Origin of the sequence: Exiguobacterium sp. BRG2 (assembly GCF_031844245.1) — a bacterium.
In the GTDB taxonomy this organism is placed as follows: Bacteria; Bacillota; Bacilli; order Exiguobacteriales; family Exiguobacteriaceae; genus Exiguobacterium_A.
The window spans coordinates 57,672-164,655 of sequence record NZ_JAUZUW010000007.1 but is presented as its reverse complement, the minus strand read 5'-3'; the positions used below and the strand labels follow the sequence as shown (position 1 = coordinate 164,655).

Genomic DNA, 106,984 nt, shown 5'->3' with positions numbered 1-106,984 from the left:
GAATCCGCTTCGGCTCTTTTTGTATGCGCGCTGACGCGCTATATCGTTTTGGAAAATACGTAATCAAGTGATTAAATTATTTTTTGATGCGACTAGCGAGCCAAGCGCGAACAGTGCGTTGCTGAATCATACACGTTCTTCCTCTCGGTTTAATGTTCCAAGGCGGTGCTCGGCATCTTTAACGATACGTACTTGAACCTCGACTGTCAACCAATCTGTTTCGAATTCAGGTAACGTCGGCAAACCATAGCTTGGGTTACTCGTAGATGAAAATAAATCAGACATAATACGTTCTTCATATACTGGAATCATATAAAATCCCCTCTCTGTGTCTTGATTCATCTCTTGCACCTCTAGTGTACGAAAGAATTGTAAAGACGGAAGAGGGGAGGTGTTAAGAACCCGTGAACTTTGTAAACGTTCTCACAAACTTGTCAAATCCTCTGTAATGGCTTCACAACTGTCAGTATACTGCTGCCCTCGTTTCACGTATTTTCGGACTGTTCGTTCCATGATGAATCGATCATGGTCACTGATATCCCGGACGATTTTTGCAGGAACACCCATGACCATCGCACCGGCAGGCACCTTCATTTTTGGCGGCACAAGACTTCCCGCAGCAACGAATGCACCTTCTCCAATTTCAGCTTCATCAAGGATCGTCGCCGACATCCCGATCAACGCTCCTTTTCGAATGATACTTCCATGAATCATTGCCATATGACCAATCGTGACTTCATCTTCAATGATAGTCGGAAACCCTTCATACTGATGAATCATCGAACCATCTTGAATGTTGACGCGTTCTCCGATTTGGATCGGTCCTTCATCTCCCCGGATGACCGTATTGAACCAGACGGATGAGTCTTTTCCGATCGTGACCTCTCCGATGACCTTTGATCCATCCGCTAAATAAACGGATGGATCGATGTTTGGAATAAGTGAACCGACACGATATTTCATGCGTTTTTCCCCCTCAGGCATTAAATCCATACTCTTTCATCTTGACGTTACAAAAAATAAATTGCAACAGCTTCCAAACTAATTGTAAGATAGTGAAAATACGCTTACACCAGGAGGAGACAGGATGGAACAAACAGTACGTGAACGATTGATTGCGATTGCTGCAAAAAAAGAGAAAGCAGCTGTCGTCTTTCAGAACATTTCAGTCATCGATGTCATGACACGTGAGACGTATACAGCAGATGTAGCGATTGATTCAGGTTATATCGCTGCTGTCGGAGAGGGATATGAAGGAGTCGAGAATCGTCCGGGAACGAGTCTGTTCATCGCTCCAAGTTTTGTTGATGCCCATGTTCATATTGAATCATCGATGGTACCACCAAGTGAGTATGAGCAGGCGATTTTACCACTAGGCGTCACGACGATCATCGCGGATCCACATGAGATTGCGAACGTCAAAGGCGCAGAAGGTTTGTCCTTCATGCTAGACGATGCAGAAGGTCTCGCCCTTGACGTGCGCATGATGTTACCGAGCTGTGTTCCGGCGACTTCGTTTGAACACGCGGGAGCATCACTTGATGCTGCGGCACTTGCGCCATTCGTCAATCATCCGGGTGTCCATGGTTTAGGGGAAGTCATGGATTATCCGGCTGTCGAACGAGCCGATCGCGACATGTTACAAAAAATCAAACAGATTGAAGACGCAGGGAAACTTGTCGATGGACATGCTGCAGGACTCGGACCACGCGAAATCAATATTTATGGTGTAGCTGGAATTCGGACGGATCATGAATCCATCAGTAAGGAAGATGCAATTGCACGAGCACGTCGTGGTCTGTATGTCGAAATACGGGAAGGGTCAGCAGCCCGTAACTTGAAGGAAGTACTCGATGCCGTGACAGAGAGTAATGCCAGCAGGTTCCTCTTCTGTACGGATGATAAACATTTGGACGATACATTACGCGAAGGTACGATTGATTATAATATTCGCTATGCGATTCGTCATGGGATTAAACGCGAAACAGCGTATGCGATGGCATCGTTGCACGCGACAAACGCGTATCGTCTAGACGATCGGGGAGCCATCGTACCAGGACGCCGGGCGGACTTCGTCTTATTATCAGATGCCGATAACGTCGTGATAGATGAGGTTTATATTCAAGGGAATTGTGTCGCACGAGCAGGGAAAACGATTCGACCCGTTCGCCGTGCTCATGTGCCGGAGTCATTACGTGGAACCTTGAATACAAAACCGATCACACCAGAAGTATTCGCCCTTCCACTCGAATCACCACGTGCGCATGTCATCGGAGTCATTCCGAAAAGCATCGTCACCGAGCACTTGATTCTTGACGTTCCGCTTCAAGAAGGACATTTCGTTCCTGTGCCAGAGGAGGATCTCTTAAAAATTGCTGTCATTGAGCGTCATCACGGGACATCGTTCTCAGCAGTTGGGATCGTCAAAGGATTTAAGATGAAGCGTGGAGCGATTGCTGCGACCGTTGCCCATGATTCACATAATCTCGTCATCGTTGGGGCATCAGACGAAGAGATGCGACTTGCTGCAGAACGTCTTGTTCAAGCGGGTGGGGGTGTCATTGCTGTTAATGGGCAAGACGTGCTTGCAGAGTTACCGCTTGAAATCGCTGGGCTGATGACGAATCGTCCTTTCCAAGAAGTCGGGGACACACTCGAAGCATTAAACGATGCACTTGATGTATTAGAAGCGGATCGGTCCTTTAATCCTTATTTGACGATGTCGTTCCTTTGCTTACCGGTCATTCCGGAATTGAAGTTGACCGACAGTGGGTTATTCGATGTGAAACACTTCCAGCATATTTCAGTACAAGCAAACTAAAGTCCATCGCGAGTCTGAGTCTCTTTCCGGGACTCAGACCGTTTTTTATTAGAAATAGATGATCTAAAATCAAAGAAAGATACTTTACAAAAGCTCTAAATATTCTTAATGAAACTTAATAGTTTGGATGTTGAATCATTTTGGAAAGCTTGTTATAGTAAGGTCTATATCATTTGTGAGAAATCTCACTTTCTTTGAAACTCTTTATTTAAAAAAGTCGTAGAAAAGAATAGGATCACTAAAGTGGAAAGGGGACTATATTTATGGATAAATCATATTTTGAAGGACATGAAGTCTTGATTGCGGACGTCTATCGTTCATTCACGCGTCAATTTTATGCACTTCCGACACATCGGCGAACGAAACGTCAATTGCGAAACCTTGCATTCTCCGTTATTCGTCAAGCCAGACCGACGTATGAAGAACGCACCGTTTTGTACGCCTATTTTGCTGAATTCTTCCGAGCAGTGGAAGAAGGACAAGATGAAGAAATCGCTTTTTATAAACAAATCGCACAGTAAAGACCCCCGATGGCTCCGTCAGAAGGGGTCTTTGTTGTTTTTAGAGATATCTTCAGGAAATCAAAAACAAGTAGCGGACGAGGTCCACTACTTGTTGATTAAAGAATTCGATGTGTGTGTCAGGTCCTCGTTTACTTGATTTCCATCCATTTAAAGCTCATATCGGCACCGAATGGGTGACGGTATAATTTATCAATATTTGTTCGTTGCAAGTACGCTTCACCTTTTTGATAGATTGGCGCGATCGCGTAGTCATCGGTTAGCAAGATTTTTTCAGCTTCTTGCATATCAGACCAGCGTTTCGCTTCATCTGCTTGTTGTTTTGCCCCTTTGATGAGATCATCGAATTTTTTGTTCGAGTATTCCATCCGGTTGAAGCTTCCGCCTGTCAACCACATATCGAGGAACGTCATTGGATCCTGATAGTCAGGTCCCCATCCAGCTGCAGAGATATCATAATCGCCCTTCGATTCGAGGTCGAGGAAGTTCTTGAACGGTTGTTGTTTGATATTGATCGTCAAACCAGGAAGATGTTTCTCTAGATCACCTTTTAAGTATTCAGAAACTTTCTTGAATGCATCTTCATCTCGTGAGAGCATGCTGAGTTCGACTGTTTTGACACCAAGTTCTTTTAAACCAGCATCCCAAGCTTTTTTCGCTGCATCAGCATCATAGCTTTGAAGATCCGGATATTTCACTCGGAAATCTTCACCATCGGGTGTGAACGTGAAGTCTTTCGCAACGATGAAGTTTGCTGGTTTTGATCCATCGTTTAGGATGACGTCCGTAATCCCTTGTTTCTCAAAACCAAGTGCGAGCGCTTTTCGAATGTTCTTGTTTTTCAATGCTTTATTCTTTTGGTTAAAGCGGAGGAAGTTGATCCGAGCATCTGGACGTGTCTTGTAATCCTCTGATTTTTCATATTGTGAGACGAATTCAGATGTAATCGGTGCGAAGTCGACTTCTTTTGCTTCAAAGAGGTTGACGCCAGTCGAGATTTCCTTAACGACTTTAACGTTAATCTGATCCATCTTGACGTTTGCTTTATCCCAATAATCCGGGTTTTTCTTATATGTCCAACCCGCGTTCGCTTGCCACTTATCGAGGACAAAAGGTCCGTTGAAGACCATAGTGTCCACACTTGTCGCGAACTTATCGCCTTTATCTTCAACGAATGATTGCTTTAATGGTAAGTAAGTCGGAAAACTCGTCAAACCAAGGAAGTAAGGTGCTGGAGCTTCGAGTTGCACTTCAAGTGTCTGATCATCGATTTTCTTGACACCGAGTTCATCGAGTTCAGCTTTGCCTGCCATAATTTTATTGGCATTTTTCAAGTCCTGCAAAATGTACGCGTATTCTGCTGCTGTCTTTGGATCAAGTGCACGTTTCCAAGCATAGATGAAATCATCTGCTGTGACGGCTGATCCATCCGACCACTTCGCATCTTTACGCAATTTGAACGTATATGTCTTTTTATCTTTTGACACTTCGACACTTTCTGCGATTCCAGGTGTCGGCTTGTTATCACCATCGAGTCGATAAAGTCCTTCAAAGACGTTGTTCGTAACAATGATGGAAGTCGAGTCCGTCGTTTTCGTCGGATCAAGCTGAGGTACATCTGTCGTCGAAACGAGCGTGACTTCTTTTTTCTTGTTTTTTGAATCAGATCCGCTTGTGTTTTCATCATTTCCTTGCCCGCATGCAGCGACAGCAAGTAGTGCGATGCTAGATAGTCCAGCAAACGCAATTTTCGATGTTTTATTCATGGAACGATGACCCCCCGAGAGTTAGAGTTAAATATTTCAGAAAAATGTGAACATATTGTTAATTTAAGTGAAAGTGATTAAAAATGCAACATAAATTTTCAGATAATTCTCACTGATCAAGGTCTATATCCTTAATTCCGAGTGATTTTAAATAGTCATAAAGTAGGAATATGGTCAGTTTATGAGGAGAATACATTCGTAATGTCAACCGAACCGGATCTCCCCGCATGCGCATATTCGTAATATAAACACCTTTTCGTTCAAGAGCGAAGATGATTTCAGATGGGTCCAGATTAGCAGGAAGGAGCAAGTGTGCGACAAGGACGTTCGCTTCGAATCGACTGTTATTAATACGGCGCATTCCTCGAGTCAATCCCTCTAATAAGAAGAACAAAAATAAAACAAGAAAAACCGATTCCCATATAAATCCTGCACCGACAGCAATTCCAATTCCACTTGAACTCCATATAATGGCGGCCGTCGTTAATCCACTGACGATATCGTGAGGGCGACGCAAAATGACACCAGCACCAATGAAGCCGATACCGGCAATGATTTGTGCGACAAGGCGCATCGGATCCATTTGAACATTCGTCGCCATATCGTGATAGAGTGAAACGGATTTGATGGATACGATGGTTAAAAGACAGCTGATGAGGGTAATTACGAGGCTAGTGCGTATACCGACCGGTTTATTTTTTATTTCACGCTCGAATCCAATGAAAATTCCAAGGGCAGCAGCCATTAGGAGTTTAAAGAGGTCCTCGAGCTGAAATACATGAATCCAGTTCATTCGTCTCAAATCCTTTCTTTACTTTAAAAGGTGATTTGTTATAATGACTTTTGTGTCTTTCGAATGAATATACGTAAGATGTAATAGATATACGGAAAAAGGAAGTGTCTCATCATGAATCAGCAAAAAATCGGCTTCTTTGCTCTCGCAGCAATGGTCATCGGTTCGATGGTCGGTGGAGGTGCCTTTAACCTTCCCGGTGCAATGGCTCAGAGTGCAAGTGCAGGACCTATTCTCATCGGATGGAGTATTACAGGAATTGGAATGATCATGCTCGCGCTCGTCTTCCAGCACCTTGCAAACAGTAAACCCGAACTTGAAGGTGGTATTTATGCTTATGCACGTGAAGGGTTCGGACGTTTCGTCGGTTTCAACAGTGCTTGGGGATACTGGGTATCTGCATGGATTGGAACGGTTGCGAACATCACGCTCGTCTTCAATGCGATTAGTTATTTCTTCCCGATTTTCGCGGTAGAGAATCGGATATTCCTTCTCTTGATGAGTATGGTCGTCATTTGGGGATTATTCTGGCTCGTCTCAAGTGGGATTAAGGAAGCGACCCTCGTCAATCTGATTACAACGATTGCAAAGCTTGTTCCAATCTTGATTTTCATTCTATTGGTTGGGATCGCCTTTAATATCAAAACGTTCAATTTAGACATCTGGGGAGATGGGACAGAACTCGGTTCAATCTTCGATCAAGTCAAGGGAACGATGCTCGTCACGCTTTGGGCGTTCGTTGGAATTGAAGGGGCAGTCGTTTTATCGAGTCGTGCTAAAAATCGAAGTGATGTCGGAAAAGCGACCGTAACGGGACTCGTTGGTGTTTTGGTCATCTATATCTTGATTTCGGTCTTATCACTTGGCGTCCTTAGTCAAGAAAAACTGGCTGGATTAAAGGAACCGACGATGGCGTATGTACTAGAGGCAGCAATCGGACCAGTCGGCGCGACGATCATCATGATTGGTTTAATCATCTCACTATCCGGAGCGCTTCTTGGATGGACAATTTTAGCATCAGAGATTTCATATTTGGTTGCGAAAGATGGTGCGTTCCCGAAAGCATTCGCTAAGACGAATCGAAAAGGGGCGCCAGTTGGAGCGCTGCTGATTACACAGATCGCCACACAAATTGTTGCTGGGATTGCGCTATTCTCTGCACAGACGTATCTCGTTCTATCAAGTATTGCCGGGATTTGTGCGCTCTTACCATATCTGTTATCAGCCTTGTACAGCATCCGGACTTCACGGGAAGAGCGGAATCGGAAAATGTTACTCTTCTCGGTCATCGCATCCGCGTACTCTATTTGGCTCGTCTATGCGTCGGGCGTTTGGTATATCGTCATTGCGGCGTTAGTTTATGCGCCGGGCATTTTAGCATATGCGTTAGCAGAACGAGAACAGCAACGGACAGGCATGTCACGTTATGAGTGGATTGCTAGCATGATTCTTGTTGTCTTAGCCGGAGTGGCTGTTTACGGAATGGTCGTAGGAGAAATTCAATTGTAAGAAACGATATGCAAAAGAAGTCACGGTGGATAAAAATCACCGTGACTTCTTTTTTTATTAAGGGGTTAAGAATCTTTTTTCGACATCCTGTACGGACAGTGGTTCAGAGAAAATGAACCCTTGCATGTACTGGCAATCTGTCGTTTTCAAGTAAGTCAAGGCATGTTCTGTCTCGACACCCTCAGCGACGAGGTTCAACTCTAGATTGCGACCCAGTTGAATGATAGAATCCAGCAAAGCATGATCGTTCTTTGCTAGTCCATCAATGAATACTTTATCGATTTTTAATTCATCAATTGGAAACGCACTGAGATACTGTAAAGAAGAGTAGCCGGTTCCAAAATCATCAATCGATAAGCGGAAACCGAGTGACTTAATGAGGTGCATGCGTTCGACGGTTCGTTGTGTCTGTAAGATAGCAATATTCTCTGTCATCTCGAGCGTGACGGAAGATGGCGAAACGAGTCGCTCCGTTACGATATGTTGCAACGTTCGAATAAAGGAGTCACTTTGGAATTGGTGCGGTGAAATATTGATCGCCATCGTCAATTCAGGGTCAATCGTTTGTTGCCACTTCGCGAGCTGTTCGCATGCTTCGATGATGACCCAGTTGTTGATTGGTGTGATTAGAGAAGCTTCTTCGGCGAGTGGGATGAACTCATCCGGCGGAATATTTCCGAGCGCCGTATGATTCCACCGTAATAACGCTTCGAATCCTTTGACGGCTTGAGATTGAAGCTCGATGATCGGTTGATAAGCAAGGTAGAGCGACTGATCTTCGAGTGCCGTGAAGAGAGAACGTTCGAGTTGGATTTTACGTGTGAATTGTGTGTCCATCTCGTGTGTTAAGTACTGAATCGTTCCCGTACCAATTGATTTTCCTGCATAGAGAGCAGTTTCAGAGCGGCGGTATAAATCTTCAAGTGTTTTCGCTTCAGACGGATAGACGGTGATACCGAATGTGCAAGAAACGATGAGTGAATGACCGTTAATGTAATAAGGACGTTGTAACGCTTGTTGTAATTTTCGAGCATATTGAAAGAGTAGATTACTCGAGGGTGCAGGTAATAGGACACCGAATAAATCACTCGTCGGATGAAAAGCAAGGACACCCGTCGTATGTTCCAAAAGCCGTGTTGCCATTGCTTGAAGGAGTTGATCCCCGACATGTGTTCCAAACGAATCGTTTATGACTTTGAAACGATCGATATCGAACAAAATGAGTGCAATGGGTTCATGTGATGCAGCAGACTGGAACAATGCTTCCCCTTCGCGTAAAAATCCACGTTTATTCAATAAATGCGTCATCTCATGGTGATGCACTAAAAAATCAAGTTCTTCTTCAAGCACAGTTGTTTCCGTAATGTCGTTACCGATGAACAGATGCTGAAAACGAACGCCGTTTGCATCATAAATCGGAATCAATGTCGCTTGGAGATGTTTTCGTTCACCCGTGTGTGAAATGAGACTAAGATGACCAGACCATGCTTTGCGTTCACGGAGTTGTGTTCGGATTTCTGAGACAGTCGCACTAGTTTGATCGAGAATTATGGACCATGGCTGACCAATAAGCATTTCAGGACAGTAACCTGTTACATCCATGAGTTGGGCGTTTATATACGTAATTGCACCACGCGCGTCAAATACAGCGACACTGGCGATTTGATCGAACGCCTGACGTAAATCCATCAAACCTTGAAATAATGGTTTTGTTGTAATCGGTTGTTGAGCAGACGGAATACAGCAAACGAAAGCAGCAATGGCATTGCCTATTTCATCAAGTAGAGGAGACAGTAGCAACGTTGAGGTCATGGGAGTACCAGACTTATGGAATAAGGAGGCATTCGGCAATTGGACCGATTGATGGCGTTCTAAAAAGGAATGCCAAATTTGATGGCTGAATGCCATATCTTCCTGGTCAAGTAAAGGAACGATTTGTCCGACGATTTCCTGTTGTGTCCAGCCCCAATGCTGTTCTGCTAACTCGTTCCAGGAACGAATAGTCAAATCGATATTTAAGATGAAAGACGGTAGTGGAAACTCTTGAATGACGACTTCATAGGAATCGATGGTCGAACGATCCATTACGTGCGCACGCTCCTTTATGATGAAAAGAGATGACGGTTCACTTGTCTTGTCTTTTCCCAATATATTCAATTCTTACGCATCCCAATCCTCTAGGTTATACATTTTTTAGATGAAGATTATACAAGAAAATCTGCTATAATGATTTTGAAAGCGTTATCTAAAGAGCTATAAGGGGGAATCTCGATGAATCAAACAGAGAAAATCATTCAACAGACAGAACAGTTCGGAGCACATAACTACCATCCACTCCCGATCGTCATTTCAGAAGCAGAAGGTGTCTTCGTCACGGATCCAGAAGGACGTCGTTATATGGATATGTTGAGTGCTTACTCAGCCGTCAACCAAGGACATCGTCATCCGAAAATCATCGAAGCTCTAAAACGACAGGCGGATAAAATCACTTTGACGTCACGTGCCTTCCACAATGATCAACTGGGCTTTTTCTATGAAAAAGTAGCACAATTGACGGGTAAAGACATGGTATTACCAATGAATACAGGTGCGGAAGCTGTTGAGACGGCAGTGAAAGCAGCACGACGCTGGGCATATGAAGTGAAACAAATCCCAGGTGATGCTGAAATCATCGTTTGTGAAGGAAACTTTCACGGTCGAACGATGACAGCCGTCTCCATGTCGACGGAGGCAGAATATCAACGAGGATTTGGACCGCTTCTTCCTGGAATCAAGACGATTCCATACGGCGATCTGGAGGCACTAAAACAGGCAATCACTGAAAATACAGCGGCATTCATCTTGGAGCCGATTCAAGGCGAAGCAGGAATTTTAATTCCGTATGATGGCTTCCTAAAAGATGCACAAGAAGTTTGTCGTGCGCAGAATGTTTTGCTCGTATCAGACGAGATTCAATCTGGACTTGGTCGTTCCGGTAAATGGTTTGCTTCTGATTGGGACGAGGTAACACCAGACATGTACATTCTTGGGAAAGCACTGGGCGGTGGGGTATTCCCAATCTCGTGTGTTGCTGCGAATAAAGATGTCCTTTCTGTCTTCAATCCAGGTTCACACGGCTCGACGTTCGGTGGCAATCCACTCGCTTGTGCCGTCTCGATTGCTTCACTTGAAGTATTAGAAGACGAAAAGTTACCGGAACGTTCACTCGAACTCGGTACGTACTTCATGGAGAAATTAAAACAAATCAACAACCCGATGATCAAAGAAGTACGTGGTCGTGGATTGTTCATTGGTGTTGAACTAACAGAAGCAGCTCGACCATATTGCGAAGCGTTGAAAGAGAAAGGCTTACTCTGTAAAGAAACACACGAGACAGTCATTCGCTTTGCACCACCGCTTGTCATCACAAAAGAAGAGTTGGATTGGGCGTTCGAACGGATTGAACAAGTGTTAGGCGTTTCCGTCGCCCAGTAAATGAATACATTCAAATCGAATAACAGTGAACAAGATGTTCACTGTTATTTTTGTTTGGATGAGTGTCGGTATGGATACAGGAAATGTTTGAAATTCAGTCATACGGGAACATACAACTATCGCAAAAAAAATTTTTAAATGGGGGTAATGGTTATGTCAAATGACAGTGGTCTCAATAAAAAAGCAGATGGTCTTGTTGATAAAGTAGCGGGTAAAGCAAAAGAAGCACTCGGTAAAGCAACAGGAGATAAATCGACAGAGCGCGAAGGTAAAAAAGATCAATTAAAAGGTGACGCCAAGAAAACCGTAGGAAACGTTCAACAAAATTTTGAAGATACAACTCGTCGTTAAGACCGTGGGAATTAAATAGAAAAACCGGACTGGAGGATTACTCTAGTCCGGTTTTTAGTGTTTGCTATAATGAATTTTTATACTAATAAAAAAGATAGTGAATAATTTGTATGAAGGTCTAGTCATTTAGATATTTATATGGAATAATTAAAAACGTAAAAGCGTTTACATTGTTCTGTCATTATCGTTTTATTTAGGAAAGGGTGAAAGGGATGTTGCAGTTTCTACAACGAATTGGTAAGGCTTTGATGTTACCAATCGCAGTATTACCAGCTGCCGGAATCGTACTTCGATTAGGTTCGGCGGATATGCTAGATATTCCATTGATGGTAGCAGCAGGAGGGGCGATTTTTGATAACCTTCCATTGATATTTGCCATTGGTGTCGCAATCGGTCTATCGATTGATGCGAGTGGGGCAGCGGGTCTTGCCGGAGCCATCGGGTATCTTGTCTTAAAAAATGGCGTCGACTCGATGAACAAGGATTATTCCAGTGCACAGATTCAAGCAAAATATGATGCGATTGCGGCGATCGTCAATGATTCCTCGACCAAGGTCGATGGCGCGACGCTTAGTTCGATTGCGAACCAGGCGACGCTCGGTTCAACCGTCAATATGGCAGTATTCGGTGGGATCATTGCGGGTATCGTTGCCGGTCTTCTATACAATCGCTTCTACAATATTAAGTTACCGGATTGGTTGGCATTCTTCGGAGGCCGTCGTTTTGTTCCAATCATTACCTCAGCGGTCATGCTCGTACTTGCTTTCATCTTTGGTTATGTTTGGCCGTTCATCGAGCAAGGTATCAACGGTGCCGGTGAATGGATGGTCGGTCTTGGCGCAGGAGGCGCTGCTTTGTTTGGATTCTTTAACCGTCTCCTGATTCCTGTCGGCTTGCACCATGTTTTAAATAATATTTTTTGGTTTGTTTTCGGTTCATACGAAAAAGCAGATGGTACGGTAGCGAACGGGGATATTGCGCGTTTCTTCGCTGGAGATCCAACAGCGGGGATTTATCAAGCTGGCTTCTTCCCGATCATGATGTTTGCCTTGCCAGCTGCAGCCTTTGCCATCGTCATGGCTGCGCGTAAGGAAAATCGAAAAGCCGTTGCCGGAGCGATGATTGGTCTTGGACTGACATCCTTCCTGACAGGAATTACGGAACCAATCGAGTTCTCGTTCATGTTCTTGTCACCTGTTTTATACGTCATCCATGCTGTACTAACGGGTCTATCGATGGCCATCGTTAACTTACTCGGTATTTTACATGGCTTCTCCTTCTCGGCTGGTTTCATTGATTACGCCTTGAACTTCGGGATTGCGAAAAAACCATTGTTGATCATCCCGGTTGGTCTCGCGTTCGCGGTCGTCTACTACTTCCTGTTCTACTTCATGATCACAAAATTCGATTTGAAGACACCAGGTCGTGAAGATGAATCGCTCGTTACAGACACGGGAGTCGTTTTGACGGACTCAGACGATAAATATGAACAACAAGCAGCTCAAATTTTTGCTGGATTGAAAGGAACAGAAAATGTCACGTCGATTGACAACTGTGCGACACGTTTACGTCTTCAAGTCAAGGATCCAAGCATCATTGATGAAGCGGCGATTAAAGCGGCTGGAGCAAAAGGTGTCATGAAGATGGGGGCGACTAGTGTTCAAATCATCATTGGCACAGATGTCGAATTCGTTGCAGATGCGATGAAACGACAGAAGTAAAAAAAACGACCTTTCCTGAGCTCAGGAAAGGTCGTTTTGCTGTACGTTCGCAACAGGTGCTGTTTTGCTCGAGCGATAGATCGGATAAAAGATTCCAATCAAGATGATGACGATCCCAATCCATTGAGAGCTCGTCAGATGTTCACCTAAAATTAACACGGAACAGATGACCGCTGTCGGTAGTTCAGCTGCTCCAAGCAAAGAAACGCTTGCTGGGGAGAGGTGAGGCGCGCCCGCAGCAAATAAGAGCGGTGGTAAAATTAACGCGAACAGACCGAGCGGAATCGCGTATAACAGAAGTCCATTTTCGAAGTTCGCAGAGGACAAGAACGTCGTCGGTGGATACATCGTCATGACGAAAGCAAGACCACCTGTCATCATGTAAAAACTCTTCTTGATGACGGGTAAATGATTGGCGATGCGTCCACTAGCGAGTAAGAAAATTGAGAAGCTGACAGCCGCTCCAAGACCGAATAATGTTCCACGGAAGTCAAGTGGACTCGAGTAAGCGGCACTCGCAAGAATGGCTCCGCCAATCAACAGAATCGCAGACAGGAAATGCGCGCGAGATGGTAAACGTCTGAATGCGAGCGCATCGATGATGACACCGATCCAAGTGAATTGGAATAAGAGAATGATTGCAACGGATGCCGATACGGTCTGAAGACTTTGATAGTACAGATAACCAGTTGTACCACTAGAGATACCGATCAACATGAGAAGACCAGCTGTCTTGAGATCGAGACGAAGATTTTTCGTAAATAAGGCAAGACTGAAAATCATCAGCCAACCGAAGAAAAATTGACTCCCAGAAACGGCTGCTGAGTTAAATCCAGCTGCATAAGCGAGTTTGACGATCGTTGAGAGGACACCATAACTGATAGCGCCAATGAGAACGAATAAGGTTGCTTTTGAGCGATGCATGAATAATTTCCCTCCATTTTTAGTAAAAACCACACAAAAAAGGTTGCAACGGGGCCTTGTCCAGGTTTTTTGGACAGGGTTTGGTTGCAACCTGTGTGATTTATTGAGTTGATGTGTCGAGCAAACGATACAGCCGGGTTTTCGTTTGGTTGTACTGAACGGTCAGCGTATTCCACTTCTTTAATGACGCGGTAGCTTTCCGTGTTAAACGATTTAAATCCGCTGTTGACTCATCAATCTTAACGAAATCCGGTTTTTTAGTCAAGCGTGAAAGCACTTTCTTTTCAGCGTCCATCGCTTGTCGATACGTTTTAGAGAACGTTTGAAACGTCTGCTGGCGTTCCTTGATGATTGCCACTAAGGCAGTTCCTTCCGTTTGTGCTTTACCATCAAGTTTGTTTACAGCATCCTTCAATTCTTCAAGATCAAGTTCAGCGTACGTTTCCTTACGTAACGTTTCTTCTTGTTTCAATAAAGAAAGCCGTTCGTCATTTAAGGCTTCTAGTTCCTCCCGTTCATTTTGAGAGCGTTTGATTTCTTCAGCACCTGCATCAAGAACGGCTTGGTACGTATTAACTGAAATTTCATCCTTACGAGCACGTTGATCAGCTAGCGTGAATGCCTTCTCTTCACCTTTCACTTGTTGCTCTAGCTGTTCATGAAGAGAGGCTGGTGAATCGTTGGAACAGGCAGCAAGTCCAAAGCTCGACAGGAACAGTACTGCTACGAATGTTTTTTTCATCTAGATAGTAACTCCTTATAAATTCGAGTATTGCACGAAGTTGTACGGAATATGGAAATCTTCATCATAAATCGCGAACTGATAGCCCTTTTTCTGAAGTCCGGCAACAATGGCCGGAAGGGCCTTGATAGCTTGTGGTTGTTCATGCAAGAGAATGATTTCAAATGGACGCTCTGCTCGCCGAATGACCGTATTAGCCACTTCTTTTGCACTATCTTTGTAATACCAGTCCATTGAATCGATCGACCAGTCCCATACTCGGAAGTCTGCTGAATGAATGGCAGATGCCATTTTTTTCGTGATGCCTGGATCAGAGCCATAAGGTGGTCGTGTCAAATGTGGTGTTAGCTTCGTCAACTCATGGATTTTCTTCTGAACACTTTGCATCTCTGAGACATACTGTCCTTTTTCGTACAATGTATCGTAATCGTGTGTTTCCCCGTGTAATCCGATATAGTGTCCAGCTTTAGCAGCAGCTTTGACTTCTTGCGGAAAAGCATCTATTTGTGTTCCGAGATAAAAGAAAGTGGCACGAGTCTGAAGTTGATCCAATGTTCGAAGTAAGTCCGGTGTTAATGCGGATGGACCATCCTCGAATGTTAAATAAGCGACTTTTTTCGTCACACCATTCCATTTTTCCACGCGTGCTTTTTCCATATTGACGACAGGGACTACAGTAATGGATTTACCTGTCGTAATGGATTGTTGTTCAGGAGTAAATACGTATCGATAAGCGACATATCCCCCAACTCCGAGAAAGACAAGTGTGAGAAGTAAGAAGAACCGAGGGAAAAACTTTCTTTTTTTTGTACGCGGTCGTGGACCGAGTTCGCTAGCGTGGCTTGAGGTAAATGGATCCATCGTTGTCTGTCGCTCCTTTTGTCAAAAATATCATATACAGATAATGTAACATTCTGACTGTTTCTTTTGTAACAAACAGATGACAAAAAGATGACGAAAAATCGATTTTTCTAAAAAATATCGATTTATTTAGAAGAAGTTTGTAAGAAATAAAAAAACAACCACTGAATAAGTGATTGTTTCATGTGTTATTAGTGTTCTGTTACAGCACACTCATCGCATTCCGTTTGATAGGATTCACATTGCTCGTCCATTTCTTTCCCACAATGAGCGCATGTCTTGACGGGAAGCTCACGATAGAATGCAGCAGATGCTTCTTGGTAAAGGGGTTGTTCCATGTGTTTTTCCTCCTTCAAAATAAACGAAATGGTCTTTTTCTTGTTTTTATTGTATTAGTACAGAAGTTTTATGTCAACTATTGTTTTATAACAGTAAATTCGTTTGAAGTATTGATAGAGGACAATAAAAAAGAGACATGCTACGATATCTAAGTAATCTGATAATAATAAGGGGGATTTACACATGACACAGGCAACACTTGATACAATGCGTGTCTTAACAGAAAGACGTTCCGTTCGTCATTACGACGAAACGTTCAAACTTTCAAAACAGGAAGTGGAAGAACTATTAGAATGGACGACAGCGGCGCCGAGTGCTTGGAATCTACAACACTGGCATTTCACGGTCTTCCATTCAGAAGAAGCGAAGCAACAGCTTGCACCGATCGCATACAATCAGCCGGCTATCACTTCGGCTTCAGCAGTCATTGCGATCTTAGGTGATGTTCAAGCTAATCGAAACTACAATCCGGTGTACGGTCCAGCAGTAGAAGCAGGTGGCATGACAGAGGATTTATTTGATTCGATCAAAGCACAAGTAGAAGGCGCTTATCAAAGTGAAGCGTATGGTCGCGACGCGGCAATGTCGAATGCGAGTCTTGCTGCGATGCAATTGATGCTCGCGGCAGAAGCGCGTGGATTATCAACACTCGCAATGGGTGGATTTGATCATCAACGTTTTACGGAAACGTTTATTACCGAGTCACGGTATGTACCGGTCATGTTGATTGCTGTCGGTAAAGCGGTCGAAGATGCAAAAAAACGTCCGGCACTCCGTTTACCGATCGATCGAGTATCAACCTTCCTGTAAGTCATTCAAAATGGAGGAAGCGGGGGTCAATTCCTCCGTTTTAATTTTTTTATTTTTTTTCGGAAAAAGACTTGTCAGCCTTTTAGTTTCTTGATATATTAATACATGTCCTAGCAAGTACATTACGTACTGCAAACATGATTCTGTAGCTCAGCTGGGAGAGCGCTACCTTGACAGGGTAGAGGTCGCTGGTTCGAGCCCAGTCAGAATCATACCGAAAGCCCGCTTTTCCTTTATAGGAAAAGCGGGCTTTTTTATTATTTCTTTATCTCATCCTCTGTGACCCATTTATGGTTTTTCACCATCTCTCCACCGTCCGTCGGTTCATAGTTCACCATGTAGACCGTCGTTTCCGTTACTTCATCAATCGTCGCTTTTGCTCCATCCATACCTTTCATATGATCCGCCTTGACAGTCGTTTCATCACCAACTTGCAGTGGCTTAGTTGGAACGGGATCGAGTTCTTCCTGAATGACCCATTTATGATTTTTCACCATCTTTCCACCAGTAGTCGGTTTGTAACTGATCGCATAGACGACGGTATCGTAAGCTCCCGCAATCGTTGCTTTAGCTCCGTCCATACCGTCCATATGATCCGTCGTCAACGTGACGTTGCTTCCTTTCGGATAAGTCGGATCACTGGCTTCCTTTAAACCGGATGGTAGCTTTCCGTCGCTCGAATGCATCATATCTCCATGAGACATATCGTGTGAGTCACTATTACTTCCATCGTCATTTGAAGCGGATCCACATGCACCGAGCCAAAGCGTAGAACTAAGAGCAAGTACAGTTAACGTCAATGATTTTTTCATATTATAACCCTCCTGAAGTCATTAGTCTTTTTTACTATACCCAGCGTATGTGCAAATCGTGTGCAGATGAAGTGACAGTTTCGTTTATCGGCAGTGATTATGTTTTTTTCGCTATACTAAAATGGAGAGATAAGGAGGGAAACGTCATGCGTCGTATTTCATACTCGGTCGGAGGAATCGTTCTTGCGACATTTTTAATTTGTGGCAGTGTATTGTTCGGGACGTTGTATTATCAGTTGTCTCAAATACGAACGCAGGAAGTGGTGGGTGGTTTGCTGAACCGAGGGAATACCCATCGTGATGTCCTAGTCGATTCCTACGACCAAACGACGATGCGTCATGTCAGTATGATGGAAGCGAACTCATCCTTTACTGTCGTGATCACCGATGCAAGAGGAAAACAACTCGAAGCATCACGTCCTTTGACGAGTGAGATGAAAAGTGTGCTAGAGCATACGGATTTTGATTACCGTCGACAAGGAAAAATCGTGACGATGCGTGACTTTTTAATGACGGACAGTCCCATTACCATCGACGGGAAACATCGGGGTCATGTCTTCATGTTCGCTTCTAAAGCAATCGTAGATCACGTACTTGATCCGTTGAAACAGCAGTTTTTCCAAGTGGGTCTGCTCGCACTATTATTAGCAGGAGCGGCAAGCATTTGGACGACCCGAATCATTTCTCGTCCGTTGATTCAGATGGAAAAAGCGACGGCGCGTCTATTGGATGGGGAAAGTGGAGAGTTGCCAATTGATCGACAAGACGAACTGGGACAATTGGCGCGTTCGATTCAGCAATTAAAACAGGATCTCGATTTTTTGAATCGAGAACGATCCGAGTTTTTAGCAAGCGTATCTCATGAACTACGCACACCATTGACATATATAAAGGGATACGCGGATATTCTCGAACGCCAAACGTTGACGCCGGATGAACGACGACGCTACATTACGATCATTCGAGAAGAAATTCAGCAAATGAATGAATGGATTGAACAATTATTTTGGCTGGCACGAATTGATGCCAATGCTTTTATGATGGAACGAAAACCTGTCGATGTCGAAGACTTGATTCATCAAGTGATACGATTGATGCGCCTGGACATCGAACAAGAAAATATTTCGTTCGAGATAGAAGGTGAGCGATTAGAAGTGATAGGTGACGCTCAGCAGCTCCGTCAGATGATCGTGAATATCATTGAAAATGCACGTCGACATACGACGTCGGGAACAATCATCGTTCGTTATGGTGTCAACGCAGTAGGGGCTTTCATTCAAATCGAAGATACAGGAGAAGGGATCGCTGCAGACTCCTTACCTCATGTAACGAAACGGCTCTACCGAACGGAAGCATCTCGTTCTCGAAAACATGGAGGAACTGGAATCGGACTCTCCATCGTTGAAGCAATTGCGCAGACACATGGAGCAGAATTGAACATCAAGAGTCAGCTTGGACATGGAACACAAGTGACACTGCAGTGGAAGGAGAAATGAAATGCCGCATGTATTGATTGTAGATGATGAACCGAGAATGCTTGAACTGTTAAAATTGTATATTCAGCCGTATGGGTACACGTGTCAGCTTGTGGATTCTGCGCAACAAGCTCTTGACCTCTGCCGTCAGCACGTATTCGACCTGATTTTAATGGATGTCATGATGCCAGATATGGACGGATGGACATGTTGTCGTCTCATTCGAAAACACTCTAACATCCCGATCTTGATGGTTACGGCACGGAATCAGCGGGAAGACATCATTCGAACACGGGAAGTAGGGGCGAATGATTACATATCAAAGCCGATTCAAGAAGGAGAACTGATCGGACGAATGGAAGTTTTATTACAGCAACAGTATGATGGTCTATCCTATGACCGGGAAAGCTATCGTTGTTGTTACCTCCAACAAACGATTTCGTTAACGAAGACGGAGTTTGAATTGTTAGGTGTATTTTTAGATTCTCCACGACGTGTTTGGACGCGGAATCAGCTGACGACGATGTTATGGGGAGCGGAAGCGTCTGTAGACGAGCGGACAATCGACTCGCATATCAGACATTTAAGAGAAAAACTACGTGTTTGCGGTTTTCCAATCGAACAGCATCTGGAAACGGTTCGCGGAATCGGATATCGCTGGATACACTAGTAAGAAGGAGATTCAAACATGACGACACTCTATTTCGTACGGCACGCACATTCGACATACTCACCGGATGAACGGAGACGTCCACTTTCCGATAAAGGACAGGCAGATGCGAGACGTTTATTTGAAACGTTTCAAGAAATTCCAATCGACAGATTCTATAGTAGTCCGTATCAGCGGGCGATCGAGACGGTTGCACCGCTCGCGGAGGCACGTCGACAACCAATTATTGAGGTAGAAGAACTAAGAGAGCGATTGTTAGCACCGGGAGAGCTTGACGATTTTCAAGCAGCGGTCACATATGTATGGCAACATCCGAACGATAATCCATTCGGGGGCGAAACGAACAAAGAAGCAGCGCAACGCATTCGGCAATTCATCGATGAACTGGTGGAGAAGCATTCCGACGAAATAGTTGTTCTTGGAACACATGGAAACATTATGGTGTTACTTCTCGAAACATTCGATCCGACATTTGATTATACATTTTGGAAATCCTTACCGATGCCAGCCGTGTGCCGGATGGAAGTGAAATCAGGAGGAGAGGTAGATATTCACGTCGTACCACTTTTGACGAATGTAAAGTAAAAAAGAGGCGGAACTGATGAGTAAATCAGTTTCCGTCTCTTTTGTAATCAAAGAAATCTTAAGGCGTAGGAATAGCACCTTCATGTTTTCGGATCAAATCAGCTGTTAATTGACCGGATAAGGTGACCATCGGCACACCGCCGCCTGGGTGTGTAGAACCACCAACGAAATAAAGTCCTTCGTATAAGTCGCTCTTCGATGGAATCTTGAATCCACCATTTTTCTTCCGATCGGCTGCGACACCATAAATCGATCCACCGTTTGGACCATATAAGTCCTTCAGATCTTCTGGGGTGAAGCGATATTCAAACTCGATTGATTCCCGAAGACCGTAAAGTCCCATTCGTTCGAGTTTATCAAGAACAACTTCACGATAAGCATCCCAGTCGACCTCGCCTTTTTGGAGTGTTAGAGGAGGGACATGCGTCAAGACGAACAGATTATCTTTTCCATCGGGCGCTTGCGAAGCATCAGATTTCGACGAGACCCCGACATAAATCGTTGGATCCTCAGGAGGCGTTCCTTCTTTGAACATTTGAGCGAATTCGCGCTCTGGATTTTCTGAGAAAAAGAAGTTGTGATGTGCTAGTCCACTGTATTCACGGTTCACACCAAGTAATAATACGAGTCCAGAAACAGAGGGAGCAAACGATGCCTGTAATTTTTTTGCCCGCTTCCGGGCTTTTTTCTCAGGTACGATTCGTTCGTAAGTCGGGATGACCTCAAGATTTGAGACGACGATGTCGGCTGCATGGAACGTACCATTCGAAAGGACACCAACTGCTTTTTTATTTTCAAGGACGATTTGTTCAACCGGTGAGTTGAGATGCACCGTGACGCGGAGCTCGTCAAGCAATCGTTTCATAGCACGCGCGATTTGATACATCCCGCCCTTAACATAATAGATGCCAAGTCCCATCTGTACATAAATCATTTGATTGAAGACGGCTGGCGCTTGATAAGGGTTGGAACCGACATACATGACCATGTAGTTGAACAGCTGTTCGAGATACGGATCATTGAGGTGTTTTTTTGTTCCGGTCGCGACGGTGTTCATCGGGTCCATCTTTAATAAATCAGACATCGTATGGTATTTTTTTAAGTCCTTTAAATCTTCGAGACTGTATTTATAAAAGCTGTCGAGACATAAGTCATACATTTGTTTTGAGTACCGGAACAATTCGACGAAATCCGCTCGTGACGAAATTTGCTCGACTTCTTCAAGCATTCCAGGTAAGTCACCTTTGACGTCGATTTTTGTTCCATCTTCAAAAAAAGTACGCCATTGCGGTTCAATGCGTTCGATTTCTAAGTAATCATCTAAGTTACGATGAACACTTGAGAAGAGTTGTTCGAGTACCCAAGGCATCGTTAAAATCGATGGACCAGTATCAAAAGTAAATCCTTTCCCGCTGCGCTGATTTAGTTTCCCACCGACGTTTGCATTTTTTTCAAGCATCGTGACTGCGTAACCATCTCCAGCTAAACGAATGGCAGCAGACATACCGGCAAGACCAGCTCCAATGACGATTGCACGTTTCTTCAAATGGATCACTTCTCCTTTTAATAGATGAATGGAATCAAACGTTTTCGTTTTGCAGCCCACATCGTATAGGCAGGTCCGAAACCTTTTGTCAACATCGCTTCCTCGATCCGGATTCGATAGAGTAGGAAAAAGAACATGAGCACTCCAGCGAAAGCGAACAGGACCATTTGTCCCGTGAACAGAGGAAAGCTGATCGTGATCAACAATAATCCACTGTACAATGGATGGCGCAAGAAACGATAAGGACCACTACTGACAAGCTTGTCATCAGCTGCGACGACGACGTGACGAGTGAATTGTTGTTTTAAGTGGAGAATTCCCCAAAGGCGTAAAGCGACTCCACTCCACAACAGCAGGCAGGAAGTGATGCGCAACCAGGGAGAAACAGTTTCGTCCGCAAAGAGGAAAGAGCAGACGATCGTTCCACTCAACACAAGGAAAATCAAATAAAAACTTACTTGTTCTGCGGCGCCCGACTGGGAATCGGATCGATTCCGAAAACGAATCATTTCACTGATCCAACAGACGCTACCAATGCTGAAGATCCATTCCCACAATGTCACGTACGCTCCTCCTTTCTGTTTCAGAACTTGTTTCGAAAGCGCATTCAACGTTATTTACCCATTGCAATTCACCCTTAAGCTACATTTAGAAAACTTCAGAAATACTTCATTTTCATGACAAGCATTCCGAATGAACCCTGTTTGAAAAAAAGAATGGTATTCTAATCTAAAATATGGATGCAGATCCTCATGCATAAAGGAGATATACGATTCATGAAATACATCACGACACTCATCACGACGTTGACATTAACAGCGGCCTGTACATCAGTGTATATACCAACAGTCGAAGCATCGACTTCTACTTATCGGCAAGCCAAGACATCTCTTCATTTACGTCAAGGGACATCAGTCGAGCAACCGAGTCTTGCGGTTATTCCGACGGGGATCTATGTGACGGAACTGTCGAAAGTCGGTACATGGTCAAAAGTACAATATGGTACGAAGATTGGTTATGCGAGTACGAAGTATCTACTGACGGATGAACAAATCGGTGGGAAACGGATCGGTAAGACACTCATCGCGAATAAGAACTTAGCACTCCGTTCGACGTACGCTCCTGGAGAGAATCAGCAAGCGCGTGCAGCTTTTGAGAAAATGCGCTTGGCGGCAAAAAAAGAGGGGATTACGCTGGTCGCATTTAGTACATACCGTTCGTACGCTTACCAAAAGGCATTGTTTGATAAATATGTCGCGCGAGATGGATATGAAAAAGCGAGTACTTATAGTGCGGAGCCAGGAAAAAGCGAACATCAGACAGGACTCGCTTTTGATATAGGGGGAGCAGATTCTTCTAAATACGCGATGTTCAGTTTTGCGAAGACGAAAGAGGCGAAATGGCTGTTCGCGAATGCGCACCGGTATGGTTTCCATCTTCGTTATCCATCTGGTAAAGAATCGTGGACAGGTTATACGTATGAAAGCTGGCACTACCGTTATGTAGGGGCGACGCTTGCTGCTCGCCTGAAACTCAGTGGGTTGACAATGGAAGAGTATTTTCATCTTGCTCCTTGGAAACCAGTAAAGACTTCGACATCTTAAAACATGATAAATAGAGGGTGTTGGATTCATCTATTATTCGTCTTGAATGAAAGAGATGGACTGTTTGACAATGACCGGCATGCTGATTGGTAGCTGAACATGACGGTACATTGGAGCAGACGGATGAACCGTTGGAATCATAAGCCTCACACTATAAAAAGCCCATCGCAATCCAAGCGATGGGCTTTTTTGATGTTCACTTAATTGGTTGTTCGTTCTTTTTTCGCTTTTTTGAAGAAGAACAATTCATAGACGACTGGAACAATGATGAGTGTTAACAACGTAGATGTCGTTAACCCCCCAATAACTGTTAGGGCGAGACCTTTTGAGATCAATGTCCCTGAAGAAGTTGTTAATGCGAGTGGTACTAATGCCATGATCGTTGCGAATGCGGTCATCAGGATTGGACGCAATCGTGTTTTACCCGCTTCAATCAATGATTCGCGAATCGGCATACCACGTCCGACGTTTTGACCGATGCGGTCTACGAGAACGATTGCGTTCGTGGTGACGATTCCGATCAACATCAAGAAGCCGATCATGACACTGACAGACAATGGTTCATTCGCAAGGAAGAGCGTGACGAGTGAACCGATTGGAACAAAGATCAGAGAGGACAAGATGATGAACGGAATTCGTGCTTTTCCGAACGTAATCAACATTGTCAGGTAAACAAGTCCGATTGCAACGACAATCGCAATTCCGAGTGATTGGAAGATTTCAACCGTATCGTCATTTCCGCCACCACTTGTCAGTGAGACACCGTCTGGTAAATTAATTTTTTCGACCTCTGTTTTTACAGCATTAGAAACGTTTTGTACGTCGTCTCCTTTAACTTGTCCGGAAACGCGAGCATATACTTTTCCGTCGAGCTTTTGAATTGATGTGAAGGTCTCGACTTCTTTGACGGTCGCGACATCTTTTAGAGCAACAGGACCGTTTGCTGAGAACAGTTGGACGTCTTCGAGATCTTTCTTCGAAACGAGTCCTTTTTCATAAGACAATTGTACATTTTGATCTTTATTATCAAGATTCAACGTGCCAACAGTAACAGGCTTCGTTTGATCATTGACGGTCCCGAGGATCTGGAAGCCGGATAGTCCACGATCACTTGCTTTTTCAGGATCGATTTCAACGAGGAATTGCTTTTGTTTTTCGCTGAAGTTGTTTGTGATATATTTTAAATCACTATTTTTGGACATATTATCCTCGACTAATTTCGCAGCTTTTTGAAGCGCTTCGAGATCGTTCGAGAACAGGTCGACATCGACGTTGTTGTTCGACGGAGGACCACCTGTTGATAATTCAGCTACGCTGATTTTGACATTGACGTTTTCCTCTTGAGCGATGTCCTCCATCTGTGTCTCAAGTGATTTGATCGTTTTCTCAACGTTCGCGCCGTCCTTCAGGTTCAAGAAATAACTTGCTTTATTATCGAGACGTAAGCCTGTCGTAAAGTCTCGTGCTCCGACAGACGTCGTGACGTCAGCGATTGCTTGTTCTTTATCAAACATCTTTTCCATCTCAAATGAGACGTCGCTCGTTTTCTCGAGTGATGTGGCAGCCGGAAGTTCAAGCGATGCCGTTAGTGTCTTTGAGGCTTCGTTCGGAATGAACGTAAAGCCGAGACGTGGAACGATCGCTAGAGAACCGCCGAGAAGAATGAACGATACAATTAAGATCGTCGCCTTATGCGAGAGTGACTTTTCAATCAGCTTGCCATACCACCGTTGAAGAGCACCTTCTTTTTCTTCTGCTGGAACCTTCTTAAAGGCAAATTTCGCAAGAATCGGTACGATCGTGATCGCAACGAGTAGTGAAGCAAGTAATGAGAAAATAATTGTCAAAGCAAACGGTAAGAAGAACTTACCAGTGATTCCACCGACGAATCCGATTGGCAGGAAGACGACGACGGTCGTTAGCGTCGATGACGTGATTGCTTTTAAAATCTCTTTTGTCGATTGTTCGATGATCTCATCCGTCATACCGGATTCGGATTTTCGAACACGCCGGAAGATGTTCTCGATAACGACGATACTATCATCAACGACACGACCGACCGCAACGGCCATCCCGCCAAGTGTCATGATGTTCAGAGAAATATCTTGCCAGTTCAAGAAGATAGCAGCAATGAGTAACGATAAAGGAATCGAGACGATGGCAATGATCGTTGCGCGAATATTTCGTAAGAACAAGAGTACAGCGAGAGAGGCAAAGAGGGCACCAAGTAATCCTTCTTTGACGAGTGTCGCGACGGATTCCTCGATATCCTTCGCTGAATCGATCCCAATCGTATAGTCGACTTGATCGTCATATTTATTAAGGATCTTCGTGACTTCATCTGCGATTTCGACCGTATTGGCATCTTGTTTTTTCGTGATTGCCATCGATAAGGAATCTTTTAAATCGTAACGTGTTTTTTCGCTTTGTTGCGAGACTGCTTCGATTTTTGCAATATCTTCTAGACGAATCGGTTCTGCAGGTTCAGACGCCTGATCTGTAGCTGCTCCACCTGTTGTACTTGGTGGTCCTTGTGTTGCACCTTGTGGTGGACCGCCAGCAGATGAACCACCTGTTTGATCGCTACTAGCTGAACTAGTCGCACCTGCAACGGGTGTCAATTGTAGATTTTTTAGTTTATCTAGATTTTCTAGTTTTCCCTCAACGCGAATCGGTATTTTTGAATCGTTTTCTGATAGCTGACCAGATGGGAACGAGACATACTTTCCGTTGATTTGTTCCTTGATACTTGAGAGCGAGAGTCCTGCTTCTGTTGCTTTCTGATTATCGACGGTGATTTGAACGAGATCATCTTTGTAGCCACCAACGGAAACGCTATTGATTCCTGGAATCTTATTAAGTTCAGGTTCGATATCGTCCTTGAGGATTTTTTCGATGTCTTTACCATCCTTACTAAAGAAAGAGATATTATAGATTGGGAACGATCCAAAGGACAGACGATTTAATTTCGTTGTTGCTTCCTCTGGTAGATTCGCATCTTGGATTGCAGCATCAATCTGTTGTTCGACTTTATCCATATCAGTATCGAACGGGAATTCGATGTTTAAGATACCGATGCTTTCATAAGAAGAGCTTGTCAGCTTAGTAGCTCCTTCGATTCCTTTCAATGCAGTTTCAAGCTTCGAGACGACTTGTTTATCGACATCGTCGGGCGAAGCACCAGGATATACTGCTTCAACAGAGATTTGAGGAAATTCGATTTCTGGGAACTGATCGACTTTTAATTTCGAGAAAGAATAGACGCCTCCTAAAACTAAAAGAATGGCGATGATGAAAACAGCCACCGAATTCTTTAAACTGAATCGGGTTAAAAAGTTCATATGAACACTCCTTTCGTTTATATGTGCTTATTTACATAGTAGAGGACACTCATAGAACCCGCAACTTTAAAACTGTTTTATTCAAAAAGATCTTTTTGAAAAAAGATAATTTTTTTGTTAAAAAGGCTTTACACCTTTCGATATGCTGCTATAATAAAAATATACCCAGTAACAACACAGCATGATTCTGTAGCTCAGCTGGGAGAGCGCTACCTTGACAGGGTAGAGGTCGCTGGTTCGAGCCCAGTCAGAATCATACCGAAATCGTTCCTTTTCGAAGGAACGATTTTTTTTGCATTAAAAAAACTATTCCCGAAATCAATCAGGAATAGTTGGAAGGTAGAGATATTATTTTATTGGATTTCGAGATGAAGATCGCCACGCTTCGTCCAGCCTGCGACAGTCGTCAATCGATAGAAGACGAGTGTCAAGACGCCAGGTAAAACGACACCAGTCAAGAAGAATATAAGGAACGCCTGAGGACCTTGGTTGACGAAGATATTGAGTGGCGCAATCATCGAATTTAAACCGAGTCCAGCGAGTTCATATGGTACTTTCAAAGAGAGAAGAAGCGTCGCTACAGGAGCTGAAATCATCGCTGCGAGAAACGGTGCAACGACAAGACGTGGATTTTTAACGATATTCGGGAATTGTACTTTAGGTGTGACAAAGAAAGAAGCAATCAAACCACCGGGATCCGTCTGACGATATGCCATCAATGTGAAGCCAACGAATTGAGCGGAACAGCCAATGAGTGCAGCGGCACTTGCTACAGGATCAAGCTGCAAAGCGATAGCGAGTGCAGCGGACGAAGCGGGAGACATCAATAAGACACTAAAGATGAGTGCAATGACAAGAGATGTAGCAATAGGAGACGATTCGACTGAAGCGGTGATCATAGCGCTGAATTTTGTAAGGAGTGGTGTCGTTACGGCAGCAGCACCGATACCAGTTATACCACCGGCAAGCACAGCACTCATCGGGATGACCATCATGTCAAATTTCGTTTTTCCAGTCATGCGTTTTCCAACGTATACAGCGACCGCAGCTGCGAGTAATGCACTGATTGGCTGACCGGGGGCAAGAACGAGTCCAGAAGCAGTCGATTGAAGCGCAGCACCACCAATCGTCGCTGCGATCATCGCGCTGAACAGGACAAGTGTGTTTCCTCCGAGCTGAAAGGCGATACCGGCACCGAGTGCAGGAGCAAGCAGTACTTTTGCGACGCCGCCAATCGTCAGTAGCATTTGGATATGTAAAAAATTGCCGAGCGTCTCAATCAGGAGTCCGACACCGAGTGTTACAAGAACGGCATTCGCCATTCCAGCTGATACTTTTACCATTCGATCCATCGCATATTCTTTCAACGTTGTCATCCTCTCTCTATCTATCTCTATTTTTTGCCATGAAAAAAGCCTATCCATTTTTGGGATAGGCGCCACTCATTCTGTGCGGGCGCCTCATTCGATGCATCGAAAGGAGGGCCCAAAAATCATTTCCGTTTCATCATCGGAAAAGTTTTCAGTCCCTCATGCATAGAATAATCAGTCGTCCGGCTTGGTTAAATGGCTGTTGCGTCGGAATCATTCAATCGTGCCCCTCTCTGTGAATTTTTTCTAAGCCTAACATGCTTCTGATCAATAATCAATATTTTCTGACAATTTATTTTTTCTCTAAATCTAATAGGAATTTACGCTATCATCGGGAAATCCTAATGTACTAACAATGGAGGCGTTTACATGAAAGTAATGATTTTTACAGATATTCACGGGAATGCTTCAGCATTGCGTGCCGTGTTGTCCTACCTCGATCAGTCTTCAGACATCGATGCTGTATATTGTCTCGGTGATCTCGTCGGTATCGGACCTGAACATAATGAGGTCATCAATTTGTTAAGGCAGCGGCCTGATATTCAGACGATTTCTGGAAACCATGATGAATGCGTCCTTGCTTTGATTCATGGGGATGTTTATCCCGCTAGTTACCAACATGCGAAAGAGCACCATCAATGGATTGCAGATTCATTGACGCAGGAGAATCAGAGTTATTTGGAGCGTTTACCGCGTGTATTGAATGTCACCCATCAGGAACAAACGATGTATCTGACACATTATGCCTATGCCGATCAGACGAAGAAAATCGGTGAGGAACCCTTAAAGCCAGCAGTGGATGGAACGAAAGAAAACTTACCCGTCCTTTTTTCCGGAAATGAGGCGCGAATCATTGGCTTTGGTCACCACCATCCAGCACAACAAGTTGAGACGGATCAAACGCTGTACATCAACCCTGGAGCGATCGGGTGTCAGGAAACAGCTCTTGCCCCAGTAGCAATCCTCACTTTAGAAAAAGGACAAGTTCGTTCGGAAATCCTGACGATTCCTTACGATGACCGCCCATTTCTAAATGTACTCAATACAACAGAAATGCCGGAACGTGAATTGATGCGACGTCTCTTCTTCGGAAATAGATCATGAAAAAAACCTTCATGAATAGATCATGAAGGAAATCGATCATGCAGACAGTTTCGTCATGATTGAGACAAGACAGACGATAATCAGTAACAGGATGCCGATATTTCGTTTCAACGAGTGGCGTGACCAGTAGAAGAATAGTGCAAGTACAGGGGCCACGAAAAAGGCAAGAACAAGACTGATCAGTGTTGCAAGAAATAAAACAAATATCCAGAGCTTGCTCGTTGTCCGGTAAACCTGCCACATGTCGTAAAGCGACATAAGTGTATAAGCGAGTAATACAAAGATGATTCCGGTCGATAAACTCAAAACGATCATCACTCCATTCCTTTTTTAGTATAAGGGAAGGAGCAAAGATGACTATATGTCTTGCAGGAAAAAACGTGACGAATCGATGAACGTACGACTAAACGCTGTAATGAAGGATAAGGAGAGGACATTCATGTCAGATATGTATCGCCGTTTTTTCTGTTTCCAGATATTTTAATCATGCTTGTATTACTGATCGGAATAAGTGGGTATATCATCGCGCAACCATTCAGTTGGTCCATGTTGCTATTCTTTTGCATCGGATTGATCGTCTTTAGTTTTAGTGAATATTTCACCCATCGTTTTTTGTTTCATCTACCACCACCGAAGAACGTGTTCGGACGAAAGTTGTTGAAACGACTCCATTACGATCATCATGCGCATCCGAATGAACTGCATCTGTTATTTTTACCAGTATGGTATTCCTTGCCGAATCTCGGATTTTTTGCGGTGGTGACATATCTTCTGACGCAGTCTGTCGTATTGACAGCTGCAGCTGCAAGTGGATTGATCGTCATGTTACTTGTTTACGAGTGGAAGCATTATGTGGCGCATGTTCCGCTAAAGCCGAGAACACGCTTTGGGAAATGGATGAAAAAGACGCATCTGTTACATCACTTCAAAAATGAACATTATTGGTTCGGTGTATCCAATCCGGTAGGAGATTGGTTATTTGGAACGCTGAAGGATGAAAAAACAGTCTTATCTAGCCAAACGGCACGTGATTTAGAAAAAGAATTGGATAATAAAAAACCGCCGATCCATTGATCAGCGGTTTTTTATTCACAGAACGCGCAACATGGCACGTCGAATCGTATCGAGTTCAAGTGGACGCGCAATCGATGGCCATTCGGCGATCAACGCGATATACGTTCGAAAGATCAGGAAGGCCGTGACATCGACCGGTATGTCGCGATCGTCTTGACCAAGACGAGTCTCAAGTAATGTCTTGATATATTCGACGACATGTCGTTCAATCCGCATCCGTAATTCCTGCATCTCTTGTAATTTTAAGTTGCGTGTTTCTTCGATGATTTGAAGAATGAATAAGTGTTGTTGCTGATGATAGGCGATGGCGTCGATCATTGCTTGTTTATTTTCTTCTACGGTCGCCTGTTCGACGTAAGCGCGTTCTGCTTCTTCTTTCATCTCTTGCAACACACGTGTTACGAGTGATTCAAACAGATTGAGTTTACTTTCGAACAATTGATAGACGGTTGGTTTTCCGACATGAGCGCGTCGGGCGACACGCTCGATCGTCGTTCCCTTATAACCGAGTTCTGAAAAGCAAGCCATTGCTGAGTCGAGTATCAAAGTTTCTTTATCAGACTGTGTCATGTTGTTTTCGTCTCGCTTTCGTTGAGAGTAGAATCCGTTTGGCTCCGAGCCCTCCAACGAAGCAGATGATTAATGCGACGACTAATATGGTCGCAAGGACTTGACTATTGGATACGAGGACATCCGTCACACCGAGTCCAAGCGCTTCGCGGAATCCACCGACCGAATATGTCATCGGTAAGAAAGCGTGAATCGCTTGGAAGAACCCTGGCGTCATTTCGACAGGGAACGTTCCACCACTACCACCGATTTGAAGAAGGAGTAGTAAGAAGGCAAGGAACTGTCCGACGCGACCGAGTAGCATCGCGAGCGTGAACAGAATGGTAATGAACGTCATACCTGTCAAGGCAGCGAATCCATAGAGCGCAGGGACACTCGCGACATCAGCATCCAGCACATAGACGATGGCTGTGGCCGCTGCGACACCTTGTAATGCGCCAATCGGTAAGATAAGTGATAATTTACCGACGAGGAAGCGCCATGTCAGACTCTCACCATGTTCGGGACGAATCTGATAGACCGAAGAGAACATCAAGGCACCTGCGAACAAGGCAATACTAAGGATATAAGCTGATAAACCAGAACCGTAATTGTTGACAGTCGAATAGTCATGTTCTTTTAAGACGACGGGTTCTGCTAGCATATTATCCCGCTCTTTTGTCGGCTTGACCGTCGCGTCTTTAGCTCCTTTGCTGAGCTCATCCTTCAGTGTTTTAGCTCCATCTTCAAGTTTCGTGTTGGCATCCGCGATTTTTGAAGCACCCTCGGTCGTTTTGCCGATACCATCTGTAATCGTAGAAGAACCAGATGCCAATTGTCCTAATCCGTTATTCAACGCGCTAGCCCCAGCTTGAAGTTGATGTGTACCATCTGACAGTTGGTTCGCGCCGTCAGCTAGTTGGGCACCGCCTGTTGCGGCTTTATGCACACCCGCAGTATACTGACCGAGTTTTTCATTGAACGTCTGTTGTCCACTAGCTAATTGTTGTGCGCCAGACTCGACTTGTTTCGCACCATCGACGAGCTTCAATTGTCCAGCGTTTAGTTGCGATACAGCAGACTGGACTTGCTGACCACCTGCGGCGAGTTGACCGATTTTCTTCGTTGCTTCTGTTGCTTGAGCAAGACTCTGATCAATTGCACCTTCTTGGGCAGCAAGACTTTGAATATTTTCTTCTAATGAACCAATAGAACCGAGTAATGTTTGTTTTTCTTCATCTGATAACTGTTCAGAAGCAGAAATAACTTCTTTTAGTTGAGCGACGTTTGCCTCAAGTGCTTGGCGACGGGCCCGTAAGTCCTGTTTCGCCTGTTCAGCATCTTGATTGAGTTGTGTTAAAAAGGCATTCGCAGCTTGTGCTTTTTTATCCAATTGATTTAATCCGTCCGTCAACTGAGGAATTTTTTCATTAAGCTGAGCAGTACCCGCAGCCAGTTGTTCTGCCCCTTGGCGTACCTGTGTTGAGCCACCGCTGAGTTTTGTTGCGCCTTCTTGAAGTTGCGCGGCACCTGCCTGTAACTTGCCACCGTTTTCATCGAGTGTGTTCAATCCAGAAGATAGCTCACCCGTTTTTTGAGCGAAGAGGGTGGTCTTTTCGTCGAGTGTCGTGACACCATCACTCAGTTTTTTCGAACCTTGATTCGCTTCCCCGAGTTTTTCGGACAGTGTCAGACTGCCATCTGCGAGTTTTCCAAGATTTGTTGCTAGTGTTCTAGCGCCATCCGCTGTTTTATGGTTACCGTCCTCGAGTTTAGAGGAACCGTCCGACGCTTTTTCCATTCCGTTTGCGATTTTCTTTAACGCACCGAATATAGCACTACTATATTGTTTCGTAACGGATTTTCGGATTTTTTCGTTTAACTGTTTTGCGGCAGTACTCGAAATTTGTGTTCCCGAGTAGTTTTTCGCTGGATTCAAGTAATATTCTAACTCAATCTTCTTCGGGTGATCATCGAGTAGTGTCGTTGCATTTTTAGAAAAATTCTTTGGAATGACGACTGTCATGTAGACTTTTCCGTCACGCAATTCTTTCTCTGCCTTATCCTGAGACAAGAACTGCCAATCAAAATCATCATTTTTTTTGAGTTTATCGACGAATTGATCCCCGATGTCGACTTTCTCTCCTTTAAACTTTGTCGCCTGATCTTCGTTGACGATAGCTACCTTAATATCTTCTGTACGACCGTACGGGTCCCAGAATGCAGATAAGAAGATGGAGTTGTAAAGAAACGGTACGAGGATGAGGGCGAGAATGACGACGATCATCATCGGACTCTTCAATTTCTTCCATTCTGAGCGAAACATAAATACAAATCCCCTTTCTAAAACTCAAAACTAATTTGAGTTTTAGGTTTTGATGAGATTTACTTTACTCTCTTCATTATAAAAAATCAATCGATAATTCCAATTTCACACAAAAAAACGACTCACGAGAGTCGTCTCTAGAAAATGATTAAGGAATTAACAGTAACTTTCCTGTACTACGTCGGCTTTCTAAAAAGTCATGCGCTGCTTTTCCATCAGATAAAGCAAAAATTGTCGGAGAGGACAGGTTAAGGTGACTAGATAAAATCCAATCAAACAGCTCACCCGATTTGCGGATGCGTTCCTCAGAAGACGTTAACACATTCCAAAGGTCGCCACCTGTTAATGTTTTGGACGTATCCATTAAAAGACGTGGATCGACAGGTGCGGGATCACCGCCTGCCATACCATAGAAGACGACGGTCCCATGTACTTTCGTTACATGGAAACTGTCCATTAGCGTAGAACCGATAGACTCATAAACGACATCGACCCCTCTACCAGAAGTTTGTGTAAGCACTTGCTCGACCCAGTTCTCTGAGTACAAATAGACAGACTCACAACCGGCAGTTTTTGCGATCTGTGCCTTATCGGGAGAAGAAGTTAAGCCAATCGGAGTTGCACCAAGTAAACGAATGAGTTGTGTCAGTAATTGCCCCACGCCACCGGCAGCAGCGTGAACTAAGACGGTATCTCCTGGTTGAACGTGATAACTGTCGCGAGTCAAATAATGTGCCGTCAATCCTTGTAATAAGACAGAAGCTGCTGTTTCGTATGAAATACCGTCAGGAAGCGGAATCAATTTATCAACGGGTGCCGCCACGTACTCAGCGTTCGCAAGCGGAACGTCCGCAAAAGCAATCCGTTGACCTATATGGAACGTTGAAACGGTTGCACCGATTGCGGTGATGACTCCTGCTCCTTCGTAACCTAAAATATAGGGAGGCTGTCCTTCTAAATGATAGTTTCCTTTTCGACGATAAATATCTGCAAAATTCAGACCGATCGCTTTCATTTCAATCAGAACTTCCTGTTCGCTGATTGTTGGCGTTGGCACGTCTTCGAAGCGTAATACATCAGAACCTCCGAATTCGTGGAATGTTAATGCCTTCATCTCAACACATCCTTCTTTTAAATCTACTTTTAGGATAAAGCAGAACATCTGAAAATGATGAACAGATGCGTTACACTAGAAAAAAAGAAGAAAGAAGGGACGTTATGAAACGTGTCTTAATGGGAGGCATTCGCTTTTATCAAAAAGTCATTTCTCCCATGAAACCAGCCACATGTCGATTCTATCCGACGTGTTCCCATTACGGGATGGAGGCGATTGAACGTCATGGTGCAGTAAAAGGGAGTTATTTGACGACACGCCGTTTGCTTCGTTGCCAACCGTTTCATCCAGGAGGCCTCGATTTCGTTCCAGAACCTGATCAGTTTAGTTGGAAAGTGCCGTTACAGCGAGAAAATCCCCGTGAGAAGGTCGAAGTCACTGTGGAATAAGTCATGTTAGGGTTTATGTTAATAGTTTAATGAATGAAGAAAAGGGGGGGGTGTTATCGGAAATCATCGGTAACACATCCCCCTTTAATTGTTTCATTTGTTGAACGCTCATAGTTTACCTGTTAAAAACTGTGCTTCACCGAGACCGAAACTCCAGTCCGCCGCATCATTTTCGACGATTGAAACCATTAAATCAGTCGGAGCAAGTCCACAATTTGCTTCTAATCGTTCAGCGAGCAATTGATAGAGACGTTGCTTCTTCTCTTTCGTCCGCGTTTTACTTGTCACACTGATAAGGACGATATCTTTACTCCGCTTAAAACCAAGACCTGTATCTTGAATGACCATTTCGTGAGCTTTGTGTGTATGCACGATTTGATACCGATCACGTTCCGGCACGTCGAATGCTTCGACCATCGCGTCATGTGCAGTGTTGAGTAACACGTTCAACTCTTCTTCAGAACGTCCTTCAATGACGTCGAATCGTAATAATGGCATAACCGTTCAGCTCCTTTTTTAAGTATGTAGAGCAGGGAAGAGTTCCCTGCTCTTGATTATTTATTCAAAGAATGGTTTGTATTGGCGGCGATCATGCATGACGGACAACCATTGTACAGTTGAGAATTCTTCAAGTACCCATTCACCGTTAAAGCGACCAAGTCCTGAATCTTTTTCACCACCAAATGGCATATGTGGCTCATCGTTGACCGATTGGTCGTTGATGTGAATCATACCTGTCTCGACTTCCAGTGCAAAAGCGGTCGCACGTTCAATAGATGAACCGTGCACTGCACCACTCAATCCGTATGGAAGAGAGTTCGCGATTTCAAGTGCCTCTTCATCTGTATCGAATGGGATGATGACAGCAACTGGTCCAAAGATTTCATTTTTAGCAAGCGGCATATCGTTCGTGACGCCTGTGACGACAGTTGGCGCAATGACGTTGTCTTTTGCTTCTCCACCTACACGAACGGTTGCACCGGCAGCTTTTGTTTTTTCAAGATCTTCAAGGATGCGTTCGACTTGTGATTGATTGATGAGTGGTCCGACTTGTGTCCGGTCATGTGATGGGTCACCATACTGTAATTCTTTCACACGAGCAACGTATTTTTCGACGAACTCATCATGAATCGAAGAAGCGACGAGAATTCGGTTCGTTGACATACAGATTTGACCTTGATGATAGAACTTGCTGTAGACAGCAGATTCAACCGCACGATCGAGATCAGCATCATCAAGTACGACGAAGACATTGTTTCCGCCAAGTTCAAGCGCTGTTTTCTTCAGGTGTTTACCGGCAAGTTCTCCGATGTGGCGACCGACTTCAGTTGATCCTGTAAAGGAAATCAAGCGTGGGACAGGGTGTTCGACGATAGCGTCACCGATTTCTGAACCACGACCGACGATAACATTTAAAACACCTTTTGGTAATCCAGCTTTTTCAAACAGGCTAGCGAAAATTAAACCGCCTGAGACAGGTGTGTCTGTTGCCGGTTTAACGACGACTGCATTCCCAATAGCGATAGCAGTAGCGATCGACCGCACAGCTAAGTGGAACGGGAAGTTCCATGGACTGATGACACCGATGACGCCAAGTGCTTTACGATAGATTCGGTTTTCTTTGCCTGGTACGACCGATGGACGAATTTCACCATGCATCCGTAATGGGAAGGTAGCAGCTTCCTTGACGATCAAGACTGAGGCAAGGAATTCACCTTCCGCTTTAATACGTGTACTTCCTGACTCTTTGATTAGCCAATCGATGATAATCTCTTTTTCTTCGTACAACACCTTCAGAAAGTTTTCGATCAGGCCTTGGCGTTTTAAGGCAGGAACTTTCGCCCAGTCTTTTTGAGCAACTTGAGCCGCTTCATACGCGTCATCTAAATCTTGTTGGTTCGCGGCAGAGATCGTAAAGAGCTCTTCTCCAGTGAATGGATTTGTATTCGTCATGTTGCTGTCACTTGCGCCTGTGCGCCACTGACCGTCAATATAAATCTTCGTAAAATCCGTATGCAACGTAGCTTCGTTTTGTTGAGCCATCTCAATTCATCCCCCATTCGTTATTATAACAATTAAGTTATTCACGTTATGAAAAGAAGTAAAACACATCCATACACTTCTACCAAACATATTGCTCAAAATCAGTCAGTCAAGCGGGTTTTAAAGCACTTTAAACCAGGAATTTAATCAATATAATGCTATAAAAATGAGTGGGATCGTTCTTTTTTTAGAAGGACGATTGAAATAAGTGTTTGATGAAACCTTTGCCTCTTCACGTTCGTAATAAAAGCAAGAACTTTAGAAGAAGGGAGGGATGGAAGTGACAATTTTATTGTGGAGTCTAATCGTCGTGTGTTTTCTCGTCGCTTTTGCAGGACTCGTATATCCGATCATCCCAAGTGCGCCGGTTTTAGTAGTAGGCTTTTTGATTTATGGATTCGGATTCGGTTTCTCTGAATTATCAATTAGTTTTTGGGTGATTCAAGCGATTTTCATCATTCTCTTGTTCACACTGGATTATCTCGTCAGCGCCTACACTGTTGATCGACGGGGAGGATCTCAAGCGGCTAAAATCGCGACGACAGTGGGATTGATTGCCGGACCGTTTATTTTACCAGGAATCGGACTATTGATATTCCCGTTCGTCTTTGCCATCTTGACGGAAAAAATCATTAGTAAAAAAACATGGCAAACAGCCGTTTCAGTAGGAATCGGTACGGTTCTCGGTATCTTATCAAGTGCGTTGTTAAAGGGAATCGCGATGTTGCTCATGATTGTAATCTTCATCCTATACGTGGTCTGACCGATTGAAATCGTGTCTTCAAGTACACATTTTGTGAAAGTTCCGTTATAGTATGAATATGAAAAAGTAAGGAAGCTTTGAAAGAATAAAGCTTCTTTTTGCTGTAAACGACCAGATGCCTTTGCATCTGGCTTTATATTAATGGAGGTGAATCCCCTTTCTTCGGGGAAACGATTGGACAGTACACACTCAATGGAGACATTCGACACGACGACGATCATTATTCGACTACTCGTCATTGCACTACTCATCATTTTAACCGCTTTTTTTGTTGCCGCCGAATTTTCGGTCGTCAAAATGCGAATGTCTCGAATCGATCAGTTGATTACAGAAGGAAGCAAGACTGCGAAAGTAGCGAAAAGGCTGCTTGAGAATTTGGATTATTATTTATCAGCCTGTCAACTTGGAATTACCGTGACAGCGCTTGGTCTCGGGTGGTTAGGAGAATCGACGGTAGGTGCGATTCTCAGTATGTTGTTCGAAGAAATCGACATCCCAAGCTCCGTTTCGACGATCATTTCGTTCGTCCTTGCATTCTCAATTGTAACGTTTCTTCATGTCGTGCTTGGAGAACTAGCTCCTAAGTCCTTGGCTATTCAAAAGACGGAAGCTATCACGATGTTACTCGCACCACCGCTTTATTGGTTCGGTAAGGTCATGAAACCTTTCATTTGGACATTGAACGGTTCAGCCCGGGTCATTCTTCGTTTGTTTGGTGTTGAACCTGCTGGTCACGAAGAAGTTCACTCGGAAGAAGAAATTAAAATCATCATGACGCAGAGTTACAAGAGTGGAGAAATCAACCAGACCGAACTTTCCTACATGCAAAATATCTTCTCGTTCGATGAGCGAATCGCGAAAGACATTATGTTACCGCGGACAGATTTAATCACGATTTCGAACGATGCATCGATGGAGGACATTATTCGTCTCGTTGAAGAGTATCAGTTCACACGTTATCCGGTAGCGGAAGAAGGAGATAAGGATAAAATCCTTGGCTTCATCAATGCAAAACAATTATTTACGGACCATATGGCGAACAAAGGGAAAGCATTAAGTTATTATATCCATAACTTGCCGATCGTATCCGAGTATTCACCGCTTCAAGACGCGATGCTGAAGATGCAGGTGGAACGGACGCCAATGGCACTCGTCATTGATGAATACGGAGGGACAGCTGGTGTCATCACGATGGAAGACATATTGGAGGAAATCGTCGGAGAAATCCGAGACGAATTCGATAAAGATGAGAAAGCGGATATCGAACAGATCCATGAACGATTATACCGGATTTCAGGTCGTGTCTTAATTGATGACTTAAATGAACGCTTTAACCTAGGTATTGAAGAAGAAGATATTGATACGATTGGTGGTTGGGTCATGGCACAGGATACAGAAGTATCAAGTGGTCAAGAATTCCGCTATCAAGCGTATACGATCAAGGTCATGGAAGTTGATAACCACCAAGTGAAGTCGATTTATCTTCAATTGCCTGATCAAGAAGAAGTTGCAACAGAGGATATCGGATAAAATAGCAAAATCAAAAGACGATGGACATTAAGTTCATCGTCTTTTTTCGTTATTGGAAGAATGGCAGGGTAAAGGGATTGAACACTCCTTGTGTTTATCTCCGCCGGTGACGGGTATTACTGTTTATGTGGCAAAAAAGTCTTTTTAATTCAACAGGAAAAGGGGTTTTCTATCATGTCAAACGTCATTCTTACTTCGCGCGCATCTGCAGTCGGTGGTCGCGACGGGAAAGTCTCTTCAGATGATAACGTCATTAATCTTGATTTAGTCATGCCTGGAACAAAAGGCAAAGAAGACATTCCGACATCAAACCCGGAACAGTTATTCGCAGCAGGATATGCCGCTTGTTTTGATGGTGCCTACAATTTGATGGCGCGCCAAGCGAAAAAACGAGTCGAGACGCGGACGAATTCAGAAGTCAGCCTCTTACAGGACGAAGCGGATAACGGTGTGAAAATTGCGGCGAAACTCGTCGTCGAAGTCGTTGGGGTATCGCAAGAAGAAGCAGAAGAACTACTTGAGAAGACACACAACTTCTGCCCGTATTCAAAAGCGACTCGTGGCAACATCGATGTCGACCTTTCTGTTAAAGTCGTTGATTCGTTATAAGAAATACATCCTTAAGGAGGGTTTTCGATGGCACCAAAAGAAACCGATCGTCCAAATGAAAAATTGGAAGATGAACGGGATCGTCTGTCTGATAAAGAACGGAAACTGACAGAGGAGCAGCAAAAGGAAATCCTAAAAGGGAAAAACGAGATGCCAGATGATCCGGTTTCTCCACGAGATCGCGGAGAAGATTCGATTTAAATTCAAACAACTTGGGAGATGAATCACATGTCTAAAAAAGTAGCAGTCGTACTCGCCGATCATTTTGAAGATGTAGAATTCACTGGACCGGTTGATGCGTTAAAAGAAGCGGGGCACGACATTACTGTCATTGGTGCCAAAAAAGGTGCAGAGCTTGTTGGTAAACAGGAAGATGCAAAAGTAACCGTTGATCTCTCAATTGATGAGACATCGGCGGCAGACTATGATGCCCTTTTGATACCAGGTGGATTTTCACCAGATTTACTACGCGAAGATGAGCGTTTCGTCTCATTCGTCGAAGAATTCGATATGTCAAAAAAACCGATCTTCTCGATCTGTCATGGACCTCAGTTGATGATTAACGCCAAAATCGTTAAAGGAAGAAAAATGACAGGTTATAAATCAATTCGCATCGACCTAGAAAATGCTGGAGTAGATTTCGCGGACGAAGAAGTCGTCGTTGATGATAATTTTATCTCAAGTCGACAACCGGATGACATTCCTGCATTCAATCGAGAAATCGTTGCAAAACTCGGCTAATCGTATAAAACAAAAATCAGCACTGCGTTATCGCAGTGCTGATTTTTTTATGAGTTCTCTGGATAATCACAGAGTTCCGTGATAACCCCATGTGAATGACGAGGGTTCATATAAATCAGTCGTCGTCCAAACGGCGTCGTTCGATACGTATCTTCTAAAAATGTTAAGCCTTGTTGTTTTGCTTCGGCGATTGCTTGATCTAAATCATCAACACGGTAGGCAATGTGATGGACTCCTTTTCCACGTTGTTTTAAAAAACGAGCGATTGGACTATCCTGGCTAGTTGGTGTCAACAGCTCGATATGCGCATCATCGAACTCGATGACGGCGATGTTGGAAGCGACACCAGGTGCGGGGTTTGAGTACTCTTTTGTTAATGTTCCACCAAGTACTTTTGTATAAAATGAGATTGCTTCTTGCATATCGCGAACGGCGATGCCGGTATGATCTAGTTTCATCTGATGTTTCCCTCCATTCGCTTCAGTTTCCCAAAAATGAATCAAAGTTGCAATGGGAAGCTGTTTTCCATCATTTTCTATTACATAGAAGAAGAACGATTTATTTAAAATGAAATATCACTGAAATATTATGGAAGAGGAATGAATGCTATAATCAAAAACGTTCCTATAAATAAGAAAAACTATTATAGAATTTAATTTTAACGTAACTGTTATTCCATATAATTCATCGACATACTACTAGAGAAAAAGAGGGAATACTACATGAAAAAAACGTTCGCGTCGCTCATCGTTTCCGCACTAGTTCTTTCATCAGCACCTCATTTTGCAGCAGCTGACGATTTAAGTGAACAGAAAGCTAAAAACGAACAACAGCAACAAGACAATGCTAAAAAACAAAAAAACTTAGAGTCTTCCGTTAATCAGGAGGGTCAAAAAATTTCTAAGACGCAACAAGAAGTCAATCGATTAGACGAAGCCTTGAATGAAAAGATCTTTGCTGTCGAAACGAAAGATCGTCAAATTAAGGCGACGGAACGAGAAATCGTTCAACTTGGAAAAGAAATCGAAAAGTATAAAGCGAAATTAAAACGCCAAGAAAAACTACTTGGGGATCGTCTTCGTGTCATGCAAGAAAATGACGGGAACTCGATTAAATGGGAAGAAGTCATTTTTGGGGCAAAAAACGTCGGTGACCTCGTTAGCCGTGTCATGGCCGGAAAATCGATTTCAAAGCAAGATGATAAAATGATCACGGATTATCAAAATACGCAAAAGCAATTAGCGGATGCACAACAAGAAGTGAAAGACAAGAAAGCACAATTGGTTGTTGAAAAGCAAGAATTGAAACGCCAACAAGCAGAACTTGAATCGCAATTAAAAGAGCGAAACAAACGCTTAAAAGAATTACGTAAGAAAAAAGAGAAATTTGAAACACAATTGATGGATGCAAAAGAAGTCCAGCAAATTCTGATTGCTCAAGAAAAAGCGATTGCAGCTGAAAAGGCAGCACGTGAACGTGAAGCACGGATCGAAAAAGAGCGTCAAGCTCAAGCAGCACGTGAAGCAAAAGCGCGAGCAGAAGCTGAAGCAGCTCAAGCAGCGGCTCAAAAAGAAGCTGAGCAACAAGCAGCTAAAGAAGCAGCGGCTCAGCAGGCAGCACAAGAGAAAGCGTCGCAAGCCGCGAAACCTTCTGGTTCGACGAAACAATCGACTCCAAAAGCATCTACACCTGCGCCAGCACCAGCTGCGCCAACACCGTCAGCACCTGCGACACCTAAACCGTCACCATCATCCGGTGGTCTGTTCATCCATCCAACGGTTGGGGCTGTCACGCAAGGCTATGGCTCAGCAGGTGGAGAAAACGGTTATACGTTCCATAACGGGATCGACTTTGGTGGTCCGGTTGGAACTCCAATCGTTGCAGCTGCAACAGGAACAGTCATTACAGCATCAGGTGGTGGTCCTTACGGAAACCACATCATGATTGCCCACCAATTAAACGGTAAAACGTACACAACATTGTATGCTCATATGAGCGCACTCAATGCTCACGCAGGTCAACGCGTCAGTCAAGGTGAACAAATCGGTTTACGTGGAAGCACTGGGAATTCAACTGGTCCACACTTACACTTTGAAATCCACGTCGGTGGATACAGCTATAGTGCAACTGGTCCAGCTAGCTCAGTGAACCCAATGACGATGTTTTAAACAGTAAAGAATCGTTGCTTATGCAGCGGTTCTTTTTTTGCGATTTTCAAAAAATAAATGATTATATTACAAAAAACGTTTTCATTTGAAATGTAAATGAAATTTTTTTGAAACGATTAGGGTGCTATAATCTATTTCAGATGTGAGAGAAACTTGAATACTATAATAAAATATGAAAAACATAAGTGAGGAAAACGATATATGCTAAAAAAACTAATTTCTACCATTGTTTTAGGAGCATTACTTATAACAGGAACACAACCAATTGCGGCAGCAACGATCAAAGAAAAAAAGGCTGAAAATGCCGCAGAACAACGTAAATTAGAAAAAGCAATTAAAAAACAAGAGTCGAAAATTTCGAAAGAACAACGTCAAATCAATCGAATCGATGCAGCGATCAACGAAAAGATTTTTCAGATTTCCGAAAAAAATAAACAAATCGAGAAATTGAATTTGCGAATCGATGAATTAAAAGCAGACATCGTTCGCTACGAAGAGATGTTGAAAAAACAAGAAGAACTACTCGGTGATCGTCTACGTGTCTTCCAAGAAAACGATGGAAACTCAATCAAATGGGAAGAAGTCATTTTTGGATCGAAGGATTTAGGTGATTTATTTAGTCGTGTCATGGCAGGGAAAAAAATCGCGGAGCAAGATGATAAAATGATTTCGGATTACATCGCAACCCAACAAAAGCTAGCGGAAGCAAAACAAGCGCTCGTTGAAAAAAAGACGAAGCAGGTTGAAGAGAAGAAAACATTAATCGAACAAAAAAAAGCGTTGAAAGTTCAAATGAAAGAACGCAGTGCTACGCTTAAAAAATTAAGAAAAGGTAAGACGAAGTTTACGACAGAACTTCTAGACGCGAAAGAACTACAAGCGACACTTGAAGCTCAAGAACGTGCGATTGCGGCAGCGAAGGCAGCAGCTAAAGTGGCGGCTGAAAGAGCAGCAGCCGAGAAAGCAGCAGCTGAAAAAGCCGCTAAAGCGAATGCTCAAGCAGCAAAACAAGCAGGTAAGAGTTCAGAATCACCTACTTCAGTTGCTTCACCCGTTGTTTCGAGCGGTGGGAAATTCGTTCGTCCATCTTCTGGTGGCGTATCACAAGGGTTTGGACCAGCAAGCGGTGCGAACGGCTATACGTTCCATAATGGTGTCGATTTCAGTGGTTCGGTCGGCTCACCAATCGTCGCAGCAGCAGCTGGAACGGTCATTACAGCTTCAGGTGGTGGGCCTTATGGAAATCACGTCATGATTTCTCACTTCCTTGACGGGAAAGTCTATACGACAGTCTACGCTCATATGAGTTCGTTATCTGTTCATGCAGGACAAACAGTTTCTCAAGGTCAGCAAGTTGGAACACTTGGTAGTACTGGGAATTCAACAGGACCACACTTGCATTTCGAACTACATGTCGGAGGCTATCAGTACAGTGCCTCTTCTCCTCTGAATGCAGTTAATCCATTAGCATATCTATAATTCAAAACGAGCTTCGGCTCGTTTTTTTCTTGCCGCTATGCTACAGTTAAGGCGAAATGAATACTTGAGCAACTAGGGGAGCTGGAGGAATCCGGCTGAGAGGAAAACCAATCTGTTTTCGACCCTATTACCTGAACTGGATAATACCAGCGTAGGAAAGTTGAGCCGAACGGATACCGAAATGGTTGGATAACGATTTCGTATAGCGTCGACTGCTTTTTTACAGCGGTCGACGCTTTTTTTGTCGGTAACAACTCCCTTACATTGCTCGATGGAAAGGTGAGAAAAATATGAAACATGTATTGACGATTGCGGGATCTGACTCCGGTGGTGGAGCTGGAATTCAGGCAGATTTAAAGACATTTTCAGCATTGGGCGTTTATGGGATGAGTGTTTTGACAGCGGTAACGGCTCAAAATACACTGGGCGTTCAAGCAGTAGAAGAGTTATCATCGGAAATCGTTGATGCCCAATTAGCTTCAATCTTTTCAGATATTCGTGTGGATGCTATCAAAATCGGTATGGTCTCGAATGCACAAACGATTCACGTCATTGCAACACATCTTCGCAAACAGACAGTTCCAATCATACTAGACCCTGTCATGGTCGCAAAAGGCGGGCATGCCCTATTGCGGACGGAGGCAGAGGAAGCACTAATCGCGGAGTTACTGCCACTTGCGACACTCGTCACACCAAATTTACCGGAAGCAGAGCGCTTAACAGGGCAATCAGTTACTAATCTAGAGGAGATGCGACTGGCGATGCATCAGTTGGCTATGAAGACTGGAGCTGTCTTGCTAAAAGGTGGACATCTACCGGGAGCTGCCACGGATTTATTATGGGACGGGCAAGAAGAATACCGTTTCACATCAGATCGGTTAGATAATCAACATACTCACGGAACAGGCTGTACCTTATCTGCAGCGATTGCGGCACGGATGGCACTTGGAGAAGCTTTACCGGACAGTGTACGTCAGGCCAAGAAGTATGTTACAGAGGCGATTCGTCATGGATTTGCTCTCGGACAAGGGATTGGACCGACACATCATTTTCATTCACTTTGGAGGGATTCACATGTTTACGACCATTCTTAAACACAAACCACTCATTCATCATTTGACGAACACAGTCACGATCAATGATTGCGCCAATGTCACACTTGCCGTTGGCGCATCTCCAGTCATGGCGGAGGATATTCGCGAAGTGGAAGAGATGGTTCGACTCGCGCAAGCTCTTGTCTTGAACATTGGAACAATTGATGCAGACATGCAAGCAGCTCAACGACTCGCCGCAAGCGAAGCGAGACGCTTGAACGTTCCGATCATCCTTGATCCAGTTGGAGCGGGAGCCACATCATTGCGTACGTCCTTTTCAAAAGAATTGAGTAGACTCGGATGTACGGTCGTTAAAGGAAATGCTTCAGAAATCAAGACATTGCTTGGGGAGAATGGACGAACAAAAGGAGTCGATGCTGCTAGTGATGAGATCATGGATCGAGAAATCATTCGTGCATTCGCTCGTAAACAAAAGTCCGTCATTGTCGTCACAGGTCCAATCGACTACATCACGGATGGCATGCGCGAAGTGGAACTACAAGTAGGTACGCCGCGTCTCGGAGACGTCACAGGTACGGGGTGTATGACAGCTTCTTTGATTGCGAGTTTTCTTGGTGCAGGATATTCTGCGTTTGAGGCAGCAGTCCACGGAACATTTATCATGGGAAAAGCAGGAGAACAGGCAGCATCAGAAAAAGGTCTAGGTAATTTCAAACGAGAGTTGTTCAATGCAATCAGTCTGATGACGGAGCAAGATTTGATGGAGGTGGTAGAACATGTCAATTGATTATTCCATTTATGCGGTGACAGATCGTCGATATCATCCGGGAGTTGCAATCGAAACGGTCGTTGAAGAAGCGATTTTAGGTGGTGCAACGATTATACAATTACGGGAAAAAACAGCGCAGGGAAAGGAATTCTTCGAACAGGCAGTCCGGTTAAAGAGACTGACGGATCGTCATGATGTTCCTTTGATTATCAATGACCGAATTGATATTGCGTTACTTGTCGGAGCTGGTTTGCATATCGGACAAGAAGATATTCCTCTAACCGCAGCGCGACGTCTCTTACCGAACACTGTGATCGGCGTATCGGTAGCAACCGTCGCGCAAGCGATTGAAGCAGAACGAGATGGAGCATCTTATTTAGGTGTAGGTTCTCTATTTGCGACGTCATCGAAAGCAGACGCCGACTCGATGCCACACACGATGCTTCAAGCGATTCGCGAAGCCGTGCGCTTACCTTTAATTGGCATTGGCGGAATTACGGCAACGAATGTCGCTTCTCTTCCTATCCCATTAGAAGGATATGCGGTCATCTCGGAAATTTTTGCTAAAGAAGATCGACGGCGTGCTGCACAACATATGACAGATGCTGTACGGGAATGGCATCAATCTCTTCAGAACAGGGTATAATCCGTTCAGAGGTGATTGTATTGAAATGGCAGACGATCCGTTTTCGGGGCTATTGGATCCGGTATCGATTGGAACCACAAATCATTCGCGTGGATAATCGGGGGATCTACCATTTGGGGAAAATTTTATTTCCGCGTCCTAATCGTGTATCTTATGAAATGGCTCTCTTGCTGAAGGAAAAGTATGAAAGACGCTACAAACGTCCGTTGTATATCAAGACAAGTTCGATCGCTACAGAAATTTGGGGACACACCCACTTAGACATCTATTATCGAATACTGCTTCGTCTCCCGATTCCTGCTCGATTACGTAAGCGTTATAGGAATCGATTGGAGAGTACGAAGATCATCGATATCGGTGTACGTGCGGTCGATCAAAATCGAATCGTTTGGGATATCGGTGATTACGTAGGGGGATGGGTTGTATTTTGGCTCATTCGTAGGCGGATGCGCTGAACTTGCAAATGTCCTGTTTCTCATGGTGCAATATAGAAATAGAAACGAGGTGACGGACATGGACATTCCCCGTTGTGAAACGATTGCTATTGATGAACAGCGTGCGTCTGAGATTGGACAAGTCGTTGATACGATTCCGACGCTTGAAATCGGAAAATTATTTAAGATCCTTTCAGATGCGACACACTACGAATCGTTTATGCGTTGACGATCGAAGAGGAATTGTGCGTTTGTGATGTCTCTGCTTCTGTCGACTGCTCGATTGCGACAGCATCTCATCATCTTCGCTCCCTGTTAAAACAAGGGCTCGTCAAGTTTCGTAAAGATGGAAAAGCCGTGTATTATTCTTTAGATGACCATCATGTGTCGTCGCTTGTTCATATGGCGATGGAGCATGTACAAGAGGGAAAAGCAGTATCTGAATAATTCTTAGAGTAAACGAAAAGCGCAGCTTTGGCTGCGCTTTTCGTTTACTCTAAGGACGATTCGTCTGACTTGTTAGGTGCGAACCGGTGGGAAAAAAAGATTGTCGCACTAATTAATAAAAAGGACAGAATAGAGAGACTGAGACACATCCATTTATATGTAGCGACTAAAGTATCTGATTGTTGTAATTTTGCTTGAAGTGTCTTATACAAATCATCTTTCACACGAGATAAGTCCTCGAGAATCGTTTGTGTCGTTTGCGTCGTTTGTTTGGCAAGGCGCTTTGCTGCCGTTGGACTCTGACGCTCATAGACGACGAATACTCGTTCAATCTCGGACTCCCAGACATTATTGCGACGTAGTAAATCCTTGATTGCTCCTGGCGTGGTCGACGATTGATTTAGACTGTTTCGTAAATCATGAATTTTAGAAGTAGAAAAGTAATACTGTTCGAGATAACGACTATCTTCATACAATAAAAGACCACGCACCGCATTGGCACGATCTCGGTTATGTTCAACCAACTGGTCCACTTGATTGATTAACGGTATGTCATGATCCTTCATTTGCTCTGTTATCGTTGCAATCGTCCGATAACCGGATAGGGCGTAAATGATTGGGATAGAAGCGAATAAACTGATCAAAAGGATCAGCAGAATACGCTGACGCCAAAGTGAGTGCATGCAATCATTCCTTTAAATAAATAGACATGTCATAAGCTTAACTACTATCGCAAAAAAAGTGAAGCCTGTCCATTTTTTGAATAGGGAGAAGAAAGTAAAAAAATCAGTATTCCGAATAAAAAAGCAGGAAAGCTGGTGCAATACGAGAAGCTGTTTTAAAGTAAACGAAATAGAAAAAGCACAGCTAGGCTGCGCTTGAGTTTAAAACGAATACGAATGTTCCTTATAATTCCCAAAAATAGTATGGATTTCTGAGAACGTAACGAACGCGTTAGGTTCGACAGAAGAAACGATTTCTTGCAAACGGACGATTTCATTATTTTGAACGACGACATAGACCATTTTCTTCGTTCGGTTGGAGTATCCTCCCCGTGCATCAAGGATCGTCACACCACGACCAAGTTCTTTTGTGATGACTTCATTTATTTCATCCGCCTTTTCGCAAATAATGATACATTGCTTAGAAGCGGAATAAAAACTGTAAACCGTTTGAAGAGCTTTGGCGCGAACGAAGCTCATGATAAGAGCATACATAACGTGTTTCAAATCGAAGACCCACCATACCAAGATATAGATGACAAGATCTTGTATCAGAAATATGCGAGGAAGTGGCCAATTATGAAAACGAGCAAAGAAAAACTTTCCAAGAATATCGAGTCCACCTGTCGATGCGCCACCAAAGAAAATCAATGCCATCGCAAGACCAGAGACTAGACCGGCAAAGATGGAGGCAACAAGCGGATCGTTCAATGACTCGGGAACGATCTGAGTCGGAATCCAGTCGATTAAAAAAGAAGAGGCAACGACAATGATGCCAGATAAGAACATGAATCGCTTTCGTAAGAAACGGAAACCTAAAAGGAAGAGGGGAATGTTTAAGAGCAATTGGGTTAATCCGATTGGGGTGTGGAAAAGCTCTTGAAGGACAAGCGTGATCCCCATGATACCACCTGATCCGATATCATTTGGAGATAGTAGTAAGCTGATGTACAAGGAATACAGCAACGTACCTATGATTAAAAAACTGATTTTTTCAACTCTCTTTTTCTGTGGGTGTGTTGTAGTCATGGCATTATGATGAGTGACCTCATGCTCCTCCTTCTGTGAGTATCTGCCTGCAAGAGTACGCCCATATGCATAAAATTTCAACCCTTCTTATGAAAAAAGATGAAAAAGGGTAAGTTTTTTTAGGAAGGTGATGAAAATGAAGAAAACATTCTTGATTATAGGCTGTATTTGTTTAGGCGTATTGGTGGGGATTCGTCTTTTTCAACAACCAGACGAAGAAAACCAACGATCTATTTGGCATGATGGTGATCTCGTAGCTAGACAAGTCGGTGCTTCCATGATGAATACGGTAGCTGTTCGCCAATTAGCTGAACAACTCCCGTTTTCATCAGAATTAAAACAGGTAGATGTCGAAGGAGAGTCGTTACGGCTCGCTTATGACGTCACAGGCAAAGAACGGCGTGCTTGGATCGGGACCGATACTGGTACATTACAAATGAATCAGGATTTCTTGAACGCTCGCTTATCAAAAGTACTTATGCATCATACGCTCGTTTTATTTTCGACGATTCCTGACTTGACCAATCTTGAAATTCACTATACCGATCCCTATTCGAAAGCTGATTTTAAGATAGATCGTAGCGCGTTCGACATCTATACACCATCTGACATCGAACGCGCTACGTCATCGTCTGGACGTTTTAATCGTGTCGTCATCGATGGATATGTGCTTGATTCCTCCAGACGACAAACCTTTTTCGAGCGTTTCGCATCAGGATTTTCGATTCAAACTAATTAATTGTATAAAGCAAGAAAAGGCATTTTTCACAATCTCGACACAATGATATCGTTTACATCTCGTTCTTTTATGAAAACGATAAAACAGGTCTAATCAAGACTTGAACATCTCTTAAGATGGAAGTATTATAATAAATGAACAAACATTGTGAAGTGTTGAACAAAAGGAAGAGAGGTTTCTACAATGAACGAGGTAGAAGCATTAGAAGGGTTACGGAATAAAGCAATCAAGTCGACACGTATGCTACAACTGCGTCCTCTCGAATACTTAGTTCGTGCTATGTTAGCGGGGATATTCATTGGATTTGCAATCATTTTTACCTTAAAAGCAATTAACGGGCTGTATATGGCAGAATCACCTGCCGCGACACTTGTCGGTGGATTGACGTTCGGAGTGGCACTCGTCTTGATCATTTATGGCGGTGCAGAACTGTTTACAGGGAATACGATGTATTTCACGACGGCAACGATGCGCGGCTATACAACGAAGATGGATACGATGAAAGTCTGGTTGATTTGTCTGATCGGAAATGGTCTTGGAGGATTAGCATTCGCATTACTCTTCTCTCAAACAGGTATCTTACAGGAACTTGGAATGAACAATTGGTTGTTTGCTGTATCGGAAACAAAAATTCATCATTCGACGTGGGAAATCTTTACCCGGGCAATCTTCTGTAACTGGATGGTCTGTTTAGCAATTTTCATTCCGAAGAACATGAAGAATGAATTAGCGCAGATCATGATGATGATGGTACTTGTCGCAGTCTTCTTCGCATCAGGATTTGATCATGTCATCGCAAATATGGCATTGTTCTCTATCGCATTAATCGTGCCACATCCGGATACGATTACGTTTGCAGGAGCCATGCACAATCTGTTACCGGCTTTAGCTGGAAATATCATCGGTGGAGCAGTCTTCATGGGAATGATTTATACGTGGTTGAATAAAGAAAAACTAGAAATAGATGAATCACGTCAATCTACGGCACCGGTTCATATCGCTTCTAAACAAAATGCATAATGAAAAAGCAGCTGTCGCGACAGCTGCTTTTTCATTCATTCCATATGTTGAAAGCGATCAACATCTGCGGCGAGTTCTTCGTAAATCGTTTCGACGATTTGTGCGTCATCAAAGAGTCCGAGGACGTTATCGTCCGGTAAGGCGTCAACAGGAGACGTAAAGTACAGAACTGCCGTTAGCAATAATTGTTCTTGCTCTGCATGCATCTCGAATTTTTTCTGATAGAGGGCACGAAGCATTTCGAGTAGTTGTTTTAATTGGAAATAAAGGACGAGTTCTGCCTCGCGTTCGATATCAGAACTTTCCGTAGACGCGATATCTTGTGTCAGATGTGCGAGTCCGATTTCTGCTCGAATCAACAATTCTTGTTGTGCTTTTTCATCACCGACGAGATCGAGTGCCTGTCGGTGAAAATACGTATAAGCTGATTTAAAATCTCCGGGGGTGAATTCCATGGTGATGCCTCCTTCTCTTCTCTTTCTAGTTTCGCCTTATTTCTTGCAAAATTGCAACTATTTCGTGAAAATAAAGATACAAGAAAGGGGATTACATAATGCCGACACAAGCAGAATTACAACAGTACGCGTCTTTAGCAGTGCGTACCGGGATCAATCTACAGCCAGGACAACAATTGGAGGTGCGAGCGGGAATCGAGAATTTACCACTTGTTCGCGAAATCACACGTGTAGCATATGAAGTAGGTGCTACGCAAGTATATGTACAATGGTCAGATGATGAGATGACGAAAATCCGTTATTTTGATGCACCAGAAGACTCGTTTGATACATTCCCGGATTGGTTAAAAGCACGTTACGATCAGCTTGCAGAAGAAAAAACAGCATTCTTATCGGTCGTCAGCGAAGATCCAGATTTATTAAATGGTGTTGATTCAAGTCGAATCGCGCGTGCGAATAAAGCAGCTGGTATTGCTCTCGCCAATTGGCGAAAGTTCGTCATGAGTGACAATGTCAGCTGGTGTGTTGTAGCAGCACCTTCTGAAAGCTGGGCGAAGAAAGTATTTCCTGATGCAGAGGAACCGATTGAGGAACTGTGGGCAGCTATTTTGAAGGCAACACGTGCTGATCAAGCGGATCCGGTTGCTGCATGGGCGGATCATGATCATAATCTGCGTTCAAAAGCGAAATTCCTGACAGAGAAGAAATACAAAACATTGCATTATACAGCGCCAGGAACAGAGTTATCAATTGAATTACCAGAACGTCACGTTTGGTTAGGTGGCGGTGGTCCGAATGCAGATGGTGTTGATTTTATCGCAAATCTGCCGACTGAAGAAGTGTTCACATTACCGAAGAAGACAGGTGTTAACGGTCATGTTTCGAGTACGAAACCACTCAGCTACAGTGGTAACTTGATTGATGAATTTACTCTTTGGTTCGAGGACGGAAAAATCGTCAAAGCGGAAGCGAAACAGGGGCAAGAAGCATTGGATGATTTAATTTCCCTCGATGAAGGTGCCCGGTATCTCGGAGAAGTCGCGCTCGTACCACATCGTTCTCCGATTTCTGATTCAGGTATTTTATTCTACAATACGTTGTTTGATGAGAATGCTTCGTGCCACTTAGCAATTGGTCGTGCGTACTCGACGTGTCTTGAAAATGGTCCTAGTCTTTCAGCGGAAGAACTAGAAGCACAAGGTGCGAACGACTCGATGACGCATGTCGACTTCATGATTGGATCCGCGGATCTATCAATTGAGGGAGAACTTGCAGACGGGACGCGTGAATCAGTCATGCGTGACGGAAACTGGTCGATCTAAATGAATAAAAAGGTGAGTCCAAATACTGGGCTCACCTTTTCTGATTAGATTATTATCAAGCTTCTTCCCCAATGATTTTTACTTCTGTCTCAAGTAAAATACCGAATTTTTCTTGAACGGTTTCTTGTACATGGCGAATGAGTGCAATGTAGTCAGATGCTGATGCGTTTTCGACGTTGACGATAAAACCGGCGTGTTTCTTTGATACTTCAGCACCACCGATGCGGGTTCCTTGGAGTTCACTATCTTGAATCAATTTACCCGCAAAATAGCCTTCTGGACGTTTGAAGACACTACCACAAGAAGGATATTCGAGAGGCTGCTTTGTTTCTCGTTTATGCGTTAGATCATCCATGACTTCCTTGATCAATGCTGGATCACCCTCCGTCAAAGCAAATCGTCCTTCGAGAATGATGTATTCTTTCTTTGAGAAACAACTCGTCCGGTATCCCAGTTCGAGTTCATCATGCGAAATGTTCAACAGATCCCCTTGTCGTGTCAAAACAGTGGCGCTATGAAGGCAATCTTTGACTTCTCCACCGTAGGCGCCCGCATTCATGATCAACGCGCCACCAATCGTTCCCGGAATCCCGCAAGCGAATTCAAGACCACTCAGTTGATGCGCATACGCAACACGAGACGCCTCGATGATTGCTGCGCCACTTTGAGCGACGAGTTCATGTCCCTCGACCGAAATGTCGGTTAACTTTTCAAACGAAAGAACGATACCGCGAATACCGCCATCACGTATGACGAGATTCGATCCGTTCCCGAGCAATGTCAAAGGGATGCCTCGTTCGTAAGCATATCTTACGACAAAAGCCGTTTCTTCATAAGACGTTGGGATGATGAAGAGATCAGCGATTCCTCCCATTTTTGTATACGTATGATATTTTAAAGGTTCATTGATCAGTACAGATTCTTTTGAAATGCCTTCATATAGCCCTGTCATTACTTGTTCAGTCATCATGGTCTCAGTCCTTTTCATAAATTCCTATACAGCGCTTATGCGCTCAAAATATATTTTAACATTAATTGTGCAGTCGTTGTTCAACATACTGTTCCCAAAATACCGACTTATGCCGGGAATTGCAAGCAGTAGGGAGTGAATGTCATCGATTAGTAATGAAAAACATCGCACAGATAGAATAATAGGGAAGAGGAATGAAGGGAAAAGAACTCGGGAAAAGAAACATAAGGAGGCGATGAGGATGGAAAGTGAACGATTATGCATGCGACCATTCGAAGAAGCGGATTTCAGCTTTTACAAGTCACTTGTTCAAAATGAGCAAGTCATGCGCTATATCAATGGTGGCGTTGCTCTGAGTGAAGATGAGGCACGAGAATGGTTCGATCGACAATTGGAACGATACTCGGATGAACGACAAACTGGTTTTTTGCTGTTATTCAAAAAAGAAACGAATGAACCAATCGGTTTCGCTGGATTATTGATGCAGGAAGTGGATGGAAAAGAAGAATTAGAAGTCGGTTATTGGCTCGAACCGAAGCACTGGAAAGTCGGTTATGGTCGTGAAGCAGCGAAACGACTAATGATGGAAGCTTTTAATCGAGGGCATGATCGAATCATCTCGATCATTCATCCCGATAATCGTTCTTCTCAAAATGTCGCTCGTGCAAACGGTCTGAACTGGGAAAAAGATACGATTTTCAAAGACATTCCGGTCACGATCTATGCTGGACAATTATCACGACTTTGTCGTAACTAAAGAGGAGAGTTTTTATGTACGCATTCGCATTTGAGTCTTTTCATCACATGACACCCGATACGTTATATGCATTGTTGAAATTACGAATGGATATTTTCGTCGTTGAGCAGGAGTGTGCATATCCGGAACTAGATGATCAAGATCAACAAGCCACACACCTGATCGTACGTAACGAAAGCGGTCAAATCGTTGGATGTCTTCGGATATACAACCATCCGACAAAAGGATTAGCGATTGGCCGGGTTGCCGTTCATCGTACTCACCGATCAGTTGGATTGGCAAAACAAATGATGGAGAAAGCGATGGATTATTTGCAGGAAAAAGCTACGATCTACTTACAAGCACAAGCGCACTTAGAAGGGTTTTACGGGTCATTTGGTTTCGAAACTGTATCCGAACCTTATTTAGAGGATGATATTCCACATGTAGATATGCAGTTTTACGCAAAGGATTCTAAAAAAGACTTCACGTCGTCGAAGGATGAACCGATGAATAAGTAGAATGAACTTTTCTCGGAGGTGGATCAGTCATGAAGAAAGTGCTGGTCATTTGCGCGCTTAGTTTAATCGGTATCCTCTCTTTAGGAGTCGGTATTTCGTATGCTCAATTGCAAGGGAATTACCGTGATTCTGAGCAAGAATTGATGACGATTTTAGAGCGACAACATGATTTATCGGCTTCCTCCTTTCTTGAAGTGCATGCCTCCTTTTCTTTACAGCATCGGCAAATCATACACGTCCGCCTTCGTGGCGAGCCTGCCATCACATACGAATTCATCCAACCAAAGGATGAAATCGAATATTATGGATCTGTCGGAACAAGTGTTGAAAAGACAGGGAAGCACGATGACGTCTTTCGAAATGCTCATCTAAAAGTCGGGGAAAAATAAAAAAATGGAGGATCTTCCGGAAACAACGGAAGATCCTCCATTTTTTGCTTTTAAGACGATTGGATATTGCGTACACTACGAAGAGATACTGGAATGAGGAGGTCGAGGGAATCATGTGGAAACCCTTTACGAAAAATCAATCAATTGCTCCGGCGTTGCAAGCCTTTCGGGAACTTGACGTCGAGATGTTTCGGACGCACGTTGCTCAACTGAACGATGCGGAACAACGTGCCTTACAATTCATTAAACGATCGCTAGAGCAGGATTCACCTGCTCATTTAGAACTAGCACTGGAGATGAAACAACCGTTCAGCGAAATCGATCGTCTGTTCCAAACGCTTGTCGCGTGTCAAAATCGTCAGCAGTTACTCGAGATGCTATTAGCGCACGGTCTTGACGTCAATCAAGTCTACACACTTGAGGGTCATCGCTCCATCGTCCGGCAGCCGCTTCACTTTCCTGTAGGCCTTTATGCGGCGCGTCATCCAGAGCTATGGACACTTGTCGCTACAAAATTGGATGTTACCTACACAATGCATCTTCAACGAAGTGATCAATTCATGGAGACGCATGAATTAAATCTGCTTGATCTCGTCTTATTACTTGATATCGAAGAAGAATTGACGATTCGAGTGCTGGATCAGCTGAGCGAATGCAAAGCGACCGTTGGGCTAGCAGAACGATTACAGCGTCCGACTTCACCGTTGTTGTTCAAAACAATTGAGACAAATGCCTATCTTCCGACGTTCGTTTATGCGAAACATTACTTTCCATTCTATGCGTTGATTGGACGGCAAACGACGCTCTTTCCATCTTTATTAAAACGTGTGATGCAAGAGCCTGTTGCATCTGAAATCTGTAAGGATGCCTTGCTTGCTTTCCATAACCATCACCCTGGACTTGCTATGACAATGGGAGACGTCTATATCGAACAGTTATTCGGGATGGGTCTGGTGCTTCGTGACGTGGGGCACGTTGATTTTAGAAAAATGGATGCGGAGTATGTGTTACCTGAATACAGAGAGGTCGTCGATCGGTTAAACGATTAACGGGGGAGGATCTGTACTAAATGTATGCCAATAAGAGGTTAACTGGATATCGCAAAACATCGTGGGACGATATAGTCGTAATACGTCTTGCTGTGTTGAAAGAAAAAAGACTTCAAACGTTTGAATCTTCGAACGTCGTAGTTTTTCCTGAAACGTATGGAGTATGCGACTTCCGTAGCCTTGACGTCTCAGCCCAGGTAGACAGGTGATTTCAAGAAGACGAATGTTCGGACCGAGTTTTTGAAATAAAAGTGTACCGACGATCAATTGCTTATCATAGACTAAATAAGGAACCGCTTTTCGCCGGATTAACTTTTCTAAATCAGCAACACTGTGAGGGAAGAAGTGGGTGGATCCTTTGAGGGCATCGTTACGAAGAGCCAGATACGTATCTTGATTGCGTTCATGAACAGCTTTCAAACGCAATGTGGCAGGTTGTCCGTCTGATAATCCGATCAAACGAAATTGTTCGGCATATAAACTGTAGCCAAGCTCTTTCCAAATCGAGGTTACAGAAAGGTCATGTGGTGGAGAAACCTGTACGTGAATTTGTCGACACCCTTGCCGAAGGGCATGCGTGTGTAATGAAATGGCGAGACGACGGAAGGCTTGAATATCGTAGAAAGCTCCGTTCGTTAAACGAACGACATCATGTACGACATGATAGCCAAGTGTCGCCTGGATCTGACCAGACTCGAGGTAACTCCATTGACACTCTTCAAGAGGCTGAAAAAATGAAACATCATACGGCTGTTGATGAGAATGTAGAAGTTGATGGACGTGTCGTCTTTGAACATGAGACAATTGACCGTAATACACGATAGGCAAATTAAATTCCTCCTTTAAGAAAGTGAAGATGGGTACATCTCACTTTTATTTTACAGGAAATAAAAGGTATTTATATCTTTTGTTTCAAATAAAAAGTAGATGGATTCCTGAAGATAAGAAAGAATCGAGGCAAAAATATCATGAAGTATTTTTGGATCATCATTGGGTTATCAGGATTTCTAATCAGTGCGGATACATTGACAGTAGAAGCACGTGATTACGATGAACCGGGCGTGAGTAGTTCGACGACGTATGGTAATTATGGAACGGAAGACCATATCATCGTTGATCGAAAAGAACCAATTTATGAAGGATTCGATTCACCAAACGATATGGCATTTTTATTTGCCTGTATTGCTTTACTGGCAACGGTTGGACTTGGAATCGTTAATGCTTCTGATTGAGATGAATCTGCTCTGAGCCACGAGAATACAAAAAAGCAAGTGACGCTGTCCGTCACTTGCTTTTTTGTATAGTATGAGTGGTTAGGAAGAGAAGGATCCTTAAAAATGAATACGTTTTTTACGTCCGACACGCTCCATACGATCATGCTCTTGTTCTAGTCCAGCGCGCTCGAGGAGGTCGAGATAATAACGAAAAGGAGTCGAACGATGCGAAAAGTAAGGAATATATTCTGTGAACAGCATTGTCTCCGCTCGTTCTAAGGCTCGTAGTAAAATCAGGGCATGCAACTCTGCAAAGCGAATTTCTTGATAAGTGGATAAAGCATCTGCATCGATTCGGACATGTGACTGTAGTTTTTTTGCATGCACGTTCAAGCAATTGATATAGGCTTCTTGGTGTTCTGCTATCTCACAGTGGGCAAGTACGGCAAGTAAAAGATCACTGCGTTCGGCATCAACGTCCATTGGAACTTTCAAGGCAGTATAGAGCGCGCGTTCCATCCACTCGATGCCATGACTATCATTTTTATAATAACCGACTAATTCTTGAAAAAAATCGACTTGTGAGACTTTTAATAGTCGAAAAGGATCGTTACTTAAAAATAAAGGTTCTTCTCCGGCAGCTGACGAAAGAAGAAAGAAAAACTCCTCAAAGGCAATCTGGGTTCCATTTTTGCGATGTGCATAATGGCGTAAATGCTTCAGCAAACGTTTTGCGGTAATATACCAATTCTTTTGTTCGCGAAGCGGTACGATTGGGTTTGGCTCAAGGTACTGTAAGTCGTATGCCAATTGGATGAACCGATCTGTCTGAGCGATGGTTTGTTCGACGGTCGGTTGTTCCTGTTCTTTTTGCAAATCCTTATACTTCATGAACTGTGTCAACATGGCGTCAAACTCTTTCTCTTCGATGACTTGTTTCGGAAGTTGACGATAGATTTCGACGATGATATCGCGAAGGGTCGTATCGCCATACTGTTCCAATAAAAGACGTAGTTTCCGTATTCTCATGATCGACCTCCTTCGCCAAAAAAGCACAGTACAACACTATTCATTTCCCGCTTTTTTCATAAACCGAACCTCTTCATTTGCGCTTTTTAGTCAGAGACGACTATCTTAAATAAGAAGACTCATTACAGAAGGGGACAATTACTCATGAATGAAACCATTCAACATTTACTCAACCACCGGTCAGTCCGGAAATTCAAACAACATCAATTAGACGAAAAGACAATCGAGACACTTGTTAAAGCAGCGCAGGCTGCATCGACATCTTCTTATCAGCAAGCCTATGCGATCATCGGTGTCGAAGATGAAGAATTGAAACGACAACTAGTCGACGTTGCAAGTGGTCAACAATACGTGGCAGAAAATAGTTATTTCTTTGTATTTTGTATGGATTACCACAAACACATGTTAGCAGCAGAACTAGCAGGGGGGGATGTAAGTCGGACGATCGAGACGACAGAAGCACTTGTTGTAGGGGCTGTTGATGCGGGACTCGCTGCTCAAAATTTAGTCGTAGCTGCCGAGTCGCTCGGATATGGAACAGTCTATATCGGTTCACTGCGTAATGATGCCCGTCGTGTCAGCGAGCTCTTACAACTTCCTGATCACGTCGTACCATTATTCGGAGTCGCAGTCGGTCTTGCGGATCAGCAACCTGGTAAAAAACCCCGCCTTCCGATGGATGCGGTCTTCCACCGGAATACGTATACTGATGACGATACGATGCGTGACTTACTGGCACAATACGAAGAGTCGACGTCATCGTATTACGGAGAACGGACCGGTGGTCAACGGACAGAAGGGTGGGTCAAACAGATGGCTGCCTCGATGCACGAACCGAAACGGACGTATCTCCGCGAATTCTTGAAAGAGAAACAAATCGCAAAAGATTGATACGGAGGTATCTGAATGGCAGAACATCAACCACAGCGCTCCCGCTTGGAGCGACGACGCTTAGAACTAGAAGCGCAAGCAAAAGAAGAGGCATTTTCGTCGGAAGAGTCGATTGCTCATGAACCACTTAAGGGACAGCAGGGAACAGAAACGTACCATCGATATGTTGAAGAGCAACGACGGGATCCAAAAAGTACATCGCGTCGTTCTAAAAACAGCGTACTGAAACAGGTCGTACAGATGATCGGGAGCGCAGGCTCGCGATTGTTTTCTAATCAAGAACGCTCGAGACGTTCGAGAAAGACTGGGCGATCAGAGCAATCCGTGCAAAAAAAACCTGACGTATCTTCAAAAGAAGCCTATCCTAAAAAAATCAAGAAAAAACGTCGTTTTAAACGAAAGCTTCTTGGATTGTTTTTGCTGTTGCTCATCGCATTCGTTCTTTTTGCCTCACAACCCTTCACGTTTTTGTTGATCGGTAGTGACGCACGACCTGGAGAATCGTTACGCGGGTCACGTTCGGACTCCCTGTCGGTTATGCAATTCATTCCACTTTCTCGAACGATTCAGTTGACATCGATTCCTCGGGACACGTATACACCGATCTCCTGTGAGAATGGAAAGAAAGATAAAATCACACATGCTTTTGCCTTCGGTGGAGAAGAATGTACACAAGATGCCGTTTCTGGTCTACTCGATGAAGACATCGATGGAAAGATCGTCATCTCCTTCGATAGTTTCATCGGATTAGTTGATCAAATCGGCGGAATCGATCTTGTATCGACAGGAACGTTCTCCGAGCAGGATGCAAGTGGGAAAGCAAATCAGTATTCATTCCAGAAAGGAAAGGAATACCATATGGATGGTGCAATGGCACTTGCCTATTCGAGACACCGTAAAACGGACAATGACGGGGCACGCGCAAATCGTCAGTCGGAAGTCATCCAAGCCGTCGCGACGCACTTGTTGAAGCCAACTGGATGGTCGAAAATTCCGGCAGCGCACACGTATATGAAAGAAGAGATGAACCTCGATTTAAGTGTTCGTGAGATGGCAACAGCAGGTTTATCGATCGCCTTGATGTCAGAACGGAAACACTATGAAATTGAAGCCGTCAGTCAGCGACTGAATGGTATTTTCTATGACTTACCGAATGAGAAGGCACTGCAAGAACTACGTGATCGTCTCGATACGACGTTTTATGGTACCTTGAAGAACTAAAGGGGAGGGGTTTCCTTCTGGTCATTGCGGGTATAAATTGATGTACGTTGCTCCTTTGGTGGATTGTGTTAGGTCATCTCCGAAAGTAACGATTTTTGGACATGACATCATGACATTCCACGAAGGTGACTAACTTATCGAGGAGGGACCCCCCATATGAAAGTACTAGTTGTAGGTGCATCCGGTACGATTGGAGCGCGCGTCGTCAAATCGCTTGCCAAAGGTCATCAGGTCACGGTCATCGTTCGTCACGAACATCTGGTGGAACGATTCGAAAAACTCGGTGTCAAGGCACATTACGTCGATATTGAAACAGAACTCGAAAAAGTCATTGAACATGGAGTCGCAGGACAGGATGCAGTCATTTGTGCGGCGACCGCAGGAGTAGACGGCGAAGCAACGGAAATTGAACTGCTGGATCGGACAGTTGCCTTAAAAACGATCGATGCAGCTAAAAAAGCGCGTGTACGTCATTTCGTACTATTAAGTGCGTACGGTGCAGATCGACCTGAGCAATTTAAAAAGGATGTCTATCCGTTCTATGCTGCTAAGAATGCGGCTGAAGAGCAGATTGAACATAGCGGTTTGACGTATACGATCATTTGTCCCGTTGCCATCACGACTGGTGAAGGGCGAGGTTTAATTGAGGCAGATGAAGATTTGAAAGATACAAAGGATGCAACGATTTCGGAAACAGATGTCGCATCGATTCTCGTTGCTTCCGTTGATAATCGGTCAGTATTCAATCGACGTCTAGAAGTCAAGGAAGGGAAGACATCCTTGAATGAGGCCTTAGGCGGAACCGAGGCAGTCGGTAGCGTCAAAGATAACCGTCAAGTCAAAAAACAATTACCACGTTTTAACTAATCATTTAAAGAACATATCTAAATAAAATGAGGCGAACTCTTTTCTGTTTCCAAAACAGAAGAGTTCGTTTTTTTGTTGATAAAAGAAGACGGTCGAAAAGAGGAAGTCTGCTACACTTAACGAAGAAGGAGGGGATTAGATGTGAAAAAAATGTTGATCTATCTGATCCTAGCGATCGCTATCATCGGCATTGCCTATCAAGGTTATCAAACATACGATGCGAAGCAAAAGAAAGTGGAGCAACAACAAAAACAAGCATCGCAAGGTGGTCTAGAGGTAGGGATGAAAGCCCCGAATCTATCCTTGCGTCAAGAAGGAAAAACAATCGATCTAGACGAAATGAATCATGATGTCTTTGTTATTAATTTTTGGGCGACGTGGTGTCCACCTTGCAAACAAGAAATTCCAGAACTCAATGCCTTTGCACGACATACGAATATACCTGTTTATGGCATCAACGTCACGACATCGGAGCGGCGTGTTTCAGATGTTGCCGATTTTCTGAAGCAGACACCTGTTGAATATCCCGTGTTGTATGATCGAACAGGAAATTCAGAAGACGCCTATCGTCTCGTAGCAATGCCCGCAACCTACGTATTAGATCGTAAAGGAACGATTCTTGCAAAACATGTCGGTCCTGTGACGGAACAGATGTTAAAAGAGATGGTGAAACGAACAGGAGGATGACAATGGAACTCCTATGCGACAACTGCTCCTTTCAACAAACATTTCAACTCGGTCAACTAGATGGGTGGCCGACGTTTCCTGCTGTCTTGACACAAGGCGTTGAAGCGTTCATGACAGGTCTGCCGCTTTGGTTCGTACCGTCGATGCATGAACCGGTCTTACAGCGGACGTATGTGGACGACTGGAATCGTTTTCGTTTAATCCAATACTATCAGCTACATCAAGCAGAAGTAGCGGATGATTGGGTACCGTACCAATTAGACTTATATCATTGTCCGACATGTCACCAGTTTTCAAATCGATTTTGGTGTGCTTTATTTTTGCAATTGGATGTCGTACAGCCACAGTATGTGTGTCCAAACGATCAAACCATATTAGAACGAATCGAAATATCTGATGTCCATCAGTACCCTTGTCCGTCGTGTAGTCACCATTCCCTATATGTTCGTCGTTAAAGCGAAAAAGCCATTCGTTTCATGAAGGACTGATGAGAGAAATTTTTCTCTCTCTATAGTCAATGCATGATACCGAATGGCTTTTTATCGATCATCAGCCCATTTGCCGAAACGAAAACGTTTGAAAGGAAGAGGGTGATGAATTGCTGACATCTAACGTATAAGTCGTACCGTCAAAAATAATTGTATCGCCTAATCTTGCTTCAGGTGGTAAATAACGTCGTGGAATGAAGCTTGAACCATTTTCCCACAGTAGAACGGCATATTTACCATCAAGTCGCTCCAGCGTACCACGTTTGATCATATTAACTCCTCCCACAATTACATCGAAGTCGTTCCTCGGTCGAACAGGAACGTACTCTCTCTCTATCATTCTCTGTAATTTATATTCTTATGTTTGGTATATTCCCAGTTCGTTTCATCTTTACACATAATTCTTTAAAAAAACGTGATTCCAAGCCGTTTTCATCGTAATTCGGACGTAATTAACTGGAAATAAAAGCGATAGTGGCAGAAAAAAAGATCCGATATGTCATATCGGACCTCTAATATGAAATAGACTTAAGAAGCGAGGGACTGTTTCGTTTCGACTTTAGTCGGACGAAGAAAAGCAAGTAAGAACGTAAACAATGGTGAAAGAAGTAAAAAGAATGCGAACGGGATGTATTCCGTTACCGGAACACCTAGTGTTGAAGCGAAGAATGCTCCGGAAACTCCCCACGGAATGAGTGGATTGACGAGTGTTCCTCCATCCTCTAGTGAACGAGAAAGGAAACGTGGATCAATCTGACGTTCTTCAAAAACCCGTTTAAATGCTTGTCCTGGCAATAAAATCGACAAGTACTGTTCTCCAGCCATCACGTTGACACCGATGGAAGATAAGGCAACAGCAGAGATGATACTTCCATCGCGTTTGAGTCGTGAAACGGTCCGTTCAATGATGACATCGATGACACCGATGCCGCGTAAAACACCACCGAAAGCGAGTGCGAGCATGACGAGGGAAACGGACCACATCATTGATTGCAAGCCACCCTTACTGATGATTGCTGCGACAGTTTTACTAGAAGATTCTAGTTTTAAACCGTTTTGAATGACGGCCATCCAATTTGAAACGTCCCAATTTCCTTGAACGAGACCTGTTAACAATAGACCACTTAAGACACCAGCTACAAGTGTCGGGATGACCGGCATCTTACGCAATGCTAGAACCATGACAAGTAAAGGAGAAAGTAGCGTCCATGGTGATAGATGGAACAAGCGGGCTAATTCCTCTTGTGTCGTTTTCACAACAGTCGAATCGACCGTGCCACTGCTACGTCCAAAGATGAAGAACAAAATAAATGTGATCGTGATGGCAGGAATCGTCGTTCCCATCATGAAACGAATATGATCAAATACGGTAACGTTGACGATTCCCGGTGCAAAGTTCGTCGTATCTGACAAAGGTGACATCTTATCTCCAAAACACGCGCCACTGATGATAGCACCTGCTGCAAGTGCGGGATTGACACCTAATGCGATTGCGATTCCCATTAAGGCAACACCAACCGTACCGATCGTCGTAAATGAACTGCCTGTAAAGGTCGAAACGACCATCGCAATGAGAAGGGCGCTCGGTGCGAACCAAGTCGCCGAAAGAGTGGATAAACCAAAATGAAGAAGGGTCGGCACTGCGCCACTCATCATCCAGACTGCGATCGTTATGCCGACGAGTAACATGATTAAGATTGGTTTAATCGCTTCCCGAATACCTTGAATCATATGATGTTCAACGTCTTCGAACTTAAATCCACGATAAACAGCATATCCTGAGACGAAAATAAGACTGGATAAGATGGCAAGATGCGGTTCGGCTTTAGCACCGAATAACGCGGACAATAAGATGATGATGATGATTCCTAGGATAGCTGCGGATTCACGGAATGACATGCGCATGCTTCCACCTCCTTAAAAGAATATGGATAGATGATAGTCCTCTGTTGCTAACATGCTTTTATGCATGAAAGCAATGAACAAACGCAATCTTAACGAATAATAACGTTGGCGTCAACTATAAGAGATTCGCCAATGAATTAGAAAAGAGTATAAATGTGACGATTTTTTGTCGTAAACGCTTTCTTTTTTTCTTTAAATCTTGCACAATAGGAAGTATCAGATGACATTTTTGTGAACGATGAGGAGGATACATATGTTTACAATGATTTTTGTGGTAGTCGTTGCGATCATGGGTGCAGGCGTATTTGGGATCGATCATCTCGTAGCACAACGTGCTGAAAAGCGTTAAATGAGTGGATATAAAAGAAGTGTTGAAGGGGCTGTCTTATAGAAGACAATCACTTCAACACTTCTTTTTGTATAAAAACTAATAAAAATTCAATTGACAGTATAAATATACATATGTTTAAATCGGTATAACATTCTTTGAAGGGGAGCGTACAGTTATGAAATGTACCATCATCGGAGTAACAGGATACACCGGAATTGAGCTATTAAGGCTATTAGAAGCACATCCTTCATTTGAAATCGTTTGTTTGATGAGTGATTCGATGGCAGGACAATCGATGAATGAGTTATTCCCATTCATGAATAAAAAAACGTATTCATTATTATCTTCCTTTTCCGTAGAACATTTAACGAAAACAGAGACAGACATAGTGTTCTTAGCGACACCGAGTGGGGTCTCGAAACAATACTTAGAACAACTTCAAAATTGGTCCGGTTACGTTATCGATTTAAGTGGTGATTTACGATTACCGTCTGAATCGTATGAAGCTTGGTATGATAAGGAACCAATTGATGCCCAGTTACAACAAAAAGCGACGTATGGTTTACCGGAATGGAATCGTCAAGCAATCAAAACGAGCAGATGGATTGCGAATCCCGGTTGTTATGCGACAGCGGTCCTTCTTGGACTAGCACCATTCGTAAAAGAGAAAAAAATCGATCCCTCTCAAATCATCATCCAAGCATCTTCTGGTCTAACGGGAGCAGGAAAGACGTTGACGACACAGACTCATCATGTCCATTCCAGTGAAAACGTTCGTTTATATAAAGTAAATCAACACCAACATATTCCAGAAATTGAACAGGCACTTCTCGAATGGAGCGGTTCATCGTATCCGATCACGTTCTCGACGCAATTATTACCGATCAATCGAGGCATCATGGCGATCATGACGGTCCAGCCGTTCCTTGATCAATCAGAAGCAGAATGGCGATCCTGGTTGACGGAACAGTATGCAACGGAACCGTTTATACGTGTACAACACAGCGATCCGGAGATTAAGTCCGTCGTGGGTAGCAACCACTGTGATTTGACCATCTATAAGGATGAACGGACAGGGCGCGTTACCATCGTTTCGGTCATCGATAATATGCAAAAAGGTGCTGCCGGACAGGCCGTTCAAAATGCCAACATTCTAGCAGGATTTGATGAAATGTCTGGTTTGACCCAACAACCGATCTTTATTTAAACACTTGGAGACGAAAGAGGAGGAACGCCTGTGTGGCAAGTACGAGTAGAGACCCCATTGACGATCACGACACCGAAGGGATTTCAAGCATCAGGGGTACACGTGGGGCTAAAGCGAAAGCGAAAGGATCTTGGTTTGATTTGGTGTGAGGAAGGAGCAAGTGCCGCAGCTGTCTATACGACGAATCAGGTGCAAGCGGCACCGATTACTGTGACGAAGCAAGCGATTCAGGCGTCACAAGGACGCATTCATGCCGTCCTCGTCAACAGCGGGAACGCGAATGCCTGTACGGGAGAACTTGGTCTATCACATGCGTATACATCACAACAAGCATTAGCGACACATTTCGGGATCGCTCCTGAACAAGTTGTCATCGCTTCGACTGGGATCATCGGTCAACCGTTAGCCATTGATACGTTACTGGCAGGTATTCCACAGCTGATCCCTACAAATGACAAGGATGCCGCGAGTGATTTCGCCCATGCGATCCTGACGACCGATACCGGTACGAAATCAGCTGGTCAACAATACATGCAAGGGGATGTCCAAATTTCAGTATGTGGTGTAGCGAAAGGGTCAGGGATGATTCATCCGAACATGGCGACGATGCTTGGGTTCTTGACGACCGATGCGACGATTGAACCGGATGTCTTACAGACACTATTGCGCCGGACGATTCATCGGACGTTTAACTGCATTACCGTAGATGGAGACAGTTCGACAAATGACATGGTCATGATTTTAGCGAGTGGAGCTGCAGGGGGAGCGCCGATCGTTGAAGGTACGGACGAAGCATTCGCATTCGAACAGGCCATCGAAACGGTTTGTCAAGATTTAGCGAAACAAATTGCGCGGGACGGGGAAGGTGCGACGAAGTTAATCGAAGTGACGGTAAAGGGAACACAAACCGATGAAGTAGCGCGGATGGTCGCTAAACAAGTCGTCGGATCGTCTCTCGTCAAAACAGCAATCTTTGGGGAAGATGCGAACTGGGGACGAATCATCGCTGCTGTCGGAAGTATTAAGGAGCCGCTTGATGTATCAAACGTTGATATTAAAATTGGTTCGCAGTGGGTGTTACAACAGAGCATGCCTATTTTATTTGATGAAACAATCGCATCGCAGGACCTTGCGCAACAAGACGTCCGAATTCATATCAATTTGAATGATGGAGTAGGACAAGGACACGCCTATGGTTGTGACCTGACGTACGATTACGTCAAAATCAATGCGAGTTACCGGACATGACGAAACGAAAAGTTATCAAACTGGGTGGTAGTGTATGGGAGCAATTGGATGCGCGGTATTTCGAGGAATGGAAAGCGTGGGTCGAAACCGGTAACGAACTATTGATCGTGCATGGGGGTGGTCCACTTCTATCGAGTTACTGTGAACAAGAGGGAATCAAACCCGTGTTTCGAGACGGTGTCCGTGTGACGACGGATGGTGTGTTACTCGGGGCGCGACGGATCTTAGCAGGGGAAGTCCAATCCGGGATCGTCCAGCAATTGAATCAGGCAGGAATTCCAGCGGTCGGGATGAGCGGGTTAGACGGTGCGAGCGTCCATGGTAAAAAAGTCAAAGGACTCGGGGCAGTTGGTCAAATTACGCACATTCATCCACGATTGTTCACAGTGTTGAGTACGAATGGTTATGTGCCGGTCGTCACATCCCTTGTCACAGGGGAACAAGGTGTGTTGAACAGTAACGGGGATGCGTGTGCCATTGCTGTCGCGAAGGCTTGGTCCGTCGACCGATTTGAATTGTTGACGGATGTCGAAGGTGTAAAAGTAAACGGTGACTATCAATCAGAAATCACGTCTGCAGCTATCGAAGCTGCGATCGCGTCGGGAGAAATTTACGGGGGAATGATTCCGAAGGTCGAAGCGATGATGCAGGCCACTCAGCATGGTATTTCAGAGGTCGTCATTCGATCGGGAAAAAATGCGTTAGCTGCAGGGACACGAATCAAGGAGGAATTACATGAGTGCACTACTACCCACTTATCAACGTACTGATGTGGAATTGGTCAAAGGACAAGGATCGATCGTAGAAGATGCGACAGGAAAGACGTATCTTGATTTCATCATGGGAATCGCTGTATGCAACACAGGGCACCGTCATCCTTATGTTCAGCAACGGCTAGAGGAACAGTTGAACCGAATTTGGCATACGTCGAATCTGTTTCAAATCGCGGCACAAGAGCGGGTCGCCGAGCGACTGACGGAAGACAGTCATCTCAGTCATGCTTTCTTTTGTAACAGTGGTGCTGAAGCAAACGAGGCGGCGTACAAACTCGTTCGAAAATGGACAGGGAAAACAGAAGTTGTCACGTTTAAACAATCTTTCCATGGTCGGACATTTGCGATGATGGGCGCAACAGGACAGGAAAAAATCAAAGCGGGATACGGGGAGATGGTGAATGGATTCAAACATCTACCGTTTAACGAGATGGAAAGCCTATCAGCAATTACGGATCAAACTGCTGCTGTATGGCTTGAAATCATTCAAGGAGAGGGTGGGGTCGTCGTCGCTGACGATGCGTGGCTAGAAGCGTTGGTGAAGAAGGCGCAGCAATACGATGTCAAAATCATCGTCGATGAAGTGCAAACCGGAATTGGTCGGACGGGTTCACGTTTTGCATTTGAGCAGACACCACTCGTACCGGATATCATCACCCTTGCGAAAGGACTTGGAAGTGGACTCGCGGTTGGTGCACTACTCGCAACGGAAGAGGCAGCAGAAGTATTCACGCCCGGATCGCATGGTTCGACATTTGGTGGAAATCCACTCGCGATGACAGCTGCAGAAGCAACACTTGACCTCTTGTTAAGTGACACTGTCATGGCAGACATTCAAGAAAAAGGTGAATATTTACGTCAACAATTAGAAAAAAAATTACCCAAGTCGATCGTGAGTTCTATTCGTGGTCGTGGCTTGATGATTGGTATTGAATGTACGATGCCTGTCGCACCGCTGATTGACGGCTTACGTGAGAATGGTCTTCTTGTCGTTTCGGCTGGTCCTCATGTCATTCGCTTGTTGCCATCGTTATTCGTGACGGAACAAGAACTCACGCAAGCCATCGAAAAAATACAACTCGTTTGTCAACAGGAGGTCATCGTATGAAACAATCCGGAAAACTAACGCTTGCGAACGGAACGACGTTTACCGGTTCGTGGCAAGGAACAGTTCCAGTCAAAGGAGAAGTCGTCTTTTTTACTGGGATGACAGGATATCAGGAAGTCTTAACGGATCCATCTTATCAGGGGCAAATTCTTGTCTTCACATATCCGTTGATCGGTCAATACGGTATTCAAGCGGAGGCGTCAGAAAGCAACCAGATTCAAGTCGCTGGTGTCATCGTTCAAACTTTGGCTGAGGATGGGCAAGGAACATCACTCGCAAGCTGGCTAGGCGAAGCGAATGTTCCGGTTTTGTCGGGAGTCGATACGCGTTCCCTTGTACATCTATTACGAACGGAGGGCGACCAATTCGGAGACATGATGCAAGAAGATATGGCAGTCACTGCGTCAATCGATACAGCATACATCGCCTCTGTGTCGACGACTTCAAACGTTGAATACGTTCCGGAAGTCGAAGAGGGTCATGTCGTCTGTATCGATTACGGTGTGAAACAATCGATGATCGATGCTTTGCTTGAACGCCATATGCGTGTGACGGTCGTGCCATACGATACGACACCGGAACGGATTCAAGCACTGGCACCAGACGGTCTGCTGTTTTCCAATGGACCTGGTGATCCGACGCAACTAGATCCATTCCTTTCAGAAATCCGTGAACTGGCGACGAGCTATCCGACACTTGGTATTTGTATGGGACACCAAGTTCTCGCTCATGCGTTCGGTTGTACCTTATTAAAACAACATCATGGACACCGAGGAGCGAATCATCCTGTACGTCATCTAGCATCCGGACAAGTATTCATGACGTCTCAGAATCATGGTTATGCCGTTGATGTTAAAAGCATCGAAGCGTCTGAGATGGAACTTGCGTATGAACACATCAATGATGGATCCGTTGAAGGATTGATTCATCCGGCTCTACCGATCATGACAGTCCAGTTTCACCCAGAAGCGAGTCCAGGACCGACAGAGGCGATGGTCGTCTTCGATCAATTCGTAAATACCGTATTACATCAGGAGGTAGCATATGTGGGATAAACAGAAAGTACTCGTCATCGGTTCGGGTCCGATCGTCATCGGACAAGCAGCAGAATTTGATTATTCCGGCACACAAGCCTGTCAGGCGCTTCGAGAAGCGGGATGCGAGGTCATCTTAATGAATTCGAATCCGGCTACTATCATGACGGATCCGAGCACGGCAGATCATGTCTACATTGAGGCGATGACTCTTGAAAAAGCAACAGCTATCATCAAACAAGATCGACCGTCCCATCTCCTAGCGACGGTCGGCGGACAAACGGCACTCAATCTTGCAATGTCACTCGAAGAAGCAGGAGTACTTGAGCAATACGGTGTCGAACTCCTAGGGACATCGCTTGAGACGATCCGAGACGGAGAAGATCGCGAACGATTCAAGCAAAAGATGATCGAGCTCGCGCAACCGCTCCCGGAAAGTCAAACGATCGAATCGTTAGCAGAGCTTGAAGAATTCATGGCAGTACATGGTGTCCCACTCGTCATCCGACCAGCCTTTACGCTCGGGGGAACGGGCGGTGGAATTGCGCTGACAAAGGACGAAGCACGTCTGCTAGCGCAAAACGGCTTACAAGCAAGTCCGATTTCACAGTGTTTGGTTGAAGTGAGTATTGCTGGTTATAAAGAAGTCGAATATGAAGTCATGCGTGACAGTGCAGATACGACGATCATCGTCTGTAACATGGAAAACATTGATCCCGTCGGTGTCCATACCGGAGACTCTGTCGTCTTTGCACCGATTCAATCGATTTCGGATCGAATGAATCAGCAATTGCGGACGGAAGCGCGTAAAATCGTGTCGCACCTCGGTGTCATCGGTGGATGCAATATCCAGTTTGCGATCCACCCGACGGAAGAACGCTACTTCGTCATTGAAGTCAATCCGCGTGTCAGTCGCTCTTCAGCACTTGCTTCCAAAGCGACGGGGTACCCGATTGCGAAATTAGCGACGCGTCTTGCACTCGGTGAGCGACTCGACGACTGTATCAATCCTGTCACGAAGGAGACGATGGCGAGCTTCGAACCGACGATGGATTATATCACGGCAAAAGTGCCTTGTTTCCCGTTCGATCTATTTACTGACAGTAACCGGACACTTGGTACACAAATGAAGGCGACCGGTGAAAGTATGGCGATGGGGAAGACGCTGGAAGAAGCGTTACAAAAGGCGTGGCGTGGTGCAGGAGTCGAGCAATCGCCTCTTTATCCGACATGGATGAAAACAGCGGAGGCTGGCGTATTGTGGAAAGAAATAAAAGTGCCGACGGACCGTCGTCTGCTCGCGATGTTAGCACTACTAGATCGTCAGGAAACGACCGTCGAAGAACTCGTCGAACAGACGAAAGTACAAGCTTTATTCGTCAAAGTACTCCAGCGCCTCGTCGATCAGCAACAAAAAATTGATTTATCGAATGAAAGTTCTTTAAAACAGACAAAAATGATGGGCTTCACGGACGAACAAATTGCCTTTCTGACGGGTGTCGGTGCTGTAGACGTCGAGCATTTACGTAAAGAGAAAGGCATCCTTCCTGTCTATCATATGATTGATACATGTGCAGGAGAGTTCAAGAGTGCAACTCCTTACTTCTACGGAAACTGGAGTGGTCAAACGGAAGTCACTGCATCGACGAAAAAGAAAGTCGCTGTCATCGGTGCGGGACCCATTCGGATCGGTCAAGGAATCGAATTTGATTATTGTTCCGTTCACGCGGTACGTGCACTACAAGCATCCGGTTATGAAACGATCATGATCAACAATAATCCGGAGACCGTCTCGACCGACTTCGAAGTCGCAGATCGCCTATATGTCGAGCCGCTGACACTCGAAGACGTCATGCATGTCCTAGAAGCAGAGGATTGCCAAGATGTATTAGTCCAGTTCGGAGGACAAACGGGGATTTCGCTTGCGTCTGGTTTGGAGAACGCCGGTTATCATCTTCTTGGAACGACGGCAGCTGTCATCGATCAAATGGAAGACCGTGAGCGGTTCTATCAATTTTTAGACGACATCGGTGTCAATCGTATTCCAGGACAAGAAGTGGCGACACACGAACAAATGATAGAAGTCGCAACAACGATTGGTTACCCGGTCATGATTCGTCCTTCCTATGTCATCGGAGGTAAGGGGATGCATATCATCCACGATCAAGAGCAATTAGAGACGATCGTTTCCGAATTAGCATTCCCTGTCCTCGTGGATGCCTACCTCCAAGGAAAGGAAATCGAAGTCGATTGCATTACGGACGGAACAACGACGTACGTTCCGATTTTGATGGAGCAATTGGAACGGGCAGGAGTTCACTCTGGAGATTCGACGATGATTCTACCACCTGTATCGCTCAGCGCAACCGTTCAGAGCGAAGTAGAACGAATTGCACAGATGATCGGGCAACGGATGGATTATAAAGGAGCGTACAATATCCAATTCGTCTTGCATGACGATCAGGTCTACGTGCTAGAAATCAATCCGCGTGCCTCCCGCACGTTACCGATCGTCGCCAAAGTAACGGGTCAACCAATCTTGCAGTGGGCAGTCCAAGCTGCTGTCGGTCAAGCGGTCGCACTACCAACAGAACAGACGAAACTTAATTTCCATGCCGTCAAGACCCCTGTTTTTTCAACGCTGAAACTACAAGGAGTCGATCCGAAAACAGGCCCTGTCATGCGTTCGACAGGTGAAACGTTGCAATGGACGACAGACGGACTGGCACTGGAGCGTTTCATTTTCGACGAGACGACGAAACGACATTTGACCGCAAGAGACATCATCGTTGCTGGAGCAGATACCGAGGCATTCGGAACAGGTGTAGCGTTAGATGAAACGATCGACTGGGCACAATGTGCGATTTTCTATTCACACGTGACAGAAGAAAAAACGAGTCGCGAAGCAGCGCTTGCTGCCGGAGTACAAGTTCTGACAGAACCTGAACTAGCACAGTATCATCTACAAGCGGTAGAAAAGTCCCCTTATGCTGTGAAGCCACTTCATACATGGACAGAGCCGATCAAGGAGGAAGTACAATGAAGACGATGCAACAACTGCAACATTTTTTGACGATGGCGGAACTGACGCCGGAAGCATTGACGGAGCTATTGGCACTCGCGAAAGACATCAAGCATCAACCAAGCGTTTACCAAAACGTATTAAGCCATAGAAAAGTGGCCTTATTGTTTGAAAAGGCATCGACGCGGACACGCCTATCATTTGAAGTGGGTGTCGTCGAACTCGGCGGACATCCAGTCGTACTGAGTGGAGCAGATATGCAAATCGGTCGGGGGGAGCCGCTTTCTGATACGATTCAAGTCATGAGCCGTTACGTCGACGCCCTGATGATTCGGACGTTCGGTCATGAGATCGTCGACACGCTGGCGGCACACGGCACGATTCCAATCATCAATGGATTGACGGATCTACACCACCCGTGCCAAGTCCTTGCTGACTTGTTGACGATCGAAGAGACATTCGGAACCCGGCCTGGAAAGATTTTGACATATATCGGGGACGGGAACAATATGGCGCATTCGCTAATGATTGGTGGAGCGCTCAGTGGAATGGAAGTCCGAATTTGTGCGCCAGCAGCCTATGCTCCTAATCCACAAGTCGTTCATGAGGCACAAGCCATCGCAAAAGAAACAGGTGGAAATATCATCGTCATGACGGACCCTAAGGAAGCAGCGAGTGGTGCGGATGTCGTGTATACGGATGTCTTCGCAAGCATGGGGCAAGAGGAAGAAGCGACGATGCGTCTGCAAGCATTTGAAGGATATCAGGTCAATGACAATATCATGAATCAAGCGAATGATGAAGCCATTTTCTTGCACTGCCTGCCGGCACACCGTGGGGAGGAAGTCACGGCAGACGTCATCGATGGCAAGCAATCTGTCATCTTCGATCAAGCCGAGAATCGTCTCCATGCACAAAAAGCGTTACTCGTCACATTACTTGGATAATCATAAAAGACTCGGTCGCCGATTTAGCGACCGAGTCTTTTGGTTGATGAAAGTTAATCGTAGTGACGCCGTGCTAATCGTTCCTCGTGTTCTTGTTTGACTTGTCGCTTATTTTTTTCGTGCAGACGTTTCATGAACGGAGTCGTTTGCCAGGATGGTGCCCAGTCAGATTCTTTTCCGGCACGGAGCGCGAGGATATAATCATAGCTCTGATGAAGTCGTTCAATCATCTCTGTTCGGACATCGCAAATGTGACCGTGTCCGGGAATCAAGAGTTTGACTTCATATTCATAAATGAACGACTCGAGTAGTTCGAGTGTCGTCAAATATTCAGAGGAATCGTGTTCAATCAAAGGGATTTCAACATCGGAAGCATAATCACCGCAGACTAACAAGTGAAGTGGCATGACGATGAAGGAAAGGTGAGTCGCTTCATGACCGGGCGTCATAAAGAAGATCAGCTTCGTCTGTCCAATCGTCAAAATCGTTTCAGACTCATGGATCACATGCGTCACATCTGGAAATAGCACGGGGGAGTCGATGTAAAATTCATCGTTAAAGTCTTGAACGGCTTTGAGCGCTTCTTGTCGATCGACATCGATGAACGGTTTAGAAGCGATGACGATGGCATCCGTAAAGGCGTAAGCACCTAAAATATGATCAAAATGAGCATGCGTATAGACGACATATAATGGTCGTTCACGACGCACGATTTCAACGTCTCGACGAATCGTTGCAATCTCATCAGGAAGCCAGCCAGGATCGACGACAATCAGACAATCAGGCGTCTCGATCAATGTTGAGGTCGTTTTCATAAGTGTACTTTGATAAATCGTCACGCCAGGCATTTTCATCTGAATCATACGAATCCTCCTTTACGAATCTCTATCTATATCGTTGTATACCCATAAATTCGTTGGAATCATCAGCAGAACCAATAAAAAAGACGACTCGCACGCCGCGAGTCGCCTGCCCTCTAGAGGGAAATGGTCCTAGACCTATGTTATGTCATAATTGGAGCGGGTGAAGAGAATCGAACTCTCGTCATCAGCTTGGAAGGCTGAGGTTTTACCATTAAACTACACCCGCGTATTGGCTACATGAAATATAGTAGCATAGCAAAGAGAGCATTTCCATAACTTTTATGAAAAAAGGCAATTTCTTTTGAGATTCAGTGTACAATAATACTAGTTAATCGTTTGCACTGGTAATCTTGATTTGTAATATGGGTAAAGTTGGGTAGAGGAGAGAGTGTCTGGTGAATGAAGTAAGAGTTTGGAGCGAACAGCCGATGGGAAAAGGATGGGAAGCAATTTGTCATCACCAATTCGATCGTCATCGCTTATTGATAGGAGAGTGGTTCCATAACGTAGGTGTACTTGCTTTTTCCATCAATCAAGATGCGGATTTGTTACCGGATGTCCTTCCAAACACATTCGATCTGCCGCTCGTCTCGGAACGTGTGCAGCGAGTCATTACAGCATATGCGCCCTTTTCTGTACAATGTCTCAAGGTACATCTTGAGACGAAGGACGGAGTGGTTCCGTACTATCTTCTCAATCTCTTATCTGTCAGTCGGATCGAACATTTACATACGACGGATGTATTCCGTCCGATTCCGAGACGGCGCGTCTATTTTTTGACAGAGCGACGAATCAGCGATTCGATATGTCCGCATCATCTTATGCGAGATGAGCGAACACATCGCATGTTCGTCTCTGCTCAACTCGCTCGACAATTCGAGCGTATGGCTGTGACGGGTATTCGCTTTGAAGAGATACAAAGAATGGAGGAATTCAAATGAAACAGTACACAGTCGATCATTGGATCACGCTAGAATATCCAAAGGTATTTGAATATCAAGAAGAAGAAACATACGTCAGTTTTTATTCAACAGACGAAAATGCAATGGGCACACTACAATTATCCATTTATGAGTCCGATTCAGAAGAACTGACACCGTATGAAGCGGCAGAACAAGAAATCAATTTGTTGGTAGAAGAGTTCGGCATCGAACTAACGGGAGCACTTGAAGTCCGCCGTAATTCAACAAAAGAAGCATTGCTAGCAGTAGACGGGAAAGAAGAAGATATCTTCTTACGCATCTATGCGTATTCAGACGGGGAACGGCTAGTCCTATTGACATACTCCGCAGAACGCGAGACGCTTGAAATCGAGGAAATCGAAGCGATGATTTCTTCACTAACTTGGATTCAATGAAGTACACAATAGATTGTTCAAAAGGCAGCAGATCCAAGGATCTGCTGCCTTTTTGTATCGATCGATATGACTTAAGAAGAACGAGAAGATGAGCGTGTAGCTGCAGGGTTGACTTGTTTATTCAACCAGCTCGCGATATCTGCGAAAACGCGGATACGTTCGAACTCATGGAAGAGCTCGTGGCGTAACCCTTTATAAATCGTCAGCTGTACGGCATCGACACGGACACGGTTATACATATCGAACAGATGATGGATACCTTTGCCGTCAAATGCGACCGGATCATCGCCACCCGCGATCAACAAGAGCGGTAAATGTCGCGGGTGCTGATAGATGGAGGCAAGTGCGTTGACGAGTTTCGTTGCGTGCAAGAGTTCATGGAAGAACCCGAGTGTGACCGTTTGACCGGATAACGGATCTTCATCATAGCGCATGACGGATTGTGGATCCGAAGAGAGCCAGGCATTTTTCGATAGTGCCGGGAAGAAACGTAGATTATAGCGTCCGAAGACCAGTTGTCCGAAACGTTCAGCAAGATGTGTAGAAGAAAGCTGATTGATTTGGCGTTCGACGAGCTTTTCGCTGATGTTACCGAGTAAACCTGTGCTCGTCGGAGGGCCGCTCGCGATGATTCCTGCTACCGTGTGACCGAGTGTTTGACCAATCCGGCGAGCGATCAACGAACCAAAACTGTGACCGAAAATGAATACTGGTAACGTCGGGTAACGTTCTTTGATGTCAGAGACGAGTTCTTCTGCGTCCTGCATCAATTGATTAAAACCTTGATTAGGTTCAAGATGACCGAGTGTCCCGCGCTGTGCAGCTTGAGTTCCGAAACAGCGCAAATCTGCGATGATCGTGTGGTAATGATGAGCATAGAGGAATTCTGCGAATTCCTCATACCGTGCGCCATGCTCCATCATCCCGTGAAAGACGATCACGACTCCTTTCGAATCATGTGCTTCGAGGCTATGCAATGTCGTAGTATAGCCGTCAGAGGCTATCCAGTGTGAATGATCAATCGTCATGTAACTCATCCTCTCATTAAGAAAGTCCGAATACCTGTCCGTCTTCCGAAACGCCCATATGGAAGGCAGCAGGAACCGCGGGTAATCCCGGCATCGTTAATACATTCCCAGTCAATGCAACGATGAATCCTGCACCAATCGATGGTCGGATTTTACGAACTGTAATCGTGAAGTCTTCGACACGACCATATCGAGCGGGGTCATCGGTTAAAGAAAATGGCGTTTTTGCCATACAAATCGGTAAATGATTCAATCCCATCTCCGTACACCGTTCGAGTTCGCGGAGGGCTTTGTCTTCAAAATGAACGTCGGCTGCGCCATAGACACGTTTTGCGATACGTTCGATCTTTTGACGAAGCGGCAACTCGTCAGGGTACAGTGGACGGAACTGGCTTGGTTCCTCAAGTGCTTGCATGACTTCCGCGACGAGTGCTTCACCGCCGGCACCGCCTTTACTGAAGACTTCGCTTTCCGCCACACGAATATTTCGTTCCTGGCACCATGTCAAAATCATGTTCCGCTCGGCTTCCGTATCGGTGAAGAAACGGTTCAAGGCAACGACGGCAGGGACACCGAACAAGTTCATCGTCTCAACGTGTTTTTCAAGTAAAGCAAGACCATCCGTTAAGGCAGCGAGGTTTTCTTCGCTGAGTTGTGTTCTGTCTACACCACCATGCATCTTCAAGGCACGAACCGTAGCGACGATGACGACGGCATCCGGATGGAGTTCGCCAATCCGAGATTTGATGTTGAAGAATTTCTCAGCTCCTAAGTCAGCGCCGAATCCTGCTTCTGTGACAACGTAGTCACTTAACTTCAACGCGGTTTGTGTAGCAATCAAAGAGTTGCAGCCGTGTGCGATGTTCGCGAACGGTCCGCCATGAATCAATGCCGGTGTTCCTTCGACGGTCTGAACGAGGTTTGGGCGAAACGCATCTTTTAGAAGCAACGTTGCAGCTCCTGATGCTTGAATATCCTTGACCGTAACCGGCTGTTGATCGTACGTATACGCAACGACAATGCGGCTCAGGCGTCGTTCGAGATCCGTGATAGAGTCTGATAGACAGAGGACAGCCATGATTTCGGAAGCGACCGTGATATCGAAGCCATCTTGACGCGGAACGCCATGTGCAGGACCGCCGAGACCAATCGTAACTTGGCGCAAGGCACGGTCGTTTAAATCAAGCACGCGTTTCCAGACGATACGGCGTGGATCAATGCCAAGAATGTTGCCTTGATGCAGGTGATTGTCGAGCAAGGCACTGATTGTATTATGAGCAGATGTGATCGCATGCATATCACCTGTGAAATGGAGATTGATCTCCTCCATCGGCAGGACTTGGCTATAGCCACCACCACACGCACCACCTTTTAATCCCATCGTCGGACCAAGTGAGGGTTCCCGTAAACAAATCATCGTCTTATGGTTTGCTCGGTGTAGTGCTTGTCCGAGTCCGACAGTGACGGTTGATTTCCCTTCACCGGCAGCCGTTGGATTGATAGCAGTGACAAGAATCAGTTTGCCGTCAGATTTCGTTCCCAACCGGTTCAGCAGCCCGTCTGTCAACTTCGCTTTATACTTTCCGTACGTATCAAAATCTTCTTCTTGCAAACCAATCCGATCCGCGATTTCTCGAATCGGACGTAAGACAGTTTGTTGTGCGATTTCTAAGTCAGAACGAATGGTCTTTTCCATGGTATCGACTCCCTCTTTGATAGGATCTCTCTTTTTTCTAATAGTAGCCTATCTAGTGCGAACGCGCCAAAAGAAAACGTTCAATATTTTCCACCCAATGGGTCAAATGGTGACGTGTTCAAGTGTAAGTGAAAGACGTACTGTAGAGTGGAGGAGGGATGAAACAATGACATCTGGACAAAAGAAGTGGAAACGCGGTCTTGATTTTTGGCTCTTCGTCGGACCGGTCTTTCTTGTATTCGCAGTGATCGTGCTTGTACCGTTTTTCAATGGCGTCATGTATTCGTTCACGGACTGGAATGGTGTAACAGGAGAATTAAATTGGATCGGCTTTGATAACTATGTCCGTCTCTTTACGAGTGACGAGCAGTTTCAGCAGTCATTTTGGTTGACGACGAAATATACGGTCGTCGCCGTCGTCTTAACGAATGTCGTCGGTTTCATCTTGGCGTTCTTATTGACACAAAATATTCGCACACGTAATTTCTTACGGACAATATTCTTTATGCCGAACTTAATCGGTGGATTGATTCTCGGATTCGTCTGGCAGTTCATCTATGTCAAAGGCTTTGCATCAATCGGTGAATTGACAGGGTGGAGCATATTTGAACTTCCATGGTTAGGAGATGCCCGAACAGGGTTCTGGGGTATCGTCATCGTTTCAATTTGGCAAGGTGGCGGTTACATCATGGTCATCTATATCGCGGCTCTACAAAACGTTCCTCAAGAGCTGATTGAAGCAGCAAAAATCGATGGTGCCAATCGTCTATCGACGTTACGGAACATTACGTTGCCACTGATTATGCCGTCCGTCACGATTTGTCTGTTCTTAACGATTTCGTGGTCCTTCAAGTTATTCGATACGAACTTGTCACTAACGAATGGTGGACCCTTCAAATCGACCGAAATGCTTGCTTTAAACATTTACAAGGAATCGTTTACGAATAATAATCTTGGACTCGGTTCAGCGAAAGCAATCATCTTCTTCGTTGTTGTTGCGGCGATTACAGTCACTCAAGTCTATCTGACGAAAAAACGGGAGGTGGAAGCATGAGTACGGCACAACCGTTACCTACTCCGCAAGAGGAGAAACCAAAGCGCTCTAAAAAGGCGAGAGGTCGTTATTCACTCCGTCTTGGAACAGTCGAACTAGCAGCCTTATTGATGGGGCTTCTGTATATGATTCCGTTTTATTACGTCGTCTCGAATTCATTCAAGACGCAGGGAGATATCTTTACGAACACATCGGGTCTACCAAAGGAATGGATGACTTCCAACTATTCAGAAGCATGGGAAGCCATGAACTTCGGAAAAGTCTTTTTAAACTCCGTCATCATTACAGTCGGTGCTAATGCGGTCATCATCATCTTTTGTTCGATGGCAGCCTGGAAGCTTGTCCGTACGAAAACACGTTTGTCGACGATCATCTTCTTCTTGTTCGTTGCCGCGATGATTATTCCATTCCAATCAATCATGATTCCTTTATCGAAACTGTCGGGGGATCTTGGATTACAGAATAGTTATTGGGGACTGATTTTGATGTACCTTGGTTTTGGTTCTGGACTATCGATCTTCCTGTATCATGGTTTCATGAAGTCGATTCCTGAAGAAATCGAGGAGGCAGCAATCATTGATGGTTGTTCACAATGGGGTGTGTTCTGGCGCATCGTCTTCCCATTGCTCAAGCCGATTACAGTGACGATCATCATCTTGAACACGCTGTGGATTTGGAACGATTTCTTATTACCATCGCTCATGTTACGAGATGTCGATTTACGGACGATTCCTCTCGCGACGTTTTACTTCTTCGGACAGTATACAAAACAATGGGACTTGGCTCTTGCCGGGCTCGTGCTTGGGATCATTCCGTTGTTGCTATTCTTCTTCGCCCTGCAAAAACAGATCATTCAAGGGATTACAAGTGGATCAATCAAATAATTTTTGTAAGCGCGTTCTCGATTCTAGGAGAACGCTTTTTTTATGTTTCATGCATCAGATTAATCTGATAACTTTTATTTTTTTGAAAAAAAGGCTTTTCAAATACTTGCGACCTGTTGTACGATGTTCTCAATTCAATTGTAACAACGACGTTGAAGGGAAGAGTAACACCTTGTACGACCGTATAGCGAGCTGGGGATGGTGAGAGCCCAGTCGGAAGCAAGATGCGAAGAACCTCCCGGAGTCGCTACCCGAACCCGAATGTCAGTAGGCGTAGCCGGAGTTGCCTGTCCGTTATCATATGGCCGAAGATGAAGTGATTCGTCTTTTGAGTGAGCAACATCGTTGCTAACATGGGTGGTACCGCGGAACCGAGTCTTTCGTCCCATATTCTTGGGAAAGAAGGGCTCTTTTTTATGGCTTCTTTTTCAAAACACAATTGAGGAGGAACACCACCATGACAACACTCGTATCGATGAAACACACACAGGAAGCAATCACACTCGTAAAGAAACGCTTTGAGGAACGCTTTTCGACGACACTCGGATTAACACGTGTTGAAGCACCATTGTTCGTAGAGAGCACACTCGGCGTCAACGACCATCTCAACGGCGTAGAGCGCATCATCCGCTTTGATGCACTAGATCACACGACAGATCTTGAAATCGTCCAATCCCTTGCGAAATGGAAACGTCAAGCGCTTCACACATACGGATTCGAAGCTGGAGAAGGATTATACACATTAATGCATGCGATTCGTCGTGATGAGATACTTGATGCGACACATTCCATCCACGTCGACCAGTGGGATTGGGAACGGGTCATTACGAAAGAACAACGGACGAGTGCCTATCTAAAAGAAACGGTACAAGCGATTTATGCAACGATTCGCCAAGTCGAGCAAGAAGTGGAAGCAGAGTATGGCATTTCAGCGATCTTACCGGAAACGATTCATTTCATGACAACACAAGAACTAGAGGATGCCTATCCAACGCTTTCAACAAAAGAACGTGAAACAGAGGTCACGAAGGCATACGGTGCTGTTTTCTTGATGCAGATTGGTGGCGCGCTTGCTTCGGGAGAGAAGCATGATGGTCGAGCGGCAGATTACGACGATTGGACACTCAACGGTGACATCTTAGTACATCACCCAGAAATCGGAGCATTTGAATTGTCTTCAATGGGAATTCGTGTTGACCGTGAAGCGCTATTAAAACAGACGTCCATCGCTCAAGAAGAGGATAAATTGGCTTTCCCGTTCCATCAAGGTGTGCTCGAAGAGCGTCTGCCGTTAACGATGGGTGGAGGGATTGGTCAATCACGTATGGCGATGTTCTTATTGAAGAAACGTCATATCGGCGAAGTCCAAGCTTCTGTATGGTCGGAAGAGACTCGTAAAAGTCTTCAAGCTGAAGGTATTCACTTGCTCTAACATATATATAGTAAGAAAGCGTCAAAGGAATGATATTTTAAGTAACGAAGGGGCTGACTCAAAAAAAGAATGACGCGTCTTTTCAAGCCCTTTCCTCAGGCGAGACACAAGCCCCGCTTTCCTGCTTCATTCAAGCAGGAAAGCGGGGCTTGTTTGTCTCTGACAGCGCATAATGCGCTTTTTCCTGTAGGAGTGGCGTGTGACGCGTCATTCTTTTTGTTAAAAGATAAGGGTGGCAGATCATGATTCTGCCACCCTTATCTTTGTAGAGACTGACTTTTGAGTCAGCCCCTTTTTTTAAAGGTCATAAGACCTCAGGCGGAGGAAAAGCGTGTCAATTCTTGATAGAATGGGGATAACAATAAATAAGAAAGAGGTGAAAGCATGTCTTCTCTATTAATCGTCGGAATACTCATCCCCATTTTGTTCATTGCGTTTCTTTGGTTCAACATTAAAGGTTTACGGACAATGTGGCGGGATTATAAACGGACAGGCTCAATCGTTGCACTCGGCTTTTTCATTGTCGGGGTCATCGGAATTTTCACAGGTGTCTGGACAACTCTAGTCGTCATCATTTATTATCTCCTCCGTCCAGCGAGAGGATGAACGGAGGGTTACTCGTATGTTGGAATGGTTATTTTCGGCCGGAGAATCCAATCTCTGGCTGTTTTTAGGAATCATGATCATTGGTCTTGGAACAGAATTGATTCCAGCAGAAGTCGGATTACCGCTACTCGGTTTATATGTATCGAACGGAACGGTCAGTTGGACAATTGCTGTTCTCGTCGGCTTTCTAGGGAGTTTGATGGGGGCGACAGTCTTTTATCTCTTAGGGCGTTACGCAGGTCGTCCAATCCTTGTACGATACGGAAAATGGTTACTGATCAAAGAAAAAGAAATTGAGCAGGGTGAGCGAATCGTCGGAAAGTATGGAACATGGTCCGCGTTATTTGGACGATTCTTCCCTGTCGTTCGTTCAGTCGTCTCGATTCCCTGTGGTCTGTTTGGTCTTTCATTCAAGCGCTATCTACTCGCTTCAAGTATTGGATTATTTCCGGTCTCTTTCTTTTACATCTGGGTCGGGGAGCGATTCGGAGTAAAGCGAGCGGAGTCAATGCTTAAAGGGCTAGAGCAGGAGTTATGGTGGATTTTAGGCGGAATCGTCGTAATCCTCGGCGGGTACATCCTGTATCGTCGCTCTAAAGCGAAACAACACGGACAGACGCAAGACGTAAAAACGAAGCAACAGAATAAATGAAGGGGTCGACAAAAAGTCAGTCTCTACAAAGATAAGGGTGGCAGAATGATGATCTGCCACCCTTATCTCGTAAAAAAGGACTCGTCACACGCGACACCTACAGGAAAGGGCGTGAAAAGACGAGTCCTTCTTTTTTTGAGTAAGCCCGGGATTCAAGCAGGAGGAAACAAGAATCGCTTCAGCGACTTAATACGATGTTTAGGCGTCAGCAGTAACAGTTGATCATTGCCTTCAAGAGCAGTGTCGCCACGGGGAGTAATGATATGATCATCGCGAATGATGGCGGTAATCAAAAACTCTTGCGGTAGATCGATTTCTGATATCGTCGTTCCGATGAACGGATGGGACATCGGTAACGTCAATTCAATGATTTCTGCGTTCGGTTTACCGATCGACATGAACTCAATGACCGTATGGATAGCAGAAGTCTGTGTCTCGTTGAGACGTAACCGTTCGGAAAGGAATGTCAACATGCTCCCTTGAATCAGTGTCGATAGTAGAACTGTAAAGAACACGATATTGAAAATCATCGATGCATTCTCGATGTCGGCAACGAGTGGGTATGTCGCAAGAATGATCGGTACCGCTCCTTTTAGACCAGCAAAAGAAATAAAGACCTTCTCTTGCCACGAATAACGAAACGGCAATAAGCTAATCCAAACGGACAGCGGTCGAGCAATGAAAATCAAAATCAACGCAAGGGCAACGGAAGACAGGATAACCCGGATATCGAGCAATTGTTTCGGGAAGACGAGCAACCCGAGAACAATGAACATTCCGATTTGAGCTAGGTGTGCCATACTCATCGTAAAGCGGACGAGCGTCTGACGGTAGACGAGTTCATGATTACTGATATAGATTGCTGTCACATAAACGGCGAGAAATCCACTAGCATGAAATGTATCAGCTAACCCGAAAGACAAGAAAGCAAACGACATGAGTAAAATCGGATAAAAGCTCGAGGAAGATAAGTCAATCCGATTGATCAAGGTTGAAGCTGTCCATCCAATGAATAGACCGATTAAAAGCCCCATCGACATTTCCCAAACGAGTGAACCGAGTCCCATCAAGAGTGATGCTTCTTCAGGATTCGTCACGAATTCAAGGAATAAGACGGTCAAAAAGACAGCCATGGGGTCATTCGTTCCAGATTCAACTTCGAGTGTTGACCCTACCTTACGTCGGATCGGTTGTCCACTTAAGACAGAAAAGATGGCAGCAGCATCCGTCGATCCTACGATTGCGCCAAGTAAAAAGGCATTCGCCCAACTGAAGCCAAGAATGTAATGGGAGGCAACTGCAACGATGGAAGTAGCAATGAAGACTCCGAACGTTGCAAGAGAAAGCGAAGGTGCGAGCTCGTGTCGCACTTCTTTCCACGCTGTTTGCAGACCACCTTCAAACAGAATGATGATCAGAGCGACAGTTCCAAGAAGCTGGGCAAGTTCCGCATCGTCAAAACGAATGAAACCCGTAATATCACTTCCGGCAATCATACCAAGAGCGATAAAAATCAATAGAGCAGGAATATTCAGACGACTTGATAACTTCGTCGTCCACACAGCGGCGAACAATAGTATACCAATCAATAAAATCGTGAATTGTAAGGACATGGCATCAAGCTCCTATTCAATAAAGAATCTTCTAGTTTCATGATACAACAATCCCGATGAAAAGACTCGGATAACGATTGTTCAATATTTTCCACCACACCGGACAACTTTCTCTCTCTTCATTGCAAGCGTTTTCATTTATTGTGAAGGTGTAGCACGTAAATGAAACGAAATCAGGGAGGGAATCCGAATGCGTAAAAGAAGATGGGCAGCATTACCCGTCGTCACAACGGCGATGGTCGTCGCTTTGGCAGCATGTGGTGGCGGTACATTGAATAGCGATGACTCGAAAGATAGTGGTTCAAAAGATGGTAAGACGCTCAACGTATTCCAATTCAAGGCTGAAATCGCAAAAGACATGGAAAAAATGGCAAAAGCGTATGAGAAGGAGACGGGGACGAAAGTCGTCGTACAAACAGTTGGTGGTGGATCGGATTATGGTGCTGCCTTGAAGTCGCAGTTTGCCTCTGGGAATGAACCGGATGTCTTTAACAACGGTGGCTTTACGGAAGCAAAAACATGGCAGGATAAATTAGAAGATTTGTCAGACGAAAAATGGGTCGGTGATCTAACGGACCTATCAAAAGAGCCGATGACGATTGATGGAAAGTTATACGGCATGCCGATGAACCTTGAAGGATACGGCTTCATCTACAACAAAGATATCTTCAAAAAAGCAGGCATCACAGAGCTTCCAAAAACATTAACGGAATTAACGGATGCATCTAAAAAGTTGAAAGCAGATGGTGTGACGCCGTTTTCGATCGGATATGGAGAATGGTGGATTCTTGGAAACCACCTAATGAACATTCCGGTCGCACAGCAGGATGATCCAGATCAGTTCATCGCGGACTTGAATGCTGGAAAAGCTAAATTCGAAGATAACAAACAGTTCAAGGAATTCATGAATCTGTTTGATTTGACGATTAAGTACGGGAATAAAAATCCGTTAACGACGGATTACAACACGCAAGTTTCTCAGTTCGCTGAAGGTAAGACAGCGATGATTCAACAAGGGAACTGGGCACAGCAATTGATCACAGATGTGAATCCGGATATCAATATGGGCTTCATCCCGATGCCAATCAATGACGATAAAGAAAAAATGGATCGTCTCCCTGTTGGCGTACCAAATAACTGGGTCGTCAATAAAAACTCGAAGAATAAAGCAGAAGCGAAAAAATTCCTCGAGTGGATGGCGACATCTGATACAGGAAAAGACTACATGGTCAACAAATTCAAGTTTATTCCGGCCTTCAAATCAATCGAAGCAAAAGATTTAGGACCGCTTGCGGATGATATCCAAGCGTACTCGAAAGCTGATAAAACGATCTCATGGAACTGGTTCAAGTATCCGGATGGTGCAGTAAACGAGTTTGGTGCGATCATGCAGGCATACGTCGGTAAGCAAAAAACAGCTGACGAGATGCTACAAGATTTCACGAAAACATGGGACAAAATGAAGAAATAAGAAGTGATTCAAAAAAACATGCTTGTTCCGATCAACTGACGGAACAGGCATGTTTTTTATTATAGGAAAAATAATTGGATGAAGAAGAGAAGCGCAAATACATAGATGAGTGGATGGACGCGCTCTTTTTGGATGGCTTTCATGATCGGATAAACGATGAAGCCGAATGCGATACCGGTTGCGATGCTACCGGATAACGGCATGATCAAGATGACAAGGAAAGCTGTGAAAGCTTCACTGAAATCATCCCATGGAATCTGTTTGATGTTTTGAATCATAAAGGCACCGACTAGAATCAACGCGGGTGCGGTAATCGCGGGAACACTTGAAATCGATTGAACGAACGGTCCAAAGATGGCAGATAATGCGAAGAGTATCCCGACCGTCACGGACGTGAGTCCAGTCCGACCACCCGCAGCAACACCTGCTGCAGATTCTACATAAGCAGTTGTTGGACTTGTTCCGAACAAGGAACCGGCAACCATCGCAGTCGAATCAGATAATAGTGCGCGTTCACTATTTTTCAATGATCCATCTTCTTCAATCAATCCAGCTTGTTCACCGACAGCGACCATCGTACCTGTCGTGTCAAACATCGTTACGAGCACGAAGGAGAGGACGCCGCTGAATAGCCCGTACTGAAATACGTCCTGAATGGCGTTGAACGGATTAGTGATGATCAATCCTTCCGGTAACGTTGGTAACGCGACGAAGGAATCTGAGAACTTTAATTCACCTGTCAAAAATGCGATCACACCAGAAAGGATCATGGCGTAAAGGATAGCTCCTGGTACCCGTTTGATCGTCAAGATCGCAGCAACTAATAACCCGATGAGTGTGATCAGCGCTTCTGGTGACGTCAAGGCACCAATCGTGACCAGTGTATCTTCACTACCAATGAGAATTCCTGACATCTTGAGACCAAGTGAAGCGATGAAGAGACCGATTCCACCCGTGATGGCAAGCTTTAAGGTCATCGGAATGATTTCGATCAGTTTCGTACGGATCGGCGAAAGTGACAACAATAAGAAGATGACACCAGCGACGAACACGACTGAAAGTGCTGTTTGATATGGAATTTTTTCACCGACGACAAGTGTATATGTGAAGTACGCGTTGAGTCCCATTCCGGGTGCGACTGCGATCGGTAGATTCGCATAGAACCCCATTAAAAGTGTACCGATCAATGTAGCGATGATCGTCGCAGAAAAAGCTTGGGCTTGAGGGATACCGGCATCTGCTAAAATCGTCGGATTGACGAGCAAAATGTATGCCATCGTAATAAACGTTACAAATCCGGCTTGGATTTCACGTTTTACGGTTGTTTGGTGTGCGGCAAGTTTAAACATGGATAAAAGAACCACCTTCATAACAAATTGATTAAAAGACGAACATTGATGATATTATAGTAAAATTCATTCGGAATCAAGTCGAAAGAAAAAATAATTTATTATTGCAATCCTGAAAGAGAATATCAGGAAATGATGTAAGCGAATTCAAGGTTATGATACGATTGATTACAAGAAAAAGGATGGGGGCGCCTTTTATGAAAAGTATCCGGACACGTTTGATTCGTCTCGTTGTCTTAGCGATCTTAATTCCGACAGCCCTCGCGACTTCGATTTCCTATCTTTATGTACGACACCAGAACATCGAACAGGCAGAACATTCTAGCCTGAACGTGTTGACTCGGGGAAATACACAGGTGACTCATTATATAGAGGATATTCGACGTCTATCAACGAGTTTATATGCGAATCGCTCGTTGATGAACATCATGCGTGTCGGAGCGGATCAGGAACTAGACGAATCCGATGGAGTCGTCTCGCGGGCGATGTTAGGTCTATTTTTATCCCGACAGGATAGATATTGAGCAGTTACATTTCGTCATCTTGAATGGCTATTCGGAGTATTCGGTTTACAATATGAAAACGACGAGTCGGGGAACATTTGATTGGATGCAAGAAACGGATTATTTTCGATTAATGAAACAAAAAAACAATTGGTTGATTGACGGAGCTCACCCGATCGAACCGTACAATGTGCATACGATGATTCTCGATGAGAAACAAGTCGTCAGTTTTCGTTATCGGATTGATCGTGTCGAGACGGATGAGCCGCTTGGGTTCCTCTCAGTCGATATTCCGGTTCGGGTATTTGAACAGCAATTAAAATTGTTCGAGAATGATCCGGATGAGTCGCTGTGGCTGATGACCGATCAACGTGTTCTGGCACAGACTGGAGCAAAGATGGACCTACCTACCGACCAATTCACTGGACAGAGTGGAAGTCTACGTGTCGGAAAATCGTTCATCGTCTACTCGAAAACGATGACGAACGGAATCCCGTTGACACTGATCAAACGGATTCCTTATGCATCCGTCATCCAAGGGGCAAACGAGACGGCATTGATTCTCGTACTGATTGGTCTCGCTTCTCTTATCGTCATGATTATTGCCGCGAGTCTGGTTGCCATGCAAATCACGAAACCGATTAAACAGTTGACGGCAAACGTCTGGCGAGTCGAACAGGGTGATTTATCGGCACCGTTCGTTGCCACGACGAATGACGAGATTGGATTACTCAATCGTCAGTTCCAACGCATGATTCAACGGATCGATCGTTTGATTAAACGGGAATATCGATTGGCGCTCGAAAATCGGACGAATGAGCTTCGAGCCTTACAATCTCAACTCAATCCTCACTTTTTATTCAACGCCTTGCAATCGATCGGAACGACGACGTTACAAGGGGACCGGAAGATCGCGTACCGCTCCATCACCGGATTATCGCAAATGATGCGTTACTCGATGAACAATGAACAAACGATCGTAACGTTAAAACAAGAAGTCGATCATCTTCAAGCATACATCCGTCTGCAACAGCAACGTTTTCCTGAGCGATTCCGTTATATCGTCGACGTCCCTTGGCACCTCAATGACATTGAAGTACCAAAGATGATCTTACAACCGTTTGCTGAAAACTATTTCAAACACGGCTTCCGTCAACAATTAGCGGCGACAGAAAACTATCTTGCCTACAAAGTACGGACGGATGGTGGACGTCTCATCATTCAAATCGAGAATAGCGGTGCCGTCCTTGAAACAGGACGACTTGAAGAAATTGATCGAAAAATGCGTATGCATCGTAGTCCAGAGGATCTCGAGACGAGCGGGATCGGTCTCCACAATATCTACGAACGTCTCTTGATATTTTACGGGGGGGAAGCAAGTATGACCCTCTCTTCTCCAGTGACGGAGGGAGGATTTAAAATCGTGATTCGGATTCCATATGAAAAGGGGGATTTGGCATGAACGTATTGATCGTAGATGATGAACGACATGTACGAGAAGCGGTCAAACTGCTCGGAGAATGGGACAGATGGCGTGTTTCAAACCTATACGAGGCGGAACATGGGGAAGAGGCAAAACGTTTACTGGATACCGGAACGATCGATTTAATGCTGACCGACGTCGAAATGCCTGGACTGGACGGATTAACGTTACTGGAATGGACAAAAAATCATCATCCAAAGGTCGTCACGATCGTGCTGACAGGGTATGATGATTATACGTATATGCGGCGTGCCATTTTGCATCAATCCTTTGATTATTTATTGAAGCCAGTTGATCCAGATGTACTCAATGATGCCTTGTCCCGCGCGATGGAATGTATCCATCCGGTAGTGGAATCAGGGGAAGCGATTGATCAAATCGCAAAATACATCGAAACGCATTATGCGGAAGAATTGACACTACAATTCATGAGCGAACGGTTTTACTTGAGCCGAGAGTATATATCACGGCGCTTCAAACAGCGTTTTTCTGTTAACTTATCTGATTACATTCAAACAATTCGTTTGAATCGGGCGAAGGAATTGTTGAGCGAGACGGAAGCGCGTATTTATGAAATTGCGCTTGAAGTCGGATATCAGGACGATAAGTATTTTCGGAAAGTGTTCAAAAAACAATTCGGTGTCACACCGAACGAGTTTCGTGAATTGTTGTCGATTTAAACGACTATCGAGGAGGAATCGTACATGAGTGTACACATTAACGCAGCTGAAGGACAAATCGCCGAAACGGTCTTACTTCCAGGAGATCCGTTACGGGCTAAATACATCGCCGAAACGTTTTTAGAGGATGTTGTTCTCTACAATGAAGTTCGAGGAATGTATGGTTTTACAGGTACTTATAAGGGTAAAAAAGTTTCTGTTCAAGGAACAGGTATGGGTGTACCATCGATGTCAATCTATGCGAACGAACTCGTTCAGTCGTATGGTGCGAAAAACTTGATTCGTGTCGGTACTGCTGGTGGCATTACTCCAGACGTTAAAGTCCGCGATGTCGTTATCGCAATGAGTGCTTCACATGACATGGCACAAAACCGCGCTCGTTTTAACGGATTAGACTACGCACCGACAGCGTCTTTTGATCTATTGCATAAAGCCTATACAGCCGCAAAAGAACAAGGCATCGATGCAAAAGTCGGTCAAATCTTCACGACGGATCAGTTCTATCAAGATGATTTTCATCATTTCAAAAAATGGGCAGATTTCGGATGCCTCGCAATCGAGATGGAAGCAGCAGGACTGTATACGCTCGCTGCGAAACATAAGGTAAATGCATTGACGATTTTGACGATTTCGGATCATCTGTTGACAGGTGAAGAAACGACATCGGAAGAGCGTCAAACGACATTCAACGACATGATGAAAGTCGCGCTCGAGACAGCGATTCAATTATAAAGAGCAAGACGGAGAATCCTCTCCGTCTTTTTTCATATCGAAAAAGAGATATGGTAAGATGAAGGCAGTGTTATAGACCAGTCAAAGGAGAGATTCTCGGATGGAAACAACGATGACAGAGACAGTTCTTTCAGAACGCTTGCAAATACAACGGCACTTTTTCCGGACAGGGGCAACACGCAGTCTAGCCTTCCGCTTAAGTATGTTAACGTTCTTACGCCAAGCAATCGAAACACATGAAGCGGCGATTTATGAGGCATTAAAACAAGATCTCAATAAAGGACAGCATGATGCGTTCACGACGGAAATCGGATTCGTTTACGGAGAGATTCAACGGATGGAGAGACAACTCCGTCGACTGGCAAGACCAAAACGTGTCGCAACACCGCTTCTGCATATCGGGTCGAAAAGTGAAATCCAATACGAACCTTATGGTAATGTGCTTGTGATTGCACCATGGAACTATCCCTTCCAGCTCGCACTTGCTCCTGTCATTGGTGCGATTGCAGCCGGGAATACGGTCGTCCTTAAACCATCCGAGTTGACACCGAATGTCTCTCGCGTATTACGAGAAGTCTTTGAAACGGCGTTCCATGAACGATTCGGAATCGTCATAGAAGGGGATGCTGAAGTCAGCAGTGCCTTATTAAACGAGCGTTTTGACTATATCTTCTTTACGGGTTCCACACGCGTCGGAAAAATCGTACATCAGGCTGCGGCGAAGCACCTGACGCCTGTCACGCTTGAACTAGGTGGAAAATCTCCGACGATCGTGCACAAGGATGCAGACCTTCGTCTAGCAGCGAAGCGGATCGCATGGGGAAAATGGTTGAATGCGGGACAGACATGTATCGCTCCGGATTATGTATTGATTCATGAAGACGTCAAAGAACGCTTCTTACAACTGATAGAAGAAGAAGCCTTCAAACAGTACGGAAACGGCGTAGGCGTCTCTTCATACGTTAAAATCGTATCGGACGATCATTTGAATCGTTTAAGCAATTATTTAACGCAAGGAACGATTGAATTCGGTGGACAAGTGGATCCGAAAACACGCAAGATGGCGCCGACCGTCATGACTGGTGTAGTAACGGATGCTCCATTGATGCAAGACGAAATCTTCGGACCGATCCTACCGGTGTTAACATACCGTGAAATCGAAGAAGTTATTACATTCGTCAATGATCGTGATAAGCCGCTTGCGCTTTATCTATTCACAGAGAATAAAGCCATCGAGCATCGCGTCCTTGAGCGAATTTCGTTTGGTGGTGGATGCGTCAATGACACATTGATGCATGTCGCACAGCACCACTTACCATTTGGTGGAGTCGGAGCGAGTGGAATGGGTGGATATCATGGCAAATATAGTTTCGAGACGTTCAGTCATCGGAAAGGAATCGTCAAAAATACGACGGCATTTGATTTACCGTTCCGCTACATGCGAACAAATAGCAATTCCAAATGGATGCGCTTTTTGTTATGATGAGCTGTGATTAATTGACTTAAGAAGGAGCTCTTCACTTGAAAGATCAAGTTAAACAGTGGATGAAACGAACAGGCTTGATTGAACGCGGTCTTCGTACCGTCATGAGAGTCTTTACATGGTTGCCACAAAAACGTAAGCGAATTCTTTTCGAGAGTTTTCTCGGAAAACAATATAGTGACAGTCCGCGTGCCATTTACGAATTGATGCGCGCGATGCATCCGGAGTGTGAGTTGATTTTCAGCAAGCAACGAGGTGTTGCATTTCCACCAAATGTCAAGACAGTAGATCGGTTGACGTTCCGCTGGATTTATTTACTTGCGACGTCACGGGTCTGGGTATCAAACAGTCGGTTACCGAGTTGGTTGATCAAACCGGAAAAAACGTTTTATCTCCAAACTTGGCACGGCACACCGCTCAAGAAACTAGCGCTTGATATGGATGATGTCCAAATGGCGAATACGACAACCGAACGATATAAACAAGGATTTAAGCAGGAAGCAGCAAAATGGTCTAGCTTAATTTCACCCAATGCCTATTCCAGTTCAATATTTAGAAGGGCATTTGCATTTGAAGGTGAGATGCTAGAAATTGGGTATCCTCGAAATGATATATTTTATCAAGAGGCGCGACATGCTAAAATCAAAGAAGCAGTATATCGCCACTATGATATTGATCATTCAAAAAAAGTCTTATTGTATGCACCGACTTGGCGAGATAATGCATTCGAAGGTCAAGGGAAATATTCATTTGAGCTACCTTTTTCGCTAAATGAATTTGAAAAGCGATTTGGGGATGAATACGTTCTGCTTGTCCGAATGCACTATTTAGTCGGAAGTCGTCTCGACGTCACTGCTTATCCATCCGTCCGAAATACATCGGACTACCCGGATATTGCGGAGCTCTATCTGGCATCGGACGCCTTGATCACGGATTATTCTTCTGTCATGTTTGATTTTGCGCACTTATCTCGTCCGATTTTATTCTATACGTATGATTTAGAACATTATCGAGATCAATTGCGTGGGTTTTACTTCGATTTTGAGCAGGAGGCACCGGGACCATTGTTGTCGACTGAAACAGCACTGTTTGAAGAGCTGGACCAGTTAGATGATTGGCATACACGGTATGCGTCAGCATTTCGAGCGTTCCAAGAGACGTATTGTCAATGGGATGATGGACAGGCTTCAGAACGGGCGATGAAGACGATCATAAAGAGAATTCACGGATAAAAGGGAGAGCAGAATCATGAAGAAGGTTATTACGTACGGAACATTTGATTTATTACACTGGGGTCATATCAACATCTTAAAACGCGCAAAAGCAATGGGAGATTATCTTATCGTTGCGATTTCAACGGACGAATTCAATCGTTTGAAACATAAGCAGTCCTACCATAATTTCGAGAATCGGAAGATGATTCTTGAAGCTATCCGTTATGTGGATGAAGTCATTCCGGAAAACAGCTGGGATCAAAAAGTAGAAGATGTGAAGAAGCATAACGTCGACCTCTTCGTCATGGGTGATGATTGGAAAGGCGAGTTTGATTTCTTAAAAGAGCATTGTGAGGTCGTTTACCTTAGCCGAACTGAGGGTATTTCTACGAGTCAGATTAAAACGGAATTAGCTTCGAAGTGATTGAAGAGGAGACCACACGACGACGTGCGGTCTTTCTTCGTAGAAGGGCAGGATGAAAGTGGTTAGAGAAGGAATCGTATGGGTCTATTTATTGTTGTTTCGTATTTGTTATGGTGTCTTTCGGTGGTTACCGCTTCGACCCGTCACTTTATTTTGGATGACATATGGGGATAACGCAAAACCTGTTAATGATCGCTTGGCGCAGGAATTGCCAAATGAGAAACGGTATCTGGTATACGATCATCATTTCATGAAGCAGCCGGATCTGTGGAAGTCAGATCGGACTCTTCGCTTTCGTCGTTTACGATTCGTTCGGTTGGCATATTTGCTTGCGACCTCCCGGACGGTCTTCGTCGATAATTATGTCGCAGAATTTAGTGTCGCAACAACGCGACGAGGAACACGACGTATCCAGCTATGGCATGCGGCAGGAACATTAAAGCAGTTTGGACTGACCTCCTCCAAAAGTCTGTTCGTATCAGAACGGGTACGAAATCGTTTTCGACGTGTCTATCAGGAATATGGTGATTTCATCGTGCCGGGGATGCGTTGTGCGACACAATTCATGGCACCGCATGATTTAAAACGATCTCATTTTAAACCGTTCGGCATGCCGCGGACGGATTATTGGTATGATGAGGTTCAGCGGGAACATCGGGCACTTGATTTAAAAGAACGTTATGTAAAACCCGACCGCCGGATTCTATTGTATGCCCCGACTTACCGCGAATATAAAGGAACGGAAGATCACACGATTCAACAGTTCGAACGACTTGCTCAAGCGGGATGGACGATTCTTGTTAAGTTACATCCGACGATCCGAGCGCTTTCGACCTATCGTTCCGCCCATATACATCTTGTGGATGACACGTATCAGATTAATGATTATTTGCTCATCACGGATGTTCTGGTGACCGACTATTCGTCGATTCCATTTGAAAGCTGTCTTCTTGAGATCCCAACGTTCTTATACACACCGGACATCGACACATATCGACAACTACCAGGACTTGTCGATCAGTATCCGAAACCATTACCGGTGCGACAGACGGAGCAGATGGCGCAATTGATGGAGTGGATCGTGTCTGACGCGATACTTGAAGAGTGCCGTCAGCACATGCAGGAATTCCAAACAAGTTGGTATGATCACCCACCAGGTCAAGCAGTTGAACGAATCGTTCATCATTATTACGGAACAGGTATGTGATACTATATCTGACGATTGCTTTAGTTTTAGAAAGCAGTCGTCAGATACTTTTTTAAAATTAATGTGAAACATTGAACAAAGTTTGACAATCTTTTGAAAATCCATTCTTTTGAACTGTGATGTTCTATACTAAAAGCAGAAGAAAAGGAGAGGAGAAATGGATATGCTGACTTGTGGAACGACTGAAGCGAATACGTTCATCTTATCACCTGAGACAAGAACGTTACTAGAAAGCTTCATGACGGAAACGACGTTCAAAAAGGATTCCATCGTCTGTTGGGAAGGGGAAATGAACGACAAGTTGTTTTATGTGAAACAAGGAGGCGTCAAACTATCGAAGTTGACGAAAAAAGGCAGTCCATTACTCATGTTCTTATATTTCAAAGGGGATCTATTTGGTGAATTTGATGTAGGAGAAGCTTTTCCGAGTTCATACAGTATCGAGACGATGGAGGATAGTATCATCGGTTTCCTCACAAAAGAAAAATTAGAGGAACTCATGAGAAAGGATGGTACTTTTGCGCTTGAGATCATGCGGTGGCAAGCATTGATGCGGAAACAGACGGAGACTAAATTGCGCGACTTGCTATTGTTCGGAAAACCGGGCGCGTTAGCTTCGACGTTACTTCGTCTCATCGCGATGGAAGGGGAACAAGTAGGAGAAACCTACCGTCTTGCAAAACGTCCATCCGATGGGGAGTTTGGTCAATTGATTGGCGCACCGCGTGAAACGGTCAACCGGATGTTCTCCCAGTGGAAAAAAGAAGGTGTCATTTCGATGACGCCAAAAGAAATCATCATTCATGATGCACAATATCTGCGTGATCTGTGTCATTGTGAAGGATGCCCAGCAGGTGTTTGTCGAATTTAATAGATAGTGTACAAACAATTCAAACGTGAAGCAGAATTTTCTGTCTCGTGTATGGATTGTTTTTTTTTTGTAGATGAGTCGTGCCTCCTTCTCTTGTTCAGATGTGAACTTTCTGTGTGTTTTTAGAAAGAAAAGTGCGGATTCTTCACATTTGAAGTGATATATATCACAGTTTTCAAACTTGCTGAATTCTTACAATAAAGACAAGTTCAAAGCAGGAGAGGAGTAATCACCATGGACCAAAAATCAGAATCAAACCTTAAAGGAACATTTATCGCCGTCCTGATCGTAGCAGGTATCATCATTGGGATGTGGAGCTCAATCTTTCTATTATTCTTATCACGGTAAGGGGGAGTCACAATGCATATTCATCGTCTAGAAAAAATCTGGCTGATTTTTGGAGCAGTGATGCTTGGCGTCTTTTTAACCATCATCGGCGTATCCGCTTTTGCATCCGGAAATCAACCGCCATCCGATGCAACATTGATTGATCCGACGAAAGTTGATCAAACGAAACCATTCGACAAGCCAGGACTAAAAAAAATCGATGACGACCGATACGAAGCGATCATCGTCGCACAAGCGTTCCAATTCACACCAAAAGATATGGTCATTCCCAAAGGGGCAACGGTTGATTTTTTGGTGACATCAAAAGATGTCGTCCATGGCTTTGAAATTGTCAAGACGAATGTCAATATGATGGTCGTTCCTGGTCATATCAATTCCATTGAATATACATTCAAGGAAGCTGGCGAGTATTTGGTCGTCTGTAATGAATACTGTGGATCGGGTCATCATATGATGGCAACCAAAATCAAGGTGGTGGAATAAGATGAATGCCATTTCAAAAAAATTAAGACAGTTCGAGATGGAGCGTGGTCTGCCTGCTACCGTCATCGGAATTAAGGAAGCGAAGCTCGCTTTCGCACATGTTAGTTTTTCACTCGTTGCCTTATTGATTGGTGGTTTATGTGGATTGTTGCAAACGATGGTGCGGACAGGTGTCATTCCAGAAATTGCTGGAGTCGGCTACTATGAGCTTCTCACTGCCCACGGGTTAATGCTTGCGATCGTCTTTACGACATTATTCATATTTGGATTACTGTTTTCATTTTTAGGTCAATCCTTTGGACGGTTCGAAGACTTTCCTCGACGTCTCGGGTGGGTTGGATTCTGGTTCATGATCCTTGGTGTCATCCTCGTCACATGGATGGTACTTGCAGGAGAAGCTTCCGTCCTCTATACATTCTATGCACCACTCAAGGCACATCCAGTATTTTATATTGGACTCGTCATCTTCGTCGTCGGAACGTGGATTGCTTCTGGTGCCATGTTCCGTATGTATGCTGATTATAAACGGGAACACCCTGGCGTTCATCCACCACTTCAAGCATACATGAGTATTATGACTGCCTTATTATGGGTGGTTGCGACACTCGGAGTAGCAGCGACGATTCTCTTTCAGCTCCTTCCCTTATCCCTTGGTTGGACGGATAAGGTCGGAATCGAGCTATCCCGGACGCTATTTTGGTACTTTGGTCATCCACTCGTCTATTTCTGGTTGTTACCTGCCTACATCGTCTGGTATACAGTCATCCCGAAAATCGTTGGTGGAAAGGTTTTTTCTGACGCATTAGCACGTATGTCATTTTTATTGTTCCTCCTCTTTTCGTTCCCGGTTGGTTTTCACCATCAATTGTTAGAGCCGGGGATTTCTGCTTTTTGGAAGTATGTCCAAGTCGTTTTGACGTTCCTCGTCATCATTCCATCATTGATGACAGCCTTCTCGATGTTTGCGACTTTTGAGTTGGCGGGTCGTCGGAAAGGGGCGACCGGGGTATTTGGTTGGGTGAAAAAAATGCCGTATCGCGATGTCCGGTTCCTTGCACCGTTCATCGGGATGTTGTTCTTCATTCCTGCAGGTGCAGGTGGTGTCATCAACGCATCCCATCAACTAAACATCATCGTTCACAACACATTGTGGGTTACGGGACACTTTCATATCACGGTCGGTGCCGCTGTGGCACTGACGTTCTTCGGAACAGCCTATTGGCTTGTCCCGCTCTTACGTGGTCGAACGTTAACAGCGGCAATGAATCGTCTTGGGCTTATTCAAACGGCTGCCTGGACGATCGGAATGCTCTTCATGTCGACAGCAATGCATATCTCAGGTCTACTCGGTAATCCACGACGGACGGGTCCTGCCGCCTACTTCAAAGATTCGATCGTCGCTGACTGGATTCCATATCATGTCGCCATGGCAATTGGTGGGACGATTTTATTCATCTCGATTCTATTGTTCTTGTATGCGATGTTCCAACTTGCATTTCGTACACCAAAAGGAACGGAAGAATTTCCGATTGCTGAAACGGAAGAAGAGGCGATGGCAACGCCACTCTTCTTTGAAAATTGGAAGCTATGGATTTTTGTAACGTTCGCTTTGATTGCGTTTGCGTACACAGTACCGATTTGGCATATGATTGAAAACGCCCCTCCAGGCGCTCCGGGATGGAAGCTTTGGTAATCGTTTCGTACAACATCAAAACCCCGAACGGTCTCTGACTAAGAGACGATTCGGGGTTTTTGGCATGCGCTTAAAGAATAAGTAATGAAGGGCTAAATCTTATTTGACGAGATTATGCTTGAAGGCATAGACGACAGCTTGTGTACGGTCTACGACATCTAGTTTTGATAAGATGTTCGAGACATGTGTTTTGACGGTTTTTAAGGAAATGAATAATTCGTCCGCAATCTCTTGGTTCGCCATACCACGAGCCATCAATTGAAGAACTTCCTGCTCACGTTCCGTTAAATCATCATGTAAGTGTGTCGTAGGACGACGAAGACGTTCCATCATTTTACCGGTCACTTGTGCTGCCATGACAGATTGACCGTTTGCTGTCTTGCGAATCGCTTCTGCGATGTCAAAGGCGCTAGCTGTCTTTAAAACGTAACTCATCGCACCCGCTTCAATGACAGGATAGACTTTCTCGTCATCAAGAAAACTCGTCACGACGAGAATTTTTGCTTCCGGCCAGTCTTTGCGGATCAACCGGGTTCCTTCGACGCCATCAACTGGCTCCATCACTAAATCCATCAAGATGACATCCGGTCGGTGTTCGAGCGCCAGCAAGGCTCCCGCTTGACCATCCGAAGCTTCAGCGACGACCTCGATGTCTGGTTGTGTGGAAAGGAAAGCAGACACACCGGCCCGGACCATCTCGTGGTCATCTACTAATAATACGCGTATCATACTTGCACCATCCGATCTTTTCTAAGTTTTACTTCGATTTGGGTTCCTTGTCCAGGAACACTGACGAGACGAATCGTTCCACCCATCTCAGCCGTTCGTTCTCGCATCGAATTGATGCCATAAGAGGCAAGTTTTTTTTCATCCACAACAAATCCAACACCATCATCATTCATGCTCAGGATAATTGTTTCGTTGAATTCTCGGAGCTCGATATCCATATGGGACGCTTTCGCGTGACGTAAGGCATTCGTTAATCCTTCTTGAACAATCCGGAACAACTCGTTTTCGATTTGTCGTGGGAGTGACATCTCTTCTAACTTCCAACTCAATTGTGTGGACTGCTTTCTAGATAATTCTTCGAGCAGTTGAGAAAGTCCTTGTTGTAACGTCATCCCTTCGAGTTCGACGGGGCGAAGTTGAAGTAAGAGCGAACGCATTTCAGACTGTGCCGTTTGTGCCATCGTCTCGACCATTTCGATTTGTTTGGCAGCAGCTTCAGGTTGAGACAAAATCGTCTGTTTGGCTGCTGTCGTCATCATCGAGATGGCATAAAGTTGTTGTGAAACGGAGTCGTGTAAATCACGTGCGAGTCGCTTGCGTTCTTCGGTGACAGCTTGAATCCGTACCTGTTCGACGTGCTGCGGACGCGTGCTGATCTTTTGAACGGTCTCGACTTGCTCGTCAATACGTTTTCCAATTCGTGACAGGCGTGTCAACGTATGAAAATAGGGACCGGGAACAATTGTGACATCTTTTCCTTGCTCCAGTTCGATGATGGCAGTCGTGACACGCTTGAAGTCACGACGCAAGAAAAAATAATGCATGCTACCGATAGCAAGCGGCAGTAGTAATGAGAGTCCGATGACGAGTAAAAGGACAGGAAAGTCTTGCTGACGGACGAAGAGAACATGCCAATCGACTTGGCGTGTACTTAAGAATAACAACGTCGTCATGACGGCTGTCAAAAAGCCCGTCATGACTTGCAGAGCGATGACACCAAGCGGAAATTGATCACGCTTCATATCGAAGACACCTCCACGTTGCCAATACCGAGCATGACATGAATACGAACCTTCCGCGTCGCGTCACCATATTCTGGTGCTCGGAATTGAATGCGTCGATTGAAGAAGGTCGGAATACGGCGGATGTCCGTCTTGACGCTTCCGAAGCCGATCGACGTGTCGAGCGTATAATCATAACCGGACGGTAAAAGAATCCGGACGTCCCCGACGACGCCACTGACGACGATCAATGTTTCACCTTCCGGGACATAGGCATGCGTCAAATCGATTTCTAAATCCTTGACGATGAACTGTTCACTTAAGTCCTGTAAGACATACGGTGCATCGGCCTGGGTTGAGAAGGAGTAAGCTGGTTGAATCTTGATGCCTTCCTCTTCATATTGATGGGGGGCAATCCGTGAAAACAAAAATTCACGGACAGAATGCCGTGTCACAAGAATGATCCCAAGATAGAGCAAAATTCCGGCAATGACAAAACCGATGGCAGCCGAACTGAGGACGACGCCAGCAAGAATGATCGTACCGACGATATAAAAGAGGATCGCTAGTTTTTCATGATTGCGCCGCCGGAAATGAATCCCGACGTAATACAGCAGGAAAGGGAATAAGACACCGAACAATACATTTCCTGCACCGGATAATAGGTCATAGAATAGACCAAGGGCGAACAGGATCGATACGTAACCGACCAGTTGTTTCGTACTTAATCGTCGCACGATCAATCTCCTTTCTAACATGACAAAGGGAGGCATACGCCTCCTTCGTCATGAACTGCTTATTGGTGAATGCGGCGTTCGAGTTCAGCGATACGCGCATCGATATCATCTTCATCAACGGCTGGTTGTTTTGCTTCAGGTTCTTCCGCCGTGAACGGATGTGCTTCTTCTTTTATAGTAGCATTTGGTTCGCGATCTAGCACCTGGTTCATCTTGTTTTTTAAGTTCGAAACGTTTTCGCGCATCATCCATTCGTACCGTTTGTTCTGTAGGTCTTCGAGCTTCAACTTCAATTCGAGGGCTTCACGTTCAAGCTCATTTAACTCACGTTTCGTTTCAGCGACGAGTTCTTCGAAGAACCGGTATTGCTCTCCGTAATGTTTCGATTCGATGGCAGCACGTTCGGCGAGTTGCTGTTCACCGGCTTCGTTTGCGATTTCAACTTGTTTGAAGCGTTTATCGGCTAAATCCTTCGCTTCTTCCTGCTTTTGAGTCAGTTCCAGCAATAATGTCCGTTGACGCTCAAGTAGTCGATCGATCTCTTTTAAATCAGCTTCTGTAGATCGAATATGACGAACGAGCTTTTTAGCAGGTACTTCGCCCTGTTCAGCGGCTTTTTTGACTTCTGTCATCATTTGTGTCGCAAAATCGTTGAGTTGATCAAACACGTTTTTCATGAAAAATTCCTCCTTGAAAGTGGTAAACAGTATGGGTATTATCTTTAAATTTAGAATCGTTTTTCGTCTAAGTCTTTCCAGTCAGCTTCAAAATGTGTTGTTGATGTACGGCGGCGGTTAAAGAGATCTTGAACATTGACACGCTGTAGTTTCATACGCATGTAACCGACGTACAATGCGATGGCTGCTGCGATTCCAATGACTGCCCAGATGTTTGAGAGGGCAAGTCCGATTCCGATGGCTGCTAGAAATCCGAAACCGAGTTTCGCTGGCCATTTGTTCGATTGCATGAACTTACTGATCGAATAGAACGCAAGTAATGCCCCTAAACCAAGTCCGATCATATGCGGTAATGTTCCGATGACGACGGCAAGTAACGCCAGTCCGGCGAGAATCATCACCAATTGTTTTCCTTTCGATTGCTTCATGAGGAAGCCTCCCTTGTGTTGATACCTTTATGATACGGGAGTCCTTCTATTCCTACGACACTCTTTGGACCGTATTTGCTCTCGGGCTTAAGGCGGAGAGAAGGTCTGACTTTAAGGGAAGCGCTATCAGAACCAATGATTCATATGATACTCTATAAGGGAATCGAATCGAGAGGAGTGATGTTGATGAGTGCAACAATCAACGCTAAAAAAGTGACATGTGTCGGAAACCAGGGAGGGGTTTCCCTCCCTTAAATCAGAGGAGGAAACCATTTGAACGAATGGGGTACACCACCTGTCTACGAAACGACAGGAACAGAACGATTAGGACGGATCATAGCCGTCTATCAAACGCATTATCGTGTCATGACGGAAACAGGAGAATCGCTGAGCGAACTGTCTGGTAAGTTGCGTTTCCAATCAGGAACGAAAGCTGAATTGCCAGCGGTTGGAGACTGGATCATTCAAACAGAGCGAGAGCCAGGCAAAGGACGAATCGAACGTGTCTTGCCACGGTCGTCTCAATTTTCCCGAAAAGCGGCAGGAACGGAGACCGAGGAACAAATCATCTGCGCGAATGTTGACGTCGCCTTGCTCGTCATGGCTTTTGGACATGACTTCAACGTCCGTCGACTGGAACGTTATTTAACGGTTGCTTGGGATGCAGGGGTGACACCAATCATCGTCCTGACGAAAAAAAGTTTGATGCCGTCGATCGAAATAGAACTGCAGGCTGTTGAAGCAGTCGCGTTCGGAACACCGATCCTTGCCGTTGATTCTTTGACGGGTGACGGATTAGAGGAACTACGTGCCCAGTTACAAGTCAAGCAAACGATCGTGTTAGTCGGATCGTCCGGCGTTGGGAAGTCGACGCTCGTCAACGCTTTAGCTGGAGAACGGTTAATGGAGACGGGTGGCGTACGGGAAGACGATGAACGCGGACGTCACACGACGACACATCGCGAACTGAAACGACTGGCGAACGGTTTATTACTCGTCGATACACCGGGTATGCGAGAATTGGCCTTATGGGATGGAAGTGACGGTTTATCGTCGACGTTTTCCGATATTGAAGAGCTTGCTGAAAACTGTCGTTTTCGAGACTGTAAACATGAGAAGGAACCAGGATGTGCCGTTCGGACAGCTTTAGAAGATGGAACGCTATCTGCTGAGCGCTGGAACAGCTTCGTCAAGCTAAAACGAGAAATCGCCTATACGGAACGTAAGCAAAACGTGGCGTTGCAGGCGGCGGAGAAAGAAAAGTGGAAAAAAATCCACAAGCAGGCACAAGCGCATACGAAACTGAAGTATCAAAAGCGGTAATACGACTGAAATATGAAAAGCATCTGCAACGGAAACAGGAGTCTCTTTTTCTATGCAGATGCTTTTTTTGTTATTCTTTTGAAAGTGATTCATTTGTTTCTGTATCGAACGGCACATCACCTGTCAAAGCATCAAGACGATGTAGATCGGATTGAGTCGCTTCAGGGTCACTTCGGCGTGCATTTCTTACCACGGCAGTTCCGTCTGGATGATCGTTGAATCCAGTCGTTAAGTCAAACGTCCGGTTCGATAGCCGATCGGTAAAATAACGATCGTGAGAGACGAAGAGGAGCTCACCAGGGAAGACATCGAGGGCGGCTTCGATTTGTTCACGAGTCGCAAGGTCCAAATAGTTCGTCGGTTCATCGAGAATAAGCAAGTGAGCACCAGAAAAATACAGACGTAAAAAGGCGATTCGACATTTCTCACCCATACTAGCGTCGGCAATCGACCGGTAAACATCATCGCGACGGAATAAAAAACAGGCGAGCAACGTCCGGGCGTCCGTTTCACTCATCGTGCCGTACTCAAGTAATGCCTCTAACAACGTACCGGATGTCGGTAAATGGGAAAGAGCTTGTGAAAAATAGCCGGTTTTTAATCGAGGATGGCGGATGACTGTCCCTTGATTAGGAACATATTCGCCCTCAATGAGACGCAGTAAGGTCGTTTTCCCACTTCCATTCGGTCCAATGACAGCAATCCGGTCACCGCGATCGATTGAAAATGAGACATCGTTTAGAATGGTTTTCGTCTCATATCTAAACGTGACGTGTTCGAACGAAACGAGTCGCTTCGCATGAATCGCTTCATGTTCAAATGCGACGTGAATAGTCGGTGCAACCTCTGGCTTTTTAACACGATTCTCCAGTAAGCGCTCAAGCTGTTGTTCTTTTGCTTTGACCTTTGTTGCGTGTTTAGCGGCTTTCTTTTTCGCATATGGATCGCGTTCACTAGCTTGATCCGAAGCTTTTTGATGCCATTGCCGGTATCCTTGAATCATGCGTGTCAGCTCTTTACGGGTGCGTTCTTGTTTTTCGTACGCTCGTTGTTGCGACAGAGCTTGATGTTCCTTTTGTTCTTTATAGGACTGATAGTTTCCGCTGTATCGCGTTGCCCCTGATTCGGATAATTCAATGACGGCATCAGCCGTTGCGTCGATGAAGAATCGTTCGTGTGAGACATAGAGAATCGAGGTCCGTGACATGTTGACCCATTCCGTGAGCCACTCGAGTGTCTCTTGATCCAGATGATTCGTCGGTTCATCGAGAATGATGAAATCAGGTCGTGATAGAAGCAGACAGGCAAGTTGGAGGCGCGTCTGTTCACCACCGCTTAAACTGGATGCTTTGTGTGTCCAGAGTGCTTCCTTTAATTTGACTTCTTTTAAGACGCGTGCTGCATCTGCTTCCAGCGAGAAGGCGTCCTGATCGATTGCTTGTTGATAAATCGTCAAGTCACCATTCATGGCATTAGCGCGAAGTTGATAACGAACCGCATCCGCTCGTTCGACGACATCAAGAACGGTGTGATCGCCCGCCACAAAGTGTTGTGATAGTAGACCGAGTTTTTTGAAATGACGCTTGATCGAACCGTCAGTCGGCTGAAGTTGATCAGCGATCAAGTGTAACAATGTCGTTTTTCCGATGCCGTTCGGACCAATCAAAGCGACGTGTTCACCAGTATGAATATGAAAGGAGACGTCCGAGAAAAGACGTCGTTCGTCGTAATCCATTGATAGGTGTTGAATCGTAAGTGTTTCAGTAGACATAAAAGCAGCTCCTTTAGGCTTCATTTCCAGTAAGATGAAATGAAAACACACCATCCGAAGCGAGCGGATGGTGTGCAGGAGTAACTCAAAGAAGGCGATGACCAGAGGATGGTCACACCGAAAAAGAGCAGACTCGTAGCGTCAGACATCCGCAACTGCATTGCGAAAGAGATGATTTCATTCATCAAGCGACCTGTACGAGTGATTGCTTCATTTCGGTGTTGTACCTCCTGTTCATAATCTATGATGTCATCGTAACAAATCGGAAACGTTAACACAAGTACGATTCAAGTAGGGTTTGCGCAGCGTTTGTTTCTTCTGATGAAGGGGGAAGCACATCAGTTAACGGATAAGCAAGACCGAGGTTTTCCCACTTATAGACACCGAGTTGATGATACGGCAGTACCTCGACGCGCTCGACGTTTCCGAGCGTCCGGATGAACTCGCCGGTCTGACGGAGGAAATGTTCCGACATCGTGATACCTGGAACGAGGACGTGGCGAATCCAGACGGGAATGTTTCGCTCGGCTAGGCGTTTTGCGAAGGCGAGTGTATTGGCGTTACTCCGTCCAGTCAAGACGCGACAAGCAGCATCGTCGATATGCTTGATATCGAGCAGAACCAAATCCGTCGCATCGAGAATGGCGTCGATGTTTTTTGGGACGACAGATCCAGCGGTATCGATGACCGTATGCAGTCCATGCCGCTTCGCTTCTGTTAAAGCAGCCTCTAGGAACTCTGGCTGAGCGAGCGGTTCACCTCCAGAGAAGGTGATTCCGCCACCCGTCGCCTCGAAAAAGGAGCGATAGCTGATCGCTTCTTTTACGACTTCGTCTGCTGAGACACGCTGTCCGCAACCGAACTCCCATGTATCCACGTTATGACAGTATTGACACCGTAGTGGACATCCTTGCGTAAAGACGATGAATCGAATGCCAGGACCATCGACTGTTCCACATGATTCAACGGAATGGACCATACCATAGGTCATTC

Annotated in this window: 109 protein-coding genes, 3 tRNA genes, 1 riboswitch and 1 other annotated feature; of the genes, 70 read left to right on the top strand and 42 right to left on the bottom strand. The window is 44.8% G+C overall.

Features of this window, described 5'->3' with window-relative positions; all coding sequences use genetic code 11:
• Window positions 1-126 precede the first annotated feature (126 nt).
• Complete coding sequence (locus tag Q9R23_RS10985; protein ID WP_214856397.1) at window positions 127-312, bottom strand: hypothetical protein; 186 nt, start codon at window positions 310-312, stop codon at window positions 127-129.
• A 111-nt stretch (window positions 313-423) separates the two neighbouring features.
• Window positions 424-963, bottom strand: coding sequence for a gamma carbonic anhydrase family protein (locus tag Q9R23_RS10980; RefSeq protein ID WP_311247030.1), 540 nt, complete (start codon window positions 961-963; stop codon window positions 424-426).
• A gap of 124 nt (window positions 964-1,087) precedes the next feature.
• On the opposite strand from Q9R23_RS10980, the gene ade reads away from it, so the two are divergent.
• Together ade and Q9R23_RS10970 are read left to right on the top strand one after the other, a co-directional pair.
• The gene (gene ade / locus Q9R23_RS10975; RefSeq protein ID WP_214856399.1) at window positions 1,088-2,821 is read left to right on the top strand and encodes an adenine deaminase; all 1,734 of its coding nucleotides are present in this window, start codon (window positions 1,088-1,090) and stop codon (window positions 2,819-2,821) included.
• A 263-nt stretch (window positions 2,822-3,084) separates the two neighbouring features.
• Window positions 3,085-3,342, top strand: a complete 258-nt coding sequence (locus tag Q9R23_RS10970; protein WP_035412398.1) for a hypothetical protein — start codon at window positions 3,085-3,087, stop codon at window positions 3,340-3,342.
• Window positions 3,343-3,473: 131 nt separating this feature from the next.
• On the opposite strand, the gene Q9R23_RS10965 is transcribed toward Q9R23_RS10970, so the two are convergent.
• Together Q9R23_RS10965 and Q9R23_RS10960 are read right to left on the bottom strand one after the other, a co-directional pair.
• Window positions 3,474-5,108, bottom strand: coding sequence for a peptide ABC transporter substrate-binding protein (locus tag Q9R23_RS10965; RefSeq protein ID WP_056063473.1), 1,635 nt, complete (start codon window positions 5,106-5,108; stop codon window positions 3,474-3,476).
• A gap of 109 nt (window positions 5,109-5,217) precedes the next feature.
• Window positions 5,218-5,901 carry an MgtC/SapB family protein gene (locus Q9R23_RS10960; RefSeq protein WP_214856400.1) on the bottom strand — a complete coding sequence of 228 codons (684 nt, stop codon included), beginning with the start codon at window positions 5,899-5,901 and terminating at the stop codon, window positions 5,218-5,220.
• 111 nt (window positions 5,902-6,012) lie between these two features.
• On the opposite strand from Q9R23_RS10960, the gene Q9R23_RS10955 reads away from it, so the two are divergent.
• Window positions 6,013-7,410 carry a basic amino acid/polyamine antiporter gene (locus Q9R23_RS10955; protein ID WP_311247032.1) on the top strand — a complete coding sequence of 466 codons (1,398 nt, stop codon included), beginning with the start codon at window positions 6,013-6,015 and terminating at the stop codon, window positions 7,408-7,410.
• Window positions 7,411-7,467: 57 nt separating this feature from the next.
• On the opposite strand, the gene Q9R23_RS10950 is transcribed toward Q9R23_RS10955, so the two are convergent.
• Entirely contained in the window at window positions 7,468-9,495 is a 2,028-nt protein-coding gene (locus tag Q9R23_RS10950; RefSeq protein WP_311247029.1) for an EAL domain-containing protein, read from the bottom strand.
• 186 nt (window positions 9,496-9,681) lie between these two features.
• On the opposite strand from Q9R23_RS10950, the gene Q9R23_RS10945 reads away from it, so the two are divergent.
• The 3 genes from Q9R23_RS10945 (at window position 9,682) to nagE (ending at window position 12,956) form a co-directional block, all read left to right on the top strand.
• Complete coding sequence (locus Q9R23_RS10945) at window positions 9,682-10,884, top strand: ornithine--oxo-acid transaminase (RefSeq protein ID WP_023467138.1); 1,203 nt, start codon at window positions 9,682-9,684, stop codon at window positions 10,882-10,884.
• Window positions 10,885-11,037: 153 nt separating this feature from the next.
• Window positions 11,038-11,235 carry a CsbD family protein gene (locus Q9R23_RS10940; RefSeq protein ID WP_035412412.1) on the top strand — a complete coding sequence of 66 codons (198 nt, stop codon included), beginning with the start codon at window positions 11,038-11,040 and terminating at the stop codon, window positions 11,233-11,235.
• Window positions 11,236-11,447: 212 nt separating this feature from the next.
• Window positions 11,448-12,956, top strand: coding sequence for an N-acetylglucosamine-specific PTS transporter subunit IIBC (gene nagE / locus Q9R23_RS10935; RefSeq protein ID WP_214856402.1), 1,509 nt, complete (start codon window positions 11,448-11,450; stop codon window positions 12,954-12,956).
• A gap of 21 nt (window positions 12,957-12,977) precedes the next feature.
• Here the strand turns inward: nagE and Q9R23_RS10930 are convergent, their stop codons facing one another.
• The 4 genes from Q9R23_RS10930 to yhfH form a co-directional block, all read right to left on the bottom strand.
• On the bottom strand, window positions 12,978-13,880 hold the full coding sequence (locus Q9R23_RS10930; RefSeq protein WP_290784135.1) for an EamA family transporter: 903 nt from the start codon (window positions 13,878-13,880) through the stop codon (window positions 12,978-12,980).
• Between the two features lie 100 nt (window positions 13,881-13,980).
• Complete coding sequence (locus Q9R23_RS10925; RefSeq protein WP_311247028.1) at window positions 13,981-14,622, bottom strand: YkyA family protein; 642 nt, start codon at window positions 14,620-14,622, stop codon at window positions 13,981-13,983.
• A 15-nt stretch (window positions 14,623-14,637) separates the two neighbouring features.
• Window positions 14,638-15,483 (bottom strand): polysaccharide deacetylase family protein, encoded by an 846-nt coding sequence (locus tag Q9R23_RS10920; RefSeq protein WP_214856405.1) that lies wholly within the window; start codon window positions 15,481-15,483, stop codon window positions 14,638-14,640.
• 191 nt (window positions 15,484-15,674) lie between these two features.
• Entirely contained in the window at window positions 15,675-15,821 is a 147-nt protein-coding gene (gene yhfH / locus Q9R23_RS10915; protein ID WP_064505459.1) for a protein YhfH, read from the bottom strand.
• A gap of 184 nt (window positions 15,822-16,005) precedes the next feature.
• On the opposite strand from yhfH, the gene Q9R23_RS10910 reads away from it, so the two are divergent.
• Together Q9R23_RS10910 and Q9R23_RS10905 are read left to right on the top strand one after the other, a co-directional pair.
• Window positions 16,006-16,632, top strand: coding sequence for a nitroreductase family protein (locus tag Q9R23_RS10910; RefSeq protein ID WP_290784138.1), 627 nt, complete (start codon window positions 16,006-16,008; stop codon window positions 16,630-16,632).
• A gap of 139 nt (window positions 16,633-16,771) precedes the next feature.
• Window positions 16,772-16,844: transfer RNA gene (locus tag Q9R23_RS10905), tRNA-Val, on the top strand.
• A 45-nt stretch (window positions 16,845-16,889) separates the two neighbouring features.
• Here the strand turns inward: Q9R23_RS10905 and Q9R23_RS10900 are convergent.
• The gene (locus Q9R23_RS10900) at window positions 16,890-17,444 is read right to left on the bottom strand and encodes a YdhK family protein (protein WP_311247027.1); all 555 of its coding nucleotides are present in this window, start codon (window positions 17,442-17,444) and stop codon (window positions 16,890-16,892) included.
• Between the two features lie 146 nt (window positions 17,445-17,590).
• Between Q9R23_RS10900 and Q9R23_RS10895 the strand changes: the two genes are divergently transcribed.
• The 3 genes from Q9R23_RS10895 to Q9R23_RS10885 are packed head-to-tail and all read left to right on the top strand — an operon-like array spanning window position 17,591 to window position 20,174.
• A complete protein-coding gene (locus Q9R23_RS10895) occupies window positions 17,591-18,940 on the top strand; it encodes a HAMP domain-containing sensor histidine kinase (protein WP_311247026.1) in 1,350 nt (449 codons plus the stop codon).
• Window position 18,941: 1 nt separating this feature from the next.
• Entirely contained in the window at window positions 18,942-19,589 is a 648-nt protein-coding gene (locus Q9R23_RS10890) for a response regulator transcription factor (protein ID WP_311247025.1), read from the top strand.
• An 18-nt stretch (window positions 19,590-19,607) separates the two neighbouring features.
• Complete coding sequence (locus Q9R23_RS10885; protein ID WP_311247024.1) at window positions 19,608-20,174, top strand: histidine phosphatase family protein; 567 nt, start codon at window positions 19,608-19,610, stop codon at window positions 20,172-20,174.
• 58 nt (window positions 20,175-20,232) lie between these two features.
• Here Q9R23_RS10885 and Q9R23_RS10880 read toward each other — a convergent pair whose 3' ends face one another.
• The gene (locus Q9R23_RS10880) at window positions 20,233-21,720 is read right to left on the bottom strand and encodes a phytoene desaturase family protein (protein ID WP_214856413.1); all 1,488 of its coding nucleotides are present in this window, start codon (window positions 21,718-21,720) and stop codon (window positions 20,233-20,235) included.
• 17 nt (window positions 21,721-21,737) lie between these two features.
• A complete protein-coding gene (locus Q9R23_RS10875) occupies window positions 21,738-22,283 on the bottom strand; it encodes a methyltransferase family protein (protein ID WP_311247023.1) in 546 nt (181 codons plus the stop codon).
• A 213-nt stretch (window positions 22,284-22,496) separates the two neighbouring features.
• Between Q9R23_RS10875 and Q9R23_RS10870 the strand changes: the two genes are divergently transcribed.
• Window positions 22,497-23,324: a M15 family metallopeptidase gene (locus Q9R23_RS10870; protein WP_311247022.1), complete on the top strand. Its 828-nt coding sequence runs from the start codon at window positions 22,497-22,499 to the stop codon at window positions 23,322-23,324.
• A gap of 200 nt (window positions 23,325-23,524) precedes the next feature.
• Here the strand turns inward: Q9R23_RS10870 and Q9R23_RS10865 are convergent, their stop codons facing one another.
• A complete protein-coding gene (locus Q9R23_RS10865) occupies window positions 23,525-26,665 on the bottom strand; it encodes an efflux RND transporter permease subunit (RefSeq protein WP_311247021.1) in 3,141 nt (1,046 codons plus the stop codon).
• 183 nt (window positions 26,666-26,848) lie between these two features.
• Here Q9R23_RS10865 and Q9R23_RS10860 point away from each other — a divergent pair.
• Window positions 26,849-26,921: transfer RNA gene (locus tag Q9R23_RS10860), tRNA-Val, on the top strand.
• Window positions 26,922-27,018: 97 nt separating this feature from the next.
• Here Q9R23_RS10860 and Q9R23_RS10855 read toward each other — a convergent pair.
• Window positions 27,019-28,041 (bottom strand): PTS sugar transporter subunit IIC, encoded by a 1,023-nt coding sequence (locus Q9R23_RS10855; RefSeq protein WP_035412440.1) that lies wholly within the window; start codon window positions 28,039-28,041, stop codon window positions 27,019-27,021.
• Between the two features lie 363 nt (window positions 28,042-28,404).
• Between Q9R23_RS10855 and Q9R23_RS10850 the strand changes: the two genes are divergently transcribed.
• A complete protein-coding gene (locus tag Q9R23_RS10850; protein WP_035412443.1) occupies window positions 28,405-29,139 on the top strand; it encodes a metallophosphoesterase family protein in 735 nt (244 codons plus the stop codon).
• Window positions 29,140-29,175: 36 nt separating this feature from the next.
• Here the strand turns inward: Q9R23_RS10850 and Q9R23_RS10845 are convergent, their stop codons facing one another.
• Window positions 29,176-29,454, bottom strand: a complete 279-nt coding sequence (locus tag Q9R23_RS10845) for a hypothetical protein (protein WP_056063494.1) — start codon at window positions 29,452-29,454, stop codon at window positions 29,176-29,178.
• A gap of 171 nt (window positions 29,455-29,625) precedes the next feature.
• On the opposite strand from Q9R23_RS10845, the gene Q9R23_RS10840 reads away from it, so the two are divergent.
• Window positions 29,626-30,213, top strand: coding sequence for a sterol desaturase family protein (locus tag Q9R23_RS10840; RefSeq protein ID WP_290758183.1), 588 nt, complete (start codon window positions 29,626-29,628; stop codon window positions 30,211-30,213).
• Between the two features lie 15 nt (window positions 30,214-30,228).
• Here Q9R23_RS10840 and Q9R23_RS10835 read toward each other — a convergent pair whose 3' ends face one another.
• From Q9R23_RS10835 to Q9R23_RS10825, 3 genes are all read right to left on the bottom strand, one after another.
• Window positions 30,229-30,783: a TetR/AcrR family transcriptional regulator gene (locus Q9R23_RS10835; RefSeq protein WP_290758180.1), complete on the bottom strand. Its 555-nt coding sequence runs from the start codon at window positions 30,781-30,783 to the stop codon at window positions 30,229-30,231.
• Window positions 30,770-33,088: a YhgE/Pip family protein gene (locus tag Q9R23_RS10830; RefSeq protein ID WP_311247020.1), complete on the bottom strand. Its 2,319-nt coding sequence runs from the start codon at window positions 33,086-33,088 to the stop codon at window positions 30,770-30,772. The genes Q9R23_RS10835 and Q9R23_RS10830 overlap by 14 nt, the downstream gene beginning before the upstream one ends.
• A 148-nt stretch (window positions 33,089-33,236) precedes the next feature.
• The gene (locus Q9R23_RS10825) at window positions 33,237-34,202 is read right to left on the bottom strand and encodes a quinone oxidoreductase family protein (RefSeq protein ID WP_311247019.1); all 966 of its coding nucleotides are present in this window, start codon (window positions 34,200-34,202) and stop codon (window positions 33,237-33,239) included.
• Between the two features lie 104 nt (window positions 34,203-34,306).
• On the opposite strand from Q9R23_RS10825, the gene yidD reads away from it, so the two are divergent.
• Entirely contained in the window at window positions 34,307-34,591 is a 285-nt protein-coding gene (gene yidD / locus Q9R23_RS10820) for a membrane protein insertion efficiency factor YidD (protein ID WP_290758171.1), read from the top strand.
• Between the two features lie 108 nt (window positions 34,592-34,699).
• Here yidD and Q9R23_RS10815 read toward each other — a convergent pair whose 3' ends face one another.
• Both Q9R23_RS10815 and Q9R23_RS10810 read right to left on the bottom strand, forming a co-directional pair.
• Window positions 34,700-35,089, bottom strand: a complete 390-nt coding sequence (locus Q9R23_RS10815) for a tautomerase family protein (RefSeq protein WP_056063504.1) — start codon at window positions 35,087-35,089, stop codon at window positions 34,700-34,702.
• Window positions 35,090-35,149: 60 nt separating this feature from the next.
• A complete protein-coding gene (locus Q9R23_RS10810; RefSeq protein ID WP_290758168.1) occupies window positions 35,150-36,634 on the bottom strand; it encodes an aldehyde dehydrogenase family protein in 1,485 nt (494 codons plus the stop codon).
• A gap of 280 nt (window positions 36,635-36,914) precedes the next feature.
• Between Q9R23_RS10810 and Q9R23_RS10805 the strand changes: the two genes are divergently transcribed.
• The 5 genes from Q9R23_RS10805 (at window position 36,915) to Q9R23_RS10785 (ending at window position 40,277) form a co-directional block, all read left to right on the top strand.
• Window positions 36,915-37,397, top strand: coding sequence for a DUF456 domain-containing protein (locus Q9R23_RS10805; RefSeq protein ID WP_290758165.1), 483 nt, complete (start codon window positions 36,915-36,917; stop codon window positions 37,395-37,397).
• A 192-nt stretch (window positions 37,398-37,589) separates the two neighbouring features.
• On the top strand, window positions 37,590-38,927 hold the full coding sequence (locus Q9R23_RS10800; RefSeq protein WP_290758162.1) for a hemolysin family protein: 1,338 nt from the start codon (window positions 37,590-37,592) through the stop codon (window positions 38,925-38,927).
• A 174-nt stretch (window positions 38,928-39,101) separates the two neighbouring features.
• Window positions 39,102-39,536, top strand: a complete 435-nt coding sequence (locus Q9R23_RS10795) for an organic hydroperoxide resistance protein (protein WP_290758160.1) — start codon at window positions 39,102-39,104, stop codon at window positions 39,534-39,536.
• 27 nt (window positions 39,537-39,563) lie between these two features.
• Complete coding sequence (locus Q9R23_RS10790; RefSeq protein WP_214856424.1) at window positions 39,564-39,737, top strand: hypothetical protein; 174 nt, start codon at window positions 39,564-39,566, stop codon at window positions 39,735-39,737.
• A gap of 27 nt (window positions 39,738-39,764) precedes the next feature.
• On the top strand, window positions 39,765-40,277 hold the full coding sequence (locus Q9R23_RS10785) for a type 1 glutamine amidotransferase domain-containing protein (protein WP_035412470.1): 513 nt from the start codon (window positions 39,765-39,767) through the stop codon (window positions 40,275-40,277).
• A gap of 47 nt (window positions 40,278-40,324) precedes the next feature.
• Here the strand turns inward: Q9R23_RS10785 and mce are convergent, their stop codons facing one another.
• Window positions 40,325-40,735, bottom strand: coding sequence for a methylmalonyl-CoA epimerase (gene mce / locus Q9R23_RS10780; RefSeq protein ID WP_035412473.1), 411 nt, complete (start codon window positions 40,733-40,735; stop codon window positions 40,325-40,327).
• Between the two features lie 264 nt (window positions 40,736-40,999).
• Between mce and Q9R23_RS10775 the strand changes: the two genes are divergently transcribed.
• The 8 genes from Q9R23_RS10775 (at window position 41,000) to Q9R23_RS10740 (ending at window position 47,275) form a co-directional block, all read left to right on the top strand.
• Window positions 41,000-42,445: a murein hydrolase activator EnvC family protein gene (locus Q9R23_RS10775; protein WP_035412477.1), complete on the top strand. Its 1,446-nt coding sequence runs from the start codon at window positions 41,000-41,002 to the stop codon at window positions 42,443-42,445.
• A gap of 201 nt (window positions 42,446-42,646) precedes the next feature.
• Window positions 42,647-43,924 carry a murein hydrolase activator EnvC family protein gene (locus Q9R23_RS10770; protein WP_311247018.1) on the top strand — a complete coding sequence of 426 codons (1,278 nt, stop codon included), beginning with the start codon at window positions 42,647-42,649 and terminating at the stop codon, window positions 43,922-43,924.
• 64 nt (window positions 43,925-43,988) lie between these two features.
• Window positions 43,989-44,099, top strand: a riboswitch (TPP riboswitch).
• A 115-nt stretch (window positions 44,100-44,214) separates the two neighbouring features.
• Window positions 44,215-45,018 (top strand): bifunctional hydroxymethylpyrimidine kinase/phosphomethylpyrimidine kinase, encoded by an 804-nt coding sequence (gene thiD, locus Q9R23_RS10765; protein WP_290758149.1) that lies wholly within the window; start codon window positions 44,215-44,217, stop codon window positions 45,016-45,018.
• Window positions 44,999-45,766 (top strand): hydroxyethylthiazole kinase, encoded by a 768-nt coding sequence (gene thiM / locus Q9R23_RS10760; protein ID WP_035412483.1) that lies wholly within the window; start codon window positions 44,999-45,001, stop codon window positions 45,764-45,766. Before thiD ends, thiM begins: the two co-directional genes overlap by 20 nt.
• On the top strand, window positions 45,756-46,394 hold the full coding sequence (thiE, locus tag Q9R23_RS10755; protein WP_290758146.1) for a thiamine phosphate synthase: 639 nt from the start codon (window positions 45,756-45,758) through the stop codon (window positions 46,392-46,394). Before thiM ends, thiE begins: the two co-directional genes overlap by 11 nt.
• Window positions 46,395-46,507: 113 nt before the next feature.
• Entirely contained in the window at window positions 46,508-46,849 is a 342-nt protein-coding gene (locus tag Q9R23_RS10750; protein WP_251137984.1) for a hypothetical protein, read from the top strand.
• 58 nt (window positions 46,850-46,907) lie between these two features.
• A complete protein-coding gene (locus tag Q9R23_RS10745; protein ID WP_311247017.1) occupies window positions 46,908-47,057 on the top strand; it encodes a hypothetical protein in 150 nt (49 codons plus the stop codon).
• Window positions 47,054-47,275 carry an ArsR/SmtB family transcription factor gene (locus Q9R23_RS10740; RefSeq protein ID WP_311247016.1) on the top strand — a complete coding sequence of 74 codons (222 nt, stop codon included), beginning with the start codon at window positions 47,054-47,056 and terminating at the stop codon, window positions 47,273-47,275. Before Q9R23_RS10745 ends, Q9R23_RS10740 begins: the two co-directional genes overlap by 4 nt.
• A 44-nt stretch (window positions 47,276-47,319) precedes the next feature.
• On the opposite strand, the gene Q9R23_RS10735 is transcribed toward Q9R23_RS10740, so the two are convergent.
• Complete coding sequence (locus tag Q9R23_RS10735; protein ID WP_035412493.1) at window positions 47,320-47,958, bottom strand: CHASE3 domain-containing protein; 639 nt, start codon at window positions 47,956-47,958, stop codon at window positions 47,320-47,322.
• A gap of 201 nt (window positions 47,959-48,159) precedes the next feature.
• Window positions 48,160-49,026 carry a YitT family protein gene (locus Q9R23_RS10730; RefSeq protein ID WP_214856436.1) on the bottom strand — a complete coding sequence of 289 codons (867 nt, stop codon included), beginning with the start codon at window positions 49,024-49,026 and terminating at the stop codon, window positions 48,160-48,162.
• 136 nt (window positions 49,027-49,162) lie between these two features.
• Here Q9R23_RS10730 and Q9R23_RS10725 point away from each other — a divergent pair, with 136 nt between their 5' ends.
• Window positions 49,163-49,765, top strand: a complete 603-nt coding sequence (locus tag Q9R23_RS10725; protein ID WP_214856437.1) for a hypothetical protein — start codon at window positions 49,163-49,165, stop codon at window positions 49,763-49,765.
• Between the two features lie 183 nt (window positions 49,766-49,948).
• Entirely contained in the window at window positions 49,949-50,785 is an 837-nt protein-coding gene (locus tag Q9R23_RS10720; RefSeq protein ID WP_290784178.1) for a formate/nitrite transporter family protein, read from the top strand.
• Window positions 50,786-50,820: 35 nt separating this feature from the next.
• Here Q9R23_RS10720 and Q9R23_RS10715 read toward each other — a convergent pair whose 3' ends face one another.
• Window positions 50,821-51,240 carry a YkvA family protein gene (locus Q9R23_RS10715; protein WP_035412504.1) on the bottom strand — a complete coding sequence of 140 codons (420 nt, stop codon included), beginning with the start codon at window positions 51,238-51,240 and terminating at the stop codon, window positions 50,821-50,823.
• Window positions 51,241-51,338: 98 nt separating this feature from the next.
• Between Q9R23_RS10715 and Q9R23_RS10710 the strand changes: the two genes are divergently transcribed.
• The gene (locus Q9R23_RS10710) at window positions 51,339-52,562 is read left to right on the top strand and encodes an aminopeptidase (RefSeq protein WP_035412507.1); all 1,224 of its coding nucleotides are present in this window, start codon (window positions 51,339-51,341) and stop codon (window positions 52,560-52,562) included.
• 55 nt (window positions 52,563-52,617) lie between these two features.
• On the opposite strand, the gene murB is transcribed toward Q9R23_RS10710, so the two are convergent.
• On the bottom strand, window positions 52,618-53,532 hold the full coding sequence (gene murB / locus Q9R23_RS10705) for a UDP-N-acetylmuramate dehydrogenase (RefSeq protein WP_290784180.1): 915 nt from the start codon (window positions 53,530-53,532) through the stop codon (window positions 52,618-52,620).
• Between the two features lie 241 nt (window positions 53,533-53,773).
• Here murB and Q9R23_RS10700 point away from each other — a divergent pair, with 241 nt between their 5' ends.
• The 4 genes from Q9R23_RS10700 to Q9R23_RS10685 all read left to right on the top strand — a co-directional run bounded on the left by Q9R23_RS10700 (window position 53,774) and on the right by Q9R23_RS10685 (window position 56,227).
• On the top strand, window positions 53,774-54,289 hold the full coding sequence (locus Q9R23_RS10700) for a GNAT family N-acetyltransferase (protein ID WP_311247015.1): 516 nt from the start codon (window positions 53,774-53,776) through the stop codon (window positions 54,287-54,289).
• Window positions 54,290-54,303: 14 nt separating this feature from the next.
• Complete coding sequence (locus tag Q9R23_RS10695) at window positions 54,304-54,789, top strand: GNAT family N-acetyltransferase (protein WP_214856441.1); 486 nt, start codon at window positions 54,304-54,306, stop codon at window positions 54,787-54,789.
• A 29-nt stretch (window positions 54,790-54,818) separates the two neighbouring features.
• Entirely contained in the window at window positions 54,819-55,178 is a 360-nt protein-coding gene (locus Q9R23_RS10690; RefSeq protein WP_035412515.1) for a hypothetical protein, read from the top strand.
• 113 nt (window positions 55,179-55,291) lie between these two features.
• Window positions 55,292-56,227, top strand: a complete 936-nt coding sequence (locus tag Q9R23_RS10685) for a hypothetical protein (RefSeq protein ID WP_311247014.1) — start codon at window positions 55,292-55,294, stop codon at window positions 56,225-56,227.
• On the opposite strand, the gene Q9R23_RS10680 is transcribed toward Q9R23_RS10685, so the two are convergent.
• A complete protein-coding gene (locus Q9R23_RS10680; RefSeq protein ID WP_396136369.1) occupies window positions 56,216-57,046 on the bottom strand; it encodes a GNAT family N-acetyltransferase in 831 nt (276 codons plus the stop codon). The genes Q9R23_RS10685 and Q9R23_RS10680 overlap by 12 nt on opposite strands.
• A gap of 149 nt (window positions 57,047-57,195) precedes the next feature.
• Between Q9R23_RS10680 and Q9R23_RS10675 the strand changes: the two genes are divergently transcribed.
• Window positions 57,196-57,459, top strand: a complete 264-nt coding sequence (locus Q9R23_RS10675) for a hypothetical protein (protein ID WP_035412522.1) — start codon at window positions 57,196-57,198, stop codon at window positions 57,457-57,459.
• 99 nt (window positions 57,460-57,558) lie between these two features.
• On the opposite strand, the gene Q9R23_RS10670 is transcribed toward Q9R23_RS10675, so the two are convergent.
• On the bottom strand, window positions 57,559-58,470 hold the full coding sequence (locus Q9R23_RS10670) for a hypothetical protein (protein ID WP_290784183.1): 912 nt from the start codon (window positions 58,468-58,470) through the stop codon (window positions 57,559-57,561).
• A gap of 144 nt (window positions 58,471-58,614) precedes the next feature.
• Between Q9R23_RS10670 and nfsA the strand changes: the two genes are divergently transcribed.
• The 5 genes from nfsA to Q9R23_RS10645 all read left to right on the top strand — a co-directional run bounded on the left by nfsA (window position 58,615) and on the right by Q9R23_RS10645 (window position 62,591).
• Window positions 58,615-59,361: an oxygen-insensitive NADPH nitroreductase gene (nfsA, locus tag Q9R23_RS10665; protein WP_290784184.1), complete on the top strand. Its 747-nt coding sequence runs from the start codon at window positions 58,615-58,617 to the stop codon at window positions 59,359-59,361.
• 15 nt (window positions 59,362-59,376) lie between these two features.
• Window positions 59,377-60,582 (top strand): LCP family protein, encoded by a 1,206-nt coding sequence (locus Q9R23_RS10660; RefSeq protein WP_290784185.1) that lies wholly within the window; start codon window positions 59,377-59,379, stop codon window positions 60,580-60,582.
• Between the two features lie 156 nt (window positions 60,583-60,738).
• Window positions 60,739-61,449, top strand: a complete 711-nt coding sequence (locus Q9R23_RS10655; RefSeq protein ID WP_035412533.1) for an NAD(P)H-binding protein — start codon at window positions 60,739-60,741, stop codon at window positions 61,447-61,449.
• A 150-nt stretch (window positions 61,450-61,599) separates the two neighbouring features.
• Window positions 61,600-62,136 (top strand): TlpA family protein disulfide reductase, encoded by a 537-nt coding sequence (locus Q9R23_RS10650; RefSeq protein WP_290784245.1) that lies wholly within the window; start codon window positions 61,600-61,602, stop codon window positions 62,134-62,136.
• 2 nt (window positions 62,137-62,138) lie between these two features.
• A complete protein-coding gene (locus Q9R23_RS10645; protein ID WP_035412539.1) occupies window positions 62,139-62,591 on the top strand; it encodes a hypothetical protein in 453 nt (150 codons plus the stop codon).
• A gap of 94 nt (window positions 62,592-62,685) precedes the next feature.
• On the opposite strand, the gene Q9R23_RS10640 is transcribed toward Q9R23_RS10645, so the two are convergent.
• Both Q9R23_RS10640 and nhaC read right to left on the bottom strand, forming a co-directional pair.
• Window positions 62,686-62,895, bottom strand: coding sequence for a DUF3006 domain-containing protein (locus Q9R23_RS10640; RefSeq protein WP_023467214.1), 210 nt, complete (start codon window positions 62,893-62,895; stop codon window positions 62,686-62,688).
• A gap of 257 nt (window positions 62,896-63,152) precedes the next feature.
• On the bottom strand, window positions 63,153-64,529 hold the full coding sequence (nhaC, locus tag Q9R23_RS10635; RefSeq protein WP_214856448.1) for a Na+/H+ antiporter NhaC: 1,377 nt from the start codon (window positions 64,527-64,529) through the stop codon (window positions 63,153-63,155).
• Window positions 64,530-65,035: 506 nt separating this feature from the next.
• On the opposite strand from nhaC, the gene argC reads away from it, so the two are divergent.
• The 7 genes from argC to argF are packed head-to-tail and all read left to right on the top strand — an operon-like array spanning window position 65,036 to window position 74,199.
• Window positions 65,036-66,067 (top strand): N-acetyl-gamma-glutamyl-phosphate reductase, encoded by a 1,032-nt coding sequence (argC, locus tag Q9R23_RS10630; RefSeq protein ID WP_290784188.1) that lies wholly within the window; start codon window positions 65,036-65,038, stop codon window positions 66,065-66,067.
• Between the two features lie 30 nt (window positions 66,068-66,097).
• Window positions 66,098-67,315 carry a bifunctional glutamate N-acetyltransferase/amino-acid acetyltransferase ArgJ gene (argJ, locus tag Q9R23_RS10625; protein ID WP_290784190.1) on the top strand — a complete coding sequence of 406 codons (1,218 nt, stop codon included), beginning with the start codon at window positions 66,098-66,100 and terminating at the stop codon, window positions 67,313-67,315.
• Window positions 67,312-68,085, top strand: a complete 774-nt coding sequence (gene argB / locus Q9R23_RS10620; protein ID WP_214856452.1) for an acetylglutamate kinase — start codon at window positions 67,312-67,314, stop codon at window positions 68,083-68,085. Before argJ ends, argB begins: the two co-directional genes overlap by 4 nt.
• Window positions 68,051-69,196, top strand: coding sequence for an acetylornithine transaminase (locus Q9R23_RS10615; protein ID WP_290784191.1), 1,146 nt, complete (start codon window positions 68,051-68,053; stop codon window positions 69,194-69,196). Before argB ends, Q9R23_RS10615 begins: the two co-directional genes overlap by 35 nt.
• Window positions 69,193-70,251: a carbamoyl phosphate synthase small subunit gene (locus tag Q9R23_RS10610; protein WP_290784193.1), complete on the top strand. Its 1,059-nt coding sequence runs from the start codon at window positions 69,193-69,195 to the stop codon at window positions 70,249-70,251. Before Q9R23_RS10615 ends, Q9R23_RS10610 begins: the two co-directional genes overlap by 4 nt.
• Window positions 70,241-73,273: a carbamoyl-phosphate synthase (glutamine-hydrolyzing) large subunit gene (gene carB, locus Q9R23_RS10605; RefSeq protein ID WP_311247012.1), complete on the top strand. Its 3,033-nt coding sequence runs from the start codon at window positions 70,241-70,243 to the stop codon at window positions 73,271-73,273. Before Q9R23_RS10610 ends, carB begins: the two co-directional genes overlap by 11 nt.
• Window positions 73,270-74,199, top strand: coding sequence for an ornithine carbamoyltransferase (gene argF / locus Q9R23_RS10600; RefSeq protein WP_311247011.1), 930 nt, complete (start codon window positions 73,270-73,272; stop codon window positions 74,197-74,199). The genes carB and argF overlap by 4 nt, the downstream gene beginning before the upstream one ends.
• Before the next feature lie 53 nt (window positions 74,200-74,252).
• On the opposite strand, the gene Q9R23_RS10595 is transcribed toward argF, so the two are convergent.
• Both Q9R23_RS10595 and Q9R23_RS10590 read right to left on the bottom strand, forming a co-directional pair.
• Window positions 74,253-75,062, bottom strand: coding sequence for an MBL fold metallo-hydrolase (locus tag Q9R23_RS10595; protein ID WP_035412567.1), 810 nt, complete (start codon window positions 75,060-75,062; stop codon window positions 74,253-74,255).
• Between the two features lie 152 nt (window positions 75,063-75,214).
• Window positions 75,215-75,288: transfer RNA gene (locus Q9R23_RS10590), tRNA-Gly, on the bottom strand.
• A gap of 169 nt (window positions 75,289-75,457) precedes the next feature.
• Between Q9R23_RS10590 and Q9R23_RS10585 the strand changes: the two genes are divergently transcribed.
• Complete coding sequence (locus tag Q9R23_RS10585; RefSeq protein WP_290758091.1) at window positions 75,458-76,003, top strand: imm11 family protein; 546 nt, start codon at window positions 75,458-75,460, stop codon at window positions 76,001-76,003.
• Complete coding sequence (locus Q9R23_RS10580; protein WP_023467229.1) at window positions 76,000-76,419, top strand: hypothetical protein; 420 nt, start codon at window positions 76,000-76,002, stop codon at window positions 76,417-76,419. The genes Q9R23_RS10585 and Q9R23_RS10580 overlap by 4 nt, the downstream gene beginning before the upstream one ends.
• 71 nt (window positions 76,420-76,490) lie before the next feature.
• Here Q9R23_RS10580 and Q9R23_RS10575 read toward each other — a convergent pair whose 3' ends face one another.
• Complete coding sequence (locus Q9R23_RS10575) at window positions 76,491-77,447, bottom strand: alpha/beta fold hydrolase (RefSeq protein WP_035412573.1); 957 nt, start codon at window positions 77,445-77,447, stop codon at window positions 76,491-76,493.
• Window positions 77,448-77,463: 16 nt separating this feature from the next.
• Entirely contained in the window at window positions 77,464-79,143 is a 1,680-nt protein-coding gene (locus Q9R23_RS10570; RefSeq protein ID WP_311247010.1) for a formate--tetrahydrofolate ligase, read from the bottom strand.
• Window positions 79,144-79,309: 166 nt separating this feature from the next.
• Between Q9R23_RS10570 and Q9R23_RS10565 the strand changes: the two genes are divergently transcribed.
• From Q9R23_RS10565 to Q9R23_RS10545, 5 genes are all read left to right on the top strand, one after another.
• The gene (locus tag Q9R23_RS10565; RefSeq protein ID WP_052019165.1) at window positions 79,310-80,197 is read left to right on the top strand and encodes a carbohydrate ABC transporter permease; all 888 of its coding nucleotides are present in this window, start codon (window positions 79,310-79,312) and stop codon (window positions 80,195-80,197) included.
• A complete protein-coding gene (locus Q9R23_RS10560; protein ID WP_035412579.1) occupies window positions 80,194-81,081 on the top strand; it encodes a carbohydrate ABC transporter permease in 888 nt (295 codons plus the stop codon). The genes Q9R23_RS10565 and Q9R23_RS10560 overlap by 4 nt, the downstream gene beginning before the upstream one ends.
• A gap of 143 nt (window positions 81,082-81,224) precedes the next feature.
• Window positions 81,225-81,472, top strand: a binding site (T-box leader).
• 66 nt (window positions 81,473-81,538) lie between these two features.
• Window positions 81,539-82,513: an aspartate--ammonia ligase gene (asnA, locus tag Q9R23_RS10555; RefSeq protein ID WP_035412582.1), complete on the top strand. Its 975-nt coding sequence runs from the start codon at window positions 81,539-81,541 to the stop codon at window positions 82,511-82,513.
• A gap of 384 nt (window positions 82,514-82,897) precedes the next feature.
• A complete protein-coding gene (locus Q9R23_RS10550) occupies window positions 82,898-83,119 on the top strand; it encodes a hypothetical protein (RefSeq protein ID WP_035412585.1) in 222 nt (73 codons plus the stop codon).
• A gap of 16 nt (window positions 83,120-83,135) precedes the next feature.
• Window positions 83,136-83,771 (top strand): DedA family protein, encoded by a 636-nt coding sequence (locus Q9R23_RS10545; protein WP_056063558.1) that lies wholly within the window; start codon window positions 83,136-83,138, stop codon window positions 83,769-83,771.
• A 152-nt stretch (window positions 83,772-83,923) separates the two neighbouring features.
• Here the strand turns inward: Q9R23_RS10545 and Q9R23_RS10540 are convergent, their stop codons facing one another.
• Window positions 83,924-85,384: a potassium/proton antiporter gene (locus Q9R23_RS10540; protein ID WP_035412588.1), complete on the bottom strand. Its 1,461-nt coding sequence runs from the start codon at window positions 85,382-85,384 to the stop codon at window positions 83,924-83,926.
• A gap of 190 nt (window positions 85,385-85,574) precedes the next feature.
• Between Q9R23_RS10540 and Q9R23_RS10535 the strand changes: the two genes are divergently transcribed.
• Complete coding sequence (locus Q9R23_RS10535) at window positions 85,575-86,855, top strand: ABC transporter substrate-binding protein (RefSeq protein ID WP_056063563.1); 1,281 nt, start codon at window positions 85,575-85,577, stop codon at window positions 86,853-86,855.
• 59 nt (window positions 86,856-86,914) lie between these two features.
• On the opposite strand, the gene Q9R23_RS10530 is transcribed toward Q9R23_RS10535, so the two are convergent.
• Window positions 86,915-88,204 (bottom strand): NCS2 family permease, encoded by a 1,290-nt coding sequence (locus Q9R23_RS10530; protein WP_035412593.1) that lies wholly within the window; start codon window positions 88,202-88,204, stop codon window positions 86,915-86,917.
• Between the two features lie 197 nt (window positions 88,205-88,401).
• Between Q9R23_RS10530 and Q9R23_RS10525 the strand changes: the two genes are divergently transcribed.
• The 12 genes from Q9R23_RS10525 (at window position 88,402) to Q9R23_RS10470 (ending at window position 99,325) form a co-directional block, all read left to right on the top strand.
• Window positions 88,402-88,728 (top strand): hypothetical protein, encoded by a 327-nt coding sequence (locus Q9R23_RS10525; protein WP_311247009.1) that lies wholly within the window; start codon window positions 88,402-88,404, stop codon window positions 88,726-88,728.
• Window positions 88,729-88,780: 52 nt separating this feature from the next.
• Window positions 88,781-90,169 carry a sensor histidine kinase gene (locus Q9R23_RS10520; RefSeq protein ID WP_311247008.1) on the top strand — a complete coding sequence of 463 codons (1,389 nt, stop codon included), beginning with the start codon at window positions 88,781-88,783 and terminating at the stop codon, window positions 90,167-90,169.
• The gene (locus tag Q9R23_RS10515) at window positions 90,166-90,870 is read left to right on the top strand and encodes a response regulator transcription factor (protein WP_035412600.1); all 705 of its coding nucleotides are present in this window, start codon (window positions 90,166-90,168) and stop codon (window positions 90,868-90,870) included. Before Q9R23_RS10520 ends, Q9R23_RS10515 begins: the two co-directional genes overlap by 4 nt.
• 24 nt (window positions 90,871-90,894) lie before the next feature.
• Window positions 90,895-91,602 carry a purine-nucleoside phosphorylase gene (gene deoD / locus Q9R23_RS10510; RefSeq protein ID WP_035412602.1) on the top strand — a complete coding sequence of 236 codons (708 nt, stop codon included), beginning with the start codon at window positions 90,895-90,897 and terminating at the stop codon, window positions 91,600-91,602.
• A 100-nt stretch (window positions 91,603-91,702) separates the two neighbouring features.
• A complete protein-coding gene (locus tag Q9R23_RS10505; RefSeq protein WP_311247007.1) occupies window positions 91,703-93,085 on the top strand; it encodes an aldehyde dehydrogenase in 1,383 nt (460 codons plus the stop codon).
• A gap of 62 nt (window positions 93,086-93,147) precedes the next feature.
• The gene (locus Q9R23_RS10500) at window positions 93,148-94,317 is read left to right on the top strand and encodes a CDP-glycerol glycerophosphotransferase family protein (protein WP_311247031.1); all 1,170 of its coding nucleotides are present in this window, start codon (window positions 93,148-93,150) and stop codon (window positions 94,315-94,317) included.
• A 16-nt stretch (window positions 94,318-94,333) separates the two neighbouring features.
• Window positions 94,334-94,723, top strand: coding sequence for a glycerol-3-phosphate cytidylyltransferase (gene tagD, locus Q9R23_RS10495; protein WP_035412608.1), 390 nt, complete (start codon window positions 94,334-94,336; stop codon window positions 94,721-94,723).
• Between the two features lie 52 nt (window positions 94,724-94,775).
• Entirely contained in the window at window positions 94,776-95,930 is a 1,155-nt protein-coding gene (locus Q9R23_RS10490) for a CDP-glycerol glycerophosphotransferase family protein (protein WP_214856466.1), read from the top strand.
• A 157-nt stretch (window positions 95,931-96,087) separates the two neighbouring features.
• Window positions 96,088-96,801, top strand: a complete 714-nt coding sequence (locus tag Q9R23_RS10485) for a Crp/Fnr family transcriptional regulator (protein ID WP_311247006.1) — start codon at window positions 96,088-96,090, stop codon at window positions 96,799-96,801.
• Between the two features lie 234 nt (window positions 96,802-97,035).
• Window positions 97,036-97,149: a cytochrome C oxidase subunit II gene (locus Q9R23_RS10480; RefSeq protein WP_155960209.1), complete on the top strand. Its 114-nt coding sequence runs from the start codon at window positions 97,036-97,038 to the stop codon at window positions 97,147-97,149.
• A 12-nt stretch (window positions 97,150-97,161) separates the two neighbouring features.
• Window positions 97,162-97,632, top strand: coding sequence for a cytochrome c oxidase subunit II (locus Q9R23_RS10475; protein WP_035412613.1), 471 nt, complete (start codon window positions 97,162-97,164; stop codon window positions 97,630-97,632).
• Window position 97,633: 1 nt separating this feature from the next.
• Window positions 97,634-99,325 (top strand): b(o/a)3-type cytochrome-c oxidase subunit 1, encoded by a 1,692-nt coding sequence (locus Q9R23_RS10470; RefSeq protein WP_251137987.1) that lies wholly within the window; start codon window positions 97,634-97,636, stop codon window positions 99,323-99,325.
• 99 nt (window positions 99,326-99,424) lie between these two features.
• Here Q9R23_RS10470 and Q9R23_RS10465 read toward each other — a convergent pair whose 3' ends face one another.
• Genes Q9R23_RS10465 through Q9R23_RS10445 form a run of 5 tightly spaced genes read right to left on the bottom strand, consistent with a single transcriptional unit; the run spans window position 99,425 to window position 102,897 of the window.
• Window positions 99,425-100,054, bottom strand: coding sequence for a response regulator (locus Q9R23_RS10465; RefSeq protein ID WP_023467256.1), 630 nt, complete (start codon window positions 100,052-100,054; stop codon window positions 99,425-99,427).
• Window positions 100,051-101,076 (bottom strand): sensor histidine kinase, encoded by a 1,026-nt coding sequence (locus tag Q9R23_RS10460; RefSeq protein ID WP_056063588.1) that lies wholly within the window; start codon window positions 101,074-101,076, stop codon window positions 100,051-100,053. The genes Q9R23_RS10465 and Q9R23_RS10460 overlap by 4 nt, the downstream gene beginning before the upstream one ends.
• Window positions 101,073-101,792, bottom strand: a complete 720-nt coding sequence (gene liaF / locus Q9R23_RS10455) for a cell wall-active antibiotics response protein LiaF (protein ID WP_214856469.1) — start codon at window positions 101,790-101,792, stop codon at window positions 101,073-101,075. The genes Q9R23_RS10460 and liaF overlap by 4 nt, the downstream gene beginning before the upstream one ends.
• Window positions 101,793-101,851: 59 nt before the next feature.
• The gene (locus Q9R23_RS10450) at window positions 101,852-102,469 is read right to left on the bottom strand and encodes a PspA/IM30 family protein (RefSeq protein WP_023467259.1); all 618 of its coding nucleotides are present in this window, start codon (window positions 102,467-102,469) and stop codon (window positions 101,852-101,854) included.
• 50 nt (window positions 102,470-102,519) lie between these two features.
• Entirely contained in the window at window positions 102,520-102,897 is a 378-nt protein-coding gene (locus Q9R23_RS10445; RefSeq protein ID WP_023467260.1) for a lmo0954 family membrane protein, read from the bottom strand.
• A gap of 273 nt (window positions 102,898-103,170) precedes the next feature.
• Between Q9R23_RS10445 and rsgA the strand changes: the two genes are divergently transcribed.
• Window positions 103,171-104,220, top strand: coding sequence for a ribosome small subunit-dependent GTPase A (gene rsgA, locus Q9R23_RS10440; RefSeq protein WP_290784208.1), 1,050 nt, complete (start codon window positions 103,171-103,173; stop codon window positions 104,218-104,220).
• A gap of 70 nt (window positions 104,221-104,290) precedes the next feature.
• Here the strand turns inward: rsgA and abc-f are convergent, their stop codons facing one another.
• Window positions 104,291-105,991, bottom strand: a complete 1,701-nt coding sequence (gene abc-f / locus Q9R23_RS10435) for a ribosomal protection-like ABC-F family protein (protein WP_214856471.1) — start codon at window positions 105,989-105,991, stop codon at window positions 104,291-104,293.
• A 271-nt stretch (window positions 105,992-106,262) separates the two neighbouring features.
• Window positions 106,263-106,982 (bottom strand): pyruvate formate-lyase-activating protein, encoded by a 720-nt coding sequence (gene pflA, locus Q9R23_RS10430; protein WP_214856472.1) that lies wholly within the window; start codon window positions 106,980-106,982, stop codon window positions 106,263-106,265.
• Window positions 106,983-106,984: the final 2 nt, after the last annotated feature.

What these genes read in the sequence shown, in the direction of transcription:
- Q9R23_RS10910 (WP_290784138.1), top strand. Translation starts at nt 16,006, where the DNA reads ATGACACAGGCAACACTTGATACAATGCGTGTCTTAACAGAAAGACGT.
- Q9R23_RS10920 (WP_214856405.1), bottom strand. Translation starts at nt 15,483, where the DNA reads ATGGATCCATTTACCTCAAGCCACGCTAGCGAACTCGGTCCACGACCG.
- Q9R23_RS10685 (WP_311247014.1), top strand. Translation starts at nt 55,292, where the DNA reads ATGTGGAAACCCTTTACGAAAAATCAATCAATTGCTCCGGCGTTGCAA.
- Q9R23_RS10530 (WP_035412593.1), bottom strand. Translation starts at nt 88,204, where the DNA reads ATGTTTAAACTTGCCGCACACCAAACAACCGTAAAACGTGAAATCCAA.
- Q9R23_RS10865 (WP_311247021.1), bottom strand. Translation starts at nt 26,665, where the DNA reads ATGAACTTTTTAACCCGATTCAGTTTAAAGAATTCGGTGGCTGTTTTC.
- Q9R23_RS10725 (WP_214856437.1), top strand. Translation starts at nt 49,163, where the DNA reads ATGAAGAAAACATTCTTGATTATAGGCTGTATTTGTTTAGGCGTATTG.
- Q9R23_RS10445 (WP_023467260.1), bottom strand. Translation starts at nt 102,897, where the DNA reads ATGAAGCAATCGAAAGGAAAACAATTGGTGATGATTCTCGCCGGACTG.
- Q9R23_RS10615 (WP_290784191.1), top strand. Translation starts at nt 68,051, where the DNA reads ATGAGTGCACTACTACCCACTTATCAACGTACTGATGTGGAATTGGTC.
- Q9R23_RS10845 (WP_056063494.1), bottom strand. Translation starts at nt 29,454, where the DNA reads ATGATCGTTTTGAGTTTATCGACCGGAATCATCTTTGTATTACTCGCT.
- argB (WP_214856452.1), top strand. Translation starts at nt 67,312, where the DNA reads ATGACGAAACGAAAAGTTATCAAACTGGGTGGTAGTGTATGGGAGCAA.
- Q9R23_RS10540 (WP_035412588.1), bottom strand. Translation starts at nt 85,384, where the DNA reads ATGTCCTTACAATTCACGATTTTATTGATTGGTATACTATTGTTCGCC.
- Q9R23_RS10940 (WP_035412412.1), top strand. Translation starts at nt 11,038, where the DNA reads ATGTCAAATGACAGTGGTCTCAATAAAAAAGCAGATGGTCTTGTTGAT.
- yidD (WP_290758171.1), top strand. Translation starts at nt 34,307, where the DNA reads ATGAAACGTGTCTTAATGGGAGGCATTCGCTTTTATCAAAAAGTCATT.
- Q9R23_RS10775 (WP_035412477.1), top strand. Translation starts at nt 41,000, where the DNA reads ATGAAAAAAACGTTCGCGTCGCTCATCGTTTCCGCACTAGTTCTTTCA.
- Q9R23_RS10500 (WP_311247031.1), top strand. Translation starts at nt 93,148, where the DNA reads ATGAAACGAACAGGCTTGATTGAACGCGGTCTTCGTACCGTCATGAGA.
- Q9R23_RS10595 (WP_035412567.1), bottom strand. Translation starts at nt 75,062, where the DNA reads ATGATTCAGATGAAAATGCCTGGCGTGACGATTTATCAAAGTACACTT.
- Q9R23_RS10735 (WP_035412493.1), bottom strand. Translation starts at nt 47,958, where the DNA reads ATGCACTCACTTTGGCGTCAGCGTATTCTGCTGATCCTTTTGATCAGT.
- Q9R23_RS10715 (WP_035412504.1), bottom strand. Translation starts at nt 51,240, where the DNA reads ATGGAATTCACCCCCGGAGATTTTAAATCAGCTTATACGTATTTTCAC.
- Q9R23_RS10505 (WP_311247007.1), top strand. Translation starts at nt 91,703, where the DNA reads ATGGAAACAACGATGACAGAGACAGTTCTTTCAGAACGCTTGCAAATA.
- Q9R23_RS10800 (WP_290758162.1), top strand. Translation starts at nt 37,590, where the DNA reads ATGGAGACATTCGACACGACGACGATCATTATTCGACTACTCGTCATT.
- Q9R23_RS10670 (WP_290784183.1), bottom strand. Translation starts at nt 58,470, where the DNA reads ATGAGAATACGGAAACTACGTCTTTTATTGGAACAGTATGGCGATACG.
- Q9R23_RS10490 (WP_214856466.1), top strand. Translation starts at nt 94,776, where the DNA reads ATGAAAGTGGTTAGAGAAGGAATCGTATGGGTCTATTTATTGTTGTTT.
- Q9R23_RS10980 (WP_311247030.1), bottom strand. Translation starts at nt 963, where the DNA reads ATGAAATATCGTGTCGGTTCACTTATTCCAAACATCGATCCATCCGTT.
- Q9R23_RS10895 (WP_311247026.1), top strand. Translation starts at nt 17,591, where the DNA reads ATGCGTCGTATTTCATACTCGGTCGGAGGAATCGTTCTTGCGACATTT.
- Q9R23_RS10890 (WP_311247025.1), top strand. Translation starts at nt 18,942, where the DNA reads ATGCCGCATGTATTGATTGTAGATGATGAACCGAGAATGCTTGAACTG.
- ade (WP_214856399.1), top strand. Translation starts at nt 1,088, where the DNA reads ATGGAACAAACAGTACGTGAACGATTGATTGCGATTGCTGCAAAAAAA.
- Q9R23_RS10790 (WP_214856424.1), top strand. Translation starts at nt 39,564, where the DNA reads ATGGCACCAAAAGAAACCGATCGTCCAAATGAAAAATTGGAAGATGAA.
- murB (WP_290784180.1), bottom strand. Translation starts at nt 53,532, where the DNA reads ATGATGACTGAACAAGTAATGACAGGGCTATATGAAGGCATTTCAAAA.
- Q9R23_RS10900 (WP_311247027.1), bottom strand. Translation starts at nt 17,444, where the DNA reads ATGAAAAAATCATTGACGTTAACTGTACTTGCTCTTAGTTCTACGCTT.
- Q9R23_RS10925 (WP_311247028.1), bottom strand. Translation starts at nt 14,622, where the DNA reads ATGAAAAAAACATTCGTAGCAGTACTGTTCCTGTCGAGCTTTGGACTT.
- Q9R23_RS10485 (WP_311247006.1), top strand. Translation starts at nt 96,088, where the DNA reads ATGGATATGCTGACTTGTGGAACGACTGAAGCGAATACGTTCATCTTA.
- abc-f (WP_214856471.1), bottom strand. Translation starts at nt 105,991, where the DNA reads ATGTCTACTGAAACACTTACGATTCAACACCTATCAATGGATTACGAC.
- thiM (WP_035412483.1), top strand. Translation starts at nt 44,999, where the DNA reads ATGTTTACGACCATTCTTAAACACAAACCACTCATTCATCATTTGACG.
- Q9R23_RS10465 (WP_023467256.1), bottom strand. Translation starts at nt 100,054, where the DNA reads ATGATACGCGTATTATTAGTAGATGACCACGAGATGGTCCGGGCCGGT.
- Q9R23_RS10960 (WP_214856400.1), bottom strand. Translation starts at nt 5,901, where the DNA reads ATGAACTGGATTCATGTATTTCAGCTCGAGGACCTCTTTAAACTCCTA.
- nagE (WP_214856402.1), top strand. Translation starts at nt 11,448, where the DNA reads ATGTTGCAGTTTCTACAACGAATTGGTAAGGCTTTGATGTTACCAATC.
- Q9R23_RS10515 (WP_035412600.1), top strand. Translation starts at nt 90,166, where the DNA reads ATGAACGTATTGATCGTAGATGATGAACGACATGTACGAGAAGCGGTC.
- Q9R23_RS10870 (WP_311247022.1), top strand. Translation starts at nt 22,497, where the DNA reads ATGAAATACATCACGACACTCATCACGACGTTGACATTAACAGCGGCC.
- Q9R23_RS10695 (WP_214856441.1), top strand. Translation starts at nt 54,304, where the DNA reads ATGTACGCATTCGCATTTGAGTCTTTTCATCACATGACACCCGATACG.
- Q9R23_RS10525 (WP_311247009.1), top strand. Translation starts at nt 88,402, where the DNA reads ATGAAAAGTATCCGGACACGTTTGATTCGTCTCGTTGTCTTAGCGATC.
- Q9R23_RS10640 (WP_023467214.1), bottom strand. Translation starts at nt 62,895, where the DNA reads ATGATCAAACGTGGTACGCTGGAGCGACTTGATGGTAAATATGCCGTT.
- Q9R23_RS10520 (WP_311247008.1), top strand. Translation starts at nt 88,781, where the DNA reads ATGAAAACGACGAGTCGGGGAACATTTGATTGGATGCAAGAAACGGAT.
- Q9R23_RS10470 (WP_251137987.1), top strand. Translation starts at nt 97,634, where the DNA reads ATGAATGCCATTTCAAAAAAATTAAGACAGTTCGAGATGGAGCGTGGT.
- Q9R23_RS10660 (WP_290784185.1), top strand. Translation starts at nt 59,377, where the DNA reads ATGGCAGAACATCAACCACAGCGCTCCCGCTTGGAGCGACGACGCTTA.
- nhaC (WP_214856448.1), bottom strand. Translation starts at nt 64,529, where the DNA reads ATGCGCATGTCATTCCGTGAATCCGCAGCTATCCTAGGAATCATCATC.
- Q9R23_RS10535 (WP_056063563.1), top strand. Translation starts at nt 85,575, where the DNA reads ATGCGTAAAAGAAGATGGGCAGCATTACCCGTCGTCACAACGGCGATG.
- Q9R23_RS10855 (WP_035412440.1), bottom strand. Translation starts at nt 28,041, where the DNA reads ATGACAACGTTGAAAGAATATGCGATGGATCGAATGGTAAAAGTATCA.
- Q9R23_RS10720 (WP_290784178.1), top strand. Translation starts at nt 49,949, where the DNA reads ATGAACGAGGTAGAAGCATTAGAAGGGTTACGGAATAAAGCAATCAAG.
- Q9R23_RS10480 (WP_155960209.1), top strand. Translation starts at nt 97,036, where the DNA reads ATGGACCAAAAATCAGAATCAAACCTTAAAGGAACATTTATCGCCGTC.
- Q9R23_RS10965 (WP_056063473.1), bottom strand. Translation starts at nt 5,108, where the DNA reads ATGAATAAAACATCGAAAATTGCGTTTGCTGGACTATCTAGCATCGCA.
- argC (WP_290784188.1), top strand. Translation starts at nt 65,036, where the DNA reads ATGAAATGTACCATCATCGGAGTAACAGGATACACCGGAATTGAGCTA.
- pflA (WP_214856472.1), bottom strand. Translation starts at nt 106,982, where the DNA reads ATGACCTATGGTATGGTCCATTCCGTTGAATCATGTGGAACAGTCGAT.
- Q9R23_RS10795 (WP_290758160.1), top strand. Translation starts at nt 39,102, where the DNA reads ATGTCAAACGTCATTCTTACTTCGCGCGCATCTGCAGTCGGTGGTCGC.
- Q9R23_RS10730 (WP_214856436.1), bottom strand. Translation starts at nt 49,026, where the DNA reads ATGACTACAACACACCCACAGAAAAAGAGAGTTGAAAAAATCAGTTTT.
- Q9R23_RS10450 (WP_023467259.1), bottom strand. Translation starts at nt 102,469, where the DNA reads ATGAAAAACGTGTTTGATCAACTCAACGATTTTGCGACACAAATGATG.
- Q9R23_RS10675 (WP_035412522.1), top strand. Translation starts at nt 57,196, where the DNA reads ATGAAGTATTTTTGGATCATCATTGGGTTATCAGGATTTCTAATCAGT.
- Q9R23_RS10850 (WP_035412443.1), top strand. Translation starts at nt 28,405, where the DNA reads ATGAAAGTAATGATTTTTACAGATATTCACGGGAATGCTTCAGCATTG.
- Q9R23_RS10545 (WP_056063558.1), top strand. Translation starts at nt 83,136, where the DNA reads ATGTTGGAATGGTTATTTTCGGCCGGAGAATCCAATCTCTGGCTGTTT.
- Q9R23_RS10560 (WP_035412579.1), top strand. Translation starts at nt 80,194, where the DNA reads ATGAGTACGGCACAACCGTTACCTACTCCGCAAGAGGAGAAACCAAAG.
- Q9R23_RS10930 (WP_290784135.1), bottom strand. Translation starts at nt 13,880, where the DNA reads ATGCATCGCTCAAAAGCAACCTTATTCGTTCTCATTGGCGCTATCAGT.
- Q9R23_RS10610 (WP_290784193.1), top strand. Translation starts at nt 69,193, where the DNA reads ATGAAACAATCCGGAAAACTAACGCTTGCGAACGGAACGACGTTTACC.
- Q9R23_RS10985 (WP_214856397.1), bottom strand. Translation starts at nt 312, where the DNA reads ATGATTCCAGTATATGAAGAACGTATTATGTCTGATTTATTTTCATCT.
- Q9R23_RS10475 (WP_035412613.1), top strand. Translation starts at nt 97,162, where the DNA reads ATGCATATTCATCGTCTAGAAAAAATCTGGCTGATTTTTGGAGCAGTG.
- argF (WP_311247011.1), top strand. Translation starts at nt 73,270, where the DNA reads ATGAAGACGATGCAACAACTGCAACATTTTTTGACGATGGCGGAACTG.
- Q9R23_RS10835 (WP_290758180.1), bottom strand. Translation starts at nt 30,783, where the DNA reads ATGACACAGTCTGATAAAGAAACTTTGATACTCGACTCAGCAATGGCT.
- deoD (WP_035412602.1), top strand. Translation starts at nt 90,895, where the DNA reads ATGAGTGTACACATTAACGCAGCTGAAGGACAAATCGCCGAAACGGTC.
- tagD (WP_035412608.1), top strand. Translation starts at nt 94,334, where the DNA reads ATGAAGAAGGTTATTACGTACGGAACATTTGATTTATTACACTGGGGT.
- Q9R23_RS10970 (WP_035412398.1), top strand. Translation starts at nt 3,085, where the DNA reads ATGGATAAATCATATTTTGAAGGACATGAAGTCTTGATTGCGGACGTC.
- Q9R23_RS10785 (WP_035412470.1), top strand. Translation starts at nt 39,765, where the DNA reads ATGTCTAAAAAAGTAGCAGTCGTACTCGCCGATCATTTTGAAGATGTA.
- asnA (WP_035412582.1), top strand. Translation starts at nt 81,539, where the DNA reads ATGACAACACTCGTATCGATGAAACACACACAGGAAGCAATCACACTC.
- nfsA (WP_290784184.1), top strand. Translation starts at nt 58,615, where the DNA reads ATGAATGAAACCATTCAACATTTACTCAACCACCGGTCAGTCCGGAAA.
- Q9R23_RS10810 (WP_290758168.1), bottom strand. Translation starts at nt 36,634, where the DNA reads ATGGCTCAACAAAACGAAGCTACGTTGCATACGGATTTTACGAAGATT.
- Q9R23_RS10570 (WP_311247010.1), bottom strand. Translation starts at nt 79,143, where the DNA reads ATGGAAAAGACCATTCGTTCTGACTTAGAAATCGCACAACAAACTGTC.
- Q9R23_RS10580 (WP_023467229.1), top strand. Translation starts at nt 76,000, where the DNA reads ATGAAACAGTACACAGTCGATCATTGGATCACGCTAGAATATCCAAAG.
- Q9R23_RS10885 (WP_311247024.1), top strand. Translation starts at nt 19,608, where the DNA reads ATGACGACACTCTATTTCGTACGGCACGCACATTCGACATACTCACCG.
- Q9R23_RS10650 (WP_290784245.1), top strand. Translation starts at nt 61,600, where the DNA reads ATGTTGATCTATCTGATCCTAGCGATCGCTATCATCGGCATTGCCTAT.
- Q9R23_RS10565 (WP_052019165.1), top strand. Translation starts at nt 79,310, where the DNA reads ATGACATCTGGACAAAAGAAGTGGAAACGCGGTCTTGATTTTTGGCTC.
- Q9R23_RS10945 (WP_023467138.1), top strand. Translation starts at nt 9,682, where the DNA reads ATGAATCAAACAGAGAAAATCATTCAACAGACAGAACAGTTCGGAGCA.
- yhfH (WP_064505459.1), bottom strand. Translation starts at nt 15,821, where the DNA reads ATGGAACAACCCCTTTACCAAGAAGCATCTGCTGCATTCTATCGTGAG.
- Q9R23_RS10460 (WP_056063588.1), bottom strand. Translation starts at nt 101,076, where the DNA reads ATGAAGCGTGATCAATTTCCGCTTGGTGTCATCGCTCTGCAAGTCATG.
- Q9R23_RS10690 (WP_035412515.1), top strand. Translation starts at nt 54,819, where the DNA reads ATGAAGAAAGTGCTGGTCATTTGCGCGCTTAGTTTAATCGGTATCCTC.
- carB (WP_311247012.1), top strand. Translation starts at nt 70,241, where the DNA reads ATGTGGGATAAACAGAAAGTACTCGTCATCGGTTCGGGTCCGATCGTC.
- Q9R23_RS10645 (WP_035412539.1), top strand. Translation starts at nt 62,139, where the DNA reads ATGGAACTCCTATGCGACAACTGCTCCTTTCAACAAACATTTCAACTC.
- thiE (WP_290758146.1), top strand. Translation starts at nt 45,756, where the DNA reads ATGTCAATTGATTATTCCATTTATGCGGTGACAGATCGTCGATATCAT.
- Q9R23_RS10710 (WP_035412507.1), top strand. Translation starts at nt 51,339, where the DNA reads ATGCCGACACAAGCAGAATTACAACAGTACGCGTCTTTAGCAGTGCGT.
- Q9R23_RS10840 (WP_290758183.1), top strand. Translation starts at nt 29,626, where the DNA reads ATGCTTGTATTACTGATCGGAATAAGTGGGTATATCATCGCGCAACCA.
- Q9R23_RS10950 (WP_311247029.1), bottom strand. Translation starts at nt 9,495, where the DNA reads ATGGATCGTTCGACCATCGATTCCTATGAAGTCGTCATTCAAGAGTTT.
- Q9R23_RS10655 (WP_035412533.1), top strand. Translation starts at nt 60,739, where the DNA reads ATGAAAGTACTAGTTGTAGGTGCATCCGGTACGATTGGAGCGCGCGTC.
- mce (WP_035412473.1), bottom strand. Translation starts at nt 40,735, where the DNA reads ATGAAACTAGATCATACCGGCATCGCCGTTCGCGATATGCAAGAAGCA.
- Q9R23_RS10550 (WP_035412585.1), top strand. Translation starts at nt 82,898, where the DNA reads ATGTCTTCTCTATTAATCGTCGGAATACTCATCCCCATTTTGTTCATT.
- thiD (WP_290758149.1), top strand. Translation starts at nt 44,215, where the DNA reads ATGAAACATGTATTGACGATTGCGGGATCTGACTCCGGTGGTGGAGCT.
- Q9R23_RS10745 (WP_311247017.1), top strand. Translation starts at nt 46,908, where the DNA reads ATGGACATTCCCCGTTGTGAAACGATTGCTATTGATGAACAGCGTGCG.
- Q9R23_RS10770 (WP_311247018.1), top strand. Translation starts at nt 42,647, where the DNA reads ATGCTAAAAAAACTAATTTCTACCATTGTTTTAGGAGCATTACTTATA.
- Q9R23_RS10830 (WP_311247020.1), bottom strand. Translation starts at nt 33,088, where the DNA reads ATGTTTCGCTCAGAATGGAAGAAATTGAAGAGTCCGATGATGATCGTC.
- Q9R23_RS10700 (WP_311247015.1), top strand. Translation starts at nt 53,774, where the DNA reads ATGGAAAGTGAACGATTATGCATGCGACCATTCGAAGAAGCGGATTTC.
- Q9R23_RS10825 (WP_311247019.1), bottom strand. Translation starts at nt 34,202, where the DNA reads ATGAAGGCATTAACATTCCACGAATTCGGAGGTTCTGATGTATTACGC.
- Q9R23_RS10815 (WP_056063504.1), bottom strand. Translation starts at nt 35,089, where the DNA reads ATGCCATTATTACGATTCGACGTCATTGAAGGACGTTCTGAAGAAGAG.
- Q9R23_RS10575 (WP_035412573.1), bottom strand. Translation starts at nt 77,447, where the DNA reads ATGACGATTGATCATTCACACTGGATAGCCTCTGACGGCTATACTACG.